Raw genomic sequence first — 89,342 nt, forward strand, 5'->3', positions numbered from 1 at the left:
TCGCTCTCCGGGAAGTTCAGGTTGAGGCCCTTCGGCGGGATCGGCGATTCGAACCACTTCTTGTAGATCTTGTCCGCTTCGCCCGACGTCTCGACCTTCGCGATCGCGTCGTCCACCACCTTTTTGAACTCGGGGTCGTTCTTGCGCATCATGCAACCGTACGCTTCGCGCGATTGCGGTGCGCCCACGATCACGTAGTCGCCCGGCGTCTTCGACTTCGCGCGTTCGCCCGCAAGCAGCGCGTCGTCCATCATGAAGGCGACGGCACGGCCGGTTTCCAGCGTCTGGAACGACTCGCCGTGGTCCTTCGCGCTGATGATGTTCATGCCCAGGTTCTTGTCCTGGTTCATCTTGCGCAGCAGGCGCTCCGACGTGGTGCCCGCCGTCGTCACGACGGTCTTGCCCTTCAGGTCGGCGAAGTCCTTGATGCCCGAGTCCTTCTTCGTCATGAGGCGCGTACCGATCACGAAGATCGTGTCCGAGAACGCAGCTTGCTGCTGGCGCTCCAGGTTGTTCGTGGTCGAGCCGCACTCGATATCCACCGTGCCGTTCTGCACGAGCGGAATGCGGTTCTGCGAGGTGACGGGGATGAACTTGACCTTCAGGTTAGGCATGTTCAGCTTCTGCTTGACCGCGTCCACGACCTTCATCTGGAACTCGTACGAGTAGCCGATGACGTTCTGCTTGTCGTCGTAATACGAGAACGGAATGGACGATTCGCGATGACCCAGCGCGATCACGCCCGTGTCCTTGATCTTCTTCAACGTACCGCTTTCCTGCGCGTTCGCGGCGCAGGCAACGAAACCGAGGGTGGCGAGAAGCAGCGCAGCTTTTTTAACCTTCATTCTGATCTCCTTGGCTAGAACGGGCGCAGTTTATCAAAGTAATTTAACTGAAAGTTATTGTTGTAAACCATGTCAGACAGGCGTCTTCTGGTGCACAAAAGCGGACGGCATCGTCGCGACGCCGTCCGCTTCCGGTAAGACTTGCTGCAGGCTATATCAGGGGTACAGGCCGCGCAGTTCGCGCGCCATCAGAATGCGCTTGCACGCCACGATGAACGCGGCCGTACGCATCGAAACGTTGTGCTCGCTCGCCACCTGCCAGACCGCCGCGAATGCCTCGCGCATCACGCGCTCCAGACGCTGGTTGATTTCCTCTTCGGTCCAGAAGAAGCTCGAGAAGTCCTGCACCCACTCGAAGTACGACACGGTCACACCGCCCGCGTTGGCCACCACGTCGGGAATCACGAGCACGCCCTTGTCGTGGAGGATGTCGTCGGCCGCGGTCGTGGTCGGGCCGTTCGCCCCTTCCACAATGATCTTCGTGCGGATCTTGCCGGCGTTCTTCTCGGTGATCTGGTTTTCCAGTGCCGCCGGGATCAGGATGTCCGTCTCCACCGTCCAGAACTCGTCGTTGGAAAGCGGGTCGGCGCCGGTGAAGCCGGCCACGCCGCCCGTCTTCGCCACGTGTTCCAGCAGCGCGGCAGCGTCCATGCCGGTCGATTTGTACAGCGAGCCGGTGTGGTCCTGCACGGCCACGATCTTCGAACCCGCTTCCTGGAAGAGGCGCGCTGCAATGCCGCCCACATTCCCGAAGCCCTGCACCGCCACGCGAGCGCCTTCGATCGCGAGGCCCGTGCGGCGCGCCGCTTCGCAGCCCACCACGAACACGCCGCGACCCGTTGCCTCACGGCGGCCAAGCGAACCGCCCAGCGCGATCGGCTTGCCGGTCACGACGCCAGTCGCCGTCTGGCCCTGGTTCATCGAGTACGTGTCCATCATCCACGCCATCACCTGTTCGTTGGTGTTGACGTCCGGCGCCGGAATGTCGGTGTTCGGGCCGATGATGATGCCGATTTCACTCGTGTAGCGGCGCGTCACGCGCTCCAGTTCGCCGCGTGAAAGCTTGCGCGGATCGACGCGGATACCGCCCTTCGCGCCGCCGTACGGTACGTTCACGGCCGCATTCTTCACCGACATCCACGCGGAAAGCGCCATCACTTCCGAGAGCGTCACGTCCTGGTGGTAACGCACGCCGCCCTTACCGGGACCGCGCGAGACGTTGTGCTGCACGCGATAGCCCTCGAAGTGCGCAACCGTGCCGTTGTCCAGCTCGATGGGCACATCGACGATCAGAATGCGCTTCGGACGCTTCAGCGTTTCGAGCCAGCGCGAGAGCGAGCCGAGGTAGGGCGCGACGCGGTCCACCTGGCGCAGATAGTTGCCCCAGGGGCCGAGGTTGTCGGCGTTGAGGTAGGAGGGAATGGAAAGATCGGGTGCTGCGGACTGCGGTTGGGAAGACATGAACGCTCCAGCGGTCAACGAATGGTCGCCATTGTCGAAAATCGATCTGCTGAAATCCAATGCCGTTTGGTCATTGCGTTATGTTTTTCTTGCATAACGTCGGCAAAAGCGAAAAAACCTGCCGCGGACGCGGCGCTCAGTTGCGTGCGCCCGCCTGCTGGGCCAGGGCCAGTTCTGCCGACACGACATCCCACAGCTTCCTCATCAGCACATGACGCGGATCGTCGCCCTGCGCGGCAAGCTTGTCGCGATAGAGCCGGATCTCCATGGTCAGCGTGAACCGGTCCTGCGCCACGCCGCGCGTTGCGCGGTCGAGGCGTATCAGCTTGCCCTCGGCCACCGCTTCCTCCACGGCGCTGTGCGGCAGGAACGCGATGCCGTGGCCCGCCAGCGCCATCGCCTTCAAGCCCTCGGCCATGTCGGTCTCGTAGATGCGGTCCAGATAGAGCCGGGTGGGCGCGTTGGCGATGATCACTTCCGTCATGCGTCCGAGATACGCGTTCGGTGTGTACGACAGGTAAGGTGCCGGCGCATCCGGCGTGCCCGGCAGCGTGTGACGTGCGCGGCCGGCGCGTCCTGGCGCCGAGAACGGACTGATCGGCTCGGTGCCGAGCGTGAGCATGTCGTAGCGCGCGGGGTCGAGTGCGACAGGATGACTCGGATGGTGGTAGCCCATCACCAGATCGCAGCCGCCTTCCACCAGCGAAAGCAGCGCGTCGTGCACGTTCAGCGCGCGCAGGCGCGCATGCACGGGGCCCAGCTGCGCCTCGATGCGTTGCAGCCAGCGCGGAAAGTACGTGAGCGACAGCGTGTGCGGCACCGCGAATTCGATGGTGGCCGCGGGTGTCGCCATGTGGCCGCGCAGCAGCGTGCGCGCCTCGTGGAACTGCGAAAGCATCGCGAGCGCCTGCTCATAGAACACCTGGCCGGCGGGCGTCAGGCGCGTCGGATAAACCGAACGGTCGATCAGTTCCGTGCCGAGCCACGCTTCCAGCGCCTGGATGCGCCGCGAGAAGGCGGGCTGGGTGACGTGCCGCAACTCCGCGGACCGGCTGAAACTACGGGTTTCGGCGAGCGAAACGAAATCTTCGAGCCACTTGAGTTCCATGGCGGGCGGCGTGGGAGGACTGGACCGGCACGGGGCGCGGCGGGAAAGCCTGCATTCTAGCGGGCGCGCCGCCACCGGCCCCGGCTCAGGACCTTTACTTTGCGGCAACGCACCGGCGGGGCGTCTCCGTCGGCTCGTCGGCGGCTCTCCGGGCCGATCGCCCACGGTCGGGGCAGCCGCGCGTCGGTGGTAAAATTCGCGGTTCTCCCCGTTTCCGACCTCACCCGCCTCCGGCTCGTCCCATCATGTCCGACACCCGCCCCGACACCCTCTACGCGCTCACCGCGCTCTCCCCGCTCGACGGCCGCTACGCCGCCAAAACGGAAGCCCTGCGCGACTGGCTCTCCGAAGCCGCCTTCATGCGCCACCGCGTGACGGTGGAGATCCATTGGCTCATCGCGCTCTCGCACGCCGGCTTCGCCGAGGTGCCGCGTTTCTCGGAAGCGTCGGAACAGTTCCTGTTGCAGCTCGCCGAGCGCTTCACCGCGCACGACGCTGCCCGCATCAAGGACATCGAGCGTGTGACGAATCACGACGTGAAGGCGGTCGAGTACTGGCTCAAGGAGTCGGTGAAGGGCCAGCCGGAACTGGAGCGCGCAAGCGAGTTCATCCACTTCGCCTGCACCTCGGAAGACATCAACAACACGTCGCACGGCATGATGCTGGCCGGCGCGCGCGAGCATGTGATGGTGCCGGCGCTACGCAAGGTGCATGAGCGCCTTGTCGCGATCGCGCATGCGCAGGCCGCCCAGCCGATGCTCTCGCGCACGCACGGCCAGCCCGCCAGCCCCACCACGCTCGGCAAAGAAATCGCCAACGTCGCGGCGCGCCTCGCACGCGCCATCGCACGCATCGAGAAGGTGGAGCTGCTCGGCAAGATGAACGGCGCCGTGGGCAACTTCAACGCGCACCTCTCGGCGTACCCCGACTTCGACTGGGAGTCGTTCTCGCGCAAGGTCGTGGAAGAGCGGCTCAAGCTCACGTTCAACCCGTACACCATCCAGATCGAGCCGCACGACTACATGGCCGAACTGTTCGACGCGGTCGCGCGCGCGAACACGATCCTCCTCGACCTCGATCGCGACGTGTGGGGCTACATCTCCGTCGGCTACTTCAAGCAGAAGACGAAGGCCGGCGAGATCGGTTCGTCCACGATGCCGCACAAGGTCAACCCGATCGACTTCGAAAACTCCGAAGGCAACCTGGGCCTCGCGAACGCCACGCTGCGCCATCTCGCAGACAAGCTGCCCGTCTCGCGCTGGCAGCGCGACCTCACGGACTCGACCGTGCTGCGCAACATCGGCGTAGCGTTCGGCTACTCGCTGCTCGCCTACGACGCCTTGATTCGCGGTCTCGACAAGCTCGAAGTCAATCCGCAACGCCTCAACGACGACCTCGACAACTGCTGGGAAGTACTCGCCGAGCCGGTGCAGACGGTGATGCGCCGCTACGGCATCGAGAACCCGTACGAGCAGTTGAAGGAACTCACGCGCGGCAAGGGCATTACGCGCGAGGCGTTGCAGACGTTCATCGGTGGTCTGAACATTCCGGCCGATGCGAAAGCGCGCCTGCTCGCCATGACGCCGGGCTCGTACACGGGCAAGGCCGAGGAACTGGCGAAGCGGATTGCGTAACGTGTGAGCGGCGGTGTGAGCGGCTGCCTGAGCGGTTGCCTGAGCAGTTGCCTGAGAGCGACGGCTGCCTGAGCGCCCGCTCAAAAGCAAAAAGGCGTTCCTTGAAGGAACGCCTTTTTTACGCCTGCCCGACGCAAACGCGGCGGATCAGCCCGCCGATCACGACGCGCCGCGCGCCTTCAACTGCGCAAGCACGCTCTCGACGATCTGCTCCGGCGCAAGGTCGATGCTCACCTCCACGGCCTCGTCCTCGCCCGGCTCTTCGAGCGTGTCCAGCTGGCTTTGCAGCAGCGACGGGTCGAAGAAGTGGCCCGTGCGCGTCTTCAGGCGCTCGCGCAGCGTCTCCATCGAACCCTTCAGGTAGACGAACCACACGTCCCTGTCGCCATTGCGCAGAATGTCGCGGTACGCGCGCTTGAGCGACGAACACGTGAACACCGCCGTCTCGCCCGCGCGCTGCTTTTCCTCGATCGCCGCGCGAATGGTGCGCAGCCACGGCCAGCGATCGTCGTCGGTGAGGGGAATGCCGTGGTGCATCTTCTCCTTGTTGGCCGCGCTGTGGAACGCGTCGCCGTCGGTGAAGCTGCAGTGAAGGCGCTCCGCCAGCATTTCGCCGATGCGCGACTTGCCGGCGCCCGACACGCCCATTGCTATCAAGATCATCTACTGCTCCTTACAGCACTGCCGCCAGTGCGAACGTAAAACCGAGACCGAGCAACGAAATGATCGTCTCGCAAAGCGACCACGTCTTGAACGTCTGACCGACGGTCATGCCGAAGTACTCCTTGATAAGCCAGAAGCCGCCGTCGTTCACGTGGGAAAAGATGAGCGAGCCCGAACCGGTGGCGAGCACCATGAGTTCCGGTCGCACCTGAACACCGCTCGCCGACGCGATCGGCGCGACGATGCCGCACGCGGTCGTCATCGCGACGGTCGCCGACCCCGTTGCAAGGCGGATCAACGCGGCGACGAACCAGCCGAGCAGCAGCGGCGAAAGCTGCGCGTTCTGCGCGAGCGAGATGATTTCCTTCGAAATGCCGCTGTCCATCAGCACGCGACCAAAGCCGCCGCCCGCGCCCACGATCAACGTGATGCCCGCGATAGGCGCAAGGCAGTCGCCGCAAAACTTCTGGATCTGCTCTTTCGTGAAGCCGCGTTGCGTGCCGAAGGTCCAGAAGCTCACCAGTACCGCAATCAGAAGCGCAACGTCCGAGGTGCCGACGAAGTGGAGCAGACCGTTCGGAATGGTCTTCGGCGCGAACACGAGGTCGGCCCAGCTGCCCACGAGCATCAGGATCACAGGCAAGAGGATGGTGAAGAGCGTGATGCCGAAGCCCGGCAGCTCGCGCTGCGGGCGCGCTGCGCCGCCAGCGCCGCCCGTTGAAGCGGTGCCACCATCACCGCCCTCGATGAACTGCGCCGCGAGCGGATTCGGCGCGGTCAGCTTGATGTGGCGATGAATCAGCAGTGCAAACAAGGGACCAGCGACGATGGCCGTCGGCACGCCGACGATCAGCCCGTAGGCGATGGTGCGGCCGATGTCGGCGTGATACGCCTGCACCGCGAGCAGCGCGGCCGGGTGCGGCGGAATGAGCCCGTGCACGACGGAAAGGCCCGCCACCATTGGCAGACCGATCAGCAGCAGCGACTTGCCGGTGCGCTGCGCGACGTTGAACGCGATCGGGATCAGCAGCACGAAGCCCACTTCGAAGAACACCGGCAGGCCCACGATGATCGCCACGAACATCATCGCCCAGTGGATGTTCTTCTCGCCGAACCAGCCGATGAGCGTGGTGGCGATGCGCTCCGCGCCGCCCGACTCCGCCATCATCTTGCCGAGCATGGTGCCAAGGCCCACCACGATCGCGATGTGGCCGAGCGTGTTGCCGTTGCCGGTCTCGAACGACTTGACGATCTGATCCATCGGCATGCCGACGGCGAGGCCGAGCAGCAGCGAGACGATGATGAGAACGAGGAACGGATAAACCTTGAAGCGCGTAATCAGCAGGATCAGCGCGGCAATGGCAACCAGCGCGAAAACCAGCAGCATGCTGCCGTGGACGGCTCCCATGAAGCTCCTCCTTTGGTGTTATGGAAACGGATGCGAGTCGCTGCCGGCGCACGGGACGGCGGCTCTGCGCAAGGCTGCGCTTACGGCTCGTCTGCGAGGCCGCTGAATTTTACTGTCAGATTTGAGCGCTTGCGCGCGAGCAGAGCGTGCTGCACGAAGGGTCCGATCGGCCGGACTGCGCACGTTCGCAAGGCACGTCCGTACGGCAGCTTTTGTGCGTTCCGGCAGCGCGCTCGACATCACATCCGCCCGGCGCCTGTGCTCACGCCAGCGCGTCGGATCGTGATGGCCACAGCCCGGCATTCCGATCGAGCGGAACGCCGGACCGTCCAGCACCTTACCGGGCAGGCGGCGCGAGTTCGGCTGCCGCGCGGGCAAGCCGCGTGACTTCGTCCCAGTTCTGCGCGGCGAGCGCGCTCTTCGGCGTGAGCCACGAACCACCCACGCAGACCACGTTGGGCAGCGCAAGAAAGGTGGGCGCCGATTCGGCCGTGATGCCGCCCGTGGGGCAGAACTTGAGCGTCGGGAACGGACCGTGGAACGCCTGCAGCATCGGCACGCCGCCGGCCGGCTGCGCCGGGAAGAACTTCACGATCTCGTAGCCGAGTTCGAGCGCGACGATGATGTCGGTGGGCGTCATCACGCCCGGCAGCAGCGGCAAGCCGGCGTCCTGCGCGGCCTGGTGCATGTCCTTCGTGAGGCCCGGCGACACGCCGAAGCGAGCCCCGGCTTTCTTCGCCAGCGCGCACTGCTCCGGTTTCGTGATCGTTCCCACGCCCACCACGATGTCTTCCGCCAGTTGGCTTGCGCGCTCGATCGCCTTGAGGCCTGCCTCGGTGCGCAAGGTGATTTCGAGCACCTTCACGCCGCCCGCGTGCAGCGCGCGCGACACGTTTTCGCCCTGCTCCACCGATTCGAATGCGAGTACCGGAATCACGGGACCGAGCCGTACGATCTCGGCCACTGTCTTTGCAGTCATGTTCAAGCTCCTTGTTTGTGCAGTTCGTGGTGAGCATGGGATGCCGCGGTGTCTGCCTGCCCGTGCGCTGTTTCGCCCACGAGCGGGCCGAACACCGATGCGCCCAGTTCTGCCGGCGCCGCCGCCGCGCGGAAGACACCGAACAGCTCGCGGCCGAAGCCCACTTCGTTTTCCGCCTGATGGCGCGGCGCGGCCACCGGTCGCGCGGCCCATTCGGCCTCGTCCACTTCGACGTCGAGCACACCGGCTTCGGCGTCGATCACGATCGTGTCGCCGTCGCGCACCTTGCCAAGCGGCCCTTGCAGCAGCGCTTCGGGCGACACGTGAATCACTGCGGGCACCTTGCCCGACGCGCCGGACATGCGGCCGTCCGTCACCAGCGCCACGTGAAAGCCCTGATCCTGCAGCACGCCGAGCAGCGGCGTCAGCCGATGCAGTTCCGGCATGCCGTTGGCGCGTGCGCCCTGGAAGCGCACTACCGCCACGAAGTCGCGCTTGAGCTCGCCGCGATCGAACGCTTCCTGCACCGCTTCCTGCGAGTCGAACACAACGGCCGGCGCCTTCACGACACGATGCTGGGCCGCTACCGCCGAAATTTTGATGACACCGCGCCCGAGCTTGCCCTGCATGAGCCGCAGGCCGCCGTCCGGCTGGAACGGCTCCTTGATGCCGCGCAGCACCGCGGTATCCTGGCTTTCCGCCACGCCGGGCACCCATGTGAGTTTGCCGTCGATCAGCTTCGGCTCTTGCGTGTAGTGAGCAAGTCCCTCTCCCGCCACGGTCTTCACGTCCTCGTGCAGCAGACCGCCTTCCAGCAGGTTGCGCACGAGGAACGCGATGCCGCCTGCCGCGTGGAAATGGTTCACGTCGGCCTTGCCGTTCGGGTAGACCTTCGCGAGCAGCGGCACGGCCTGCGAGAGTTCGTCGAAATCGTTCCAGTCGATCAGGATGCCCGCCGCTCGCGCAATCGCGACGAGGTGCAGCGTGTGGTTCGTGGAACCGCCCGTGGCCAGCAGCGCCACGATGCCGTTGACGATGGCTTTCTCGTCGATCACATGACCGATCGGCGTGTAGTGGCCGCGCTCCGCGGTGAGATCCAGAACGCGGCGCGCGGCGGCGGCGGTCAATTCGTCGCGCAGCGGCGTATGCGGATGAATGAACGCGGAACCGGGCAGATGCATGCCCATCACTTCCATGAGCATCTGGTTGCTGTTCGCGGTGCCGTAGAAGGTACACGTGCCATGCCCGTGATAGGCCGCGGCCTCGGATTCGAGCAGCGCGTCGCGGCCCACCTGGCCCGTGGCGTAGAGCTGGCGGATCTTCGCTTTTTCGTCGTTGGAGAGGCCGCTCGTCATCGGCCCGGCGGGCACGAAAATGGTGGGCAGGTGGCCGAACTGCAGCGCGCCGATCATGAGGCCCGGCACGATCTTGTCGCAGATGCCGAGGCACAGCGCCGCGTCGAACATGTTGTGCGTGAGCGCGACCGCCGTGCTCATGGCGATCACTTCGCGCGAGAAAAGCGACAGCTCCATGCCCGCGTTGCCCTGCGTGACACCGTCGCACATCGCCGGCACGCCGCCCGCGAACTGCGCCACGCCGCCATTCTCGCGTGCGGCCCTCTTGATGACTTCGGGGTAGTCGCGATACGGCGCGTGCGCCGAGAGCATCTCGTTGTAGGCCGAAACGATGCCGATGTTGGGCGTGCGCAGGGCCTTGATCTCGAACTTGTCGTTGCCTTCCATGCCGGCGAATCCGTGAGCCAGGTTCGCGCATGAGAGCGCGCCGCGGGCCGGAAAGCGTCCTTGCGCCGCCTCGATCCGCGCGAGATACGACTCGCGCGTGGGCTTGCTGCGCTCGATCACGCGGCGCGTGACCTTCATCAACTGGGCATGCGGGGAAGCCATCGAATCTCCTTCGTCTCTGACATGGACGTGGCGCTGACGCTGCGCGGCCACCGGCGCGGAGGGCCGCGCCCGAAGATGTTAGTAGAAAAACTACAAGCCATCAATGCACTTTTTCAGGCACGCGACTGCTTGCCCACTCACCGCACCCCCAATTCCCACGAGCCCTCAAGGCAAATTGACTGCAACCTGGGGAATACACCTACGCAGATCATGTAGTTTTTGTACAATCATTCAATCCGCTATAGTCCCCGGATCTTTCAGCATAGTGCGAGTTTTTCGATGATGCTTTCCCAGGTGGAAGCCATGCGCGACCAGTTGCGGCCATCCGAGCGCAAGCTGGCCGACTACGTGCTGGAATCGCCGCGCGAAGTGCTCGATCTCTCGATGACCGAGGTCGCCGACCGCGCCGGCGTGAGCCAGCCCACCATCGCGCGCTTTTGCCGGGCGCTCGGTTTTTCGGGGTTTCGGGAGTTCAAGATCCGACTGGCGCAGGGCGTCGCAGCCGGCGTGCCCGCCGTCTATCGGGACGTGCGGCCTGACGAGCCGGTGCCGGGCGTCGCGGCCAAGGTGCTCGACCGCACCATCGGCGCGCTGATCCAGGTGCGCAACACGCTCTCGTCGGACGCGGTGGCCGCCGCCATCGCGCTGCTCGCCGCCGCGCGGCGCATCGAGTTCTACGGGGCGGGCGGCTCGGGCATCGCCGCGCAGGACATGCAGCACAAGTTCTTCCGGCTCGGCATGCCGAGCGTCGCCTATTCGGACCCGCACACGTTCCTGATGTCGGCCGCGCTGCTCAGCGACGGCGACGTGGTGGTGACCATCTCAAACACGGGGCGCACGCGCGACATCGTGGACGCCGCAAAAGCCGCGCTCGCGGGCGGCGCGAAGGTGATCGCGATCACGCACGGCAATTCGCCGCTCGCACGCATCGCGACCGTCGGCCTGCACGCCAACGTCGACGAAGACACCGACATCTTTTCGCCGATGACTTCGCGCACCTCGCACCTCGCGATCGGCGACATTCTGGCCGTAGGCGTGGCGCTGCAGCGCGGACCGGCGCTCGCGGAAAAGCTGAGGAAGGCGAAAGATCTGATCGTGGGCCGACGCATCGACCCGCTGGAGCCGTAGGCGCTGGGGCCCCGGCTCCGGCCTGGGAACTAGAACGGCTTGATGACGACGAGCGCGACGGCGGCAAGCATGCCGAGCACCGGCAGCTCGTTGAACATGCGATACCACTTGTGCGAGCGGCGGTTCTCGCCGCGCTCGAAGGTGGCGAGCAGTCGCCCGCACCAGACGTGATACGCGATGAGCAGCACCACCACGCCCATCTTCGCGTGAATCCAGCCCTGGCCGCGGCCAATTCCCACCACGAGCCACAACCACAGGCCGCACAGCAGCGCCGGAACGGCAATCATCGTCATGAAGCGATACAGCTTGCGCGCCATGATGAGCAGCCGCTTCACGGCAGCGGGCTCGGTCTCCATCGCCAGATTGACGAAGATGCGCGGCAAATAGAACAGGCCGGCAAACCAGGAAGCAATCAGAACGATGTGAAACGTCTTCACCCAGAGCATTGGTGGTCCTTTGAATTTCTTAAAGGCGTGTCATCAAGATGCGTGCGGCACGCAGGAAACGTCGCTTACTGCCGCCCTTCCCCGTGCCCGAACACCACGTACTTCAGCGACGTAAGCCCTTCCAGCCCAACCGGGCCACGCGCGTGCAGCTTGTCGTTCGAGATGCCGATCTCGGCACCCAGGCCGAATTCGAAGCCGTCGGCAAAGCGCGTCGAGGCGTTGAGCATCACGCTCGCCGAATCGACTTCGCGCAAAAAGCGCATGGCGCGGTCGTGGTCTTCGGTGACGATGGCGTCCGTGTGCGCCGAGCCGTAGGTGTTGATGTGCTCGATGGCGGCATCGAGGCCGTCCACCACCTTGATCGCGAGCACGGGCGCGAGGTACTCGGTGCTCCAGTCCGCCTCGGTTGCATCGATGAGCGGGCCCACGCCCGCTGCCGCCAGCACCGCGCGGGCCGCCGGATCGACGCGCAGCTCGACTTGCTTGTCGCGATAGAGCTTGCCGAGCGGCGGCAGAATCTCGGCTGCGATGCCGCGCGCGACGAGCAGCGTTTCCATCGTGTTGCAGGTGCCGTAGCGATGCGTCTTCGCGTTGTCGCAGACGGTGAGCGCCTTCGCGATGTCGGCGCGGTCGTCGACGTAGACGTGGCAGATGCCGTCCAGGTGCTTGATCATCGGCACGCGGGCTTCGGCCATCAGGCGTTCGATCAGGCTCTTGCCGCCGCGCGGCACGATCACGTCCACGTATTCGGTCATCGTGATCAGCTTGCCCACCGCGGCCCGGTCGGCCGTTTCCACCACCTGCACGGCGTCCTGCGGCAGGCCCGCGGCGCGCAGACCTTCGGCAATCAGTTTCGCGAGCGCGGTGTTGCATTCGAGCGCTTCGGAGCCGCCGCGCAGAATCGTCGCGTTACCCGACTTCAGGCACAGCGCGGCGGCATCGATGGTCACGTTCGGCCGCGACTCGTAGACGATGCCGATCACGCCCAGCGGCACGCGCATCTGCCCCACCTGAATGCCGCTCGGACGGTACTTGAGATTCGAGATTTCACCGATCGGGTCCGCGAGCGCGGCCACCTGACGCAGCCCCTCCACCATCGTGGCAAGCGCCTTGTCGGACAGCGTGAGCCGGTCGATGAATGCGGCGTCGTGCCCTTTCTCGCGCGCCTTCGCGAGGTCGCGCGCGTTGGCCGCCTTGAGCGCCGCGGCGTCGCGCTCGATAGCGCGTGCCACCGCTTCGAGCGCGGCGTTCTTCGCGGCCGTCGACGCTCGCGCCATTGCGCGCGAAGCCTGGCGGGCGCGGCGACCGAGGTCGGTCATGTACTGGTCGATGTCCATGGTGATGTGTCGTGATGCTGCGCGTTCGCGAGGTCCGTTCCGGCGGCGCGTTGCGCGTGATGTCGTATCTGCTTGCACGGAGTCTCAGGATTGTAAGTCCTGCCGACCCCGTTTGCTCGCGGCCAAGGTTTGCCGTGAAGCTTGAAAGGGCCGCTGCGGTGGGCGCTCGTGTCTTGCCTTGTCTCTCGCGCCCTGTCGTGCAGTCTGTCGTGCGCCGCGCCGTTTCGCCTTTGTGCGCGGCGTCGGCATTCAGACTGGCCGGCCGCGGATTGGCCTCGATGGCGCTGGCGCTGCTGGCGCGGCCGGTCCAGCCGGCCGCCCTCCGGACGCGCGCCCTGCCGGCGCAGCCGGCCTGCCCGACGCTGCGTTCGTCTGCGCGGGCGACGGCGCCGCAACCGTCATGGCGAGTTCGAAGAGCCCGTCCCACGCATCGGGCGGCAGCAGGTCGCGCCGCTCGCCTCGCGCGTTCGCGGCAAGCCCCTTCACCTGGCGATCGAGCCGCGCCGCAATGGCAAGCGCACGCTCCAGCGTAGGCTCCGTGATGCGCGACAGCGCCGGTCCGACGAGCCGCTCGCGCGGCCCCCAGACGCGGTTCTCACGCAGCAGCATGGCGAGCGGCTTGCCGGCCGCCACGCCGCGCTTGATGCGCAGCAGCGTGCGCAATTCCTCTACCACGGCCCACAGTACGAGCACGGCCGCCTCGCCTTCGCCGCGCAGACCGTCCAGCATGCGCGCCAGCCGGCCGACGTCGCCCGCGAGCATCGCCTCGTTGAGCTTGAAGACGTCGTAGCGCGCCACGTTCAGCACGGCGTCGTGAATCTGCTCGAAGGAGAGCACGCCGGCCGGATACAGCAGCCCGAGCTTCTGGATTTCCTGATGCGCGGCGAGCAGGTTGCCCTCCACGCGTTCGGCGATGAATTGCAGCGCGCGCCGGCCCTCTTCACCGGGCGCCACGCGCTGCCCCTGCTGCGAGAGCCGCTGGCCCACCCAGTTCGGCAGCTGCGCGCGCTCCACGGGATCGATCTTCAGCGCCACGCCTGCGTCGGCCAGCGCCGTGAACCACGCCGACTTCTGCGTGGCCGCGTCGAGCCGCGGCAGCGTGACGAGCGTCAGCACGTCGGGGCTCGCGCCCGCGGCCAGCGTCTTCAGCGCTTCAGCACCTTCCTTGCCTGGCTTGCCGGACGGAATGCGCAGCTCCACGAGCTGGCGGTCGCCGAACAGCGACATCGACTGGCTCGCGCCCAGCAGCGTGCTCCAGTCGAAACCACGCTCGACGGTGAAGACGTTGCGGTCCGTGAAGCCGGCCGCGCGCGCCGCGGCGCGGATGCGGTCGCACGCTTCCTGCGCGAGCAGATGCTCATCGCCATAGACGACGTAAAGGCCGGCGAGGCCTTTACCAAGGTGTGCTTCGAGTGCGTCGAGTCGCAGTTGCATGGCGCGGGTGCGTTGCGCTGATGAGTCGGGTCACAGCGGCGGCGGCGGCAGCGGCGCGCGCGGCGCGACGCTCGGCACTTCCTGGCCGGGCGCCGGGTGCAGCGTGTGCACGACGCCGAGCCGGCGCGTGAGCTGGTCGACCGCGTCGTTCTGCATGTCGGCGTACAGGATGTCCGCCTCCTGGCCCTTCGCGAGCGAGTACTGCGTGCTGTAGGTCATGGCACGGTTCAGCGCGATGACGCTCGGGTTGATGAGCATCGTGCCGTCCGCGCCGACGAGCGTGTAGTTCAACGAGTAGTTGAGCTGATACTCCTCGACTACGCCGAGCGTGCTCAGCGTCAGCGTGCTCATGCCGCGCGCCTCCGATACGCGCAACACGGCATCGGCGTTCGCGGGCGAATTGACCACGACGGTGTCGCTGCCGCCTTCCACCATGCGCGTGAGGCGTGCCGCCACGGGCGCCGGCGCGCCGACGATCGCGAGGCGCTTGAACGCGTAGTTCTGCTGGCCGCGTAGCTGGAAACCGCAGGCGGACAACATCAGCGCGCCACATGCCAGCGTCAGAAACGATCTACGAATCACTTGGGCTCCCGAGGTTCACGACGGTTTGAAGCGGCGGTCTGTTCGACTGGCCGGACAAACCGTCTGGACCGAAAACGACCGCTCGCGTCTGGCGCCCTTCAGAACGGACCAGGGCGCAAGACGCCGCATGCTTACACCACGATGTTGACGAGGCGGCCGGGCACGATCACGACCTTCTTCGCAGGCTTACCCTCGCCGAACTTCGCAAACATTTCGTGGGCCAGCGCCGCCTGCTCGATCGCTTCGCGCGCCGCATCCTTCGCCACGGTCAGCGCGCCGCGCACCTTGCCGTTCACCTGCAGCACGAGTTCGATCTCGGCCTGCTCGAGCGCCTTTTCATCGACCTTCGGCCACGACGCATCCAGCAGCGTGCCGAATTCGGCGGCATAGCCGAGTTCCTGCCACAGCCGGTACGTGACGTGCGGCACGACCGGGTACAGCACGCGCAGCAGGACGCCGAACGTTTCGCGCAGCACGGCGGGCTGCGCGCCCTTCGCACCTTCCAGCGCGTTCAGCATTTTCATGGCCGCCGACACCACCGTGTTGTACTGCAGACGCTGATAGTCGAAGTCGGCCTGCTTGAGCACGCCGTGAATCTCGCGGCGCAGCACCTTGTCGGTTTCGGCGAGTTGCGCGGCATCGAGCGCGGTCTGCGCACGCAGCACTTCCGCGTTCGCGTAACCGAAGCCCCACACGCGGCGCAGGAAGCGGCTTGCGCCTTCCACACCTGCGCCCGACCATTCGAGCTGCTGCTCCGGCGGCGCGGCGAACATCGTGAAGAGACGCGCGGTATCGGCGCCGTACTGGTCGATCAGGAGCTGCGGGTCGACGCCATTGTTCTTCGACTTCGACATCTTTTCCACGCCGCCCAGCACGACAGGATTGCCGTCCGCATTCAGCGTGGCGCCCACGGGGCGGCCCTTGTCGTCGTGCGTGACCGCCACTTCGGCCGGGTTGTACCAGGTCTTCTTGCCCGCGTCGTTCTCGCGGTAATACGTTTCGTTGAGCACCATGCCCTGCGTGAGCAGGTTCTTCGCGGGCTCGCCGAACTTCACGAGACCCATGTCGCGCATCACCTTCGCCCAGAAGCGCGAGTACAGCAGGTGCAGGATGGCGTGCTCGATGCCGCCGATGTATTGATCCATCGGCATCCAGTAGTCGGTGCGTTCGTCGACCATCGTGGTCGCGTCCGAGGCCGGATAGCGCGAGAAGTACCAGGACGAATCCACGAAGGTGTCCATCGTGTCGGTTTCGCGCTTCGCGGCTGCGCCGCACCTCGGACACGTGCAATTCAGAAACGCCTCGGACTTCGCGAGCGGGTTGCCCGTGCCGTCCGGCACGAGGTCTTCGGGCAGCACAACGGGCAGGTCCTGCTCGGGCACCGGCACGTCGCCGCAGCTCGGGCAATGGATGATGGGGATCGGCGTGCCCCAGTAGCGCTGGCGCGAGATGCCCCAGTCGCGCAGGCGCCAGGTCACCTGACGGTCGCCCACGCCGAGCGCCTTCAGGTCGGCGGCGATCGCCTTCACGGCGTCTTCGTGCTTGAGGCCGTCGTACTTGCCGCTCGCAACACACACGCCCGCTTCCTTGTCGCCGTACCACTCCTGCCAGGCGTCGGTGGAGTACGTCTTGCCCGGCACGTCCACCACCTGCTTGATGGGCAGACCGTATTTCTTCGCGAACGCGAAGTCGCGTTCGTCGTGCGCGGGCACGCCCATCACGGCGCCTTCGCCGTAGCTCATCAGCACGTAGTTGCCGATCCAGACCTCGACCTGCTGGCCCGTGAGCGGATGCGTGACGAAGAAGCCCGTGGCCAGGCCCTTCTTTTCCATCGTGGCCATGTCGGCTTCCGCGACGCCGCCGTGCTTGCATTCTTCGATGAATGCCTGCAGGTCCGGACGGCCCTCGGCAAGATGCGTCGCGAGCGGATGCTCCGCGGCGATCGCGCAGAACGTGACGCCCATGATGGTGTCGGCGCGCGTGGTGAACACACGCAGCAGCTTCTGCTCGCCGTCGAGTTCATACGGGAAGCCGAAGTTCACGCCGTAGCTCTTGCCGATCCAGTTCTGCTGCATGACCTTCACGCGCTCGGGCCAGCCGAGGCCTTCCAGGTCGTTGAGCAGTTCGTCGGCGTACTGCGTGATGCGCATGTAGTACATCGGGATTTCGCGCTTCTCGACGAGCGCGCCCGAGCGCCAGCCGCGCCCGTCGATCACCTGTTCGTTGGCGAGCACGGTCTGGTCGACCGGGTCCCAGTTCACGGTGCCGGTCTTTTTGTAGACGACGCCCTTTTCGAGCATCTTGAGGAACAGCCACTGGTTCCACTTGTAGTAGTCGGGCTTGCAGGTGGCCACTTCGCGCGACCAGTCGATCGCGAGGCCCATCGACTGCATCTGCCCCTTCATGTACGCGATGTTGTCGTACGTCCACTTCGCGGGCGGCACACCGTTGGCCATCGCGGCGTTTTCGGCGGGCATGCCGAACGCGTCCCAGCCCATCGGCATCAGCACGTTGTAGCCGTTCATCCGCAGATAGCGGTACATCACGTCGTTGATCGTGTAGTTGCGCACATGGCCCATGTGCAGCTTGCCCGACGGGTACGGCAGCATCGAGACGCAATAGAACTTGGGCCGGTCGGTGCGTTCGGTGGACCGGTATGCGTCGCTCGCGCGCCATTCGCCCTGTGCGGTGGACTCGACGTCGGAAGGAACGTATTTTTCGTGCATGGTGTGGATGGGATTTCGCCAGGTTCGGTGCAGCGCACCGGGCCGGGTGCGTTTGCCTTGTTGATGTCGCGCTCGCCGCCGTTCGGCGAGACCCGCAGACTTTTCGCGGGAAACGACGATTATACCGTCCGCAACGGGCCGCCTTCCGCGCGAGCGCGGGGTTTTGCGGCTGGAAGCGGTTTGCGCAGTGGTCTACGAAGCGGTCTGAGACGCGGCCTGAGAAGCAGTCTGAGAAGCGGCGTGGGTTCGGGAACCGGCTGTTCGGCCAACTGGTTACCCGTCTAGACCGGCTACGGTTTGGTCGCGGGAGCCGCAGGAGCCGGCGCGGGTGCAGTCGGCGCAGGTGTCGCAACGTCCGGCGAGCCGCCGCCCTGGCCTTGCGGTGGCTCGGTCACGAAACCGATGCGCTCGAGCCCCGCCTCTTGGGCCGCGCCCATCACCTGCGCAATCACTTCGTAGCGCGTGGCGCGTGCGGCCCGCAGCTGGATCTCGGGCTGCTCGGCGCGCCGGCCGGCTTCGGCGAACTGCGCGCGCATCTGGTCAGCGCTGACGGGCCTGGCGTTCCAGTAAATCTTGCCCGCGGCGTCGATGGAAAGCGTGATGGTTTCCGGCGTGGGGCGTGCCGGCGCGGCCGCGACCTTCGGCAGGTCGAGCCGGATGGCATGCGTGAGCAGCGGCGCCGTAATGATGAAGATGACGAGCAGCACCAGCGTCACGTCGATGAGCGGCGTCATGTTGATGTCCGCCATCGGCGCGGAATTCTGGTGCTTGTCGAGTCCGCCGAATGCCATGCCGCGCTCCTCGTGTCTCAGCCCGCGGACACCTGGCGCCCGCTCGCGTTGCGTTGCGGTTCGCGCGGCGGCGCCGGGGCGTCATGGGCATCGGGTCCGCAGACGTACGCGTGGAGGTCGTGCGCGAAGCCGTCCAGGTCTTCGGAAAGCTGGCGCGCGAGGCGGCCCAGTATGTTGTACGCGAGCACCGCCGGAATCGCGACCACGAGGCCGAACGCCGTCATGATGAGCGCTTCGCCAACCGGACCCGCCACGTTTTCAATCGCGGCCTGGCCGCTCGACGCGATGCTGCCCAGCGCGTGATAGATGCCCCAGACGGTTCCGAGCAGGCCAACGAACGGCGCCGTACTGCCCACCGAAGCGAGCAGCACCTGGCCGAATTCGAGCCGACGCTGAGAGGTATTGAGCGCCTGACGCAACGCGCGAAGCACGCGTTCGCTTCTGTCCACACGGGCGAGCAGCGCGCCGGGGAGGTCCGCTTCGGCAGCCTGCTGCGCCGCCTGCGCGAGCGGCAGGAAGATACGTTCGCGGTCGGCGCGGCGCACCGCGTCTACGCCTTCGGCAAGCGTCTTCGCCTGCCAGAACTGCGCGAGGGCGCGCGGCCCCTGGGTTTTCGCGCGCACGAGCATCCAGGTTTTGACGAGCAGGAAGCACCAGCTCACCATCGACATCGCGAGCAGCACCCAGGCCACCGCGTGCGTGATCGCGTCACTCGTCTGGAGGTAGTGAAGGATACCGGTGCTTGCTGCCATGGGACCTCGCTACGCCGGTGGCCGTTGCCGCGCTGCGCGCGGCGCGGGATAGGGGACGGCGCGCTCAGCGCAGGCCGAGCACGTCCTGCATGTCGTAAAGGCCGGTGGCGTGGCCTTCGAGGAAGCGCACGGCGCGCATCGCACCTTGCGCATAAGACTGGCGGCTCGCGGACTTGTGCGTAATCTCGATACGCTCGCCGATGCCCGCGAAGAGCACCGTATGGTCGCCCACGATGTCGCCGCCGCGAATGGCCGAAAAGCCGATGGTGGACGGATCGCGCTCGCCCGTCACGCCGTGACGGCCATACACGGCGCAGTCGTCCAGATTGCGGCCCAGCGCGCCGGCAATCGCCTCGCCCATCATGAGCGCCGTGCCGGACGGCGCATCCACCTTGTGACGGTGATGCGCTTCGATGATCTCGATGTCGTAACCGGTCGCGAAGTAGCGCGCCGCGAATTCGAGCAGTTTGAGCGTGACGTTCACGCCCACGCTCATGTTGCCGGCAAACACGATGCCGACCTTTTCCGCCGCAGCCTGCACGCGGGACTTCTGCTCGGGCTCGAAGCCCGTGGTGCCGATCACGAGCTTCACGTTGTGACGCAGCGCGGCATCGATGTACATCATCGTGCCTTCGGGCCGCGTGAAGTCGATCAGGTAGTCGGCTTTTGCGAAAACCTCGTCGATATCGCTCGTGAGCGGCACGCCGCTCGTCTTGCCGAGAAACGCCGCCGCGTCCTGACCGAGCTGGGGAGAATCCGCGCGGTCCAGCGCGCCGGCAAGCGTCGCATCGGGATCGTTGAGGACGGTTTCGATCAGCATGCGGCCCATTCGGCCCGATGCACCGGCGATGGCGATTTTCATGAGCTTTCCAGCAAGTCGGAGGGTAGGCGGAAATCACGGCGGGACCGCGCTGCGCGCGGCCCGCTCGTATGGCGGACCGTCAGGTCAGCCGCCTGCTCCCTGCCCATTTGAAGACGTCGGCGAAGACGTGAGCGGCGCGTTGTGCGTCGGCGCCGTGCTGCTATTGTCCTGCGTGCCCGTGGGTCCAACCGGGTTCGACTCCGGCGCCGTAGGGGCCGGCGCCGGCTTGCGACGCAACTGGATCTGCTGCTGCGGCGTGGTATCGACGCTGGACGGCACCCCCACACCGCTGCGCGGCGCGTTGGCCCGTGCCGACGATCCGCCGGCTGACGGCGTCTGCACCGCGTTGGTCGCGCGGTTCGCGGCCTGGGCGGCCTGCGCGTTCGGATCGGTCTGCGGCAGCGCGGCGGCATCCGCCGCAACGCCGGGCTGACCCGCCGTGTCCGGCACCGTGGGCGCATACGGCGCACTTGCCGGCGCGGCCGCAGCGGCCGGCGCAGCGCTTGCCGCACTCGCCGGTGCAGCGGCTACGGGCTTCGCCTTCTTGCCGCTCTTGTCGCCATCGATCTCGGCAAGCAGTTCCAGGTTGGACGGCAGATCGTCGCCGCCCGACCAGCTCGCCACGCGGTCGCCCGCGAAGTTCACGATGAAGTCACGCTGCTGCACGACGGAGGTCGAGCCGCGCTTGAAGTAGAAGATGTAGTCCCACCGGTCGTCGTGGAACATGTCCGTGAGGAGCGGCGTGCCGAGCAGCTGCTTCACTTCGGCGCGGGACATGCCTACCCGCATCTGCGCGGCCGCCTCTTTCGAGACGAAGTTGCCCTGCACGACGGTGATGCGATACGGCGTAATGCGCTGGGCGATACGCTGAGTCAGGCTGTCGTAGGTCGAACATCCGGCCAGAACCACGCATGCTGCCGCGATAAGGACGCCCGTCATGGTGCGCGCCGAACGGCTGCCCCGGTTGATCAATTGAAATTCTGGAATCATGTCCCTCACCGTGCGGGCTGCCCTTTCAGGCGTGAAGCCGCGCGTATTCTGTCGATAGATGACCGGAACGGCAAAAACCCATTACCATTAGAACCCTGCATTGTACTCCAGGGACTCATCGTCATGACCAATCCAACCGATCTCAAGAACATCGGGCTCAAGGCGACCCTGCCGCGCCTCAAGATCCTGGAGATATTTCAGCAAAGTCCGGTGCGGCACCTCACGGCCGAAGACGTCTATCGCAACCTGCTGCACGAGGAACTGGACATCGGGCTCGCCACGGTCTATCGCGTGCTGACGCAATTCGAGCAGGCGGGTCTGCTCACACGCAGCAACTTCGAATCGGGCAAGGCGATTTTTGAGCTGAACGAAGGGTCGCACCACGACCATCTGGTGTGTCTCGATTGCGGGCGCGTGGAAGAATTTTTCGACGCCGAAATCGAAAAGCGCCAGCAGGCCATTGCGGCCGAGCGCGGTTTCAAGCTGCAGGAGCATGCCCTCGCGCTGTACGGCGCGTGCACGAAAGAAAACTGCCCGCATCGCAAGCATTGATGCAGCGGGCCGCTGACGCCGCGGCCTGAGGCAGGCTCCAACGCAGCGTCGGCAACGCGCCTTTCCCCACCCTCGCCAACTTCCCGCTACCTCTCTACCTCGCCTGGCCGCTCCGACAAAACGAGCTGCCAGGAATGCTCGAGCGCGATCTCGTCGCAATTCGGCCCTTCCCCGCCGCGATCGATCACCACGAAGTCGCTCACGTGATCGAGCGCGATCAGCGGATGGTGCCAGACGCCCCTCGCGTAGTTGACGCCCTGCCAGCCGTTGCTCGCGAAGGCACGCATACGCGAGGCGTCGAACTCACCCGCGGGCGCTACGATCACGGCGTACCGCACGTTCGCAAGCGGCAGAAACGCCTGACTGCCGCGCGGATGCCGCTCCATCAGCGCAATCTCGAACGGCAACGCTCGCGGCTGCGCGCGAAACACGTTGACGAGCGGACGGCCGCCGTCGGCGCACACGTCGAGCGTCGCGAGGTCGTGATAACGCTCGGTGGTGCCGCCGTTGATCGGAAAATGCCGCGCGCCGGCAAGTTCGATCACGTCGCCGAACGGTGCGAATGTTTCGCGCGCCAGCGGTTCGACGCGCAGCACGTTCTTCGCGATCGCAGACGTACTCATGCGAGTTCGCCCCACAGGCGCAGTCTCGATACGCCGCCGTCCGGATAGATGTTGAAGCGCACGTGCGTGACCACGCCGAGCGACGCCAGCTGCGCGGCCTCGAAGGTATGCACGTGGTCCATTTGCAGCGACATTTCGGGCAGCAGCACGGGCCAGAACATGGCCTGCGTAACGAGCGATTCGTCCGTCCCGCCCACCACGCGTGCAGCTTGCAGCGAGCAGCGGTCGGGGAAATTGCCCTTGAAGTGCGCCGTGTCCACTTCGATCTTGCGGATCACTCCCGGACGCGCCAGCGCGACGATCGCCCAGTCGTTGCCGGGCTCGCGACGGCGACGCGTCTCCCAGCCGTCGCCCATGTTCACGCCGCGGCCCGGCATCAGCATCTGCGAGGCGGCGCCGAAATGCTGATTGTTGGCCGTCACCAGCCAGGCGCCGTTTTCGACGGCGGCCAGATCGACCAACGCACCCGCTTCCACGTGCGTCCACTCGCGCTGCGGCTGTCCGTAGACACGCAACCGCGCGAGGCCGCCATCGGGATAAAGGTTCACGCGAATGTGCGTGCACGGCGCGGTGGGCAGCACCGTCACGTAGTGGTGCTGATTACCTTGCAACGTCGTGGCAGGCACGAGCGGATGCCATTCGATGTCGTCGGGCGGCAGGTCGCCTTCGGCATAACACGCTTCAAGCGAAGCGGCCGGCGGGAAATTGCCCGTGAAGTGGCTCGTATCTAGATCGACGCCATGCACGACGCCCGGCCGCGCCAGCTTCACGATGCACCAGTCGTGGCCCGCGGTGCGCTTGCGGCGCGTCTCCCAGCCGTCCATCCACTTGCCGTGGTCGTCGTACTTGCCCGGAATGAACACCGCGGGCAGCGGATCGAGCATGCGCTCCTTCGGCGCGAAAAACTCGTCGCTGGCGACGAGCGCCTTTGCGCCCAGACGCGGGTCGGCCAGATTCATGTAGCGGCGCGTGAAGGCGGGCGCGTTCGGATCGAGGATCGGAGTAGCCATGTTTTCAGGTCGAAGAGGAAGAGGAAGAACGGGAAGCCGCGCTTGCGGGCCCACTGTGCATGAGGGGCGCTCGCGGCCGGCTCGCATCAGGTACGAGCCGTCCGAGGTGGAATCAGGATGAAGTCATGACGCGCTCACGACGGACGGCGCTCGATTGCTACATTGCATCGGCAACACCCGGTTCGCAGCCATCCGTCGCGATGTTCAGAACGCGATCAGACCGCACGAAGCTCGTCGCCGGCAGCCGCTTGCGCGGTTGCGGGTACGGCCGGCAGGGCTTGCGCGTCGGCCGCGCCGAAGCGCAGCGCCGGATCGAAATCGAGCACGCGGCGCGCGCGGGCCTTGTCGATGTCGTTCTCCCACACGGCCACCACCACCGTGGCCACGCAGTTGCCGATCAGGTTCGTGACCGCGCGAGCAATGCCGACAAACCAGTCGACCGGCAGGATCAGCACGAGCCCGAGCACCGGAATGGCCGGAATGGCGGAAAGCGTGGCGGCCAGAATCACGATGGCGGAGCCCGGAATACCGTGCGCGCCCTTCGACGTGACGAGCGACACCAGCAGCACCACGATCAGGTCATGCAACGACAGCGGCGTATTGGTGGCCTGCGCGATGAACAGCACGGCAAGCGTCAGATAGATCGAAAAGCCGTCCAGGTTGAACGAATAGCCCGTGGGAATGACGAGGCCGACCGTCGAGTCCTTCACGCCCATCCATTCCAGTTTGCGCATGACCTGGGGCAGCACGGCGTCGGAGGACGCGGTGCCGAGCACGATCGAGAGTTCCTCGCGCAGATAGCGGATCAGCTTGAACACGCTGAAACCCGCGAGCCGCATCACCACGCCGAGCACGATCACCACGAACGCGAAACAACTCGCGTAGAACACCATCACGAGCAGGCCCAGTTGCTTGAGCGACCCCACGCCGTACTTGCCGGTGGTGAACGCAATGGCGCCCAGCACGCCGAGCGGCGCGAGCTTGATGATGAAGCTCATCACGCGAAACAGCACCTGGGCGAAGTCGTCGATCAGGGTGCCCACGCGCCGCCCCTTTTCGCCGAGCAGCGAGAGCGCCGCCCCGAACAGCACGGAGAACACGAGAATCTGCAGCACGTCGCCCTTGGCGAAGGCGTCGAACGGCGTGTCGGGGATGATCTTCAGCAGAAAACCAGCCGTGTCCTTCAAGCTCTTCGCGTTCGTCGCGTAGGTGGTCAGCGCCGTCGCATCGAGCGTCTTCACGTCGACGTTCATGCCGGCGCCCGGCCGCGTCACCCAGGCCAGCACCGCGCCGATCATGAGCGCAATCGTGGTCATGATTTCGAAGTAGACGACCGACTTGATGCCGACGCGCCCTACCTTGCGCAAGTCGCCGGCATGGGCCATGCCGCTCACCACGACGCAGAACACGATGGGCCCGATCACCATCTTGATGAGCTTGAGAAAGCCGTCGCCCAGCGGCTGAAGCGACTGGGCGAACTGCGGATACAGCGCGCCGAGGGCGATGCCCACGACGAGGGCGATCACTACCCGCCCAAACAGCGAATTGAAAAACCTCGACACGGCGGCCTCCTGTTCCGGATTCAACAGTTCATACTGGTCTGACCAGTACTGTTATGGCGGATAGTAGGAAGCCGATATAGTTGCGTCAAGGAATCAAAAAACGGGGTTTACCCCCGGACTCATGTGACGCTCTGCCGGTTGGCTCACGGCTTCGTGGGCAGGCGCGGCATCGGCGACATCGGTTTAGAATGCCGGTCAGACCACGCTGCCGGAGCATCATGAAGAACGTCCCGCACACCGTTACCGACACCGCCATCGCCACCATCCGCGAAAGGATCGAAGGCGGCGCCTATCCGGTGGGCAGCCTGCTGCCCGCGCAGCGTCAACTGTCCGAGGAACTCGCCATCAGCCGGGCGTCGCTGCGCGAAGCGCTCTCGCGGCTCGAAGCGCTCGGCATGCTGAAGATTCGGGCCGGCAAGGGCGTCTACGTCGAGAGCGCACAGGCAAGCACCCCGCAGGCCTGGCGCTTCGCCGATCAGTCGTCGCTGCCGGACACCTATCAGATGCGTTACGCGCTGGAAGGCTTTGTCGCGCGAATGGCGGCTCTCGCAATCACGGACAGCGACGTCGAGTGGTTCGACGAAAACGTCGCCGCACTGCATGGCGCGCTGGCCGCAGGCGAGCTGGACGAAGCGGCACAACTGGACTTCGATTTCCACATGCGCATCGTGAGCCTCGCCGGCAATGCCGCCATCGAAGCAATTCTGCGCAGCAGCGCCGACATCATGAAGGAAAGCCAGCGGATGCCGTTCTACCGCCGCGAGTTGCTGCTCTCGACGTATCACGAGCATCGCGAAATCGTGGACGCACTCAAGACGCGCAACAGCGAAGCGACGGGGCGCGCCATCGAGGTCCACATCGCGAATGCGGCGCAGCGCGCGGGGGTGTACTTTCCGACTCCGCAACGCACGGCCTGAAGCGGCACGAACGAAGGCGCCACGCCAAAACAAAGACGCCACGGAGAGCATCGCTTCCGTGGCGTCTTTGTTTTGTGGTCCGCATCCTGCACCGGACCACTTGCCCCCCCCAAGCGAACGCGCCTAAGCGCGCCCGCCTGCACGACGGCAATTACTTCGCGGTAGCCAGCGCCACCGCCGTGTCCAGCATGCGGTTCGAGAAGCCCCACTCGTTGTCGTACCAGCTCGACACCTTCACGAGACGGCCCGACACCTTCGTGAGCGTGGCGTCGAACGTAGACGAAGCCGGATTGTGGTTGAAGTCGACCGAGACGAGCGGCGCCACGTTGTAGCCCAGAATGCCCTTCAGCGCGCCTTCCGAGGCTTCCTTCATGATGGCGTTGACTTCTTCCACCGTGGTGTCGCGCTTCGCGATGAACGACAGGTCGACGATCGACACGTTGATGGTCGGGACGCGAATCGCGTAGCCGTCCAGCTTGCCGTTCAGTTCCGGCAGCACGAGGCCCACAGCGGCAGCCGCGCCCGTCTTCGTCGGGATCTGGCTGTGCGTGGCCGAGCGCGCGCGACGCAGGTCTTCGTGATAGACGTCGGTCAGCACCTGGTCGTTCGTGTACGCGTGAATCGTGGTCATCAGGCCGTTTTCCACGCCGATCTTGTCGTTCAGCGGCTTGACGAGCGGCGCGAGGCAGTTCGTCGTGCACGATGCGTTCGAGATTACCGTGTGCTCGGCCTTCAGCGCGTTGTGGTTCACGCCGTAGACGATGGTGGCGTCCACATCCTTGCCGCCCGGCGCGGAGATGATCACCTTCTTCGCGCCGCCCTTGATGTGCGCGCTCGCCTTTTCCTTCGTGGTGAAGAAGCCCGTGCATTCCATCACGACGTCCACGCCCAGCTCGCCCCACGGCAGTTCGGCCGGGTTGCGGTTGGCCAGCACGCGGATGCGGTCGCCGTTCACGACGAGGTAATCGCCATCCACGCCGACTTCACCCGGGAAGCGGCCGTGCGCCGTGTCGTACTGGGTGAGGTGCGCGTTCGTCTTGGCATCGCCGAGGTCGTTGATCGCGACAAACTGGATGTCGTGCTTCTTGCCGCTTTCATAGAAGGCACGCAGCGTGTTGCGGCCGATCCGGCCATAGCCGTTGATTGCAACGCGAATCGTCATGGTTTATCTCCTGATGGATGGCAAAAAAAATACCTTCTAGTATCCGCTGATCGACGGATCCCGCCGAGCGGCACGACGTCGCGCCAGCCCGCCGGGACACCGGCGCGCATCAGTCCAGTGCAGCCTTCGCCGCGTCCACGACGTGCTCGACGGTGAAGCCAAAGTACTTGAACAGCACGCCTGCGGGCGCCGATTCGCCGAACGTGTCGATACCGACCACGCTGCCTTCGAGGCCCACGTACTTGCGCCAGAAATCGGTCACGCCCGCTTCGATGGCGACGCGGCGCACGCCCTTGGGCAGCACGCGCTCGCGGTACTCGGCGTCCTGCCGGTCGAATGCGTTGGTAGACGGCATCGACACCACGCGCGCGGCAATGCCTTCGCGCGCGAGCGGTTCGACGGCCTTCAGCGCGAGTTCGACTTCCGAGCCGGTCGCGATCAGGATCACCTTGCGCGCGACCACTTCTTCGTCCCAGTCGCGCAGCACGTAGCCGCCCTTCGCGATGTTCGCGATCTGCGCGTCGGTGCGCGGCGAGAACGGCAGGTTCTGCCGGCTGAAGACGAGACACGACGGACCGTGATGCTCGATGGACTGAGTCCAGGCCACCGCCGTTTCGACCGTGTCCGCGGGGCGCCAGAGCGTGAGGTTCGGAATCAGGCGCAGGCTCGAGAGATGCTCGATGGACTGGTGCGTCGGGCCGTCTTCGCCCAGGCCGATGGAGTCGTGCGTGAACACGAAGATGGACGGCACCTTCATGAGCGCGGCCATGCGCAGCGCGTTGCGGCTGTAGTCCGAGAACGTGAGGAACGTGCCGCCGAACGGCCTGTAGCCGCCGTGCAGAGTCATGCCGTTGATGGCCGCGCTCATGCCGAATTCGCGCACGCCGTAGTTGATGTGGTTGCCCCACTGGATGGCCGTTTCGCCGGCGCGCGGCGCGCGCACGGGCTTCGACGCCTTCCAGTTCGTGAGGTTGGAACCGGTCAGGTCGGCCGAGCCGCCAAGCAGTTCAGGCAACGCCGCAGCCAGGCCTTCGATGGTTTGCTGCGAGGCTTTACGCGTTGCCACCGTTTCGGCGCGCTCGTTGGCGCCCGCGATGATGGCCTGCGCCTTCTGCGCCCAGTCGGCGGGCAGCTTGCCGGCGCTGCGGCGCTCGAACTCCGCGGCTTCCTGCGGGTACTTCGCCTTGTATTGCGCGAATGCTTCGTTCCATGCCGATTCGAAACGCGCGCCCGATTCCTTCGCATCCCACGCCGCGTAGATGTCCTGCGGAATCACGAACGGCTCCCACTTCCAGCCGAGCGCTTCGCGCGTCTTCGCGATTTCGTCTGCGCCCAGCGCCGCGCCGTGCACGTCGTGGCCGCCGGCCTTGGTGGCCGCGCCCTTGCCGATCACCGTCTTGCAGCAGATGAGCGTGGGTCGGTCCGACTTCTTCGCCTGCGCGATCGCAGCGTCCACGGCATCCACGTCGTGACCGTCCACATGGGGAATCACGTGCCAGCCGTAGGCCTCGAAGCGCTTCGGCGTGTCGTCGTGGAACCAGTTCACCACGTCGCCATCGATGGAGATGCCGTTGTCGTCGTAAAGCGCAATCAGCTTGTTCAGCTTGAGCGTGCCCGCCAGCGAACAGGCTTCGTGCGAGATGCCTTCCATCAGGCAGCCGTCGCCGAGGAACACGTACGTGTGGTGATCGACGATCTTCGCGTCCGGCTTGTTGAACTCAGCGGCGAGCAGCGACTCGGCGAGCGCCATGCCCACTGCATTTGCGAGACCCTGGCCGAGCGGGCCCGTGGTCGTTTCCACACCCACGGTGATGCCGTATTCGGGGTGGCCCGGCGTCTTCGAATGCAACTGGCGGAAGTTCTCGAGTTCCGCCATCGGCAGGCCGTAGCCCGTCAGATGGAGCAGCGAGTACAGCAGCATCGAACCGTGGCCGTTCGAGAGCACGAAGCGGTCGCGGTCGGCCCAGTGCGGATTGACCGGGTTGTGCCGCAGATGGCGCGACCACAGCGCAACGGCGATTTCTGCCATGCCCATCGGCATGCCCGGGTGGCCGGAGTTCGCCTTTTGAACGGCGTCCATGGCGAGCGCGCGAATCGCGTTGGCCATGAGGGAAGTGGGAACGGGAGACGGGGTCGTCATGTCGAGTCCGGAGAACGAGAGTGCAAAAAGGCGGCGTGCGCAGCGGTGCGGGCAGTCCGGAGGCTCGGTGGCCCGTCAACTCCGACGCACGGTGCGGCGCCGGAAGACGCGAAACGGGCAGAGCAAACGGACAGGGCTGCAAAGCACGTCATTCTAGCAGATCGAACCGGAGGCTCCCGGCCGATCCGGCGACGGCGGCGGCGCCCAAAACGGCCCCGGACGGCACGCCGGCGCGGGTTTCGCCAAGGCATGCGACCGGCGGTGGGGCTCGCGATGCAGACACGCCTTCGTCGCGCGAGAGCATCAGCAAGCGGTGCGCCCGCGCGCTTTTGGTGTTCCCTTGGCGTCCCTTTGGCCCCCGTGCGGCACGCGATAAACTAGGGCCCCTGAGCCAGTCCGTGCAGACCGTCCCGCCGGACGAAGCCGCATCGCTTGCACCTGACCTCGCACCGACGACGCGCCCTCCGGCCGCGTGTCGTCGGTTTTCTGCAATCCGCCCCGCCCGCCCCGAGGAGGAACGTTCGATGGATGCCCCACGCCCAGCCGGAGTGCCGTGGTTGACGCCGTACCTGACCGTGCGCGACGCACACGCCACCATCGCCTTTTTCGAAACGGCGTTCGGGTTTCGCGTGCGTGACTGCGTACAGGACGACGGCGCCATCATGCACGTGGAGATGACCTACCAGCAGCAGCTCATCGTGATGTTCGCGCCCGAAGGCGCGTTCGGCTCGGCGGCGAAAACGCCGCGCAGCGCAGGCGCCATCGCGCCGCAATCGTTCTACCTGTACGTGGACGACGTCGACGGCACGTACGCCCGCGCGCTGGCAGCCGGCGCGAAGTCGCTAAGCGAGCCGCAAGACCAGTTCTGGGGCGACCGTTTCGCGCAGATCGAAGATCTGGACGGCTACCGCTGGGCGCTCGCGCGCCATCTGTCGTGACAGAAGTGAAGGAATAGAAGGAAGAGATCCGCGTCATGCCCCGTTTCTTTGTCGATCACGCGCTTCATCCGGGCGCCACGCTACAGTTGCCGGAAGACGTCACGCGCCACGTTCAGGTGCTGCGATTGCACTCTGGCGACACCATCGAACTCTTCAACGGAGAAGGCGGCCAGTTCGACGCAGAAATCGTCGAGATGGGTAGGCGCGATACCCAGGTGCGGGTGGGCGAATTCCGTGCCGTGGAAGCCGAGCCGCCCTACCGGCTCACGCTGGCCCAAGGCATTGCGGGCAGCGACAAGATGGACTGGTTGATCGAGAAAGCAGTGGAACTGGGCGCGGCGGCGTTCGTGCCGCTAGTCACGGCGCGCAGCGTCGTGCGGCTTAGCGGCGATCGGGCGGCACGGCGGCAACTGCACTGGCAACGCATTGTTCAGGCGTCCTGCGAACAATGCGGGCGTAATCGGCTGCCCGACGTGGCGGCTGCTCAGGAGCTCGATGCCTGGCTGGAATCGCTGCCGACATCGCCGGCTGAAGGAGAAATTCGCCTGTTGCTCTCGCCGCGCGCGAACCAGCCGTTCGCGGCACTCCCGCACGAGGCGCCGCGGGGCAACGTCACGCTACTGATCGGCCCCGAAGGCGGCCTTTCCGCCGACGAAGAAGCGGCTGCGCGAGAGCGCGGCTTTACCGCGATCGGACTCGGCCCACGCGTGCTGCGCACCGAAACGGCCGGCATCGCCGTACTCGCGGCGCTGGCGGCGCGTTGGGGCGGCTGGTGAGCCGTCCGCTCGTTTAACAATCCCGGCCCGAAAAGCACAAAGCCCGCCGTGCGGCGGGCCTTGCAATGTCGGCTGGCGCTGTGGCGCCTGTCGTGCCGCTCAGGTCAGGCGAACGAGTAAAACACGCGGAACGCCACCTTGCGTTCAGCCCAGAACTCGGCTGCTTCGCGAAACACGTCGAGCAGCGTTTCGCGCCCTTCCTTGTCGAACTTCTGCGCGATCGGCAAGCCCTCCAGCACGATCACGAAGCCCGGTTGCGTGCCGGCCTTGTGCACGAGGTCGGTGAGGCAGTCGTAGAGCGCGTCATAGTTCTTGCCGAAGTGCTTCGGAAACAGGAACGACGTGGCAATCGTCTCGAGCACTTCCTGCTTGCTCTGCGCGTTCGCGCAGTGTGCGTAGAGGAAATGCTGCTGGAGGCGGTTCGCTTCGTCGGCCAGTTCCTGCACGCGAAACGCGCGGATCGATTGCACGATGTTCGGTCGTACCGTTCTGAACAGGCCCGTGGACCCTTCGTTCGTTGAAAGCATAGTGCTGGCTTCGCCCTGGATGTCCCTGCCCTGACCGGTGGCGTGCATCTGCACGACGCGCTGGAACAGATTGCCTTCGCCGGCCGCGAAAAGATCCGTCGCGACCCCAGAGTCGTGCGCGTAGATGTTGTCGCTCATGCCGCTCATCCCAATGTCATTCAACAATGCGTTTAAAACTGGCGTAGTGGTCGTCGGAGTAATAACAGTTGTCGATTCGCCGCAGCGGACCGCCGCAGACGATGCGCCGCGCGCCACGATTGCGCGCACGAGGCGTAGGGACGGTGTATTCGTGGTAATAGCCGCGCCGGTGCGGCGGCAGCAAACGCTCGAAGTTGCCGAATACGACGCCGTCCTTATCGTACGGGTAAGGTCCGCCAGCCGCTATGAGGTTCAAGGTATTGACCGCCTGCGGCGGCAGCTGGGCCCGCGTGACGACACCCTGGGCGTCTTGCGAGCCCTCCGCTACAGGAGCGGGAAGCTCGCGTGCAAGCGCGTTGCCAGCGAAAAGTGCGCCCACATTGCCGGCCGCGAGGACGGCGCTCGTTGCGGCGACTAGCACGCCGTTGCGGAGCCACTTGCGTGCCATGTATCACATTCCCGCTATCGAATAAACGAGTTCGACGACCATGAAAGGTGTAAGGGTATCGCTATTAGTCGCGGGAATCAATGATGGCCGGGTAACCGAAAGGCTTTTCGCCGCCTCGGCTGAACATTGCGCGCCCACACGATCCGTCTGTGTTGACGATAGTTCACAGATAAATTTATCTCAATCGAGATAAAATTGCGACACAGTATGCGAACGCGACGGTTGCCACCGCTGTTGCATGAGGGTTCGTGTGCTGTAGCCCAAGCCTGTAGGTGGCAGTTTGAGGGCAGCGACTGTGCGCTTTACCTCGAGGCGTGCCCGTCCGGGCACGCCTTTTTTTCGTCTGTACTTTGCCGCTCAGGCCACGACTGCGTGTTCTGGTTTGAATTTTTCACAGGCGCTGCAGTTGGCCCTTGCGAGGCGGCTTTAGCGCGCCTTCACGCTGCGTGAGGACATACTACCCGGGACGTACCACCGATATCGCGGCTGATGCAAACGGCATACGCCGTACTGACATCAGCCGCTTTCCAACGCTCCGTCAGCGAACCGAAGCGTTCTGACGTGCCGCCGCCACGTCAGCCACCAGCAGCGCGGTCATGTTGACGATCCGGCGCACGGTGGCCGAAGCGGTCAGCACGTGCACCGGCTTGGCGGCGCCCAGCAGGATCGGCCCGATCGCGATGTTGTTGCCCGCCGCAGTCTTCAGCAGGTTGTACGAGATGTTGGCGGCGTCGATGTTCGGCATCACCAGCAGGTTCGCGTCGCCTTCGAGCGTGGAGTCGGGCAGCACCTCGCGGCGCAGGTTGGCGTCGAGCGCCACGTCGCCGTGCATTTCGCCGTCCACCTGGAGGTCAGGCGCACGCGTCTTCAGGATTTCGAGCACGTCGCGCATCTTCTGCGCGGACGGTGCGTTGCTCGTGCCGAAGTTCGAGTGCGAGACGAGCGCGATCTTCGGCACGATGCCGAAGCGGCGCACTTCCTCGGCCGCCATGATCGTGATTTCCGCCAGCTGTTCCGGCGTCGGGTCCACGTTCACGTGCGTATCGACGAGGAAGATCTGCCGGCCCGGCAGCACGAGCGCGTTCATGGCGCCATAGACGCTGCAGCCCGGGCGCTTGCCGATCAGCTGATCGATGAAGTGCAGGTGGCGGTGCGTCGTGCTGATCGTGCCGCAGATCATGCCGTCGGCTTCACCCTTCTTCACGAGCATCGAGCCGATGAGCGTGGTGCGGCGGCGCATCTCGAGCCGCGCCATCTGCTCGCTGATGCCCTTGCGCGACATCAACTTGTAGTACGTCTGCCAGAAGTCGCGGTAGCGCTCATCGTGATCGGTGTTGACCACCGTATAGTCCTGGCCGGCCACGAGCCGCAGGCCATAACGCGCGATGCGCTGCTCGATCACCGAGGGGCGGCCGATCAGGATCGGCTTGGCCAGCTTCTCGTCCACCACGATCTGCACGGCGCGCAGCACGCGCTCCTCTTCGCCCTCGGCGAACACGATGCGCTTCTTCTCCGGCTCCGCGCTGCGCGCGAGCTGGAAGATGGGCTTCATCGTCGTGCCGCTGTGATAGACGAACTGCTGCAGGTGCTGCACGTAGCCTTCCATGTCCTCGATGGGACGCGTCGCCACGCCGGAGTCCATCGCGGCCTTCGCCACGGCGGGCGCGATCTTCACGATCAGGCGCGGATCGAAGGGCTTCGGAATCAGGTATTCAGGGCCGAACGAGAGATCCTGAATGCCATACGCCGTCGCGACGATGTCGCTCTGCTCCTGGCGCGCCAGTTCGGCAATCGCGTTGACCGCGGCGATCTCCATTTCCCGCGTTACCGTCGTGGCGCCCACGTCGAGCGCGCCGCGGAAGATGAACGGGAAGCACAGCACGTTGTTGACCTGGTTCGGGTAGTCCGTGCGGCCCGTGGCGAGCACGGCGTCCGGGCGCACTTCGAGCGCCAGTTCCGGCAGGATTTCCGGCGTCGGATTCGCGAGCGCCAGAATCAGCGGATTGGCCGCCATCTGCTTGACCATCTCCTGCTTGAGCACGCCGCCTGCGGAGAGGCCGAGGAAAACGTCGGCACCTTCGATCACCTCGGCGAGCGTGCGTCCGCTCGTTTCGCGTGCGAAGCGCTCCTTGTCCGGGTCCATCAGCTCGGTGCGGCCCTTGTAGACCACGCCGGCGAGGTCGGTCACGAGAATGTTTTCGATCGGCAGACCCAGGTCGACGAGCAGGTCGAGGCACGCCAGCGCCGCCGCACCCGCGCCCGACGTCACCAGCTTCACCTTCGAGATGTCTTTGCCCACGACCTTGAGGCCGTTGGTCACGGCCGCGGCCACCACGATCGCGGTGCCGTGCTGGTCGTCGTGGAAGACGGGAATCTTCATGCGCTTGCGGCATTCGCGTTCGACGATGAAGCAGTCCGGCGCCTTGATGTCTTCCAGGTTGATGCCGCCGAAGGTCGGCTCGAGCGCGGCGATCACGTCGACCAGCTTGTGCGGGTCCGATTCGTTGAGTTCGATGTCGAACACGTCGATGCCGGCGAACTTCTTGAACAGCACCGCCTTGCCTTCCATGACAGGCTTCGACGCGAGCGGCCCGATGTTGCCGAGCCCGAGCACCGCCGTACCGTTGGTCACCACGCCCACGAGGTTGCTGCGCGCCGTGAAGCGCGCCGCGTTCAGCGGGTTCTCGACGATCTCTTCGCAGGCGAACGCCACGCCCGGCGAATAGGCGAGCGCGAGGTCGCGCTGGTTGATCATCTGCTTGGTGGGCGCAATCGCGATCTTCCCTGGGCTCGGGAATTCGTGATAATCGAGCGCGGCTTCGCGAAGCTTGGTATTGGCGGAATTCGACATGAGAGGCGGGCTTCTGGTGCGGATTAGAATGGATCTTCGAGAGACAGTCGGCTGCATTGTAGCGCCAATCCCCCTGCCGATTGCTTTCACTTCAGGCGCAGGTGCCGCGACCGGAACGTACTGAACAGTACACCGCGAACCGGCCGTGAAGCCGCGTCAGACGGGGCTCGCCGTACAATCCAGCCTGCCTTTGAGACCGTTGCGCGTTCTTGCGAATGCCTGACGACATTGCCTTCGGGTTTTCACTATCCACGAGCCTTGCCACGCCTTCCGGCCATGCTTTCCGAGTTCTCGCTCATCGACCGTTTCTTCGCCCGCCGCGCCCTCACCGGCCGCGTCCACCACGCAGCGCTCGGCATCGGCGACGACTGCGCGCTCATCGCGCCGCCCGCCGGCGAAGTGCTCGCCGTCTCCACCGACATGCTCGTGGAAGGCCGCCACTTCTTTCCCGACGTCGATCCGCACGCGCTGGGTCACAAGGCGCTCGCCGTCAATCTTTCGGACCTCGCGGCAATGGGCGCAAGGCCGCTCGGCTTCACGCTCGCGCTCGCGCTGCCCGCCGCCCGCGAAGACTGGCTCGAAGCGTTCAGCGCAGGTCTCTTCGAACTCGCGGACCGCTTCGACTGCGAACTCATCGGCGGCGATACGACCGCGGGCCCGCTCAACATCTGCATCACCGTGTTCGGCGCGGTGCCGCCGCAACAGGCGCTGCGTCGCGATGCCGCGCAGCCGGGCGACGACGTGTGGGTCTCCGGCACACCAGGCGACGCGCGCGCGGGCCTCGGTATCCTGCGCGGCGAATGGCACGCGGCCGACGCCGATGCCGCGACGTTCCGCCGCGCGCTGGAACGCCCGGAACCGCGCGTGGCGCTGGGACTCGCGCTGCGCGGCATTGCGAGTGCGGCACTCGACGTGTCGGACGGCCTTGCCGGCGACCTCCAGCACATTCTGGAGAGCTCGCGCGTCAATGCCGTGATCGATGCGGACGCAGTGCCACGCTCGGCCGCGCTGGCGCGCCTCGCGCCCGACGTGCAGCGCCGCTGCACGCTCGCAGGCGGCGACGACTACGAACTGTGCTTCACGGCGCCGCCCAATGCGCGCGATGCAGTCGATGCAGCGGCGCAACGGGCGGGAGTGCCGGTAACGCGCATCGGTACAATAGTTCCTCCCGAAAACGCGGACGCCGCGCCGGCCATCACGTGGCGCGACGCGGCGGGCAACCCGCTTCCCCTGACGTTGCACGGCTTCGATCATTTCCATGCAGACTGAACCCACGCCGACTCCGGCCGAAGACGTGCCCCGCGCGCCCGAGGCGCCGCAAGTTCCCGCGACGTCGCACACGTCCGCTTCGCCGTCGACCAGCGGCGCAAGCGCAGAAACGCCCTCGCCCGCATCGCCAGACGACGCCGTTTCCTCAAGCCGCGCCAACCCGAACGCTACCTCCAACGCCGCATCCAACACCACAAGCGCCCCGCGCCGCGCGAGTGCGCGCTTCATGCTCTCGCATCCGTTGCACATCGTGTCCCTCGGCTTCGGCAGCGGGCTCTCGCGCATCATGCCGGGCACGATGGGCACGCTCTTCGCGTGGCTTTCGTTCATGGCGCTGAGCCGCTATCTGACGGTGCTGGAGTGGGGCATCCTGATCGTCGGCGGCTTCGTTGCGGGCATCGGCATCACCGGCTTCACGGCGAAGAAAATGGGCACCGACGACCCCTCGCCCGTCGTCTGGGACGAAATCGTGGCATTCTGGCTCGTGCTGCTGATGGTGATGCCCGTGTCGTTCAGCGGCCAGCTCTGGTCGTTCCTGGTGTTCCGCTTCTTCGATATGGTGAAACCGCCGCCCATCCGCTACTTCGACCGGCGGCTCAAAGGCGGTTTCGGCATCATGTTCGACGACCTCGTCGCGGCATTCTTCACGCTGCTCGTGGTCGCGCTCTGGCGCATGTCCGTCTGACAGACGGATTCGCTCGGGCGTTTTGTTCATGCGCGCCTCTTCACGCGCTTTTGTCCACGCTCACCCTGCTCGACCATGCCTACCGATTCTGTCGTTCACCAGCTCGCGATCCGCGCCGGCAACAAGCTGCGCGACGAGCGCCTGATGCTCACGACCGCCGAGTCCTGCACAGGCGGCATGGTCGCCACTGCGATCACCGATATTTCCGGCAGCAGCGGCTGGTTCGAGCGCGGCTTCGTCACGTATTCGAATCAGGCGAAGAGCGAGATGATCGGCGTGCCCGCGGAGTTGATCGAGAAGCACGGCGCGGTCTCCGAGCAAGTGGCGCGCGCCATGGCCGAGGGCGCGCTGCGCAACAGCCGCGCGCAGGTGTCGCTCGCGATTACGGGCGTGGCGGGACCGGGCGGCGGCACGGAAACGAAGCCGGTCGGCATGGTCTCGTTCGCGTGGAGCAACCGCCTCCACACAGCCGCCGAAACGCTCGTGTTCAAGGGTGACCGCGAGCAGATCCGCGTGCAGGCCGCCGCGCACGCGCTGCGCGGGCTGCTCGCATTACTCGACGAGAAAGAACGATAAGCCGGGAGGCGCGACCATGACGGCCACCGGCATCGCTGTGGAAGAACTGATTCGACGCCTCGACTTGCAGCCGCATCCCGAAGGCGGCTTCTATCGTGAGACGTGGCGCGCAGCGGACCAGGTGTGGCGCGCGGGCACGACGCCGAACGCCGATCCCGGCGCCGCGCGTTCGGCCTCTACCGCGATCTACTACCTCCTGTGCAATGGCGCGCATTCGGCGTGGCACTGTATCCGGTCCGACGAAGTCTGGCACTTCTACGCCGGCGCACCGCTGGAGGTCTACGTGCTCGATGCAGCCAGCGGCGCCCTTGTCACGCACCGGCTAGGCAACGCGCTCGCCCACCCCGGCACGACGTTTCAGGCGGTAGTCCGCGCGGGCGACTGGTTCGCCGCACGCTGCACCGATCCCGCGACCTTCGCGCTGGTGGGCTGCACCGTGGCGCCGGGCTTCGAATTCAGCGAATTCGAACTCGCCGATGTCGATGCACTCGCGGCGCAGTATCCCGCCCACCGCGAACTCATCGTTCAGTTGCGGCCTGGCGGCACGTCTAGCCAACACGCCGGCTGACACGCACGCAGGCCGTCACGAGTCACCGGCCAAAGAATCACCCGTCGATTCACCCCACCGGTTCACCGATACGCGTTGATCTTGTCGCGCGTTTCCTGCGCTGCGCGCGCCGCGGCCTGCGCGTAGTCGTCGCCCTTGCCGGCGTAGATGATCGCGCGCGACGAATTGATGAGCATGCCCGTGCCCGCTGCCGTGCGGCCCGCGCGCACCGTGGCTTCGACGTCGCCACCCTGTGCGCCGATGCCCGGAATCAGGAGCGGCATGTCGCCCACGATACCGCGCACCACTTCGATTTCCTTCGGGAACGTCGCGCCCACCACGAGGCCCAGCTCGCCGCCCACATTCCACTTCTGCGCCGCGAGTTGCGCGACGACCTGATAGAGCGGACGCCCGCCCGTGTCGAGAAACTGCAGGTCGGAGCCGCCGGGGTTCGACGTGCGGCACAACACGATCACGCCCTTGCCCGCATGCGCGAGGTACGGCTCGATCGAATCGAAGCCCATGTACGGATTCACGGTGACGGCGTCCGCGGCGTAGCGCTCGAAGGCTTCGCGGGCGTACTGCTCGGCGGTGCTGCCGATGTCGCCGCGTTTGGCGTCGAGAATCACGGGCAGACCGGGATGATGTGCGTGGATGTGCGCGATCAGCGCTTCGAGCTGATCTTCCGCCCGGTGCGCGGCGAAGTAGGCGATCTGCGGCTTGAACGCGCACGCGTAGGGCGCGGTGGCATCGACGATCGTGCGACAGAACTCGAAGATCGCATCGGACCGGTTCGCGAGTGCGCCGGGAAACTTCGAGGGCTCGGGGTCGAGGCCGACGCAGAGCAGCGAATTGGCGCGCTGCCATGCGTCGTTGAGCGTCTGGATGAAAGAGGACATGGTGGAAACTCGCGGCGAGCCGGTAATGGCGGTAACGGAAGAGGCGCGTATTTTAAACCGGGGGCGACTTGAGGCCGACACGCGCGCCGCCTTATCGCCTTGCCTTACCTTACCTTGCGTGCTCGCCTTATCGCCCCGCCTCGTAGGGCCGCCTCATCCCGGCAGCTGATCGCCCCCGCCTTACCGCCCCACCTTCCCCGCCGGATGACGCCCCGCCTTCGCACCAGGCGCCCCGGGCACCGCTGCGGCCGTACGCAGCCCCGTGCGCTCCACCGTGAAGCTGAACTCGCGCGCGAGCCGCTCGCCGCGCGCGAGCACCGTCATGCCGTGTTCGGCCGCACCGCCCGCCAGGTTCACGGCGTTGATCGGATGATCGACCGGCTCGAAGCAGAAGAAGTCTTCGCCCGGCGGCGTGTAGAGCACGTAGTAGTCGGTATCGGCGGCCACCGAAAGCGAGAGCCGCCGCTTCGGCCAGACCACCGCCGCGCGGCCGCTCCAGCCCGTGAACCCGTGATTCACGATGCCGCCGGGCAACGGGTACGCCACGCCGAACTGCCAGGCCGGCGGCGCCGGCACGTGCCGCACCGGCAGCCAGTCGTTTCCGGCGAGCCAGAGGCCGCTTGCCGCCGCGCACAACTCCGTAGCCGCGTCGCGCACCAGAAACGGATGAATGCCGAGCCCGAACGGCAACGCGTCGCGGCCCGTGTTCTCGATCTCCAGCGTGATGGTGAGCGTCGACCCATCGAGCGCGTAGGTCTGTGCCGCACGATACGTGTACGGCTTGCCGTCGGTTTGCTCGAACGACAGCCGCACACGCTCGGCGTCCACCTCTTCCACGTCCCAGCGGCCAAGCCAGCCGTCGCCGTGAATCGGCAACGGCTCCGCGGCGCGGTTGCGCGGCACCTGCACCGTGCGATGACCGAAGCGGAAGCTGCCGCCGCCGATCCGGTTCGAGTACGGCAAGAGCGGATAACAGGCCAGTTCATTCGGATCCGTATGCGCGCTCACGTTGAGGCAGCGCCGGAACACCGGCACGAGCGCGCCGTCGTCGCGCCAGTCGAAGCGCGTGATGCCGCCGCCCAGCTGGGGGGCGACGTCGAGCCGCAATTGCGCGTTCACGAGCGTGACGCAGGCGACGTCGTGAGTATCCGCCGCGCCAATCGCGACCGCCGACGTGCTAGGCCCGGCCAGCACCGGATGCGCAGCCGCTTCGAGTCGCGCGCGCCGCGCGGCGGCGGGCGACCCGGAGGAAGGAACAGCCGGGGGAATGGCCACAGCGGCGCCTGGCGACGGCGGCGAGCCAGCAAGGCTGCCAATAGCGGAATTCGCGACGGTCATATCAGACTCCTTCGAGAGGCGTGGATCTCCGCGCCGCGCTGTTGGTAGCCCTGCTGGTAGCCCAGTACGGGCGGCCCAATACAGGCGGCAAAGTGCGGGCGGCTCGGAGCGCCGGCGCGTGCCGGACGCAGCGGGATGGCACAGCCGGCGTTGCATGCCGGACCAGCCGCCCGCGTGGCCGCCTCTTCATCTCGTGTTGCATGCTGCTTCGCGCTGCGCGTCATGCCTGCCAGCGCTTTCGCCTACCGCTTTTGCCCAAGCTTGCCAGGCGCGCCGGGCCGTATTGTCGGCTGCGCAAGCGCGCCTAACCCTGCGGCAAGGCGCCCTGGAAGCACGGTTCAGCGATCCCGCGCCGGCCCGTCATCACGGCGAACACGCCACCCGCCTGCGGCTCGCGCGCGAGCACGTCCGCATCCAGCCCGATGCGCGCGCTCGTCACGTAAAGCGTGTCGAGTTGCGCGCCGCCGAACGCGACGCAGGTGGGCTGCGAAACGGGCATCGGCACGCGATCCGTTTCCACGCCGTCCGGCCCATAACGCACCACGCGGGCGCCGGCCCATTGCGCGTTCCAGATGCCGCCGTCGGCATCCACTGTCGAACCGTCGGGCTCCGCAGTCGTATTGCCGAGCGTCGTGAACGTGCGATCGTTCGTCACGCGTCCGTCGTCGCCGTAGTCGCACGCGCGGATCTCGCGCGTCGGGGAATCGCAGTAGTACATCGTCGCGCCGTCCGGGCTGAACGCGATGCCGTTGGCAATCGCGGGCGCCGGCAGCGGCAGCCTTTCGAGCGTGAGATCGCGGTTGAGCCGGTAGAAGCCGCCGACCGCGCGCGTGGGCGAACCCTCGTCCTTGGTACCGAATACGAAGCGGCCTTGCCGGTCGCAGCGGCCATCGTTCAGGCGCGTGTTCAGATCCGGCTCCACTTCGACGATGCGGTGGATCGCGCCCGTCGCGCAGTTGAAGAACGCGAGGTGTTTCGCCAGCCCGAGCAGCAGCCACTGCGGATCGGCACACAACGCGAAAGACGCCAGCCGCTCCGGCATGGGCCAGGACGCAATCGCACCGTCGCGCGCGTCGTGGCACCACAGCCGGGCGCCTTCGATATCGGTCCAGTATAGGCGAGCAGTGCGCGCGCACCAGGTCGCGCCTTCGCCCAGCGAGCATTGCGAATCGACGGCGAGCGCCGCCGCACGTTCGGTCGCCGCAGAACCCGCGCTCATGCCCAGCCTCCGTCCACCACGATGTCCTGCGCGGTGATCATGCGGCTGTCGTCGGCGGCGAGGAACAGCGCCATACGGGCCAGATCGGCGGGCAGCAACTCGCCTTCGATGCACTGGCCTTCCTTGATCGCGCGCCGGCCCGCGTCGTCCAGCCACAGGCGCTTCTGCTTGTCGGTCATCACCCAGCCCGGCACCAGCGTGTTCACGCGAATGCCGAACGGCCCCAGTTCGCGCGCGAGACCGCGTGTGAGCCCCTGCACCGCGGACTTGCACATCACGTACACGGGGAAGCCACCCTGCTTGAGCATCCAGCTGATCGACCCCAGGTTCACGATGGAGCCGCGCTGCGCCTCCTTCATGTCGTCGATCACGGCCTGCGCCGCGAAGAACTGGTGGCGCAGGTTCACCGCGATGCCCGCGTCGAACGATTCCGGCGTGACCTCTTCGGTCTTGTGGCGGCGGTCGTTTGCAGCGTTATTGACGAGCACCTCGACGGGGCCGAGCGCCGCTTTCACGTCGGCGACGGCGGCGCGCAGCGCGTCGATGTCGGTGAGATCGCAGGACAGAAACAGCGGACGGTGGCGCGAGTCGCCGAGTTCGTCGGCCAGCGCGGCACCCGCAGTGGCGTCGATGTCGAAGAACGCGACGCGCGCGCCCTGCGCGGCGAAGTGCTCGACGAACGAGGCGCCGATGCCGGTCGCGCCGCCCGTGATGAGCACCGTGCGGTCGAGAAGGCTCGGATAGCTCGCGTAGGCGCCGCTTGCCGCGCTGGTTCCGGCTAGGCGCTCGCTTGCGTTGGCAGGAGAAGACATCGTTCGGTTCCTTCGGTTTCGTTCAGAACGTGCGCTCAATCGCGCGAGCCGCGGTTCTTCAACTGGTCGAGCAGCACGGCGGCAAGCAAAATCGCGCCGCGCACGAGGTACTGGTAGAACGCGTCGATGTTGAGCAGGTTCATCACGTTCTCGACCGTGCCCATAATCAGCACGCCGATCACCACGCCCGAGATCGTCGCGCGACCGCCCAACAGCGACACGCCGCCCAGCACGCACGCCGAAATCACGTTGAGTTCGAACCCTTCGGCCGCATTCGGCTGGCCCGAGGTAATGCGCGACGCGAGAATCACGCCCGCGAGCGCCGTCACCGCGCCCTGAATGAGGAAGATCCAGACGCGCGTGCGTTCCACGTTGATACCCGCGAGCCGCGACGCTTCGGGATTGCCGCCGATGGCGAGCGTATTGCGCCCGTACACGGTCTGATTGAGCATCACGCCGAACACGATGAAGCACAGCAGCGTGACCCAGATGGGCAGCGACACGCCGAACATCGTGAGGCCGCCCAGCGCGATGAAGGTATCCGACGACACGCCCACGGCCTGGCCGTGCGAGACGATGAAGCCGAGGCCGCGCACGATTTCCATGGTGGCGAGCGTCGTAATCAGCGCATTGATGCGCAGATACGCGATCACCGCGCCGTTCACGAAGCCGATCGCCGCGCCCGCCGCCACAGCGGCCACGATGGCGATGAACGTGTTGTTGGTGGCGTTCAGCACCATCGCGCAGAGCACGCCCGCGAACGCGACCGTGGAGCCGATGGAAAGATCGAAGTCGCGCGAGGCGAGGCAGAACATCATCGTGCAGGCCACCATGCCGATCTGCGAGATCGACAGCGCGAGGCCCAGCATGTTCTCGATCGAGAAGAAGTGATCGACCGTCAGCGACATCGTGACGAACATCACCGCGAAGATCACGATCAGGCTGTATTCGGTGATCTGTTGCCACCACTTCTGCCTGTCACTGGTCTTCGGAATCAGCGCTTCCGCAGCGCTCTTGGCCGCTTCATGCGCGAGGTTCTCTCTGGCTTGCATTTGCTTCACTCCTCCCGTTCCCCACGGGTTGTCTCACTGTCTATCCACCGGCACGGGTGGGCCGAGCGCGCCGCGTTCAGGCAGCGCGCGCTTCGTTTTCCGCGTTCGCACCGGATGCGCCCTCGGGCAGCGCGAGGCCCAGCACCGTGTGCTCCGTGGCCGCTTCGCGCGAAAGCTCGCCCGCAATGCGGCCTTCGCGCATCACGACGATGCGGTCCGACACGCCAAGCACTTCGGGCAACTCCGACGAGATCATCACGATCGCGCAGCCGCGCTCCGCGAGCTGATAGATCACGTGGTAGATCTCGTGCTTCGCGCCCACGTCGATGCCGCGCGTGGGCTCGTCGAGAATCACGACCTTGAGGTCGGGCTCCGCGAGCCAGCGCGACAGAATCGCCTTCTGCTGGTTGCCGCCCGAGAGGAAGCGGATCTTCTGCTTGCGGCTCGGCGTCTTGATCTTGAGCAGCTTGATGAATTCGTCGGCCGTCTGCGCTTCCTTGCGCCGGTTCAGGAACATGCCCGCGCGCAGGTAGTGGCGCCGGCAGCTGATGTTGATGTTCTCCGCCACGGAAGCCATCGCGACGATGCCTTCCTCCTTGCGGTCTTCGGGACACAGCACGATGCCCTGGCGAATCGCCTCGCCCGCGCTCTTCACGCGGATCGGCTCGCCGTCCAGTTCGATCTCGCCGCTCTTGCGCCTGTCCGCGCCGTAGACGAGGTGCATGAGTTCGCTGCGGCCTGCGCCCACAAGCCCGAAGAAACCGAGAATTTCGCCGCGCCGCACTTCGAAGCTCACCGGTTCAGCCAGCGGATGACCGCTGATGTTCTTCGCCGCGAACCGCACTTCGCCGAGCGGCCGTGCCCGGTAGTTGTAGATGTCCGAAATTTCGCGGCCCACCATCTCGCTCACGATGGTCTCGCGCTTCACGCCTTCCAGCGACGGATGCGAAGCCACCTTGCGGCCGTCGCGGAAAATCGTGCACGCGTCGCAGAGCTGGTAGATCTCGTCCATGCGGTGCGAGATGTAGATGAGCGCGCGGTTGTCGGCACGCAGATCGCGCACGAGCTTGAACAGCACTTCGGTCTCGCGGTGCGAGAGCGAGCTTGTGGGTTCGTCGAGCGCAATCACGCGCGCGTTGCGCATGAGCGCCTTGCAGATTTCCACCATCTGCCGCTGCGCGATGGAGAGCTTGCGCAGCTTCACGTCCGGTTCCAGGTCCACGCCCATCGCGGCAAGCCGCTCGCGCACGAAGCGTCGCGCGGTGCGCTTGTTGACCCAGCCGAGCGCATTCGGCAAGCGCCCGAGCAGCAGGTTTTCCGCCACCGTCAGGTCCGGCACGTACTGCAGTTCCTGGTGAATCACGGCGATACCGGCTGCAATCGACGACGCCGCGCTCGAAAAATGCACCTCGTTGCCGTCGATCAGGATGCGGCCCGAGTCCGGCTGGTACTCGCCGCCCAGAATCTTCAGCAGCGTGGACTTGCCCGCGCCGTTCTCGCCCATGAGACCGTGCACTTCGCCGGCGTGCACCTCGAACGAAACGCCGTCCAGCGCGCGCACGCCCGGAAATACCTTGCCGATGTTGTCAAAACTCAGCGTCGCTGACACTTCGCTTCCCTCTCTTTCCGTCTCGTTCGCCCTCTGACCGGCAAGGCGGTCCCGCTTCGATTTCTCCAACCACCCGAGCACCGAAGCAGGACGCGCCACGCCTGCCAGCCTTGCCTTACTTCGAGGCGAGCCCCATCTTTTCACGCACTTCGTTCACGTTGCTGCGCGTGGCCAGCATGCCCGTCGTGAGCGTGAGCGGGGGCGGCGTCGTGCCCTTCGTGATCCAGTCGTACATGAGCGTCGACGTTTCTTCGCCGTGGCGCTTCGGGCTGATGATCACGGTGCCGTAGAAGCCCGTCGGTTCCGGCTTCTTGAACTCGTTCAAGGCCGAGTCCGAACCGCCGATGCCGATGCCGATCATGTTGTCCGCCTTGAAGCCGCGGCCTTCCGCTGCGCGCACCGCGCCCAGCACGGCTTCGTCGTTCAGGCCGTAGGCCACCCAGTGCTTGAACTTCGGGTTCTTCGTGAGGGCGATGTTGGCCGCGTTGAACGCGTTTTCCGTGTCGGTCTTCGCCTGCGGCGCCGCGATCACGTTCGCCTTCGGGAAGCCCGCGGCGATGAGCGCGTCGGTCGCGCCGCTCGTGCGGTCGTGCGCGGTGGGCAACTGCTCGTAGGTCACGTCGATCGCGCCCACGTCTTTCATGTCCCAGCCGCGCTTCTTGATTTCGGCGGCAATGCCTTCGCCCACCTGCTTGCCGATGTTGTAGGCCGAAATGCCCATATGCGGCACCGACTCGATCGGCTTGCCCGCGCCGTCCACGAGGCGGTCGTCCACCGTCATCATCTTGAGCCCGTCAGCCTTCGCCTTCGCGACGATGCCCGGTCCGAGCTTCACGTCCGGCGTGCAGATCACGAAGCCTTGCGCCTTCTGGGCCGCGAGATTGTCGATGGCGCTCATCACCTTTTCGCCAGACGGCGCACCGATCTTCACGAGCGTGAAGCCTTTTTCTTTCGCGGCGATCTCGGCGAACTTCCATTCGTCCTGGAACCACGGCTCCTCCGGCTGCTTCACGAGGAAGCCGATCTTGACCGGATCGGCCGCCTGCGCGACGGGCGCGTTGAAGAGCACCGCCGTGGCTGCTGCAGCGAGCGTGAGGAAAATTCTGCGTTTCATGGTGCGTGTCTCCTGTCTGGCAATTACGCGAAGGTATTGGCCGCGTTTTCTTGTTCCCGGCGCGACGCACGCGGCCAGTGCGTCATCGGGATCACAACCCGGTAGTCGCGTCGCCCGGGCGGCGCGGCCTTTGTGTCTGCGTTGCTGCTTCGTCTACCGCTTCTCTTCGTTCAGTCGTGGTAAAGCGCCGAACGCCCGCCGTCGATCGTGATGCAGCTCGCGTTGATGAACGGCGCTTCATCGGACGCGAGAAAGACTGCGGTCATGGCCACTTCCTCGGGGCGGCCAATGCGCTTCATCGGCTGCAGATCGAGCGTGGCCTCACGCGCGGCGGCCGGGTCCGGCTGGCTCGCCCACCAGTCGTGCGTAAGCTGCGTTTCGATGTAGCCCGGCGCGATGGCGTTCACACGCACGTTGCGCGGCGCGTACTCGATGCCGAGCGCCTTCGTGAGGCCGATCACGCCGTGCTTCGCGACTGGGTACGGAAAGCAGCCCGGAATGATCTTGAACGCATGCGTGGACGCGATATTCACGATGGCCCCCGCGCCGCGCTCCACCATGCCCGGCAGCACGGCGCGACAACCGTTCCAGACGCCGTCGAGGTCCACCGCGAAGCAGCGGCGCCAGTCGTCGTCGGTCATCGTGAGCGGGTCGCAGAACACGTTGATGCCGGCGTTGTTCACGAGCACGTCGACCGGACCGAACGTGCGTTCGGCAGCCTCCACGGCGTCGCGCACCGATTGCGGCTGCGTGACGTCGGTGCGCACGGCGAGCACGCACGGCGAGCCTTGTGTTTCGTCTTTCAGCGTCGCTTCGATCTGCTGCGCGGTGCGTTCGGCGGCATCGAGATCCAGCTCGGCCAGCACGACCGCCGCGCCTTCGCGTGCGAAAGCTGCAGCGATCGCCGCACCAATGCCGCGACCGGCACCGGTGACGAGTGCGACCTTGCCGGCCAGCCGCTTCATTTGCGCATCCCCGCGCGCGCCACGCGCAGTCCGTTGATGAACGCCTTCGCGTGCGACGCCGTGGTTTCCGCGCTCTGACCGGGCTTGTAGAGCGCCGAGCCGAGCCCGAATCCGTTGGCGCCCGCAGTGAGGAACGGACCCATGTTGTCCGGCGTGATGCCGCCCACCGGCACGAGCGGCACCTGCGGCGCGATCACCGCGCGCCAGGCCTTCACGACCTGCATGCCGAGTTGCTCGGCGGGGAACATCTTGAGCACGTCCGCGCCGTTCTTGAGCGCGAGAAACGCCTCGGTGGGCGTGGCCACGCCAGGCGCGCACGCAAGCCCGTGCGCCTTCGCGGCGAGCACCACTTCAGGATCGCTGTGCGGCATCACGATCAGTTCGCCGCCCGCGGCTTTCACGTCCTTCACGAGCGTGGGCTGCAGCACGGTGCCGGCGCCCACGATAGCGTCGGCGGGCACGGCCTGGCGGATCGCCGCGATGCTCTCGAACGGCTGCGGCGAATTCAACGGCACTTCGATGATGCGAAAACCCGCTTCGTACAGCGCGTGGCCATGATCGGCGGCGTCCGCGGGCGTCACGCCGCGCAGGATGGCGATGAGCGCGCACGTGTCGAACGCCGCGGCAAGTCCCGCGTGCGGCGCATACGGTGCTGGCAGGTTGAGATCGGTTTGCATGCTCTTTCCTGTGTCGGTCTCTGCTGCGTCAAGGAGGCGTCGCTGGTGCGTTGCCGCTGCGTCACGGATGCGACGCTGTTGCGTTGGCGCCGCTTCGCTCTCGCTCGACGGGTGGTTTCGGTTCGTTGCTGCGCGCTCGTGTTCGTTGTTCGCGTGCTTTGCCTGCGTGTTTTGCCTGCGTGTTTTGCCTCGTTGTCTTGCCTCGTTGTCTTGCCTCGTTGTCTTGCCTAAGTTCGCCGCTTTGCTGCGTCGCTTTGTTGCACTACGCAGCCCGCGTTTCACGCTACGCGGCTGAATCTTCCTGCGCCGGCGCACCCACGGCCGGCGTCACGAGTCCTGCCTGCACTGCGATGCGCCACAGCCCTCGCTCCGTCGCGTGCCGCACCAACTGCGCGTTCGTGCAGCCGAACTGCGCGAGCGCGAGGCGATAGCGCTCGCACAACGCATCGTTGCCAATCAGGCGCAGCGTGCGGCCTGCCAGCGGCGGCGGCTCGTGCGCGAGCACGGCTTCGAGACCCGCAAGCTCGTGCCCGATCAGCAGGCCCGAAAGATAGTCGGGCTGCTGCTGCGGTTCGAGCTGCGCCGTCAGACCCAGCGTGCGCGTGCTGAACACCGTGGCCAGCACGCCGGCATCGCCGTGTTCGCGCGCAACGGCCACGCCGCGCAGGAACGCACCCAGATCCGGCTCGCCGGGCGACACCATCGTGCGGCCCAGAATGGTGTGCTCGCGCAGCGCCGCGAAAATCTCTCCGGTCATGAACGTGTAGAAGCGTTCGATACGCCCATCGCGCACGATCGCCCACTTCGCGTGCGTGCCTGGCAGACCGATCAGCACGTTGGCGGCCGAGCCAGCCTGAGTGTCCTGAGCATCGTGCGGTTCGTCGCCGTCGCCACCGAGCGCGCCGACGATCTGCGTTTCCTCGCCGCGCATCACGTTCGGCAACTCGCCGCGCTCCAGCACGCCAGGCACGATCGCGAGCGTCGCGCCGCGCGCGGTCTTCACGCGCACGATGCCGGCGACGAGCGCGTCCGCGCTCGCGGGCGTGTCCACGTAAGGCGCCTGCACCCAGCCCTGCGCGCTGCCCACCATGCCCGCGGCAATCACGGGCAGCGACGGCGTCTCATCGAGCCACTCGCCGCAGACGGCGTCGAACGCCATGTCGAAGCCGCCTTCCGCAGCCGGACGCGGCAGATTCATGATGCCCGCCGGCGACCCACCGCTCGCCAGCACGCGGCCCGTCGCGTCGTAGAGATACGCGCGCAGCGCCGTGGTGCCCCAGTCGAGCGCGATCAGCGCGGCGGCAGGCGTGGCGGCGGCGCTGGCGGCAGTCGCAGCCGCAGCGGCGGCGTTGGCAACAGCCGCAGCCGCGGTGGTCGCGCCGGCTGCATCGAAACCGGTGACGGCGGCAAGCGTGCCGCCGGCCGTGGATTGACTCATCGTTTAATCCTGCGTGCGGCGGGCTGCGGAGCGCGCCAGCCGAGTTCTTCCGAGATCGCGCGCGCTTCGCGCTGCACGATCGGCACCAGTTCGTCCATGCGTTCGAGCGACATGTACGGAATCGTGCTCGCCACCGAAAGCGCCGCGACGATGGCGCCCGACGCGTCGCGCACGGGCGCGGCGACGCAGCGAATGGAGGCTTCGTTCTCTTCGAGGTCGAACGTGTAGCCGCCCGCGGCGTAGCCCGTCATGCGTTCGAGGAACGTGTCGAGGTCCGGGCGGTGGTCCGGCTTGAAGCTCACGCCCGCAAGCGTTCGGCGCGACGCTTCGTGCAGCTTGCGCCAGACGTCCGGCGCGAGATCGAGCATCAGCGCCTTGCCGATTCCCGTCGACGCGAGCGGCATGCGGTGCCCCACGCGCGAGCGCATTTCGAGGCCGCGCTGGCCGGGAATCTTGTCGATGTAGAGCACGTCGTCGCCATCACGCACGCCGAGGTGAATGGTGTCCAGCGAGTAATCGGCGAGCGCCTGCAGATGCGGACGCGCCACTGCGGTGAGCGGCATCTGTTCGAGCGCGATGGTGCCCAGTTCGATGAGCTTGGGGCCGAGCAGGTAGCCGCCCTGCACCTGGCGCAGGTAGCGCGCCTGCACGAGGCTGCTCACGAGGCGGTGCGTGGTGCTGCGCGTCGTGCCGAGCGCGGCGCCGAACGAGCGCAGGTCGCGCACGCCGGCCGCGGCGGCCTCGAGAATCGCGAGGCCGCGCAGCAGCGTCTGCGTGCCGGCCTGCTGTTGTGCGAGGTCGAGCGGCGAACCGGGCAGGCCGATTTCGTCGGCGGGCTGCGCGGGCGTCTGCGCTGCCGACTTCGAAGCGGCGCCGTTCGCGGCGCGCGACGCGCGACCGGCGTGTTCGGGCTGAGGTGTGGCAGCGTTGGGCGGAGACATCAGTTTGTTGTCCATGGCGATCGCAACCGGAAAGGCGTTTGTGCGGTTAGCGGGCGCGTTGGCCCGAGGAGCGAAACAGTGTGCGGACGACGGACGTTCCGTCAGGCGGCGGGAACTGCGCCGCATGCGTCGCGGTGATGGACATGGCTGGCTTGTCTCCGATTTCGTGCCGGCTCGCAGGCAATTCGCGGCCGACCGTTTCTTTCTTGCTGTGGGCGCTGGGCATCGCGTGCCCGGTGTGTGGCGCATTGTAGGGCCGAACGTTTTGAATCTCCAATATATGAGTTTGACGATCACATAATGGGATTAAAGGCTTTGGCCGCGCCGAAGCGGCGCGGGAAAATCGCGAGGGAAACGAATGTGGCGCGAGAGGGAATGGAGCAGCCGTGAGGCGACGAATGCGTCAGCGCAGGAATGAACGAGACGGCTGGGGACGGAAGCGGCGAGAGGGCGGAACGAAAAGCACGGGCCGAAAAGCGCGCGCCGAAAGGCCGAGCAAAAACGCGCGGGCGCTCGCAGGTGCTGCGTGGCCGCTCGCTACACGGCCCGACCGTGCGCCGCGGCTGCTACTGCGGCAACTCCGCCACGCCCATGCGCCGTGCGATCACGGCGGCACGCTGCGAAAGCCAGGGCGAGTTTCGATGCTCGTCGAAGTAGCGCGGGCGCGGCAGCATGACGGCGAGCCGCGCCGCCTGCCAGGCAGTCAGCTTCGCCGCGGACGTGCGGTAGTAGTGCTGCGCCGCAGCCTGCGCGCCGTACACGCCGTCGCCCCATTCGACCGAGTTCAGGTAGATCTCGAAGATGCGCTGCTTGTCCATCAGCGTTTCGAGCATCCAGGTGATGATCAGCTCCTGCCCTTTGCGCAGGTAGCTCTTGTCACGCGAGAGGAACAGGTTGCGCGCGAGTTGCTGGGTGATGGTCGAGCCGCCCGCCACGATGCGTCCGCGCGACTTGTTCTTTTCCCAGGCTTGCAGGATGGCGTCGGTTTCGTAGCCGTTATTGCTGACGAACTTCGCGTCCTCGGAGGCGATGATCGCGCGCTTCAGATTGCGCGAGATCTGCTCGTAAGGCACCCAGGTGTGCTGGATCGCGGGGTCGGCGCGCTCGCTTCGCTCGCTCGAAAGCCGCCACGCGTCGGAGCGCATGAAGGCCGTCGATTGCGGATTCACGACGTTCCACACCGCGATCTGCGCGAAGTAGTAAAGCTGCGTGGCGATCCACGCGCAGGCGAACACGGAGAAGCCGTAGAACGCCCATCGGGCGAGGCCCGGACGGCGCGTGCGCCGGGCGGCGGCGGTGAGCGAGATCGCCACGGCGTGCTCGCGCGTCAGGCCTTCTGCGCGGCCAGCTGCGCGCGCAGTTCGGCGAGCACGGGCGCGCTGTCGGGCCGCACGCCGCGCCACACGTAGAACGATTCGGCAGCCTGCTCCACGAGCATGCCGAGGCCGTCCGCGCTGCGTGCGCCCAGCGACTGCGCGTGCCGCATGAAGACGGTGGGCTCGGCGCCGTACATCATGTCGTAGGCGAGCGTGGCCGCGCCGAACGCGCGGTCGTCGCAGTCGGGCAATGCGGCGTCGAGGCTGCCCGCCGTCGCGTTGACGATCACGTCGTACGGGTAGGGCTCGACGGCATCCGGGCCGCCGCCCGTCAGCGTGCAGCCGGCCTCGTAGGCCGCGGCCCCGAACTGCGCGACGAGCCCTTCGGCCTTCGACGCCGTGCGGTTCACGATGGCAAGCCCACGCGGACCGCGTTCCAGCAGCGGCAGCACGACGCCGCGCGCCGCGCCGCCCGCGCCGAGCACAAGCACGCGCGCGCCCTTCAGCGCCACGCCGAGGTTCGTTTCGATGTCGCGCACGAGGCCGACGCCATCCGTGTTGTCGCCGTAGATGCCGTCCGCGTCGAAGCGCAACGTGTTGACCGCGCCGGCCGCCGCGGCGCGCGCCGAATGCGTGTCGGCGAGCGCATACGCTTCGAGCTTGAACGGCACGGTGACGTTGAGCCCGCGGCCGCCGGACGCCATGAACGCCCGCACGGTTGCGACGAAGCCGTCGAGCGGCGCGAGCAGCCGGTCGTATGCGACGGGCTCACCGGTCTGCGCGGCAAAGCGCGCGTGAATGAACGGCGACTTGCTGTGCGCGACCGGATTGCCGATCACGGCATAACGGTCCGCCTGCGACGGCACCTGCGGCGCGCTCATCGGCTCTGTTCCTCTGCGTGGTGATGGCGACCGGCGTGCGTTGTGCCCTCTTCAGTGGACCCTTCGGCGGCATTTTCGTGGGTGCCTTCGGAGCCGGACGCTTCGCCACTCGTGTTCGACTCGCCTTCGGTCGGCTCGCCCTCGCCGCCTTCATCGCCGCCATCATCGCCGCCATCGGCTTCGGCCAGCGCTTCGGCTTCGCTTTCGGCGGACGCGTCGGTGGCCTCGATCAGCTCTTCGTCTTCGCTCTCTTCTTCCGCTTCCGCACCGCTCGTCACCGTCGGCGCGTCGAGCACGCGCAGCATGCGCACGGAGGCCTCGATCGTGAGTTCGTCGATCGACATCACTTCCAGCAGCAGGCGCGTGCCGCGCGCGTGCACGCCGAGCGCGGGCACGTGCAGCAGCAGCGGGATTTCTTCGAGGCGCACGAGGTCGCCCTTCACGACCGCCGCCACTACCTCGCGCCGGTTCTCCTGCATGAGCCAGCGCAGGCACCAGAAGTACTCCATACGGCGCTGATGGTCGGCGTAGGCCGTATAGGTCTCGTCGAAGCCTTGCACGACGGCGAACAGGTCGGCGTCCTTCGGCTTGAAGGGCGCCGCGAGCTTCGCGGTCACGCCGTGCTGCACGCACGCAAGCAATTGCCACTGGTTCACGAGGTCCACGTAGCGGCGCAGCGGCGAGGTGCTCCACGCGTATTGCGCCACGCCCAGGCCCTCGTGCGGCGCGGCCGTGGTCTGCATGCGCGTGCGCTTGGGGCCGGTGGGCGCGCCGAACGCGCGCTGCGAGCGATAGATGCCCGGCACGCCGTGATCGTGCAGGAACGCGCCCCAGGTGGAGTTCGCGAGAATGGCGAGTTCCGCGACGATCAGGTCGAGCGGCGAGCCGCGGCGGCGCGGCGTGATGGTGATGCGCTCGCCGTCCACGTAGAAGTTGTAGTCGGTGTTGCGCTGCACCTCGCGCTTGAGGCCGTAGCTCGCGCGCGTCTGCTGGCGTTTTTCGAAGAGCGCCTGGGCAAACGGCCAGAGTACGGCGATGTCGTCCTTGTGCGGATAGTCGCCGGTGCCCGCTGCGAGGGCTTCCTCGGTGACGTGCTCGTCGAGCGTGTTGTGACGCAGGTTGTGCTTCACGAACACGCGCTCGGCGCGCGTTTCGGTCGCCACGATCTCCTGCGTTTCGCGGTTCACGATGATGTAGAGCGATAGCGCGGGCCGCAGGTCGCCTTCCTTCAGCGTGAAGGCATCCACGAACTCGTCGGGCAGCATGGTGATCTTGTCGCCCGGCATGTAGACCGTGGAAAGACGGTTGCGCGCGATCGTATCGACGGGGTCCCCGCGGCTGATGCCGAGCGCCGGCGCCGCGATGTGCACGCCGATGCGCACGCGGCTGTCGGCCAGATGCTCGACGGAAAACGCGTCGTCGATCTCAGTGGTCGTCACGTCGTCGATCGAGAAGGCTTCCACCAGCGCTTCGGGCAAATCCTCGGCAAGCGGATTCACGGTGACGGGCGGAAAACCGGTGCCGTGCGGGAAGAATTCGGCGAGAAAGCGCGCCTCGTGCAGCGCGCGCGCCGACGGAATGCCGCCGCATTCGAGCATAAGCCGCGGCATCGAAATGCCGCGCGCCGCGGCGGCCGCTTCCAGCGCCTTGTACTCGATCGAATTCTTGTCGGGCCGCGTGAGAAAACTGAGCGCGCGCCCCTGGAACGCCTCGGGCAAGCGGCCCGCTTTCAGTTCTTCTTCGTACTGCGCCTGGACGAGCGCCTGCTGCCGCTTGCGCTCCAGCGACGCGAGCGCCATCTTGAGCTGCTCTTCAGGCGCGCGCTGATACTGGCCGCGCCCCTTGCGGCGGAAATAGACCGGCGCGCCATGCAGGCGCAGCACGAGCGCCGCGCGCTCCACGGGACCATAACCTTCGCCGAAGTACTCGCTCGCGAGCGTGGAGAAGGCGAACTCCTCCTGCGGCGCGCATTCCCACAGAAAGTCGAGATCGATCTGCTGCGCGGCGGCATCGGCCTGCTCCATGAGCTCGGCCGCTGCCGGCTTTTCGAACTCGATCAGCACGTCTTTCGCCCGCACCTTCGCGCGCCGGCCGCCCGGCAGCTCGACCTGAAATGCGTCACCCTGGCGCGACAGCACGCTGCCGGCCTTGAAACTGCCCGATTCCTCGAAGAAAACGTTCACTCAGTACTCTCGTTCAGACTTGCTGCGCGTCTTGCGTGCCTTGCGTGCCCCATTGCAGGCGCAAGACGCGTGTTCGTTCCGGATAAGGTGCGCGGTTCGTTGCCGCCAGACCGCCCACTCGTTTTCGTGTTGCTGTTGTCGTTTCGCCCGCGTTCGTGTCGCTCAGCCGATGGCGGGCGGGACCGCGGACGCCGCATCGCAGAAAGCGATCACGTCGTCCACGTAGCTCGCGAATTCGCTGATGGCGTGATCGCTGCCTTCAATCAGCTTCGTGCGTGCGCCCGGGTAGTGCGCGAGCATCTCGCGATAGTCGAGCACTTCGTCGCCCGTCGCGGCTAATAAATAATAGCGTTCGGGCCGCGTAACCGATGCGACGGCCAGCGCACGCAATTCAACGAGATGCCGGGGCTCCACGACGATGGAGCCACCGCCGTGCCACAACGGCTGCTCGCCGAGATACTGGCTCAGATCGCGCTGCGGCACGACCGCCGGATTCAGCAGCACGGCCGGCCAGCCGTGCTTTTCGGCCAGATGCGTCGCGAAGTAGCCGCCCAGAGAACTGCCCACCAGCGCTACATGCGCGTCGCCGGTCGCGGCGCGCCGCTGCTCCACTTCGCGCTCCACGAGCGCCACCGCTTCGAGCGGCGAGACGGGCAGCATCGGGCAGCACCATTCTTCAGCGCGCCCCACTTCTTCGAGACGTGCCGCGAGCAGCCGCGCCTTGAACGACGCCGGCGACGAGCGAAAGCCGTGCAGGTAGACGATCACGCGCTGTCCCGTCCGCTTGCCGCTGCCGTTGCGGCTGTTGCGGCCGTTGCCGCCGGCCGCGCCGAAAGCGCGTCGAGCAGTTTCTGATGCACGCCGCCGAAGCCGCCGTTGCTCATCACGAGCACCTGGTCGCCCGGGCGCGCGGCTGCGGTGACGGCTTTCACAAGGGCGTCGAGGTTGTCGAATGCGCGGGCCTTGTCGCCAAGGGGCGCAAGTGCTTCCGCAAGATTCCAGCCCAGGGCATCGCGGCCCGACGGCGCGCCGTAGCCGAACACGAGGTCCGCGTCGGTGAGGCTGCCCGGCAACTGGGCCTTCATCACGCCGAGCTTCATGGTGTTCGAGCGCGGTTCGAGCACGGCCAGAATGCGCGTGTTCTCGCGGCCTACGCGCGTGCGCAGGCCGGCAATGGTGGTCTGGACCGCCGTGGGATGGTGCGCGAAGTCGTCGTAGACGGTCACGCCGTCCACGCTGCCGCGCACTTCCATGCGGCGCTTCACGTTGCGGAATGTCGCGAGCGACTTCGCCGCCTGCGCGGGCGGCACGCCGACGTGGCGCGCCGCGGCGATGGCCGCAAGCGCGTTCATGCGGTTGTGCTCGCCCTGCACCTGCCATTCCACGACACCCACGCGCTCGCCGCCGTGATACACGGCGAAGCGCTCGTCCACGGGTGCACCGTCTTCGGCAGGCAGCGCCTGCCAGCCGCCCTCCACGCCGAAACGCTCCACTTCGCTCCAGCAGCCGCGCGCGAGCACGCGCTCGAGCGAATCTTCGCGACCGTTCGTCACGATGCGGCCCACGCCCGGAATCGTGCGCACGAGGTGGTGGAACTGGGTTTCGATGGCGGCGAGATCGGCGAAGATGTCGGCGTGATCGAATTCGAGGTTGTTCAGCACCGCCGTGCGGGGGCGGTAATGGACGAACTTCGAGCGCTTGTCGAAGAACGCGGTGTCGTACTCGTCGGCTTCGATCACGAAGAAGCTCGAATCGGTAAGCCGCGCCGAGACGCCGAAGTTGAGCGGCACGCCGCCGATCAGAAAGCCGGGATTGAGGCCGGCGTCTTCGAGCAGCCAGGTGAGCATCGAAGTCGTGGTGGTCTTGCCGTGCGTGCCGGCCACGGCAAGCACCCACTTGCCCGCCAGCACATGTTCGCCCAGCCATTGCGGGCCGGACACATAAGGCAGGCCGCGGTCGAGAATGGCCTCCATCAGCGGATTGCCGCGCGTGACCACGTTGCCGATCACGAACAGATCCGGCTTCAGGTCGATCTGCGCGGCGTCGTAGCCTTCGATCAGGCGAATGCCCTGGGCCTCGAGCTGCGTGCTCATCGGCGGATACACGCCGGCGTCGCAGCCGGTCACCGTATGGCCCGCCGCCCGGGCGAGCACGGCGAGACCGCCCATGAACGTGCCGCAGATGCCGAGGATATGGATGTGCATAAGCCTGGTGCGCCGAGCGGGCGCCGTATTCGAGATGGAGTGGGAGAATGCGGGCGGCGTTCCGGGCTGACCTGCCTGCGCGCCGGTTGCCATGAAGGACCGCAAAGGCCGCTATTGTACCCGACGCATCCACCGCGCCCGGGCTGTCGGCGGGCTCGCAGCGGGGCCGGCCGTGGCGCCTGCGGGCGGTCCCGCGTTGGCCCGCAATCCGTCCGGCAGCGGCCTGCGGAGTGGGCTCCCGCCCGCAGGCACGCACGCTCAGGGGCCCGGGGAGCGCCGGAAAGCCGTCATGCATTCTCTAGTATGATTGCCGGATGGTTCGCAAATCACATTTCGACCCACAGCGCGTTCGTGAGGAAATCGCGATCGCGGCTGCGCGGATGATCGCCGAGGACGGGCTCGACTACTCCACGGCCAAGCGCAAAGCGGCAAGGCAGGTGGTGGGCGAGACGCGCGTGGACGGCTCATGGCTACCGGATAACGACCAGATCGAGGAAGAAATCCGCGAGTACCAGTCGCTTTTCCAGGGCGACAGCCAGCCGGCGGTGCTGCGGCGCCTGCGCGAAATCGCGCTCGACTGGATGCAGCGGCTCGAGCCCTTCAACCCGTATCTCACGGGGGCCGTGCTCAACGGCACGGCGGGCGAGCACTCGGATGTGCACCTGCAGATCTTCTGCGACAACCCGAAGGAAGTCGCGATCTATCTACTGAATGCCAACATCCAATATGACGTGTCGGAAACGCGGCACTTCGCCCAGCGCGGCTACGTGGAGACGCTGAGCTTCCTGTGGAAGGCGTCGCGCGACGCCGAACCGGTGGGCATTCATATTGCGCTCTACGACACCGACGACCTGCGCGGCGCGGTACGCGCCGACGCCCGCGGGCGCCTCGCGCGAGCGAACGCCCAGGCGGTGCAGGCGCTTCTCGACGAAACGAACGCGGCGGACGCGGCTTCCCCGTCTGCCAACTGAAACGACTGAAACCCACAGAGCCCAGCCGGGCTAGGCACCTGATCGACCATGAACACGAAGCGGATTCTGGCCGCTGCCGCCGTGGCAGCAATCGCAGCGGGCGGCGGGGTTCTCGCGGGCCACTGGGTCCGCGGAGGCGATATCTCCGAGGCGGGCGAAGCGCCCGCGGCACAGGGCGCCGTCGCGCAACTCTGGACCGCGCCGGTCACAAGCCCGGACGGCAAGCCGCAGTCGCTTGCGCTGTACAAGGGACGGCCCATGGTGGTGAACTTCTGGGCGTCGTGGTGCGGGCCGTGCGTCGAAGAAATGCCCACGCTCGCGAAACTCCACGACGAGTACTCCAAAAAGGGCGTCCAGTTCGTCGGGCTCGGCGTGGATTCCGAGAAGAACGTGAAAACGTTCCTTCAGAAAGTGCCCGTCGATTACCCCATCTACGTGACGGGCTTCGGCGGCGCAGACCTCGCCCGGGCGTTCGGCAACAACGCGGGCGGCTTGCCCTTCACGGTCGTAATTGACGCGAAAGGCAACGTTCGTACGACAAAACTCGGCGAAATTCGGCCCGACGAACTCAAGCGAACGCTCGACGCCCTTTGAGCCCATTCGTCCGTTTCTGCCGAAAAGTGCCCGAAAGCGCCGGAATTGTCCGTGATTTAACGAAAATTGAAGGAAGTTGAGCGCCAGGACGCCAGCCGAAGCGCCTGACATGGCGCAGGTTTTTCGCGCAAACCTAGACAAGTTTCTCTAATCGGCGCTAAAGTTCGCGCAATTCCACGGAAACTGAAGCGACCATGACCCGACTGCTGGTTCTGCACGGCCCGAACCTCAACCTTCTCGGCACCCGGGAACCCGAGGTCTATGGGCGCGTCACGCTGCCACAGATCGATCAGGCGCTCGCCGATCGCGCGGCCGATGCCGGCGTCGAACTGGCCACGTTTCAGAGCAATCACGAAGGCGCACTCGTGGACCGCATCCAGGCGGCCCGCACCGAAAAAACGGACTTCATCGTCATCAACCCGGCGGCCTACACGCATACGAGCGTGGCGATCCGCGACGCGCTGGCCGGAGTAGGCATCCCGTTCGTCGAAATTCATCTCTCGAACGTGCATCGCCGCGAGTCCTTCCGGCACCACTCGTATTTCTCCGACCAGGCCGAAGGCGTGATCTGCGGTTTCGGCTGGAAGGGCTATCTATACGCACTCGAATTCGCGCTCGACCGGCTCGCCGCCGCGCCGAAGCAAGCCTGAATCCGAATAACACCCAACCCGTGCCGGCACGCATCCACCATTGGTCGCCGGCGCTCTACGCATTGAAAGGGGCAGCCCAATGGATCTACGTAAACTGAAGACTCTGATCGACCTCGTTTCCGAATCGGGCATCTCGGAACTCGAAGTCACCGAGGGCGAAGGCAAGGTGCGCATCGTCAAGAATGCGCCGCCGGTTTACGTGCAGCAGTCCGCTGCGCCCTACCCCGCGCAGGTTGCGGCCGCCGCGCCCGTCGCGGGCCACCCGCTCGAAGCGCCCGCCGCCGCGGCACCGGCGCCCGCCGCTCCGCAAGGCCACGTGGTGACCTCGCCGATGGTGGGCACGTTCTACCGTTCGCCGTCGCCGGGCGCCGACCCGTTCGTGCAGGTGGGCGACACGGTGAAGGAAGGCCAGACGCTGTGCATCATCGAAGCGATGAAGCTGCTCAACGAGATCGAATCGGACGCAGCCGGCGTCATCAAGGAAATCCTCGTCGAGAACGGTCAGGCCGTGGAATACGGTCAGCCGCTCTACGTGATCGCGTAAGCGAGCAAGCCGCGCGCCGGCGCTGCGCACCGCTTTGCGCAGCGCGCCTGCCCTTGTTGCGCGCGCCCAGTACTCCGAGGCAGCCGCCCTTCGCTATTTCGTGCCTCCCGCGCATTCCGTACGTCTTGTGCGTTTTGCGCGATGCCGCGGCGGCGCCCACTGATGAGCCGAATACCCGCCATGTTTGAAAAAATCCTCATTGCCAATCGCGGCGAAATCGCGCTTCGCATCCAGCGCGCGTGCCGCGAGCTGGGCGTCAAGACGGTCGTCGTCTATTCGGAAGCCGACAAGGAAGCCAAGTACGTGAAGCTCGCCGACGAGGCGGTCTGCATCGGACCGGCGCCGTCGAATCTGAGCTATCTGAATATGCCGGCGCTGATCAGCGCGGCCGAAGTCACCGACGCCGAAGCGATCCACCCCGGCTACGGCTTTCTCTCCGAGAACGCCGACTTCGCCGAGCGCGTGGAGCAGTCCGGCTTCGTGTTCATCGGTCCGCGTCCGGAAACCATCCGCATGATGGGCGACAAGGTCACCGCCAAGCAGACCATGCTCAAGACCGGCGTGCCGTGCGTGCCGGGCTCGGAAGGCGCGTTGCCCGACGATCCGAAGGAGATCGTGAAGATTGCCCGCGCGGTGGGCTATCCCGTCATCATCAAGGCGGCGGGCGGCGGCGGCGGACGCGGCATGCGCGTGGTTCACACCGAGGCGGCGCTCGTCAACGCGGTGAACATGACGCGCGAAGAAGCGGGCCGTGCCTTCGGCAACCCGCAGGTCTATATGGAAAAGTACCTCGAGAATCCGCGCCACATCGAAATTCAGGTGCTCGCGGACTCGTTCAAGAACGCGATCTGGCTGGGCGAGCGCGACTGCTCGATGCAGCGCCGCCACCAAAAGGTGATCGAGGAAGCGCCGGCGCCGGGTATCGCGCGACGCCTCATCGACCGCATCGGCGACCGTTGCGCCGACGCCTGCAAGAAGATGGGCTACCTGGGCGCCGGCACGTTCGAGTTCCTGTATGAAAACGGCGAGTTCTACTTCATCGAGATGAACACGCGCGTGCAGGTGGAGCACCCGGTCACCGAACTCATTACGGGCGTGGATATCGTGCAGGAACAGATCCGCATTGCCGCAGGCGAAAAGCTCGTGCTGCGCCAGCGCGACGTGCAGTTCCGCGGCCACGCGATCGAATGCCGGATCAACGCCGAAGACCCGTTCAAGTTCACGCCGTCGCCGGGCCGGCTCACGTCGTGGCACATGCCGGGCGGCCCCGGCATCCGCGTCGACTCGCACGCCTACAACGGCTACTTCGTGCCGCCCAACTACGATTCGATGATCGGCAAGCTGATCGCCTACGGCGCCACGCGCGAGCAGGCCATTCGCCGCATGCGCATCGCGCTCTCGGAAATGGTGGTGGAAGGCATCCAGACCAACATCCCGCTGCACCGCGAGTTGATGCTCGACGCGAAGTTCGTCGAAGGCGGCACGAGCATCCATTACCTGGAAAATCGCCTCGCCGCGAGGCAGCAGGCGGCACCGGAAGAAGCGTAATTCCATGAGCTACCGGGAACTGATCGTCGAGCTGGACCGGCAGCGTGCCGAAGCCCTTTCGGACGCGCTGATCGAGCTTGGCGCGCTCTCGGTGTCGGTGGAAGACGCCGATGCCGACACGCCCGACGAGCAGCCGCTCTTCGGCGAGCCGGGCCTCACGTCCGAGCGCACGGCGTGGCAACACTCGCGCGTGATCGCGCTGATCGCGCCGGAACACGACCCGGCCCTGCTGCTTGCGGCGGCGGCCAACGAACTGGGGCTGGAGGCCACTCCGCCCTTTTCGCTGCGCGAGGTCGAAGAGCAGGACTGGGTACGGCTCACCCAGTCGCAGTTCGACCCCATCCATATCGGCAAGCGCATCTGGGTGGTGCCGTCGTGGCACGACGCCCCGGACCCCGACGCGCTCGTGCTCGAACTCGATCCGGGCCTCGCGTTCGGCACGGGCAGCCACCCGACCACGCGGCTGTGCATGGAGTGGATCGAAGAGACGGTGCAGCCTGGGCAGTCGCTGCTCGACTACGGTTGCGGCTCGGGCATTCTCGCGATCCTCGCGAAAAAGTGCGGTGCAAACCCGGTGGTGGGCATCGATATCGATCCGCAGGCCGTGGAATCGGCGCGGCACAACAGTGAACGCAACCACGCGGAAGTCACATACGGGCTGCCCGATGCCTGCCCGTCGGGCACGTTCGACGTCGTCGTGGCGAACATTCTTTCGAATCCGCTCAAGCTGATGGCGTCGATGCTGTCGTCGAAAGTGAAGCCGGGTGGACGTATCGCGCTTTCCGGCATACTCGCGCGCCAGGCCGAGGAAGTAGCGCGCGTCTACGAGCGCTGGATCGACATCGCGGTGTGGCGCGAGCACGAGGGCTGGGTGTGCCTTGCCGGAACGCGACGCGAAAGCCATTAGAATAGGCCGTATTTCCCACTTCACCGCCTAGCCGGTCAGCGGCCACCATGTTCCTCGTAACGCGCTGCCCCTTCTGTGAAGCCGTCTTCCGTATCCAGCCCGCGCAGCTCGCGCCGCGTCGCGGCCTTGTGCGATGCGGGCATTGCCAGGAAGTGTTCGACGCGTCGAGCAGTCTTTTCGAACTGCCGGCGGGCAGCGACTTCTCGGCGGCCGTGCCGGTGCCTGCAGATGTGGCGTCGGCGCTGGCGGCGCATGGCGGCGCCGGACAAACAGGGCGGGTTCAAGAGCACGCGGTAACGGCGGAAGAACAGTCGAAACCGCCAGTGGCCGAGGAAGCGCCTGCGGAGACGCGGTTGGCAGAAGAGCCGGCTGCGCAAGCGCCTTCTGCCGAAGTGCAGGCGGCTGAAGAAGTGCTTCGTGACGAAGAAGGCACGGCTGAAAGGGCGCTGGGCGGAACGGAGCCTTCTGAAGCGTCTTCTGTTGAACCGACTTCCGCTGAACCGACTTCCGCTGAACTGCCTTCCGCTGAACTGCCTTCCGCTGAACTGCCTTCCGCTGAACTGCCTTCCGCTGAGCCGCCATCCGCTGAGCCGCCATCCGCTGAGCCGCCATCCGCTGAGCCGCCATCCGCTGAACCGCCCTCTGCTGAAACCGCGTCTACGGAACCCCCGTCCGACGTTTCAACCGAAGAAGCGGCAGCGGCTTCCCCGGTGCACGACCCGCACGCTCCGCCATTCGCCAGTCCGCCGAATTTCCGCTCGCGCGCATGGGATCCCTGGTCGCCGCCGCACGACGCGAACGAAAACATCGGACCGCGCTTTCATGCCGGCAATCTGCCGCTGAGCCATCCGGCAGCCGCTGCGGCTCCGCCGGCCACGCTCGTTGACGTTCCCCCCCCCGACGTTGAGCCGCCTGAAACGCCCGCGGTAGAAAACGCCGAGGCAGTCATCCACTCCGCTCACACGCCAGAGTCGCCGGAACCCGAGCCTGCCTGGCAACCGCCACCCGACGAGGGGCCGCGCGACGCGACGGAGCCGACACTCGCGCCCGAACCCGAAGCGCCCTCGCACCATGAGCCGGTCTTTGCTGCGGCAAGCCCGGCCGCATCAGGCTGGGCACATGAACCGGACGAACCGCGCGAGCCGCATCTCGGCGAAGCAGCACACGCGGCTGAGGGTACGACGACGCGCGATGCCTGGAATGCCGACACCGATACCACTGCTGCCACCCCCGCCGCCACCGTAGGCGCCGCAGCAGGCGCAGCCGCCGCGATGGCCGCAGACACGCGCACGCTGTCGCCCGAACCCTTCGTCGCCGTGCCGCCCGACGACGGCGAGCGCCACTTCGCGGTCACGCGAGAAAAACGGGCGGCGCAACCGGGCCGCGTTGGCCTGCGGATTGCCGGCGGCCTGCTCGCAGTCGTGCTCTTCGTATTGCTGCTCGCCCAGCTCGCGTGGTGGCAGCGCGAAACGGTGATGGTGTACTGGCCTGCGTCGCAGCCGCTCTTTGCACAGGCCTGCGCGCAGCTCGGCTGCACCGTGGCGCCGCCGCGCGACATCGACGGGCTGCAGGTCGAGCCGCCCGATCTGCGCCAGGTGGACGGCCCACATCGCCTCGAACTGAAGATGCCGCTGCACAACCGCTTCAACGTGGCACTCGCCTATCCCGCCATCGAACTCACGCTGCTCGACAGCCAGAACAACGTCGCGATCCGGCGCGTCCTCTGGCCGCAAGACTACGTGCGGCCCGGTACGCCGATCGGCGCCGGCCTGCCCGCCCACACGACGCAGATGATGATCGTGCGGCTCGACATCGGCAACGCGGTCGCGTCGAACTTCCGCATCCAGATTTTTTATCCGTAACGGCATGACCGTTGCGTCTCAAGCGTCGGCGTGATCCGGCGCATTCACACACCACTACTGATCCTTCGGAGCACAACATGAGTCAAGTCACGCTGGGCGGCAACCCGATCGAAGTCGCCGGAAAATTCCCCTCCGTGGGCGAAGCGGCACCCGCGTTCTCGCTCGTCGGCAAGGACCTCAAGCCGGTCTCGCTCGCCGATTTCGCCGGCAAGCGCAAAGTGCTGAACATCGTGCCGAGCCTCGACACGCCGGTGTGCGCAACGTCCACGCGCAAGTTCAACGAGGCTGCAGGCAAGCTCCCCAACACGGTGGTGGTGGTCGTGTCGGGCGACCTGCCGTTTGCCGCCTCGCGCTTCTGCACGACTGAAGGTATCGACAACGTGGTCACCGCATCCACGTTCCGCGGTCATGACTTCGCGCAAGCCTACGGCGTTGACGTGACGAGCGGCCCGCTCGCCGGCCTGACGGCGCGCGCCGTGGTAGTGGTCGACGAGAACGACAAGGTGGTCCACGCCGAGCTCGTGAGCGAGATCAAGAACGAGCCGAACTACGACTCGGCACTCGCTGCGCTCAAGTAAAAACAGGCGCCACCGCCCGACGTTGCCGCGCTTCGATGCGACGCGCAGCAACGCCGGTGGTGGGCGCTCATGCCATTCACGCCACTCTCAGGCACTCGCACGCTCAATTGGGGGAATTCACGCCTTGGCTACGCTGATCTGCGGCTCGCTCGCCTACGACAACATCATGACTTTCGAGGGCCGGTTCAGGGAGCACATCCTGCCGGAGCAGGTGCACATCCTGAATGTGAGCTTCCTCGTGCCCACCATGCGTCGCGAGTTCGGCGGCTGCGCGGGCAACATCGCCTACTCGCTTCATCTTCTTGGCGGCGACGCGCGCATCATGGCGACGCTTGGCGGCGTGGACGCGCAACCTTACATCGACCGGCTCGACCAGCTAGGTCTCTCGAAGGCCCACGTGAAAGTGCTGCCCGACACGTGGTCCGCGCAGGCGATGATCACCACCGACCTCGAGAACAACCAGATCACGGCATTCCATCCGGGCGCGATGATGCAGTCGCATCTCAACCGCGCCGATCATGCGGACGGCATCACGCTCGGCATCGTCGCGCCCGATGGCTTCGACGGCATGGTGCAGCATGCCGAACAGTTCGCCGCGGCCGGCGTGCCGTTCATCTTCGATCCGGGTCAGGGCTTGCCGCTCTTCGATGGCGAGTCGCTGCGGCACGCCATTGAACTTGCCACTTACGTTGCTGTCAACGACTACGAAGCAAGCCTTGTAAGCCATCGCACCGGCTGGTCGATCGAAGACATTGCCGGCCGCGTCGAAGCGCTCATCGTGACGCGCGGCGAACAGGGTTCGCGGATCTATCATAAGGAAGGCGTAGAAGAGATTCCCGCCGTCACGGCACAGCGCGTGCTCGACCCCACGGGTTGCGGCGACGCGTTTCGAGGCGGCCTCCTCTACGGTATCGAGAACCGGCTCGGCTGGGCAACCACCGGGCGCCTCGCGAGCCTCATGGGTGCGCTCAAGATCGAGCACCAGGGCCCGCAAAACTACGCGCCTACTCGCGCGCAGATTGGCGAACGGTTCAAGCAGGCGTTCGGTTACGACCTGCCGTGAACGAATGAGGGCTCCGCGTGGAGCTCAGTATCTGGAGTAGAGAAAATGAAAACAACGAGTCGCGTCATTGCAGCAGTGCTGATCGCCGGATCGCTCGCCATGACGGGGTGCGCGTACAACAGCAGCTCCGCGGACGTCTACACGGCGTCGCAGGCGCAACGTGAAGAAACGGTCCGCATGGGGACCGTGGAAAGCGTACGGGCGGTGAAGATCAGCTCGAACAACGGGCAACCCAGTGGCCTCGGCGCGGTGGGCGGCGGTGCACTCGGCGCGGTGGCCGGCAGCACGATTGGCGGCGGACGCGGCTCGATCCTCACGGGTATCGTGGGTGGCATCGCAGGTGCCGTGGCTGGCAACGCCGTCGAAAACGGTGTGGCAATGCGCGATGGCGTCGAAATCACCGTGCGGCTCGACAATGGCGACCTGCGTGCCATCACGCAGTCGGCCACCGGCGAGATATTCCGCGCTGGCGAGCGCGTCAGGCTGCTGTCGAGCGGCGGCGTCACCCGCGTGACGCACTAGGAGCGCCCGTCGCGGCAAGGGTTCATTCCCCTGTACTGCGTCGGCGCGCCGCCGCTGACCGATCCTTTTGGCTGATTCTTGAACGCATGCACCTCGGTGCATGCGTTTTTTTGTGCGCTGGAAGATCCCGACGCGAGGCAAAAAAAATCCCGCCGCCGGGTTGCCGGTGGCGGGATGCGATTGAGTAGCCTTACTCAATCGTGAGACACACACGCGGTGTGTCGAGTCACTGCATCGACTGCTTACGGACGGCTGCCCGTCGGGAACGGCCATGCTGCTGCCGGGTTCAGCGCCGTCTTCACCGTGGCCGCAGGAGCGGTCGATTGGGCAGGCGCAGCGGGAGCGGCAGGGGCAGCCTTCTTCGCAGGCGCGGCCTTCTTGGCAGGGGCAGCCTTCTTCGCAGGCGCAGCCTTCTTGGCCGCAGCCTTCTTCGCAGGCGCCTTCTTGGCAGCCTTCTTCGCAGCGACCTTCTTCGTCGCTACTTTCTTGGCTGCTGCCTTCTTCGCCGGTGCGGCCTTCTTCGCTGCAACCTTCTTCACCGCGACTTTCTTGGCCGCTGCCTTCTTCGCCGGTGCAGCCTTCTTCGCTGCAACCTTCTTCACGGCGGCCTTCTTCGCCGGCGCCTTCTTGGCCGCAACCTTCTTCGCGGCTGCCTTCTTGGCCGGTGCAGCCTTCTTCGCTGCAACCTTCTTCACGGCGACCTTCTTGGCAGCGACCTTCTTCACCGCGACTTTCTTCGCGGCTGCCTTCTTGGCCGGAGCGGCCTTCTTCGCTGCAACCTTCTTCACTGCTGCTTTCTTGGCAGCGGGCTTCTTCTTGGCAGTTGCCATTTTTTTCTCCTTCAGGTTCAGATGAGAGGTCAGTTCAAACTACACCCTTCGTCAAAACCCGCTTCCCGCGGACGCGTCTCACGGCGATCGCTACGAAGCGGGCTATTCATCGGCGTACGCAGGTTCTGCGCGCTTACGCTAATGAATACGGTAAGGCGCGCCGTGCCAGCGGGCACCGCGCGCCAAGTCCATCCGGCATCGGATACCGACGCCGGCCAGCGTTTGATGAAGCCGCCGGCATTCTGGCCAGCGGCTTTTTCCGGGGGGAAGTTTGCCCATCCCACTGAAGGGTTCGCAAAGTGCCTGTCATGTTTTTGGGCCGCTAAGGCACCGGGCACGCTTTGCATCAGGCGTTCCTGCTCCTAATCACTATGGCCGGCAACCGCGTTTTCACGCTGCCGGCGCTCCCCATCGATCTTCTCTGCGATGCGCTCAGGGTCATTCCCAGGAAAGCGCCCCGCCAGTCTGATATTCAATGACACGCGTCTCGAAGAAGTTGCGCTCCTTCTTCAGGTCGATCATCTCGCTCATCCACGGGAACGGGTTCTCCTCGTTCGGGTACAGCGCATCGAGACCGATCTGCTGGCAACGGCGGTTGCAGATGAAGCGCAGGTAGCTCTTGAACATCGACGCATTGAGGCCGAGCACGCCGCGCGGCATCGTGTCCTCCGCATACCGGTATTCGAGGTCGACGGCCTGCTTGAAGATTTCGCGGATCTCCGCACGGAACTCAGCAGTCCACAGGTGCGGATTTTCGAGCTTGATCTGGTTGATGAGGTCGATGCCGAAGTTGCAGTGCATCGACTCGTCGCGCAGGATGTACTGGTACTGCTCCGCCGCGCCGGTCATCTTGTTCTGGCGGCCGAGCGCCAGAATTTGCGTAAACCCGACGTAGAAGAACAGGCCTTCCATCACGCAGGCGAACACGATCAGCGACTTGAGCAGAGCCTGGTCCGCTTCGAGCGTGCCGGTCTTGAAAGACGGATCGGTCAGCGTGTGGATGAACGGAATCAGGAATTCGTCTTTCGCGCGGATCGACGAAACCTCGTGGTACGCGTTGAAGATCTCGCCCTCGTCGAGACCCAGCGATTCGACGATGTACTGGTAGGCGTGCGTGTGGATCGCCTCCTCGAACGCCTGGCGCAGCAGGAACTGGCGGCATTCGGGCGCCGTGATGTGGCGATAGGTGCCAAGCACGATGTTGTTCGCCGCGAGCGAGTCGGCCGTGGTGAAGAAGCCGAGGTTGCGCTTGATGATGCGGCGCTCGTCGTCGGAAAGGCCGTTCGGGTCTTTCCACAGCGCGATGTCGCGGGACATGTTGATTTCCTGCGGCATCCAGTGGTTCGCGCAACCCGAGAGGTACTTCTCCCACGCCCACTTGTACTTGAACGGCACGAGCTGATTGACGTCAGTCTTGCCGTTGATGATGCGCTTGTCGGCCACGTTCACGCGCGCTTCCGGCGACACCGCCGGCGCAGCGGCCGCAGTGTTCTGCGCCGCGTACGGAGCAACTGCAATGTCGCCCGCGAAAACGTCTTGAGCCGAAGGAACCGGAGAGGCGGCACGCGCTACTGCCTGCGTACCGACAGCCATACCCGCCGCGTTGCGCAACACGTTCGGTTGCGAAGCGCTCGACGGAGTTACGGCAGTAATCTCGTCATCCCAGTTGAGCATATATGTCACCATCAATTTAGATCGGTTTGTACCATCTTTTCGTGAGCGATAAAAGGGTTCGCTCACGAAAATTCCCGTTTTCGATTCGCGTTGAGACCTGCATACAACACTTTCTCATCGCATCGCGAGCATCGCTTCATGCAGATAGAGCGAGCGATGCGTCGTCGAAGGTCTTCGCTTCATCACGAGCGCGTCTGCAAGAAGAGATTGAGACATGCTCGACGTGGTTGCTGCGAGGTTGTGAAGAGGTCTGTTGCGAGGCTCGTCGCAAGGTTCGTGATCAAGGCAGCAAACCTGGTTGAAGCGATGAGTCTGCGCAGCGTTCTTCGACCTTCGTTGTCTCGCAGTTGCGTACTTGCTGCTGAGGCTCGCAATCTTCGTGCGCCGCCGGATCGCGAGATGGGCGGCACACGAAGCCGTCGCCGCCCACCTTCCTCACTTCACCGCACGAGTGCTGCTGCGCTTACTGGCAGGCCTCGCACTCTTCGAAGCCAGGATCGCCCGGACGCATCATGCACACCGGGCCGTCGGCCTGCGGTGCTTCTTCTGCCACAGCCTGAACCGGCGCCGATGCCGATGCACCGGCAGCCACGATGCCGCCCGACGACGCGCCACCCGTCACGCCGAACGAGTTGCCGCCCGCTGCGCCGCCCATGCCACCCGCACCGCCCACACCACCGTCGCCGCCCGACGGCACGGCGTTCAACGCACCGTGTGCAACCGTCGACTTCTCGACGTGCGTCGCCGCCATCGTGCGCAGGTAGTAGGTGGTTTTCAGGCCGCGCACCCAGGCGAGCTTGTAGACCTCGTCGAGCTTCTTGCCCGACGCACCGCCCATATAGATATTGAGCGACTGCGCCTGGTCAATCCACTTCTGACGGCGCGACGCCGCCTCGACCAGCCACTTCGGGTCCACTTCGAACGCCGTGGCGTAGATCGCGCGCAGGTCGGCCGGGATGCGGTCGATACGCGAGAGCGAGCCGTCGAAATACTTCAGGTCGGCAACCATCACCTCGTCCCACAGGCCGCGTGCCTTGAGGTCGCGCACCAGGTAGTCGTTGACCACCGTGAATTCGCCCGAGAGGTTCGACTTCACGTAGAGGTTCTGGAAGGTCGGCTCGATGCACGCCGACACGCCGATGATGTTCGAAATGGTCGCCGTGGGCGCGATCGCCACGCAGTTCGAATTGCGCATGCCGTGCGTTGCAATGCGGGAACGCAGCGTCGGCCAGTCCATCGTTTCGCTGGTATCGACTTCGACGTAGCCGCCGCGCGCCTCGGCGAGCAGCTTCAGCGTGTCTTGCGGAAGGATGCCGCGATCCCACAGCGAGCCGCGGTAGCTCGAATAGCGGCCGCGCTCTTCGGCGAGTTCGGTGGAGGCGTAGTACGCGTAGTAGCAGACCGCTTCCATCGACCGGTCGGCGAACTCCACGGCCTCTTGCGACGCGTACGGCGTGCGCAGCAAGTGCAGGCAGTCCTGGAAGCCCATGATGCCCATGCCCACCGGACGGTGCTTCAGGTTCGAATTGCGCGCCTTGGCAACCGCGTAGTAATTGATGTCGATGACGTTGTCGAGCATGCGCATCGCCACGCTGACGGTGCGCTTGAGCTTGTCGTGATCGAGTGCGTACGAGCCGTCGGCCTGCTTCGCGAGGTGCGCGACGAGGTTCACCGAGCCCAGATTGCAGACGGCGATTTCGGTGTCGCTCGTGTTCAGCGTGATCTCGGTGCACAGGTTCGACGAGTGCACCACGCCCACGTGCTGCTGCGGGCTGCGGATGTTGCAGGGGTCCTTGAACGTGATCCACGGGTGGCCGGTCTCGAACAGCATGCCCAGCATCTTGCGCCAAAGCTGCGCCGCGGGGACCTTCTTGAACAGTTTGAGCTCGCCGCGCGCCACCTTCTCTTCGTAAGCGGTGTACGCCATCTCGAATTCGGCGCCGTACTTGTCGTGCAGGTCGGGGCAGGTGGACGGCGAAAAGAGCGTCCAGTCGCCGCCTTCCATCACGCGCTTCATGAACAGGTCGGGAATCCAGTTCGCCGTGTTCATGTCGTGGGTGCGGCGGCGGTCGTCGCCCGTATTCTTGCGCAGCTCGAGGAACTCTTCGATGTCGAGGTGCCACGACTCCAGGTACGCGCAGACCGCGCCCTTGCGCTTGCCGCCCTGGTTCACGGCCACGGCCGTGTCGTTGACCACCTTCAGGAACGGCACGACGCCCTGCGACTTGCCGTTGGTGCCCTTGATGTGCGAGCCGAGCGCGCGCACGCGCGTCCAGTCGTTCCCCAGGCCGCCGGCAAACTTCGAAAGCAGCGCGTTTTCCTTGAGCGCTTCATAGATGCCGTCGAGGTCGTCGTCCACCGTTGTCAGGTAGCACGAGGAGAGCTGCGAGCGGCGGGTGCCCGAGTTGAACAGCGTGGGGGTCGAGCTCATGAAGTCGAAGGTCGACAGCACGTTGTAGAACTCGACGGCGCGCGCTTCCCGGTCGATCTCGTTGAGCGCGAGGCCCATCGCGACGCGCATGAAGAACGCCTGCGGCATTTCGATGCGCGTGCCGTCCACGTGCAGGAAGTAGCGGTCGTAGAGCGTCTGCAGGCCGAGGTAGCCGAACTGCAGGTCGCGGCTCGCGTCGAGCGCGGCGCCAAGGCGCTTCAGGTCGAACTGCAGCAGCTTGTCGTCCAGCAGTTCTGCCTGCACGCCGCGCTTGATGAACTGCGGGAAATATTCGGCGTAGCGTTCGCCCATCTCCGCCTGGATGACTTCCTCTCCGAGGATTTCACGGCGAATGGTGTGCAGCAGGATGCGAGCCGTGACCTGGCTGTAGGCCGGGTCCTTCTCGATCATCGTGCGCGCGGCGAGGATGGCCGAGTCGTAGACCTGGCTCATCGGCACGCCGTCGTACAGGTTCTTGACCGTCTCGGCCACGATGGGGTCGGGATTCACCGCGTCGCCGAGGCCCTCGCAAGCCGACACGATCAGCGCACGCAGCGCGTTCAGGTCCAGCGGGAGCGTGACGCCGTTGTCGATGACGGTCAGGCCGGGCGCGCCCTGTGCGGCGCCGGTGTCCTGCGCATGCCCGCGCTCCTGGTTGCGCTTCTCGCGATACAGCACGTAGGCGCGTGCGACGTTGTGCTCGCCGCCGCGCATCAGCGCGAGTTCGACCTGGTCCTGAATGTCTTCGATATGGAACGTGCCGCCGTTCGGCCGGCTACGCAGGAGCGCGCGCACGACCGCCTGGGTGAGCTGGTCGACGAGTTCGCGTACGCGCGCCGATGCGGCGCCCTGCCCGCCGTTCACGGCCAGAAACGCCTTGGTCACGGCGATTGCGATCTTCGACGGCTCGAACGACACCACGCTGCCATTGCGGCGAATCACCTTGTAGTCGGCAAAGGTGGCCTGCGGGGCAAGCGACTGGCCAGCATTCTGTTCGCCAGTCAGCGGACGGCCGGCGGGTGCGTCTTCATACCGGGTCGTGACGTTATCGGTCGTTTGCATGTGCAAAGCTCCTGGTCCTGGAGAATATGCGGAGAGTTTCCGCGGATTAACAAGAGCGCCGCGCCGCCACGTGCGCGAGCGAGGAGAGGGAGAGGAAGGTCCAGCAAGGCCGGGCGGCCGGATGCGACAAAGCAGACGGGACAACGGTCTTCATCGTGTATGTCGCGATCACTGGCTGTGCCCTTCTTCTCGATTGATGCCGGTGCTGCTGAAGCGCTATTGCTAGCGGCACCGCACAAAAGTTTCGTACGCCTGGAATGCGCGCGGCGCCATGCTCGGGGAGCGGGGCGCCGCATTTAACACAAGATGTAGTGTCAACCTCAAAACTTGGCACTAAGTATAGTGGACTTTAGGCGGACCTCAAATTGATTTATTTGGCCTCGAACGCTTGACTTTTTGGAGCCCACGGCCGCATCGGGGCAAACCGCAAAGCAAGACTCCATGCGGGTTAGCGGCAGGAAGCGGCAGGACTTAAGACGGGCGGCGCGAACGCGCTTCGGGGTAGAGGTAGGGGAAATACCGATCCGCGAGACCGGTCTCGCGCTGCACGTGAAACCAGTCGAAGTGCGGACCAGGATCGGTCTTGCGGCGAGGCGCGATGTCCGAGTGACCGGCGAGCGCCGCAATCGGATAGTGGGCGGCGAGCGCCTTTACAAGCGCCACCAGGGCGGCGTATTGGGCGGGTTCGAAAGGGGTCGCGTCGGTGCCTTCAAGCTCGATGCCAATCGAAAAATCATTGCAACGCTCGCGCCCGAAGAAATTCGACAGACCCGCGTGCCATGCCCGTTGATCGCACGAGACGTATTGCTCGAGTGAGCCGTCGCGATGAATCAGGAAGTGCGCCGACACCCGCACGCCGCGCAGATGCGCGTCGTAATACGGGTGAGCATCGCAATCCAGACGGTTGAGGAAGAGATCGGAGATCGCCGTCCCGCTAAAGGTGCCGGGCGGCAGGCTGATGTTGTGCACGACGATCAGCGTCGGCACGGCGCCCGCAGGACGCGCCTCGAAGTTCGGTGACGCAAGGCGGCGCGCAGCAGCGACCCAGCCCTGCGCGTCGACGACGAAGCCTTTGGGAAGCGCCGCGCTCATCGCGCGCTGGTATCGCCGCCGGTACGGTCGCTACCTGCCCGCGCAGCCGCAGTCGCAGCCGAGGCACGAGCGACATAGCGCCGGGCGTGCTCCTCGCAGCAAAAGGACTGGCTGGCCGCCACGACAGACTCGCTCTTCGGCACGTGCACGCCGCACTCCAGGCAGCGGACCATCGGCTCCGCGAGCCGCGTACCGGCCGCGCCGGCTCGGTGGCTCGCCGTGTCCGCCTGCTGGCCGGCGGCACCGCGGCCGCCTGCGCCGGCACGGTCGGCCGGCCGCGCGTCGACACGGCGCAGCGCCTTCGCGAGCCATTGGCCCACAACGAACAGCAGGATCAGCAGAAAAATCTGTCTCATCGAATTCAGACCACAGGACGATGCAGCAGCACCTCAAAAACGAAACGGCTACCCACGTACGCGAGCAGCAGCGCCGCGAACGACGCGAGCACCCAGCGCAGCGCAGCGCGTCCGCGCCAGCCCGAGAGCTTGCGCGCCGTCAGGAGCGCACCGAACATCAGCCACGACAGGATCGCGAAGATGGTCTTGTGATCGAGCGTGAGCGCACGGTCGACCAGTTGCTCGCTGAACACGATGCCCGACGCGAGCGTGAGCGTGAGCAGCACGAAGCCCGCGCCGATCAGGCGAAACAGCAACTTTTCGAGCGTGAGCAGCGGCGGCAAAGTCTCCAGCCAGTTCGAGAGCCAGCCCTTGCGCGCGGCGCCGCGCTGCAGGCCGCCGCCGCGCAGCGCGTGCAGCCGGCGCTCCACCGCGAGCATCAGCACCGCATGCAGCGCAGCGATGGCGAAAAGACCATAGGCGACGTTGGCGATGACGAAGTGCAGCTTGAACATCGGCGCGGCCGCATAAGTCAGCACGTGGACGCCGCCGAAAACGAGCGGGAGCACCGATGCAACGGCCGCGAGCGGCAGCACGAGCAGCCGCAAACCGTCGAGCGGGAAGAAAAAGCTCTCTATCCAGTAGATGCCGGCGCCGAGCCAGAACATGGCCGAGAGCGCGTACGCGAAACCGAACACCATCGCGTTGGCGGGGAAGATGGTGGTGTGAAGCAGCAGGCCATGAACAATGAGCGCGAGGGACAGCACGCCGCGCGCTACCGGCCCCATGCCCGATGCCGGCTGGGCAGGTGCGCTTGCTCCGCCCGGCATCGCAGGCACCGTAGCCGCTACGCCGCCTGCGAGCGGCTGCACCGCGACGTGGCGGCGCGCGCGAAAGTCGGCAGCGCACAGGCCGCCGTACAGAAGCACGGTGAGGGCATACAGTACAATATCCATAGTTGCAGTTTACTATAGGCCCCTCTCTCGCGACGGCTCCCGCTTTGCGCGACATCCGGGCCGCACTGTCCACCATCCCCCATGCTCGACACTCTCACCCAACGGATGGCGCGCGTCGTCAAGACGCTGCGCGGCGAAGCCCGGCTCACCGAGGCGAATACCCAGGAGATGCTGCGCGAAGTGCGTCTCGCGCTGCTCGAGGCCGACGTCGCGCTGCCGGTGGTGCGCGACTTCATCTCCAAGGTCAAGGAAAAGGCGTTGGGCGAGGAAGTGCTCGCCAGCCTCTCGCCGGGCCAGGCGCTCGTCGGCGTCGTGCAGCGCGAGCTGACGGCGGTAATCGGCGGCGACTACGAAGGCAAGGCCGCCGAACTCAATCTCGCTGTCGCGCCGCCCGCGATCATCCTCATGGCCGGCCTGCAGGGCGCGGGTAAGACGACCACCGTCGGCAAGCTCGCGAAGCTGCTGCGCGAGAAGTACAAGAAGAAAGTGCTCACCGTTTCGTGCGACGTCTATCGGCCGGCCGCTATCGCGCAGCTGAAGACCGTCACCGAACAGGTGGGCGCGGAGTTCTTCCCGTCGCAGCCCGACCAGAAGCCCGTCGACATCGCGCGCGCCGCGGTGGACTGGGCAAAGCGTCACTATCACGACGTGCTGATCGTCGACACGGCCGGCCGGCTCGGTATCGACGAAGCGATGATGCAGGAGATCACGGCCCTGCACGACACGCTGAATCCCGCGGAAACGCTGTTCGTGGTCGATGCGATGCTGGGCCAGGACGCCGTCAACACCGCGAAGGCGTTCAACGACGCGCTGCCGCTCACCGGCGTCGTGCTCACCAAGCTCGACGGCGACTCGCGCGGCGGTGCCGCGCTCTCCGTGCGGCACGTCACGGGCAAGCCGATCAAGTTCGTTGGCGTCGCCGAGAAGCTCGATGGTCTGGAAATTTTCTATCCGGACCGCATGGCGAACCGGATTCTCGGCATGGGCGACATTCTCGCCCTCGTCGAAGAGGCGCAACGCGGCGTCGACGTCCAGCAAGCGCAAAAGCTCGCCGACAAGGTCAAGAAAGGCGGCGACTTCGACCTCAACGACTTCCGCGCCCAGTTGTCCCAGATGAAGAAGATGGGCGGCCTCTCGTCGCTCATGGACAAGCTGCCTGCGCAGTTCCAGCAGGCCGCGTCAGGCGCCGACATGGGACAGGCCGAAAAGCAGATGCGCCGTATGGAAGGCATCATCAATTCGATGACGCCCGCCGAACGTGCGAAGCCCGAACTCATCAAGGCGACGCGCAAGCGCCGGATCGCCGCGGGCGCGGGCGTGCAGGTTCAGGAAGTGAACCGCATGCTCAACCAGTACGAGCAGATGCGCACCATGATGAAGAAGCTCAAGGGCGGCAACCTGCAGAAGCTGATGCGCGGCATGAAGGGCATGATGCCCGGCATGCGCTGAAACGAACGTTCGCGGCTGGCCGGCCCTGCGTCGGTCAGCCGTTTTTTTGAGCGGCGAACGTGCCGGACGGGGCACGGGTTTATGCTATAGCGCACGCCGCCGTTCTCGCCCACACTCATATAGACAGGGACAACGCCCGCTACACGTCATGAATCGCGAAGAAGCTCTCCATATTTTCCGCCACTCCGAAGAGATCGTCTCCGCAGACGAAGTCAACGCGTCGATCAGCCGGATGGCCGGCGCGATCCGAGCCGAAATGAGCAACGAGTTCCCGCTCGTGCTGTCGGTGATGGGCGGTGCGGCGGTGTTCACGGGCATGCTCCTGCCTCACCTCGATTTCCCGCTCGAGTTCGACTACATCCACCTCACCCGCTATCGGAATACGACAAAGGGCAGCGCTGAGATGCAGTGGCGTGTGGCGCCGGCCGAATCGGTGAAAGACCGCGTGGTGCTCGTGCTCGACGACATCCTCGACGAAGGCGAGACCATGGCGGCCATTCGCGACCGCATTCTCGACATGGGCGCAAAGCGCTTCCTGTCGGCGGTTTTGTGCGAAAAGATCATCAAGAAGGCGAAGCCGCTGCGCCCGGACTTTTGCGGATTCGAAGTGCCGGACCGCTACGTGTTCGGCTGCGGTATGGACGCGAAGGGTTACTGGCGCAATCTGCCGACCATCCGCGCGCTCACCGAAGACGCGTAACCCTGACGGCGCATTTGCATAAGGGCGCGGCGCGTGAAGCCGCGCTTGACGCCTGGACCAGCGCCCCGCCCGGTGTCTGGGCGATACCGGGACGCAACACACCGAACGCGGAAAATCGGCTCATCTAAAGCTGGTGGACGAAGCTCCTGATCCCGCCCAGCATCATCTCCACCGAAATCGCCACGAGCACGAGCCCCATCAGGCGCTCGAAGGCCGTCACCGTCTGCTCGCCGAGCCACTGCTGAATGCGCTCGGCCAGCAACAGCACGATCGCGCACACGATCATCGTCACCGTGAGCGCGCCGATCCATTCGAGCATCTTCCCGGGTGCCTGCGACGTGAGCAGCATGACCGTTGCGAGCGCAGATGGGCCGGCGAGCGCCGGAATGGCGAGCGGCACGATGAGTGGCTCCCCGCCCTTCACGTGGCCGAATGGTCCGCCCGGATGCGGAAAAATCATTCGCAGCGCGATCAGGAACAGCACGATGCCACCGCCGATGCGCAGCGACTGATCGGTGAGACTCATCATGCGCAGGAAGCGGTCGCCGACGATCATGAACACCAGCAGGATCACGAACGCGATCGCCACTTCCCGCAGAATCACGACGACCCGCCGCCGAGCGGTCACGCCGCGCAAACAACCGATGAAGAGCGGGATGTTGCCGAGCGGGTCGGTGATCAGCACGAGCAGGATCGTCGCGGACAGAAACGTGTATTCCACCGCGTTTCTCCTGTCCTGATCAGCGAGCGAGTGCGGCGCGGACTTTTTCCGTTACCGTGGCGGCGGCGCTTTCCACGGGCAGCAGCGTCGGTTCGGCATCGCGACGCGCCTGGTACTCGATCTTGCCTTCCTTCAGGCCGCGCTCGCCGATGACGAGCCGGTGCGGCACGCCGATCAGTTCCCAGTCGGCGAACATCACGCCCGGACGCTCACCGCGGTCGTCGAGAATCACGTCGATGCCGGCCGCCACGAGCTGATCGTACAGACTGTCGGCGTGCTCGCGCACGGCGTCGCTGCGGTCATAGCCCATCGGGCACAGCACGACTTCGAACGGCGCAATCGCCTCGGGCCAGATGATGCCCTTGTCGTCGAAATTCTGTTCGATCGCCGCGCCCAGAATGCGCGTGACGCCAATGCCGTAGCAGCCCATCAACATGGGCTGCGGCTTGCCGGTTTCGTCGAGGAACGTCGCGCCCATGGCTTCCGAGTAGCGCGTGCCAAGCTGGAACACGTGGCCCACTTCGATGCCGCGGCAGATGTCGATCGTGCCCTTGCCGTCCGGCGACGGATCGCCCTTCTTGACGTTACGGATGTCGGCAACCACGGGCTCCGGCAGATCACGGCCCCAGTTCACGCCGGCGATGTGATAGTCGACTTCGTTCGCACCCACGACGAAGTCGCTCATGTTCGCGACCGTGCGGTCCGCGATTACGCGAACGGGCTTCTTCGTGCCGACCGGGCCCAGATAGCCCGGCGGCGTACCGAACCACTCGACGATTTCCTCTTCCGTGGCGAACCGGTGGTCCGCGAGACCGGGCAGCTTGCTCGCCTTGATCTCGTTGAGGTCGTGGTCGCCGCGCAGCATCAGCAGCCAGATGGTGGGCTCGGCGCCCTCGTTCTCGGTGGCAAGCACGATGGACTTGATGGTGCGCTCAAGCGGGATGTTCAGCAGCTCGGCCACCGCCTCGCACTTCGCCTTGCCGGGCGTGGCGACCTTCTGCATCGGCTCGGCGGGCGCCGCACGCTGGGCGACCAGCGGCAACGCTTCCGCGGCCTCGACGTTCGCCGCGAACTCCGAGGTCGGACAGTAAGCAATCGCGTCTTCGCCCGTGTCGGCGATCACGTGGAACTCGTGGGAGCCCGTGCCGCCGATCGCGCCGTTATCGGCCGCGACCGCGCGGAAGTCCAGCCCGAAGCGCGTGAAGATGCGCACGTAGGCGTCGTACATCTTGCGATATGACTCGCGCAGGCCGTCCATGTCCTTGTCGAAGGAATAGGCGTCTTTCATGATGAATTCGCGCCCGCGCATCACGCCGAAGCGCGGACGGATCTCGTCGCGGAACTTCGCCTGGATCTGATAGAAATTCACCGGCAGCTGGCGATAGCTCTTGACCTGGTTACGCGCGATGTCGGTCACCACTTCCTCGTGCGTCGGCCCCAGCACGAAGTCGCTCTGCTTGCGGTCCTTGAAGCGCAGCAGTTCCGGCCCGTATTTCTCCCAGCGCCCCGACTCTTGCCACAGCTCCGCAGGTTGCACCGACGGCATCAGCAGCTCGATTGCCCCCGCGCGGTTCATCTCTTCGCGCACGATCGCCTCGACCTTGCGAATAGAGCGCAGCCCGATAGGCAGGTAGTTGTAGATGCCGCCGGCCACGCGCCGGATCATGCCGGCGCGCACCATCAGTTTGTGGCTGACGATTTCCGCGTCAGCAGGAGCTTCCTTCAGGGTGCCGATAAAGAAACGGGAGGCTTTCATTCAGAGTTTTCCAAAAGCGGCGGCCAGGACAGGCCGCCCGAAGAAGGTCAAACGGCGGGATTTCCGGACCTGCGTGGCGGTGGAAACGCCAAACCATTCCCCGCGGCGGGCCCGGTGTCCGGGCACCCCTGCCGCCACGCTGCGCGCTGCGACGGGAAATTGTTCCAACCTGGTGCCTGTCCGGTGCGTCAGGACCGTTATCTGTTTATAATCAAAGCAATTTTAAAGGATTCGAAGGTGGTTGTATGCTGGATCGTGAAGGCTTTCGCCCGAACGTCGGCATCATCCTCTTGAACGCTCACAACGAGGTGTTTTGGGGCAAACGGCTTCGCGAACATTCCTGGCAGTTTCCGCAAGGGGGCATCAAGTACGGTGAGACCCCCATGCAGGCGATGTATCGGGAGTTGCACGAAGAAACCGGCCTGCATCCAGAGCACGTCAAGATCATTGGTCGCACGCGCGACTGGTTGCGTTATGAGGTGCCCGACAAGTTCATCAAGCGCGAGGTGCGCGGTCACTACCGCGGCCAGAAGCAGATCTGGTTCCTGCTCAGGATGCTCGGACGCGATTGCGACATCTGTCTGCGAGCGACCGATCACCCCGAGTTCGACGCCTGGCGCTGGAATGAATACTGGGTGCCGCTCGACGCCGTGATCGAGTTCAAGCGGGATGTCTATCAGCTTGCGCTGACGGAATTGTCGCGTTTTCTGCGGCGCCCTGCGCCGCGCCCCGAGCGCAGTGGGGCACATGCGCATGGAGCGCGGTACCCCCGCGTCGCGTCGTCTGCCCACGAGGCGGCGACGATTTCGCAAACGCTCGTGACCGTCGAGACAACGACCATCCACACCACTGTGGAGGGTGACTGCGGATCGATGGAAAGCCTGACCGTTCGCAGCATAGACCCGGCCTCCTGATCGTTTTGCCGCTGTTTCGACCGTTCTTCGTTGAACGGTTGGAGCGGCGGACTGTACCTGCCTGTCGTGGCACTTCTGGCGGCACTTCACGCGCCGCTGCCGCCGGTGATTCGTTCGAACGAACCGCCGGCGTTTCGAGGACATCATATTGAAACGATTTGCTTTGGCCGTGGCGTGCGTCGCCACCGGGGCGCTTCTCGCTGCCTGCTCCAGCACGCAGCCCAAAACCAACCAGGACGACAGCGTGTTCACCTACCTGTTCGACAAGCCGGCGAACTGGACGGAGAACAAAGTCGAGACACTTCCTCCCCTGCCGCAGCCTGGCGCACGCCTGTTGCCGTTCGACGTCTCGCAGAACACGCCGCTCAGCTTCGGGGTGGACCCGGGCTCGGTTTCGGTAGGCAGCGACGGCGTGGTGCGCTACACGGTGGTAATCACCAGCCCGACCGGCGCGCGTAACGTCAACTACGAAGGGATCCGCTGCGATACCTATGAGTGGCGCCAGTACGCTGGTCTGAACGCCGATCACGACGGCTGGGACCGCTCGGTCGCAACCGACTGGAAGCGAATCGAGAACGGCAACCTGAATGCCTATCAGGCCGCGCTGTATCAGGATTACTTCTGCGCGAACAAGATTCCGACGGGTTCGGCGCAACGGATCGTCGAGAACATGCGCTACAAGCGCACCGCGACTTCGCTCATCCACTGACCGACTGACGGCGCCAAGCCGTCAGATCAGCACCAGGTTGTCGCGATGGATCAGTTCGGGCTCGAGCATGTAGCCGAGCACGGACTCGATCTCCCCGCTCGGGTGGCGCTGGATCAGTTTGGCTTCGGCACTGCTGTAATTGGTGATGCCGCGAGCGACCTCGACGCCCGTGCCATTCAGACAGGCGATCACCTCGCCGCGCGCAAAGGCGCCCTGCACGGCGACGACGCCGATCGGTAGCAGGCTCTTGCCGCCTGACGTGAGCTTCTCGACAGCGCCGTCGTCGATCACCACGTGGCCGCGCACCTGGAGATGGTCGGCCATCCATTGCTTGCGCGCCGTCATACGCGCCGTGCGCGCGATGAGCTGGGTGCCGATCGCCTCGCCTGCGGCAAGTCGTAGCAGCACGTCGAACTCCCGGCCGCTCGCGATCACGGTGTTCGCGCCACTGTGAGCGGCGCGCTTGGCGGCCAGAATCTTCGTGAGCATGCCGCCACGGCCGATGCTCGAGCCCGCGCCGCCGGCCATGGCCTCGAGCTCATGCGCACCGGCGTCGGCCTGGGCCACGAGCGTCGCGTTCGGATCCTTGCGTGGATCGGCGGTATAGAGGCCGCGCTGATCCGTGAGAATGATGAGCGCGTCGCCTTCGATCAGGTTCGCGACCAGCGCCCCCAACGTGTCGTTGTCACCGAACTTGATTTCGTCGGTAACCACTGTGTCGTTCTCGTTGATGATCGGCACCACACCCAGCCGCAGCAGCGTCAGCAGCGTGGAACGCGCGTTGAGATAGCGTTCGCGGTCGGCGAGGTCCCCGTGCGTGAGCAGAATTTGCGCGGTGCGGATGGAATGCTCGGCGAAGCGGCTCTCGTAGACCTGCGCGAGCCCCATTTGCCCCACCGCAGCGGCAGCCTGCAGTTCGTCGATTTCGCGCGGACGCTTCGTCCAGCCGAGCCTCTGCATACCCTCCGCGATCGCCCCCGAACTCACCAGCACCACTTCCTTGCCTGCGCTGCGCAACGCCGCGATCTGTGCGGCCCAGCGGCCGATAGCCTCGTGATCGAGCCCACGCCCGTCGTTGGTGACGAGGCTCGATCCCACTTTCACAACGAGACGCCGGGAATCGGCAATGACGGAACGCATGCTGCGCAATCTCCGCGATAACTGATGATGCTGGAGGAACGCCGGCGCACGAGTCATTGCGAACACCGGCGGAACATATAGCCTACCCTTGCGACGGGTCTGGTGCTGTTCCAGCCTCGCCCTCATTCTGACCGGACGCGCCAGGCGCGCCGCGAAACCGCACGTCGGAGGCCAGATCTTCGGCCTCCTCGGCACGTCGGGCGTCAGAATGGGCGGCGACGTAGTCGTACACGGCGTAGCAGAGGTTTTCGCAGCCTTGGCCCGTGAGCGCGGAAATTTCGAAGACAGGGCCGTCCCACTCGAAGCGCTTGACGAAGTCGGCCACGCGCACTTCGCGCTCTCCTTCCGGCACCATGTCGAGCTTGTTCAGCACCAGCCAGCGAGGTTTCTGATAGAGCAACTCGTCGTACTTGCGCAGTTCGTTGACGATCGCTTTCGCTTCAGCGACCGGATCCGTGCCCTCGTCGAATGGCGCAAGGTCCACGAGATGCAGCAGCAGCCCGGTGCGCTGCAAGTGGCGCAGGAATTGGTGCCCGAGTCCCGCGCCTTCCGCGGCCCCCTCGATCAGCCCCGGAATATCCGCGATGACAAAGCTCTTGCCAGGCGCCACGCGCACCACACCGAGATTGGGCGCGAGCGTCGTGAACGGGTAATCGGCAATCTTCGGCTTCGCGTTCGAGACAGACGAAATGAAGGTGGACTTGCCCGCGTTCGGCATACCGAGCAGGCCAACGTCTGCGAGCACCTTCAGCTCCAGTCGCACCATGCGGCGCTCGCCGGGCTTGCCCTCTGTCTTCTGGCGCGGCGCCCGGTTCGTAGACGACTTGAAGTGCAGATTGCCCAAACCACCGGCACCACCCTTCGCGACCAGCACACGCTGGTTGTGCTCGGTCAGATCGGCAATCAGTTCGCCAGTGTCGATATCGGTAATGATCGTGCCGACGGGCATGCGCAGCGTGATGTCGTCGCCGCCCTTGCCGTAGCAGTCCGAGCCGCGCCCATTCTCGCCATTGCGCGCCTGATGCTTTTTTGTATAGCGGTAGTCGATCAGCGTGTTGATGTTGCGGTCCGCGATGGCATAGACGCTACCGCCGCGTCCGCCGTCCCCGCCGTCGGGGCCGCCGAACGGGACGAACTTCTCGCGGCGCATCGACGCGCTGCCATCGCCCCCATCGCCGGCGATGACTTCGATCTTCGCTTCGTCAATGAACTTCATGCGTTACTCCGTCCCGTGTTTTCGCTATTTTGCCGCGCTGCGCGGGCCGACACCAACTGACCGAACGGCCAAGGGAATTGAGTCCGCGATTGTCCGCATGCGAGCGCGCAGCGCGTTCGCAGCACCAATGAAAAAGGCCCCGCAAACTTCGCGGGGCCTTTCATCCGGTCAGTTACCCGTGCCTGAAGGGCCGCTCAGGCTGCTGCCGGGACGACGACGACCGTGTGCTTCCGGGCTGCGCCCTTCGTCGTGAACTTGACGTGGCCGTCGACCAGCGCGTACAGCGTGTGATCCTTGCCGATGCCGACGTTGTCACCCGGGTGCATGCGCGTGCCGCGCTGACGCACGATGATGCCGCCGGCATTGATTGCCTGACCGCCGTACACTTTGACGCCCAGTCGTTTCGACTCGGAATCGCGGCCGTTGCGTGACGAGCCGCCTGCCTTTTTGTGTGCCATGTGATTGCTCCTTGACCGTTGCGCTTACGCGTTGATCGCGTCGATGCGCAGTTCGGTGTAGTTCTGGCGGTGGCCGCCATGCTTCTGGTAGTGCTTCCGGCGACGCATCTTGAAGATGGTCACTTTGGCGTGACGACCGTGCGACACAACGGTGGCCTTGACGGAAGCCCCACTGACCAGCGGCGTACCGAACTTGATCGATTCGCCTTCGCCCACTGCGAGAACCTGGTCGAGCGTGATTTCTGCGTCAATGTCAGCCGGTATCTGTTCTACTTTAAGTTTTTCGCCAACGGCAACCTTGTACTGCTTGCCGCCGGTTTTTATGACCGCGTACATTGAAAACCTCACTCTGGATTCGTTTTTCCCACGCACCGCGCGCGGAAACCCGTGATTATACATAGAGTTAGAAGCAAGGTCAAAGCTCATTCATGGCCCTCGCGCCACCGTCAGTCACAGCGTGCTCCCGCCTTGCCAGCCAACGCCGGCAAGGTATTCGCCGGCCGCAGCCGCCCTTGCACCACCGCGCCAAAGCCCGGGATGTGCCCGTTCGCCTTATAATTCGCGGCACTACCCATTCTCACCATCATGTCGTCGACCGCCACTTCTGCCCCCAACGCCGCCACCCTGCTTGCCCCGATTGCTGAAGACATGGAGCAGGTGAACCGTGTCATCCGGCAACGTCTGGCGTCCGAGGTGATGCTGATCAACCAGATCTCCGAGTACATCATCGGCGCTGGTGGCAAGCGCTTGCGTCCCGCGCTGCTGCTTCTCGTGGCGGGTGCGCTCGGCGAGCGCACGGGGCACCGGTACGAGTTGGCCGCCGTGATCGAGTTCATCCACACGGCAACGCTGCTGCACGACGACGTGGTCGACGAATCGGATCTGCGGCGCGGCCGGCAAACAGCGAATGCGCTCTTCGGCAACGCGGCCAGCGTGCTGGTGGGCGACTTCCTGTATTCCCGCTCGTTCCAGATGATGGTGGGCGTCGGCAAGATGCGCGTGATGGAAATTCTCGCCGAAGCCACCAACATCATCTCCGAAGGCGAAGTCCTGCAGCTCCTCAACATGCACGACGCGGACGTGGACGAGGCGCGCTACATGCAGGTGATCCGCTACAAGACGGCGAAACTCTTCGAAGCGGCAGCGCAGTTGGGCGCCGTGCTGTCCGGTGCTGATGCGAAGACCGAAGAGGCTGCTGCCGAGTACGGCCGGCGCATCGGCACGGCTTTCCAGATCATGGACGACTGGCTCGACTACACGGGCACGGCGGAGTCCATGGGCAAGAATGCAGGCGACGATCTGCGCGAAGGCAAACCCACGCTGCCGCTGATCTGGCTCATCGAGCACGGCACGCCGGCCGAGTCGGCACTCGCCCGCGAAGCCATCGAACAAGGCGGTACAGACCGTTTCGAGGATATCTTCGCCGCCATCACGCGCTCCGGTGCGCTCGACCACACGCTGGAATGTGCGAAACAAGAAGCGCGTGCGGCCGCCGCGGCAATTTCTTCGTTCCCGGATTCCATTTACAAGGAAAGCCTGCTAGAATTATGTTCTTACTCGACGACGCGTCAGTCCTGAACAAGACTGAAACGTCACGAGAGTCTAATTCGGGGTGTAGCTTAGCCTGGTAGAGCGCTACGTTCGGGACGTAGAGGCCGGAGGTTCGAATCCTCTCACCCCGACCAGATTTTTTCTTGAGAAATCAAGGCGAAAGCCGTCCACTAACCTGGACGGCTTTTTTGTTTTTCGGCCGTTCTGCGCCACTTCTGCGCCACTTGCTCCCCGCCCACCGGGGGCGATGGCTAAAACCGGTCGCAACACGTGGTTTCTTTTTACCAAGGACACCACATGGCCAGCATCGACAACCGTTCCCGCTTCATCGTGCGCGTGCAGAACCGCGACGACCTCGAACGCCGCTTCTCCTACAACCAGACCAAGAAAGTCACGCAGTACGTCGACGAGCTCAAGCAGCAAGGTTTCAAACCCCGCGTCGAGCGGGCCAACGACGCCTACCAAGTCTGCATCCGCCAGAAAGGCTATCCGGAGCTGACCCGCACGGTCGGCTCGCTTGAAGAAGCCGAAGCGCTCGTCGAGCGCATCACGTCCCAACGCAAGGACGGCCTATTCATCGACTATTCGAAAGGGTGGAACACCACCTTCGCTGAGTGCATCGTGCGCTACATCCGCGAAGAATGCGTGCGGCACAAGGGCTTCGAGATGGAAACCTACAAGCTCAATGGCATGCTCGAGGATGGCGGCTGCCCCCGCGTGGACCTGGCGCCCGTCATCGACGCGAACCTTGCCGTCTATCCGCACCTCCAGAACGTGACGCCGCGCACGCCAACCGGCATCCAGGTCCGCAAGGGCTCGAATGCAATTGCCTGGATTAACCGGCCGTTCGCGCAGGTCACGACGACCGACATCGAGGGCTACCTCCGCGACCGGCTCGAAGACGTCCAGCCGGCCACGGTCGACCGTGAGCTCGACCTCCTCTCGGCCATCTGCCGCGTCGCCATCAAGACCTGGGACCTGCACGTCGCCAAGAACCCGATGGAGGGCGTGCGGCGGCCGCGCTACTTCAACGAGCGCGACCGGCGCCTGAAGGCCGGCGAAGAGGCGCGGCTGCTGGCCGCCGCCCGCGAGGAGGACCGGCTGCGCTCGATTGACCGCCGCACCGAAGAGCTGATGACCGGCGCGCGGGAAGCGGCCGCACAGCTGCCCACCGTCTACCAGAAGAAGGCCCACATCAAGGCCGCGCTGGAGACCTGCCGCGCCCAGGCCGAAACGGACTACACCCATGTCCCGGAACTCGAGACCTTTGTGCAGTTCCAGCTGATGACGGCGGCACGGCGCGGCGAAACGCTCAATCTCACATGGGCCAACGTCGACCTCGACGCGCAGACCGCGTTGCTGCCGGTAACCAAGAACGGCCGCTCGCGCACCCTGTCGCTGCGCGCCGAGCTCGTCGCGATGCTCAAGGCGCTGCCGCGCCATGGCGACTACGTGTTCAACCTGACCGTGGATGACCTGGAAAACGCCTGGACGCGCATCTGCGCACGCGCCGGCATCACGGAGCTGAACATCCACGACCTGCGGCATGAGGCAATTTCGCGCGTCGCGGAAACCGGCCAGTTCACGCTTATCGACCTGCAGGCCTTCAGTGGCCACCGCGACGTGCGCATGCTGCTGCGCTACGCGCACCTGTGTGCGAGCCGGCTCGCCGCCAAGCTCGACGACGCGTTCCGCGATGCGCCAGTGCATAAGGGACGCCGACGTACGGTCGCGGGCACGATTTCGCTTGCGGAGCTGGCGAACACCCCGGCGGATGAGCTGCCAGCAGAGCCTGCATCCGACGAGTCGGCCCCCGATGACCTGCCGCCGGCCCCCGCCAGCAATGTCATTCCGCTGCGCCGCCGCGCCGCGTGAACGGCGTGATTTTTCCTCTTTCAAGGAGACCAACCATTCAACAATTTCGCTTCGAGGATTTTGTAAACGGCGATGGCCGCCGCGTGCTCGATGATGCGGGCCGCCAGGGCATCGACGGTATCACGGGCCTCGGTTCTTCAACGGAGGTGCGCTGCGGGCTCATCCTCCAGGCGCTCGTGGAGCATGCGCCGTATCTGGCTGATTTCCAGCTCGATGACATCCTGGGGTGGGTCCGCGAGATTCGCGACGGCGTGCCACACGGCCAACCAGGAAGCCGTTCCACTTCCCGATAACGTCGCCCGCCCCCGTGGGCGGGCGCGTGAGCGAACCCACTTGCTCTCTTCAGTGACCCATTATTAGGGTCGAATCATTTGGAAAGTTTCCGCGCGGAAACTTGATGCCAACTCCGTCATCCCCCCGAACAGTTTCCGCGCGGAAACTGTTCCGGGCGTCCGCGCGACGGGGCGGCACCCGCGCCGCGTTGCGCTCCCCAGGAAAATGGTCCTCGCATCGAGACGTTTAATCTTCCCGAAAGGCGTGCCGGTCGATTTATGGATATATCCGCATATTTCATAAAATATCGAATTAATAAAATCAGAACACATCCGCTCAAGAGGCATACTGAAATAAATCAACCCAGCCTCTTGCGGGCATGCATTTTCCCTGTATTATTCCGCCGTCCGAGTCGGAAGCCATGAAAATCATGGAAAAATACACATCACCGTCATTTGAAATTACTGCCGCCTGCTTTCCCGCAACCCAACGCCCCGGTTTATCCCAGTTGGGATTTCGTGTTCGCGTCCATCTCCCGGATGCCGCCGGGCGCTACTCCTATGCTGGTGTGCTCTCGCTGTCGAAAGATGGCAACTGGGGTTGCGATGCCTGGCAAACCACGCTAGGGGCAGATGCCGAAGGCTCGGCGCCTGAAATGGATTTTCTTGCGTTGCCGGAGGATATTATGACGCCACTGTGCAATGCCCTTATCGCAACACTCAACTCGCCCATCCGTCCCAACAATGCCATCATCATGAATAACGAGAAATTCAATGAGTCGTTTTATATTTATTAACCATGGCACCATTATCAATTAATGAGATTCAAGCGCCAGCCATCCTTGGAAAAGACAAATCTACAGGAATCACCTTGATATTTCCGCAACCCTGAAATTGATTAGACCCTTTAATCGCCATTATGAGTAATGTCATGAACCGGTCCATGCCGGCTATCGAGTCGCGATTGCGCGCAGACGCCATCGACGCCCGCCTGCTCGCGGGAATCCGCCGCCATGCCGCCCGGCGTGATGCGGCCACCTCCTATGTCGTGTCCGTTGCGCTGCTCCTCGGAGACCCCGCCGGCGACGATGATGAACGGTGCGTGGTCATTGTGCTGCCCCACACCGATGCGAACGATATCGACGTGTCCGAGGAGCGACCCGGCGCGATGGTGCATGCGACGCCGGTAGGCGGCAGCGCCGCCGCCCTTGTGCTGGCGGGCAATCGGGTCGCGCTCGCCGAACGCGCGGTCATTGAAGCGAGGCCTCTCCTTCGGGGGCGGCTCGTCGTTTTGTGGGCGTTCAGAAACGAAACGATGGTGCGCGTGTACGGCTACGACGGCGAGGTCGAGGAGGCCCTGTGGCTCGCATCGATGACGGCCCAGAGTCACGAGGGGCCGGATGTCGACGAGGCCCCCGTCGATGACTCGCTCATCCGCGTAGCTGAGACCTTTAACCTCACCCTGCCCGCTAGCGAGGCGGCGCTGCGAAGACAGACGAAGCACCTGGAGCGGTCTGAATCTGAAAGAGCAGTTGACGCTGAACAAAGCGTGAACGGCTGCAATCGTGAACCGCCTTGTTGTACAGAAGACTCGCCTCGCGTATGAGCCGGGCGACCGTGACGGTGTCCCCCAGCGCCCTGACGGCCGCCGCCACCAGTACAGGGTCGACCGAGACAGTCGTGCTCATGCCGCTGCGGTCCTTCACGCGAAACAGCTTATAGGTGTAACAGGTTTTCTGATTGACCGGCTGCAATCGCGTCTCCACGTGATATCGAGCGCCTTACAATACGGCTGCGGCTTACAGAGATGGGCGCCGCGTTGGCGATGCCCGCGAGCTGGCGGCTCTCCCACCTAGCATGGCGCGCCGCGAGACGCCTGTACCAGAGCCCTGAATATCGCGCACCGCTACAAAATGGCCGACATGTTCGGACGGTAGTCCCTGGTCACCGCGTCGTCTCACACCAGTGAATCATGCCGTGCCGCACCCAAAAATGTGACCGACATCCCTTTGTGCGGTCGACCGACGGTGAAATGCTTGGAAGGCGCATGTCCTTCTGTGTGAGGGTCCAACGCGGGCGTTGTCCTTCAATCATCGGAAGCTGGATGGTATCGCCACACCCACATGGGCACCTGAGGGCCGCAAGCCAGTATTGCCCGTTTTCCCCAACTGCATATAGCTTATGGGCCTGGAGCGCATCGGGCAGGTCATCAACGACGACCACCGTGTATCGGCCGAGCCATCCGTCGAAGTAGGCGAGGGCGTGATTCCAAAGTCGCAAGAGCAGCTGTGGCATTTTTTAAAGGTCCATGATTCCGAGCAGCGGTTCGTTGGCGCCAAATCCGATGCGCTTTGCGAAAGCGGCGCACGCTTCACCGTCGCCTTGATGGCTGCTCGCGAGCGGGTCGGACAGGCTGATGCGCCACTGAGCGAATTCCGCGTTGGGGTCTACGCGGTACGGCGTCAAGCGCGCAAGCAACTCGTTGACCGCGTAGGCTGCAATCAGCATGTTGAGCGAGATAACGGCCGGACGGTCGACCTCCG

Annotated in this window: 84 protein-coding genes and 1 tRNA gene (1 of these 85 cut by a window edge); 31 read left to right on the forward strand and 54 right to left on the reverse strand. The window is 65.3% G+C overall.

Annotated elements, in window-relative coordinates; translation table 11 throughout:
- The 3 genes from PXJ20_RS09470 to PXJ20_RS09480 all read right to left on the reverse strand — a co-directional run.
- On the reverse strand, window positions 1–845 hold the 5' portion of the coding sequence (locus PXJ20_RS09470) for a glutamate/aspartate ABC transporter substrate-binding protein (RefSeq protein ID WP_017777029.1). Its footprint begins 49 nt before the window's first position; 845 of the gene's 894 nt are visible here — the first part of the coding sequence; its start codon is at window positions 843–845; its stop codon lies beyond the left edge, outside the window.
- A gap of 156 nt (window positions 846–1,001) precedes the next feature.
- Window positions 1,002–2,306 (reverse strand): Glu/Leu/Phe/Val family dehydrogenase, encoded by a 1,305-nt coding sequence (locus PXJ20_RS09475; protein WP_026121897.1) that lies wholly within the window; start codon window positions 2,304–2,306, stop codon window positions 1,002–1,004.
- Window positions 2,307–2,442: 136 nt separating this feature from the next.
- Window positions 2,443–3,414, reverse strand: a complete 972-nt coding sequence (locus PXJ20_RS09480; protein WP_277596852.1) for a LysR family transcriptional regulator — start codon at window positions 3,412–3,414, stop codon at window positions 2,443–2,445.
- A 245-nt stretch (window positions 3,415–3,659) separates the two neighbouring features.
- Here PXJ20_RS09480 and purB point away from each other — a divergent pair, with 245 nt between their 5' ends.
- Window positions 3,660–5,048, forward strand: a complete 1,389-nt coding sequence (gene purB / locus PXJ20_RS09485) for an adenylosuccinate lyase (RefSeq protein WP_421029849.1) — start codon at window positions 3,660–3,662, stop codon at window positions 5,046–5,048.
- Window positions 5,049–5,207: 159 nt separating this feature from the next.
- Here the strand turns inward: purB and PXJ20_RS09490 are convergent, their stop codons facing one another.
- The 4 genes from PXJ20_RS09490 to edd all read right to left on the reverse strand — a co-directional run bounded on the left by PXJ20_RS09490 (window position 5,208) and on the right by edd (window position 10,002).
- Entirely contained in the window at window positions 5,208–5,711 is a 504-nt protein-coding gene (locus tag PXJ20_RS09490) for a gluconokinase (RefSeq protein WP_199543856.1), read from the reverse strand.
- Between the two features lie 10 nt (window positions 5,712–5,721).
- Entirely contained in the window at window positions 5,722–7,119 is a 1,398-nt protein-coding gene (locus tag PXJ20_RS09495; RefSeq protein WP_199543854.1) for a GntP family permease, read from the reverse strand.
- Window positions 7,120–7,456: 337 nt separating this feature from the next.
- Window positions 7,457–8,098, reverse strand: a complete 642-nt coding sequence (gene eda, locus PXJ20_RS09500; protein WP_126878057.1) for a bifunctional 4-hydroxy-2-oxoglutarate aldolase/2-dehydro-3-deoxy-phosphogluconate aldolase — start codon at window positions 8,096–8,098, stop codon at window positions 7,457–7,459.
- A gap of 2 nt (window positions 8,099–8,100) precedes the next feature.
- Window positions 8,101–10,002, reverse strand: coding sequence for a phosphogluconate dehydratase (gene edd, locus PXJ20_RS09505; RefSeq protein WP_421029850.1), 1,902 nt, complete (start codon window positions 10,000–10,002; stop codon window positions 8,101–8,103).
- 279 nt (window positions 10,003–10,281) lie between these two features.
- On the opposite strand from edd, the gene PXJ20_RS09510 reads away from it, so the two are divergent.
- On the forward strand, window positions 10,282–11,130 hold the full coding sequence (locus tag PXJ20_RS09510) for a MurR/RpiR family transcriptional regulator (RefSeq protein WP_421029851.1): 849 nt from the start codon (window positions 10,282–10,284) through the stop codon (window positions 11,128–11,130).
- 29 nt (window positions 11,131–11,159) lie between these two features.
- Here PXJ20_RS09510 and PXJ20_RS09515 read toward each other — a convergent pair whose 3' ends face one another.
- The 9 genes from PXJ20_RS09515 to PXJ20_RS09555 all read right to left on the reverse strand — a co-directional run bounded on the left by PXJ20_RS09515 (window position 11,160) and on the right by PXJ20_RS09555 (window position 21,050).
- Window positions 11,160–11,576: a CopD family protein gene (locus PXJ20_RS09515; RefSeq protein ID WP_421029852.1), complete on the reverse strand. Its 417-nt coding sequence runs from the start codon at window positions 11,574–11,576 to the stop codon at window positions 11,160–11,162.
- A 65-nt stretch (window positions 11,577–11,641) separates the two neighbouring features.
- Window positions 11,642–12,913, reverse strand: coding sequence for a glutamate-5-semialdehyde dehydrogenase (locus PXJ20_RS09520; RefSeq protein WP_421029853.1), 1,272 nt, complete (start codon window positions 12,911–12,913; stop codon window positions 11,642–11,644).
- A 249-nt stretch (window positions 12,914–13,162) separates the two neighbouring features.
- Complete coding sequence (holA, locus tag PXJ20_RS09525; RefSeq protein ID WP_042302490.1) at window positions 13,163–14,347, reverse strand: DNA polymerase III subunit delta; 1,185 nt, start codon at window positions 14,345–14,347, stop codon at window positions 13,163–13,165.
- A 30-nt stretch (window positions 14,348–14,377) separates the two neighbouring features.
- On the reverse strand, window positions 14,378–14,929 hold the full coding sequence (gene lptE, locus PXJ20_RS09530) for an LPS assembly lipoprotein LptE (RefSeq protein ID WP_042302491.1): 552 nt from the start codon (window positions 14,927–14,929) through the stop codon (window positions 14,378–14,380).
- A 131-nt stretch (window positions 14,930–15,060) separates the two neighbouring features.
- The gene (gene leuS / locus PXJ20_RS09535) at window positions 15,061–17,655 is read right to left on the reverse strand and encodes a leucine--tRNA ligase (protein ID WP_277596860.1); all 2,595 of its coding nucleotides are present in this window, start codon (window positions 17,653–17,655) and stop codon (window positions 15,061–15,063) included.
- 290 nt (window positions 17,656–17,945) lie between these two features.
- A complete protein-coding gene (locus tag PXJ20_RS09540; RefSeq protein ID WP_421029854.1) occupies window positions 17,946–18,446 on the reverse strand; it encodes an ExbD/TolR family protein in 501 nt (166 codons plus the stop codon).
- Window positions 18,447–18,463: 17 nt separating this feature from the next.
- The gene (locus PXJ20_RS09545; RefSeq protein WP_421029855.1) at window positions 18,464–19,198 is read right to left on the reverse strand and encodes a MotA/TolQ/ExbB proton channel family protein; all 735 of its coding nucleotides are present in this window, start codon (window positions 19,196–19,198) and stop codon (window positions 18,464–18,466) included.
- 64 nt (window positions 19,199–19,262) lie between these two features.
- On the reverse strand, window positions 19,263–20,060 hold the full coding sequence (dapB, locus tag PXJ20_RS09550; RefSeq protein ID WP_421029856.1) for a 4-hydroxy-tetrahydrodipicolinate reductase: 798 nt from the start codon (window positions 20,058–20,060) through the stop codon (window positions 19,263–19,265).
- 84 nt (window positions 20,061–20,144) lie between these two features.
- Complete coding sequence (locus PXJ20_RS09555) at window positions 20,145–21,050, reverse strand: outer membrane protein assembly factor BamE (protein ID WP_017777046.1); 906 nt, start codon at window positions 21,048–21,050, stop codon at window positions 20,145–20,147.
- A 123-nt stretch (window positions 21,051–21,173) separates the two neighbouring features.
- Between PXJ20_RS09555 and fur the strand changes: the two genes are divergently transcribed.
- Window positions 21,174–21,602, forward strand: coding sequence for a ferric iron uptake transcriptional regulator (fur, locus tag PXJ20_RS09560; protein WP_017777047.1), 429 nt, complete (start codon window positions 21,174–21,176; stop codon window positions 21,600–21,602).
- Between the two features lie 86 nt (window positions 21,603–21,688).
- Here fur and PXJ20_RS09565 read toward each other — a convergent pair whose 3' ends face one another.
- From PXJ20_RS09565 to PXJ20_RS09575, 3 genes are all read right to left on the reverse strand, one after another.
- A complete protein-coding gene (locus PXJ20_RS09565; protein WP_413212519.1) occupies window positions 21,689–22,225 on the reverse strand; it encodes an ureidoglycolate lyase in 537 nt (178 codons plus the stop codon).
- Complete coding sequence (gene alc / locus PXJ20_RS09570) at window positions 22,222–23,235, reverse strand: allantoicase (protein ID WP_421029857.1); 1,014 nt, start codon at window positions 23,233–23,235, stop codon at window positions 22,222–22,224. The genes PXJ20_RS09565 and alc overlap by 4 nt, the downstream gene beginning before the upstream one ends.
- Window positions 23,236–23,450: 215 nt before the next feature.
- The gene (locus tag PXJ20_RS09575; protein WP_421029858.1) at window positions 23,451–24,797 is read right to left on the reverse strand and encodes a C4-dicarboxylate transporter DctA; all 1,347 of its coding nucleotides are present in this window, start codon (window positions 24,795–24,797) and stop codon (window positions 23,451–23,453) included.
- Between the two features lie 218 nt (window positions 24,798–25,015).
- Here PXJ20_RS09575 and PXJ20_RS09580 point away from each other — a divergent pair, with 218 nt between their 5' ends.
- A complete protein-coding gene (locus tag PXJ20_RS09580; RefSeq protein ID WP_017777051.1) occupies window positions 25,016–25,714 on the forward strand; it encodes a FadR/GntR family transcriptional regulator in 699 nt (232 codons plus the stop codon).
- Between the two features lie 151 nt (window positions 25,715–25,865).
- Here PXJ20_RS09580 and gap read toward each other — a convergent pair whose 3' ends face one another.
- Both gap and tkt read right to left on the reverse strand, forming a co-directional pair.
- Entirely contained in the window at window positions 25,866–26,876 is a 1,011-nt protein-coding gene (gene gap / locus PXJ20_RS09585; protein ID WP_017777052.1) for a type I glyceraldehyde-3-phosphate dehydrogenase, read from the reverse strand.
- A gap of 109 nt (window positions 26,877–26,985) precedes the next feature.
- Window positions 26,986–29,016 carry a transketolase gene (tkt, locus tag PXJ20_RS09590; protein ID WP_026121901.1) on the reverse strand — a complete coding sequence of 677 codons (2,031 nt, stop codon included), beginning with the start codon at window positions 29,014–29,016 and terminating at the stop codon, window positions 26,986–26,988.
- A gap of 524 nt (window positions 29,017–29,540) precedes the next feature.
- Between tkt and PXJ20_RS09595 the strand changes: the two genes are divergently transcribed.
- A complete protein-coding gene (locus tag PXJ20_RS09595; protein ID WP_026121902.1) occupies window positions 29,541–29,954 on the forward strand; it encodes a VOC family protein in 414 nt (137 codons plus the stop codon).
- Between the two features lie 35 nt (window positions 29,955–29,989).
- Window positions 29,990–30,730 (forward strand): 16S rRNA (uracil(1498)-N(3))-methyltransferase, encoded by a 741-nt coding sequence (locus PXJ20_RS09600; protein ID WP_421029859.1) that lies wholly within the window; start codon window positions 29,990–29,992, stop codon window positions 30,728–30,730.
- Between the two features lie 104 nt (window positions 30,731–30,834).
- Here the strand turns inward: PXJ20_RS09600 and PXJ20_RS09605 are convergent, their stop codons facing one another.
- From PXJ20_RS09605 to PXJ20_RS09615, 3 genes are all read right to left on the reverse strand, one after another.
- On the reverse strand, window positions 30,835–31,395 hold the full coding sequence (locus PXJ20_RS09605) for a barstar family protein (RefSeq protein ID WP_026121903.1): 561 nt from the start codon (window positions 31,393–31,395) through the stop codon (window positions 30,835–30,837).
- A 16-nt stretch (window positions 31,396–31,411) separates the two neighbouring features.
- Window positions 31,412–31,843: a ribonuclease gene (locus PXJ20_RS09610; RefSeq protein WP_017777057.1), complete on the reverse strand. Its 432-nt coding sequence runs from the start codon at window positions 31,841–31,843 to the stop codon at window positions 31,412–31,414.
- 538 nt (window positions 31,844–32,381) lie between these two features.
- A complete protein-coding gene (locus tag PXJ20_RS09615) occupies window positions 32,382–34,694 on the reverse strand; it encodes an NADP-dependent malic enzyme (protein WP_017777058.1) in 2,313 nt (770 codons plus the stop codon).
- 276 nt (window positions 34,695–34,970) lie between these two features.
- Here PXJ20_RS09615 and thiL point away from each other — a divergent pair, with 276 nt between their 5' ends.
- From thiL to PXJ20_RS09635, 4 genes are all read left to right on the forward strand, one after another.
- On the forward strand, window positions 34,971–35,963 hold the full coding sequence (gene thiL / locus PXJ20_RS09620) for a thiamine-phosphate kinase (RefSeq protein ID WP_421029860.1): 993 nt from the start codon (window positions 34,971–34,973) through the stop codon (window positions 35,961–35,963).
- Window positions 35,964–35,988: 25 nt separating this feature from the next.
- On the forward strand, window positions 35,989–36,648 hold the full coding sequence (locus PXJ20_RS09625; RefSeq protein ID WP_421030948.1) for a phosphatidylglycerophosphatase A: 660 nt from the start codon (window positions 35,989–35,991) through the stop codon (window positions 36,646–36,648).
- Between the two features lie 75 nt (window positions 36,649–36,723).
- A complete protein-coding gene (locus PXJ20_RS09630; RefSeq protein WP_017777061.1) occupies window positions 36,724–37,224 on the forward strand; it encodes a CinA family protein in 501 nt (166 codons plus the stop codon).
- A 16-nt stretch (window positions 37,225–37,240) separates the two neighbouring features.
- Window positions 37,241–37,792 carry a cupin domain-containing protein gene (locus PXJ20_RS09635; RefSeq protein ID WP_413212524.1) on the forward strand — a complete coding sequence of 184 codons (552 nt, stop codon included), beginning with the start codon at window positions 37,241–37,243 and terminating at the stop codon, window positions 37,790–37,792.
- Between the two features lie 62 nt (window positions 37,793–37,854).
- On the opposite strand, the gene pyrF is transcribed toward PXJ20_RS09635, so the two are convergent.
- The 16 genes from pyrF to mpl all read right to left on the reverse strand — a co-directional run bounded on the left by pyrF (window position 37,855) and on the right by mpl (window position 56,419).
- A complete protein-coding gene (gene pyrF / locus PXJ20_RS09640) occupies window positions 37,855–38,670 on the reverse strand; it encodes an orotidine-5'-phosphate decarboxylase (RefSeq protein WP_421029861.1) in 816 nt (271 codons plus the stop codon).
- Window positions 38,671–38,850: 180 nt separating this feature from the next.
- On the reverse strand, window positions 38,851–40,008 hold the full coding sequence (locus tag PXJ20_RS09645) for an aldose 1-epimerase (protein ID WP_421029862.1): 1,158 nt from the start codon (window positions 40,006–40,008) through the stop codon (window positions 38,851–38,853).
- 304 nt (window positions 40,009–40,312) lie between these two features.
- Window positions 40,313–41,227, reverse strand: a complete 915-nt coding sequence (locus tag PXJ20_RS09650) for an SMP-30/gluconolactonase/LRE family protein (protein ID WP_421029863.1) — start codon at window positions 41,225–41,227, stop codon at window positions 40,313–40,315.
- Window positions 41,224–42,039 (reverse strand): SDR family NAD(P)-dependent oxidoreductase, encoded by an 816-nt coding sequence (locus PXJ20_RS09655; RefSeq protein ID WP_421029864.1) that lies wholly within the window; start codon window positions 42,037–42,039, stop codon window positions 41,224–41,226. Before PXJ20_RS09655 ends, PXJ20_RS09650 begins: the two co-directional genes overlap by 4 nt.
- A gap of 35 nt (window positions 42,040–42,074) precedes the next feature.
- A complete protein-coding gene (gene araH, locus PXJ20_RS09660) occupies window positions 42,075–43,091 on the reverse strand; it encodes an L-arabinose ABC transporter permease AraH (protein ID WP_017777067.1) in 1,017 nt (338 codons plus the stop codon).
- Window positions 43,092–43,167: 76 nt separating this feature from the next.
- Window positions 43,168–44,700, reverse strand: coding sequence for an L-arabinose ABC transporter ATP-binding protein AraG (gene araG / locus PXJ20_RS09665; protein ID WP_421029865.1), 1,533 nt, complete (start codon window positions 44,698–44,700; stop codon window positions 43,168–43,170).
- A 115-nt stretch (window positions 44,701–44,815) separates the two neighbouring features.
- On the reverse strand, window positions 44,816–45,814 hold the full coding sequence (locus PXJ20_RS09670; RefSeq protein WP_126878035.1) for an arabinose ABC transporter substrate-binding protein: 999 nt from the start codon (window positions 45,812–45,814) through the stop codon (window positions 44,816–44,818).
- A gap of 170 nt (window positions 45,815–45,984) precedes the next feature.
- The gene (locus PXJ20_RS09675) at window positions 45,985–46,779 is read right to left on the reverse strand and encodes an SDR family oxidoreductase (RefSeq protein WP_421029866.1); all 795 of its coding nucleotides are present in this window, start codon (window positions 46,777–46,779) and stop codon (window positions 45,985–45,987) included.
- Complete coding sequence (locus PXJ20_RS09680) at window positions 46,776–47,456, reverse strand: 2-dehydro-3-deoxy-6-phosphogalactonate aldolase (RefSeq protein ID WP_017777071.1); 681 nt, start codon at window positions 47,454–47,456, stop codon at window positions 46,776–46,778. The genes PXJ20_RS09675 and PXJ20_RS09680 overlap by 4 nt, the downstream gene beginning before the upstream one ends.
- A 283-nt stretch (window positions 47,457–47,739) precedes the next feature.
- Complete coding sequence (locus tag PXJ20_RS09685) at window positions 47,740–48,894, reverse strand: 2-dehydro-3-deoxygalactonokinase (protein ID WP_421029867.1); 1,155 nt, start codon at window positions 48,892–48,894, stop codon at window positions 47,740–47,742.
- A complete protein-coding gene (locus tag PXJ20_RS09690) occupies window positions 48,891–49,835 on the reverse strand; it encodes an IclR family transcriptional regulator (protein ID WP_413212531.1) in 945 nt (314 codons plus the stop codon). Before PXJ20_RS09690 ends, PXJ20_RS09685 begins: the two co-directional genes overlap by 4 nt.
- Before the next feature lie 566 nt (window positions 49,836–50,401).
- Window positions 50,402–51,148 carry a monofunctional biosynthetic peptidoglycan transglycosylase gene (mtgA, locus tag PXJ20_RS09695; protein ID WP_277596875.1) on the reverse strand — a complete coding sequence of 249 codons (747 nt, stop codon included), beginning with the start codon at window positions 51,146–51,148 and terminating at the stop codon, window positions 50,402–50,404.
- Window positions 51,149–51,162: 14 nt separating this feature from the next.
- Window positions 51,163–52,032 (reverse strand): shikimate dehydrogenase, encoded by an 870-nt coding sequence (aroE, locus tag PXJ20_RS09700; RefSeq protein WP_017777075.1) that lies wholly within the window; start codon window positions 52,030–52,032, stop codon window positions 51,163–51,165.
- Window positions 52,029–54,215 carry a ribonuclease catalytic domain-containing protein gene (locus PXJ20_RS09705; protein WP_421029868.1) on the reverse strand — a complete coding sequence of 729 codons (2,187 nt, stop codon included), beginning with the start codon at window positions 54,213–54,215 and terminating at the stop codon, window positions 52,029–52,031. The genes aroE and PXJ20_RS09705 overlap by 4 nt, the downstream gene beginning before the upstream one ends.
- Window positions 54,216–54,377: 162 nt before the next feature.
- Entirely contained in the window at window positions 54,378–54,983 is a 606-nt protein-coding gene (locus tag PXJ20_RS09710; protein ID WP_421029869.1) for a YqiA/YcfP family alpha/beta fold hydrolase, read from the reverse strand.
- Window positions 54,980–56,419 carry a UDP-N-acetylmuramate:L-alanyl-gamma-D-glutamyl-meso-diaminopimelate ligase gene (gene mpl / locus PXJ20_RS09715; RefSeq protein WP_421029870.1) on the reverse strand — a complete coding sequence of 480 codons (1,440 nt, stop codon included), beginning with the start codon at window positions 56,417–56,419 and terminating at the stop codon, window positions 54,980–54,982. Before mpl ends, PXJ20_RS09710 begins: the two co-directional genes overlap by 4 nt.
- 314 nt (window positions 56,420–56,733) lie before the next feature.
- On the opposite strand from mpl, the gene PXJ20_RS09720 reads away from it, so the two are divergent.
- The 10 genes from PXJ20_RS09720 to PXJ20_RS09765 all read left to right on the forward strand — a co-directional run bounded on the left by PXJ20_RS09720 (window position 56,734) and on the right by PXJ20_RS09765 (window position 65,658).
- On the forward strand, window positions 56,734–57,390 hold the full coding sequence (locus PXJ20_RS09720; protein WP_017777079.1) for a hypothetical protein: 657 nt from the start codon (window positions 56,734–56,736) through the stop codon (window positions 57,388–57,390).
- A gap of 48 nt (window positions 57,391–57,438) precedes the next feature.
- Window positions 57,439–57,984, forward strand: coding sequence for a TlpA family protein disulfide reductase (locus PXJ20_RS09725; RefSeq protein WP_126878025.1), 546 nt, complete (start codon window positions 57,439–57,441; stop codon window positions 57,982–57,984).
- A 194-nt stretch (window positions 57,985–58,178) separates the two neighbouring features.
- The gene (gene aroQ, locus PXJ20_RS09730; RefSeq protein WP_017777081.1) at window positions 58,179–58,634 is read left to right on the forward strand and encodes a type II 3-dehydroquinate dehydratase; all 456 of its coding nucleotides are present in this window, start codon (window positions 58,179–58,181) and stop codon (window positions 58,632–58,634) included.
- A 79-nt stretch (window positions 58,635–58,713) separates the two neighbouring features.
- Window positions 58,714–59,178: an acetyl-CoA carboxylase biotin carboxyl carrier protein gene (accB, locus tag PXJ20_RS09735; RefSeq protein WP_017777082.1), complete on the forward strand. Its 465-nt coding sequence runs from the start codon at window positions 58,714–58,716 to the stop codon at window positions 59,176–59,178.
- Window positions 59,179–59,358: 180 nt separating this feature from the next.
- Window positions 59,359–60,726: an acetyl-CoA carboxylase biotin carboxylase subunit gene (gene accC, locus PXJ20_RS09740; protein ID WP_421029871.1), complete on the forward strand. Its 1,368-nt coding sequence runs from the start codon at window positions 59,359–59,361 to the stop codon at window positions 60,724–60,726.
- A gap of 4 nt (window positions 60,727–60,730) precedes the next feature.
- Window positions 60,731–61,633: a 50S ribosomal protein L11 methyltransferase gene (gene prmA / locus PXJ20_RS09745; protein ID WP_421029872.1), complete on the forward strand. Its 903-nt coding sequence runs from the start codon at window positions 60,731–60,733 to the stop codon at window positions 61,631–61,633.
- A 47-nt stretch (window positions 61,634–61,680) separates the two neighbouring features.
- Window positions 61,681–63,495, forward strand: a complete 1,815-nt coding sequence (locus PXJ20_RS09750) for a DUF3426 domain-containing protein (protein ID WP_421029873.1) — start codon at window positions 61,681–61,683, stop codon at window positions 63,493–63,495.
- 77 nt (window positions 63,496–63,572) lie between these two features.
- Complete coding sequence (gene tpx / locus PXJ20_RS09755) at window positions 63,573–64,073, forward strand: thiol peroxidase (protein ID WP_017777087.1); 501 nt, start codon at window positions 63,573–63,575, stop codon at window positions 64,071–64,073.
- A gap of 124 nt (window positions 64,074–64,197) precedes the next feature.
- Entirely contained in the window at window positions 64,198–65,136 is a 939-nt protein-coding gene (locus PXJ20_RS09760; RefSeq protein ID WP_421029874.1) for a carbohydrate kinase family protein, read from the forward strand.
- 45 nt (window positions 65,137–65,181) lie between these two features.
- A complete protein-coding gene (locus PXJ20_RS09765) occupies window positions 65,182–65,658 on the forward strand; it encodes a glycine zipper 2TM domain-containing protein (protein ID WP_017777089.1) in 477 nt (158 codons plus the stop codon).
- A gap of 242 nt (window positions 65,659–65,900) precedes the next feature.
- On the opposite strand, the gene PXJ20_RS09770 is transcribed toward PXJ20_RS09765, so the two are convergent.
- The 7 genes from PXJ20_RS09770 to PXJ20_RS09800 all read right to left on the reverse strand — a co-directional run bounded on the left by PXJ20_RS09770 (window position 65,901) and on the right by PXJ20_RS09800 (window position 74,038).
- Window positions 65,901–66,488: a histone H1-like DNA-binding protein gene (locus tag PXJ20_RS09770; RefSeq protein WP_199543806.1), complete on the reverse strand. Its 588-nt coding sequence runs from the start codon at window positions 66,486–66,488 to the stop codon at window positions 65,901–65,903.
- A 29-nt stretch (window positions 66,489–66,517) separates the two neighbouring features.
- Window positions 66,518–66,835 (reverse strand): hypothetical protein, encoded by a 318-nt coding sequence (locus tag PXJ20_RS09775; RefSeq protein WP_081601906.1) that lies wholly within the window; start codon window positions 66,833–66,835, stop codon window positions 66,518–66,520.
- A gap of 91 nt (window positions 66,836–66,926) precedes the next feature.
- The gene (locus PXJ20_RS09780; RefSeq protein ID WP_026121908.1) at window positions 66,927–68,162 is read right to left on the reverse strand and encodes a ribonucleotide-diphosphate reductase subunit beta; all 1,236 of its coding nucleotides are present in this window, start codon (window positions 68,160–68,162) and stop codon (window positions 66,927–66,929) included.
- Between the two features lie 463 nt (window positions 68,163–68,625).
- Entirely contained in the window at window positions 68,626–71,655 is a 3,030-nt protein-coding gene (locus tag PXJ20_RS09785) for a ribonucleoside-diphosphate reductase subunit alpha (RefSeq protein WP_421029875.1), read from the reverse strand.
- Between the two features lie 471 nt (window positions 71,656–72,126).
- Window positions 72,127–72,747 carry a 1,6-anhydro-N-acetylmuramyl-L-alanine amidase AmpD gene (gene ampD, locus PXJ20_RS09790; RefSeq protein WP_421029876.1) on the reverse strand — a complete coding sequence of 207 codons (621 nt, stop codon included), beginning with the start codon at window positions 72,745–72,747 and terminating at the stop codon, window positions 72,127–72,129.
- Window positions 72,744–73,103 (reverse strand): PP0621 family protein, encoded by a 360-nt coding sequence (locus PXJ20_RS09795; RefSeq protein WP_421029877.1) that lies wholly within the window; start codon window positions 73,101–73,103, stop codon window positions 72,744–72,746. The genes ampD and PXJ20_RS09795 overlap by 4 nt, the downstream gene beginning before the upstream one ends.
- Window positions 73,104–73,108: 5 nt before the next feature.
- The gene (locus tag PXJ20_RS09800; protein ID WP_017777095.1) at window positions 73,109–74,038 is read right to left on the reverse strand and encodes a cytochrome C assembly family protein; all 930 of its coding nucleotides are present in this window, start codon (window positions 74,036–74,038) and stop codon (window positions 73,109–73,111) included.
- A gap of 81 nt (window positions 74,039–74,119) precedes the next feature.
- Here PXJ20_RS09800 and ffh point away from each other — a divergent pair, with 81 nt between their 5' ends.
- Window positions 74,120–75,487, forward strand: a complete 1,368-nt coding sequence (ffh, locus tag PXJ20_RS09805; protein WP_042302537.1) for a signal recognition particle protein — start codon at window positions 74,120–74,122, stop codon at window positions 75,485–75,487.
- Window positions 75,488–75,635: 148 nt separating this feature from the next.
- The gene (locus PXJ20_RS09810; RefSeq protein WP_421029878.1) at window positions 75,636–76,187 is read left to right on the forward strand and encodes a hypoxanthine-guanine phosphoribosyltransferase; all 552 of its coding nucleotides are present in this window, start codon (window positions 75,636–75,638) and stop codon (window positions 76,185–76,187) included.
- A 124-nt stretch (window positions 76,188–76,311) separates the two neighbouring features.
- Here the strand turns inward: PXJ20_RS09810 and PXJ20_RS09815 are convergent, their stop codons facing one another.
- Window positions 76,312–76,908, reverse strand: coding sequence for a MarC family protein (locus tag PXJ20_RS09815; protein WP_421029879.1), 597 nt, complete (start codon window positions 76,906–76,908; stop codon window positions 76,312–76,314).
- 19 nt (window positions 76,909–76,927) lie between these two features.
- A complete protein-coding gene (locus PXJ20_RS09820; protein ID WP_421029880.1) occupies window positions 76,928–78,664 on the reverse strand; it encodes a proline--tRNA ligase in 1,737 nt (578 codons plus the stop codon).
- A gap of 245 nt (window positions 78,665–78,909) precedes the next feature.
- Here PXJ20_RS09820 and PXJ20_RS09825 point away from each other — a divergent pair, with 245 nt between their 5' ends.
- Window positions 78,910–79,578: an RNA pyrophosphohydrolase gene (locus PXJ20_RS09825; protein WP_277596888.1), complete on the forward strand. Its 669-nt coding sequence runs from the start codon at window positions 78,910–78,912 to the stop codon at window positions 79,576–79,578.
- A 148-nt stretch (window positions 79,579–79,726) separates the two neighbouring features.
- Complete coding sequence (locus tag PXJ20_RS09830; RefSeq protein WP_026121910.1) at window positions 79,727–80,287, forward strand: CNP1-like family protein; 561 nt, start codon at window positions 79,727–79,729, stop codon at window positions 80,285–80,287.
- Between the two features lie 21 nt (window positions 80,288–80,308).
- Here the strand turns inward: PXJ20_RS09830 and proB are convergent, their stop codons facing one another.
- The 4 genes from proB to rplU form a co-directional block, all read right to left on the reverse strand.
- Window positions 80,309–81,427 carry a glutamate 5-kinase gene (gene proB, locus PXJ20_RS09835; protein ID WP_421029881.1) on the reverse strand — a complete coding sequence of 373 codons (1,119 nt, stop codon included), beginning with the start codon at window positions 81,425–81,427 and terminating at the stop codon, window positions 80,309–80,311.
- Between the two features lie 82 nt (window positions 81,428–81,509).
- Window positions 81,510–82,643: an Obg family GTPase CgtA gene (gene cgtA / locus PXJ20_RS09840; RefSeq protein WP_042302543.1), complete on the reverse strand. Its 1,134-nt coding sequence runs from the start codon at window positions 82,641–82,643 to the stop codon at window positions 81,510–81,512.
- 194 nt (window positions 82,644–82,837) lie between these two features.
- Complete coding sequence (gene rpmA, locus PXJ20_RS09845) at window positions 82,838–83,101, reverse strand: 50S ribosomal protein L27 (RefSeq protein ID WP_017777104.1); 264 nt, start codon at window positions 83,099–83,101, stop codon at window positions 82,838–82,840.
- Window positions 83,102–83,125: 24 nt separating this feature from the next.
- Window positions 83,126–83,437 carry a 50S ribosomal protein L21 gene (gene rplU, locus PXJ20_RS09850; protein WP_006025184.1) on the reverse strand — a complete coding sequence of 104 codons (312 nt, stop codon included), beginning with the start codon at window positions 83,435–83,437 and terminating at the stop codon, window positions 83,126–83,128.
- Between the two features lie 249 nt (window positions 83,438–83,686).
- On the opposite strand from rplU, the gene PXJ20_RS09855 reads away from it, so the two are divergent.
- The 6 genes from PXJ20_RS09855 to PXJ20_RS09880 all read left to right on the forward strand — a co-directional run bounded on the left by PXJ20_RS09855 (window position 83,687) and on the right by PXJ20_RS09880 (window position 88,405).
- The gene (locus tag PXJ20_RS09855; protein WP_026121911.1) at window positions 83,687–84,679 is read left to right on the forward strand and encodes a polyprenyl synthetase family protein; all 993 of its coding nucleotides are present in this window, start codon (window positions 83,687–83,689) and stop codon (window positions 84,677–84,679) included.
- A 30-nt stretch (window positions 84,680–84,709) separates the two neighbouring features.
- Window positions 84,710–84,786 (forward strand) — tRNA-Pro (locus PXJ20_RS09860).
- A gap of 163 nt (window positions 84,787–84,949) precedes the next feature.
- Entirely contained in the window at window positions 84,950–86,527 is a 1,578-nt protein-coding gene (locus PXJ20_RS09865; RefSeq protein ID WP_421029882.1) for a tyrosine-type recombinase/integrase, read from the forward strand.
- Window positions 86,524–86,820: a hypothetical protein gene (locus PXJ20_RS09870; protein WP_421029883.1), complete on the forward strand. Its 297-nt coding sequence runs from the start codon at window positions 86,524–86,526 to the stop codon at window positions 86,818–86,820. Before PXJ20_RS09865 ends, PXJ20_RS09870 begins: the two co-directional genes overlap by 4 nt.
- A 401-nt stretch (window positions 86,821–87,221) precedes the next feature.
- Window positions 87,222–87,596 (forward strand): hypothetical protein, encoded by a 375-nt coding sequence (locus tag PXJ20_RS09875; RefSeq protein ID WP_421029884.1) that lies wholly within the window; start codon window positions 87,222–87,224, stop codon window positions 87,594–87,596.
- Window positions 87,597–87,730: 134 nt separating this feature from the next.
- Window positions 87,731–88,405, forward strand: a complete 675-nt coding sequence (locus PXJ20_RS09880) for a hypothetical protein (RefSeq protein ID WP_421029885.1) — start codon at window positions 87,731–87,733, stop codon at window positions 88,403–88,405.
- Window positions 88,406–88,743: 338 nt separating this feature from the next.
- Here PXJ20_RS09880 and PXJ20_RS09885 read toward each other — a convergent pair whose 3' ends face one another.
- Complete coding sequence (locus tag PXJ20_RS09885) at window positions 88,744–89,094, reverse strand: DUF6527 family protein (protein ID WP_421029886.1); 351 nt, start codon at window positions 89,092–89,094, stop codon at window positions 88,744–88,746.
- Between PXJ20_RS09885 and PXJ20_RS09890 the strand changes: the two genes are divergently transcribed.
- Window positions 88,981–89,342, forward strand: a 362-nt coding sequence (locus PXJ20_RS09890) for a hypothetical protein (protein ID WP_421057419.1), incomplete at its 3' end; no start/stop codon positions are given. The genes PXJ20_RS09885 and PXJ20_RS09890 overlap by 114 nt on opposite strands.

The sequence above is a fragment of the Paraburkholderia sp. A1RI_3L genome (genome assembly GCF_048957895.1).
GTDB classification, from domain to species: domain Bacteria; phylum Pseudomonadota; class Gammaproteobacteria; order Burkholderiales; family Burkholderiaceae; genus Paraburkholderia; species Paraburkholderia kururiensis.

Bases quoted from the DNA above. Each gene is read 5' to 3' on its own strand.
- ffh (WP_042302537.1), top strand. From the start codon at position 74,120: ATGCTCGACACTCTCACCCAACGGATGGCGCGCGTCGTCAAGACGCTG.
- accB (WP_017777082.1), top strand. From the start codon at position 58,714: ATGGATCTACGTAAACTGAAGACTCTGATCGACCTCGTTTCCGAATCG.
- mpl (WP_421029870.1), bottom strand. From the start codon at position 56,419: ATGCACATCCATATCCTCGGCATCTGCGGCACGTTCATGGGCGGTCTC.
- PXJ20_RS09650 (WP_421029863.1), bottom strand. From the start codon at position 41,227: ATGAGCGCGGGTTCTGCGGCGACCGAACGTGCGGCGGCGCTCGCCGTC.
- PXJ20_RS09605 (WP_026121903.1), bottom strand. From the start codon at position 31,395: ATGAGCGACAACATCTACGCGCACGACTCTGGGGTCGCGACGGATCTT.
- PXJ20_RS09475 (WP_026121897.1), bottom strand. From the start codon at position 2,306: ATGTCTTCCCAACCGCAGTCCGCAGCACCCGATCTTTCCATTCCCTCC.
- PXJ20_RS09490 (WP_199543856.1), bottom strand. From the start codon at position 5,711: ATGATCTTGATAGCAATGGGCGTGTCGGGCGCCGGCAAGTCGCGCATC.
- rplU (WP_006025184.1), bottom strand. From the start codon at position 83,437: ATGTACGCGGTCATAAAAACCGGCGGCAAGCAGTACAAGGTTGCCGTT.
- PXJ20_RS09520 (WP_421029853.1), bottom strand. From the start codon at position 12,913: ATGGACATCGACCAGTACATGACCGACCTCGGTCGCCGCGCCCGCCAG.
- aroQ (WP_017777081.1), top strand. From the start codon at position 58,179: ATGACCCGACTGCTGGTTCTGCACGGCCCGAACCTCAACCTTCTCGGC.
- PXJ20_RS09670 (WP_126878035.1), bottom strand. From the start codon at position 45,814: ATGAAACGCAGAATTTTCCTCACGCTCGCTGCAGCAGCCACGGCGGTG.
- PXJ20_RS09880 (WP_421029885.1), top strand. From the start codon at position 87,731: ATGAACCGGTCCATGCCGGCTATCGAGTCGCGATTGCGCGCAGACGCC.
- araH (WP_017777067.1), bottom strand. From the start codon at position 43,091: ATGCAAGCCAGAGAGAACCTCGCGCATGAAGCGGCCAAGAGCGCTGCG.
- PXJ20_RS09555 (WP_017777046.1), bottom strand. From the start codon at position 21,050: ATGATTCCAGAATTTCAATTGATCAACCGGGGCAGCCGTTCGGCGCGC.
- pyrF (WP_421029861.1), bottom strand. From the start codon at position 38,670: ATGTCCTCTTTCATCCAGACGCTCAACGACGCATGGCAGCGCGCCAAT.
- PXJ20_RS09565 (WP_413212519.1), bottom strand. From the start codon at position 22,225: ATGAGTACGTCTGCGATCGCGAAGAACGTGCTGCGCGTCGAACCGCTG.
- PXJ20_RS09810 (WP_421029878.1), top strand. From the start codon at position 75,636: ATGAATCGCGAAGAAGCTCTCCATATTTTCCGCCACTCCGAAGAGATC.
- leuS (WP_277596860.1), bottom strand. From the start codon at position 17,655: ATGCACGAAAAATACGTTCCTTCCGACGTCGAGTCCACCGCACAGGGC.
- PXJ20_RS09675 (WP_421029866.1), bottom strand. From the start codon at position 46,779: ATGAAGCGGCTGGCCGGCAAGGTCGCACTCGTCACCGGTGCCGGTCGC.
- PXJ20_RS09770 (WP_199543806.1), bottom strand. From the start codon at position 66,488: ATGGCAACTGCCAAGAAGAAGCCCGCTGCCAAGAAAGCAGCAGTGAAG.
- PXJ20_RS09785 (WP_421029875.1), bottom strand. From the start codon at position 71,655: ATGCAAACGACCGATAACGTCACGACCCGGTATGAAGACGCACCCGCC.
- rpmA (WP_017777104.1), bottom strand. From the start codon at position 83,101: ATGGCACACAAAAAGGCAGGCGGCTCGTCACGCAACGGCCGCGATTCC.
- fur (WP_017777047.1), top strand. From the start codon at position 21,174: ATGACCAATCCAACCGATCTCAAGAACATCGGGCTCAAGGCGACCCTG.
- PXJ20_RS09645 (WP_421029862.1), bottom strand. From the start codon at position 40,008: ATGACCGTCGCGAATTCCGCTATTGGCAGCCTTGCTGGCTCGCCGCCG.
- PXJ20_RS09725 (WP_126878025.1), top strand. From the start codon at position 57,439: ATGAACACGAAGCGGATTCTGGCCGCTGCCGCCGTGGCAGCAATCGCA.
- aroE (WP_017777075.1), bottom strand. From the start codon at position 52,032: ATGAGCGCGCCGCAGGTGCCGTCGCAGGCGGACCGTTATGCCGTGATC.
- thiL (WP_421029860.1), top strand. From the start codon at position 34,971: ATGCTTTCCGAGTTCTCGCTCATCGACCGTTTCTTCGCCCGCCGCGCC.
- PXJ20_RS09685 (WP_421029867.1), bottom strand. From the start codon at position 48,894: ATGAGTCAATCCACGGCCGGCGGCACGCTTGCCGCCGTCACCGGTTTC.
- edd (WP_421029850.1), bottom strand. From the start codon at position 10,002: ATGGCTTCCCCGCATGCCCAGTTGATGAAGGTCACGCGCCGCGTGATC.
- PXJ20_RS09615 (WP_017777058.1), bottom strand. From the start codon at position 34,694: ATGTCGAATTCCGCCAATACCAAGCTTCGCGAAGCCGCGCTCGATTAT.
- holA (WP_042302490.1), bottom strand. From the start codon at position 14,347: ATGCAACTGCGACTCGACGCACTCGAAGCACACCTTGGTAAAGGCCTC.
- PXJ20_RS09495 (WP_199543854.1), bottom strand. From the start codon at position 7,119: ATGGGAGCCGTCCACGGCAGCATGCTGCTGGTTTTCGCGCTGGTTGCC.
- PXJ20_RS09580 (WP_017777051.1), top strand. From the start codon at position 25,016: ATGAAGAACGTCCCGCACACCGTTACCGACACCGCCATCGCCACCATC.
- PXJ20_RS09750 (WP_421029873.1), top strand. From the start codon at position 61,681: ATGTTCCTCGTAACGCGCTGCCCCTTCTGTGAAGCCGTCTTCCGTATC.
- PXJ20_RS09775 (WP_081601906.1), bottom strand. From the start codon at position 66,835: ATGCAAAGCGTGCCCGGTGCCTTAGCGGCCCAAAAACATGACAGGCAC.
- PXJ20_RS09680 (WP_017777071.1), bottom strand. From the start codon at position 47,456: ATGCAAACCGATCTCAACCTGCCAGCACCGTATGCGCCGCACGCGGGA.
- PXJ20_RS09800 (WP_017777095.1), bottom strand. From the start codon at position 74,038: ATGGATATTGTACTGTATGCCCTCACCGTGCTTCTGTACGGCGGCCTG.
- cgtA (WP_042302543.1), bottom strand. From the start codon at position 82,643: ATGAAGTTCATTGACGAAGCGAAGATCGAAGTCATCGCCGGCGATGGG.
- PXJ20_RS09515 (WP_421029852.1), bottom strand. From the start codon at position 11,576: ATGCTCTGGGTGAAGACGTTTCACATCGTTCTGATTGCTTCCTGGTTT.
- PXJ20_RS09720 (WP_017777079.1), top strand. From the start codon at position 56,734: ATGGTTCGCAAATCACATTTCGACCCACAGCGCGTTCGTGAGGAAATC.
- prmA (WP_421029872.1), top strand. From the start codon at position 60,731: ATGAGCTACCGGGAACTGATCGTCGAGCTGGACCGGCAGCGTGCCGAA.
- PXJ20_RS09825 (WP_277596888.1), top strand. From the start codon at position 78,910: ATGCTGGATCGTGAAGGCTTTCGCCCGAACGTCGGCATCATCCTCTTG.
- PXJ20_RS09820 (WP_421029880.1), bottom strand. From the start codon at position 78,664: ATGAAAGCCTCCCGTTTCTTTATCGGCACCCTGAAGGAAGCTCCTGCT.
- tpx (WP_017777087.1), top strand. From the start codon at position 63,573: ATGAGTCAAGTCACGCTGGGCGGCAACCCGATCGAAGTCGCCGGAAAA.
- PXJ20_RS09610 (WP_017777057.1), bottom strand. From the start codon at position 31,843: ATGGCACGCAAGTGGCTCCGCAACGGCGTGCTAGTCGCCGCAACGAGC.
- PXJ20_RS09780 (WP_026121908.1), bottom strand. From the start codon at position 68,162: ATGCTCAACTGGGATGACGAGATTACTGCCGTAACTCCGTCGAGCGCT.
- dapB (WP_421029856.1), bottom strand. From the start codon at position 20,060: ATGAAAATCGCCATCGCCGGTGCATCGGGCCGAATGGGCCGCATGCTG.
- PXJ20_RS09630 (WP_017777061.1), top strand. From the start codon at position 36,724: ATGCCTACCGATTCTGTCGTTCACCAGCTCGCGATCCGCGCCGGCAAC.
- ampD (WP_421029876.1), bottom strand. From the start codon at position 72,747: ATGAGCGCGGCGCTTCCCAAAGGCTTCGTCGTCGACGCGCAGGGCTGG.
- purB (WP_421029849.1), top strand. From the start codon at position 3,660: ATGTCCGACACCCGCCCCGACACCCTCTACGCGCTCACCGCGCTCTCC.
- PXJ20_RS09875 (WP_421029884.1), top strand. From the start codon at position 87,222: ATGAAAATCATGGAAAAATACACATCACCGTCATTTGAAATTACTGCC.
- PXJ20_RS09540 (WP_421029854.1), bottom strand. From the start codon at position 18,446: ATGGCATTCGGCGGACTCGACAAGCACCAGAATTCCGCGCCGATGGCG.
- PXJ20_RS09480 (WP_277596852.1), bottom strand. From the start codon at position 3,414: ATGGAACTCAAGTGGCTCGAAGATTTCGTTTCGCTCGCCGAAACCCGT.
- accC (WP_421029871.1), top strand. From the start codon at position 59,359: ATGTTTGAAAAAATCCTCATTGCCAATCGCGGCGAAATCGCGCTTCGC.
- PXJ20_RS09655 (WP_421029864.1), bottom strand. From the start codon at position 42,039: ATGTCTTCTCCTGCCAACGCAAGCGAGCGCCTAGCCGGAACCAGCGCG.
- alc (WP_421029857.1), bottom strand. From the start codon at position 23,235: ATGGCTACTCCGATCCTCGATCCGAACGCGCCCGCCTTCACGCGCCGC.
- PXJ20_RS09795 (WP_421029877.1), bottom strand. From the start codon at position 73,103: ATGAGACAGATTTTTCTGCTGATCCTGCTGTTCGTTGTGGGCCAATGG.
- PXJ20_RS09765 (WP_017777089.1), top strand. From the start codon at position 65,182: ATGAAAACAACGAGTCGCGTCATTGCAGCAGTGCTGATCGCCGGATCG.
- PXJ20_RS09690 (WP_413212531.1), bottom strand. From the start codon at position 49,835: ATGTCTCCGCCCAACGCTGCCACACCTCAGCCCGAACACGCCGGTCGC.
- PXJ20_RS09635 (WP_413212524.1), top strand. From the start codon at position 37,241: ATGACGGCCACCGGCATCGCTGTGGAAGAACTGATTCGACGCCTCGAC.
- PXJ20_RS09600 (WP_421029859.1), top strand. From the start codon at position 29,990: ATGCCCCGTTTCTTTGTCGATCACGCGCTTCATCCGGGCGCCACGCTA.
- PXJ20_RS09865 (WP_421029882.1), top strand. From the start codon at position 84,950: ATGGCCAGCATCGACAACCGTTCCCGCTTCATCGTGCGCGTGCAGAAC.
- tkt (WP_026121901.1), bottom strand. From the start codon at position 29,016: ATGACGACCCCGTCTCCCGTTCCCACTTCCCTCATGGCCAACGCGATT.
- PXJ20_RS09545 (WP_421029855.1), bottom strand. From the start codon at position 19,198: ATGGCAGCAAGCACCGGTATCCTTCACTACCTCCAGACGAGTGACGCG.
- eda (WP_126878057.1), bottom strand. From the start codon at position 8,098: ATGACTGCAAAGACAGTGGCCGAGATCGTACGGCTCGGTCCCGTGATT.
- proB (WP_421029881.1), bottom strand. From the start codon at position 81,427: ATGCGTTCCGTCATTGCCGATTCCCGGCGTCTCGTTGTGAAAGTGGGA.
- PXJ20_RS09855 (WP_026121911.1), top strand. From the start codon at position 83,687: ATGTCGTCGACCGCCACTTCTGCCCCCAACGCCGCCACCCTGCTTGCC.
- PXJ20_RS09885 (WP_421029886.1), bottom strand. From the start codon at position 89,094: ATGCCACAGCTGCTCTTGCGACTTTGGAATCACGCCCTCGCCTACTTC.
- PXJ20_RS09510 (WP_421029851.1), top strand. From the start codon at position 10,282: ATGATGCTTTCCCAGGTGGAAGCCATGCGCGACCAGTTGCGGCCATCC.
- PXJ20_RS09595 (WP_026121902.1), top strand. From the start codon at position 29,541: ATGGATGCCCCACGCCCAGCCGGAGTGCCGTGGTTGACGCCGTACCTG.
- gap (WP_017777052.1), bottom strand. From the start codon at position 26,876: ATGACGATTCGCGTTGCAATCAACGGCTATGGCCGGATCGGCCGCAAC.